This is a genomic window from Xanthomonas sp. F10 (genome assembly GCF_014206815.1).
Lineage (GTDB): Bacteria > Pseudomonadota > Gammaproteobacteria > Xanthomonadales > Xanthomonadaceae > Xanthomonas_A > Xanthomonas_A indica.
This window is the reverse complement of the sequence record NZ_JACHNP010000003.1, coordinates 1-114,693: the sequence shown is the minus strand read 5'-3', so window position 1 is coordinate 114,693 and position 114,693 is coordinate 1. Positions and strand designations below refer to the sequence as shown.

Sequence of the window (114,693 nt, the reverse complement as noted above, 5' to 3'; positions counted from 1 at the left end):
TGCACCGCTTGGTAGCCGTAGTCCAGCCGCGCCTGCGGATCGCGGCCGAACAGCGGGTTCTGCGCGTTGCTGTGCCCGGCATCGGAACTGATGATCGCAAAACCCATGCGCAGCGGGTTGTCGCGCTGGCCGCCGCCGCCGATGTCGCCAAGTGCGGGCACGACATTGCCGTCCATGCCGCCGTTGGCCTGGTAGAAGAAGCGCCCGTTCCATGCCGCCGGCAGGCGCATCTCGAAGCCGATCGCGTAGGACTGGCCGTCGGTGCCGACGCGTTCGTGCATCAGGCCGGTGACCTGGCAGTGCGCGCCGATCGGCTGGCCGGCGACCTGCAGGGTGCCGGCGGCCACGCTGCGCACCGCGGTGAAGCGGGTGCCGGGATAGGCGAGCCGGCTCGCCAGCGCGTCGCACGACTGTTGCAGCGGTGCCGGGGTGGCCGGCGCGCGCGGGGCCGCCTGCGCGTGGGCGGTGGACGTGGCGGCAAGAGCGGCCAGGGGCAGGGCCAATGCGAGCAGCGTGGAGCGCATGCAGTTCTCCTGGGGGACGCGCCGGGCGCGGCGGGCCTGTGTCGCGCCGGTGGCGCCGGGGCGTCAACCTTCGCGCGTGCGAAAACACGAATGCGTGGGCGATATTCGCCCCGTGTGACGTGTGCCGCGCAATGGAGGCGCCCGCTGGGCATGCGGCAGCGGCGGGCGGAGCGCGTGTTGTTGCAGGGCGGCATGGCCCTGCGCGTGGATCAGGCGGCGCGCGCGTACCAGGCGGGCGACAGCACCGGCAGCGGCGTCGCCGCCTCGCGGCAGGCGTCCAGCAGGCCGTGGTCGGCCAGCGTGGGATGCTGCTGGCGGGCACGCGCCAGGATTTCCCCGGCCAGTTCCGCCATGCGCGCGACGTTGCCGTGCAGGCGGGCGACGAACGCGGCGTCGTCCAGCCGGTCGTTCAGCGCGCGATTGAGTTCGTGGAACCAGCCGATCAGGTACTGGTCCAGCAGGCGCCCGTCGGCCACCGTCGCGGCCTGCGCGCGGTTGGCCGCGCCCCAGTCGCGCAGCAGCGCCTGCATGCCCAGGTTGAGCGTGCTGGCCTGCTGCAGCGCCGGGCGCAGCCGGCCCAGCACCGCCAGGTCGGCGATGCGGTCGGTGCAGTACAGCGGCGCCAGCAGCGACCAATAGTAGGTGTAGTCCCAGATCACCTTGACCGGCATCACCTGGGCGTCGCCGAACAGCGGGTACTGGTCCTGGTAGAGGGTCAGGGTGTTCTCGTAGAACGAGAAGTACAGCTGCTGGTACAGCTCGGCATACGGCGCGATGTCGCGCCCAGCGCGCTCGCGCCCGATCAGTTCGCAGATGTAGGTGTTGCTGATGGCGATGAAGTCGCTGCCCGGGGAATAGAACGGGTCCAGGAACACCCCGGCCTCGCCGGTCAGCGCCCAGCGCTGCGCCGAGAACACCTGCTTGCAGCCGTAGGAGAAGTCGCGCAGGAACAGGAAGTCCTGCACCGTGTGCTCGCTGCGCTCCAGCGTGCTGGCCACCTGCGGCTGGTGGGCGCGCAGCCAGTCCATCGCCTTGGCGTGGGTGTTCATGGTCTCCAGCGGATGCAGGGCGGCATCGCAAACGATGCCCAGCGAATGCGCGCCAGAGGACAGCGGGATCAGCCAGAACCAGTAGCCGGGGCCGCACATGTGGTTGGTCGAGCGCCAGCGGTCCGGCGGCGTGCAGCGCTGCAGCCAGGCGCTGTCCTGCGACCAGCCGTTGGGATCGACCAGTCCGTCCACCCGCCACCACACCGCGTTGGCCTGGTGCGCGTTGTCCTGGGCCAGGCCGAGCTTGCGCTTGAGCAGGCCGGCGCGGCCGCTGGCGTCGATCACCCAGCGCGCTTGCAGGTGGGCGTCGACGCCGTCGCGGCTGTAGCGCACGCAGTGCTCGCCGTCGTCCTCGGCCAGGTCGACGCCGCGCACCGTGCTGCCATCGAGGAATTCCACGCCCAGGTCACGCGCGCGCTGCCCGAGGAAGTTCTCGAAGCGGCCTCGGTCGATCTGCCACGACGGCGTGGGCAGCAACTGGCTCACGCCCAGTTCGGTGCACTGGTCGATGTCCGCGCGCCCGTCGGAGAAGAAGAAACGGAAGCCGAACTTGCGGATCTGCTCGGCATCCAGGTGCTCGCGCAGGCCCAGCACCTCGGCGAAGTAGTGCGCGCCGATCTCCACAGAGGACTCGCCGACCTTGAACGCGGCCTCGCGCACCGGGTGCGCGCGCCGTTCCAGCACGCGGATGCGCAGCTGCGGGTCGCGCTGGCGCAACTGCAGCGCCAGGGTCAGTCCGGCCAGTCCGCCGCCCAGAATCGCCACATCCGCATGCGCTGTGCTCATGTCGTCTTTTCCTTGCCGACGGCCAGGGGTGCCGTGTCGAGGGTGCCGTCGGCGTCGTCGATCAGCACCGGGTTGGCGCGGGTGCGTCGGTACTCGCGTACCACGTGCCCATAGGTCCACACCTGCACGATCACGTGCGAGGTGATCTTCCACAGATCGCGCACCAGCCGGAAGTGGCTCTTGCGGAACGTGCCGGGGGTCTGGTTGGCGTAGCGGGTCTCGATCGGCACCGCCACCACCCGCGCGCCGGCCTGGCGCGCCGCGGAGATCAGCAGTTGCGCCTCGAACACGAAGCCTTCGCCGGGTACGTCGGGCAGGGTGTAGACCGACTGCGGATACAGGCGCTGGCCGCTCTGGCTGTCGACCAGGCGGAAGCCGCAGCCCCAGGCGATGCCCCAGTCGCCGAAATCGTTGCCGATGCGGCGGATCGGCGGCTGGCTGGCGCGCTTGCGCAGGCGCGCGCCGACGATCACGCAGCCGGGATGGCGATTGGCCGCGGCCAGCAGCCGCGGGAAATCGGCGGCGCTGTGCTGGCCGTCGCCGTCCATGGTCATCACCGCGCGCGCGCCCTGGCGCTGCGCCTCGGCGAAGCCGCTGCGCAGGGCCGCCCCCTTGCCGCGGCGCTGCGGGTGGCGCAGCAGGGTCACCGGCAGGTCGGCGATGCAGTCGCTGGTGCCGTCGTCGGAGCCGTCGTCGACTACGATCACCCGCGGGCAGTGCGCCAGCGCGGCGCTGACCACCTCGCGGATGCGCAGCCGTTCGTTCAGGGCCGGAATCAGGATCGCGGCGTCGGCGGCGGTCAGCGGCGTGCGGCTCATGCGCGCAGCTCCACCTGCAGGCAGCGGCCGCCGCCGGCGTCGAGCACGCAAGCAGTACCGCCCAGCGCCAGCGCGTCGAACAGCGGCAGCATCGGCGCCATCGCATTGCCCGCGGCGTGCCGCGCCAGCGCGCCATCGCCGGCCGGGGCGGTGCCGTCGTGCAACTGCGCGTGGAGCTGCGGCTTGCCGTCGCGCGTGCCCGCGCTCAGCACCAGCGCGCCGCCGAGCAGGCCTTCGCTGCGCGCGATGCGGCCCAGCGCGCCGACCGAGCGGCTGTCGTAGCCGACCAGCAGCACCGCCTCCTCACCCGCGGCCAGTTGCGACAGCGCTTCCAGCAGGCCCTGCGCGAAGCTGCCCGAGTGCGCGCTGATCGCGGTCGCCGCGGCGGTGGCGCCGGCGCCGATGGTCCAGTAGCCGGCGGCGGCGTTGTGCACCGAGTTGTGGAACTTGGTCGGCGAGACCGACAGCGGTTCGCTGGCCAGCGTGGTGCACATGTAGTCGGTGATCGCCAGGTCGCCGTGGGTGGAGGTGAACACCGACGGCAGCGTGGCCGGGTCGCGGCCGGCGTCCTGGCAGGCGGCCAGCGCCGCGTCCAGCGACACCGCCACGGTGTCCGGCGCGCGGCGGCGTTCGTTGGGCGCCAGCAACTGCGGCGACGGCCGTGCCGGCGTCTCCTGCAGCGCGCCTTCGCCGCGCGCGAACGCCTGCGCCAGCGTCCACGACGGCAGCCCGGGCGCCCAGAAACCGATGCCTTCGATCGTCGCGCTCAGCATCGGCATGTTCATGCGCGGCCGAACAGCAGCGAGCAGTTGTTGCCGCCGAAGCCGAAGGAGTTGTTCATCGCGTAGCGGACCTGTGCATGGGCGGTGGCGAAGCGGATCTGCGGGCCGCAGGCGGGATCGGGCAGTTCGCTGTTGAGGGTGCCGGGCAGCAGGCCGTCGCGCAGCGCCAGCAGGGCGAACACCGACTCGACGATGCCGGCGGCGCCGAGGGTGTGCCCGGTCCAGGCCTTGGTCGAACTGGCGTGCAGGGTCGGCGGGAACAGCGCCGCCACCGCGGCGGCCTCGACGCTGTCGTTGGCCGGGGTCGCGGTGCCGTGCAGGTTCAGATACCCGACCTCGGCCGGATCCACCCCGGCGCGTTGCAGCGCACCGCGCATCGCCAGGCCGGCGCCCAGCCCCTGCGGATGCGGCGCGGACATGTGGTGGGCATCGCTGGATTCGCCGTAGCCGCACAGCAGCGCCTGCGCCGGCGGCGCGTCGGCGGCATCGGCGCGTTCCAGCAGCGCGTAGCCGCCGGCCTCGCCCAGCGACAGCCCGACCCGGCGCACGTCGAACGGCCGGCACGGCTCCGGCGACACCACCTGCAGCGAGTTGAAGCCGAACAGCACGCTGCCGCACAGCGTGTCCACCCCGCCGACCAGCGCCGCATCGACCACGCCGGCGGCGATCAGCCGCGCCGCCTGGGCGAACACCTTGGCGCTGGACGAGCAGGCGGTGGCGACGGTGATGCACGGGCCGCGCAGGCCGGTGGCGGCGCGCACGAAGTCGCCGAGCGAATGCGGGGTGTGCACGATCGGCCGGTCCAGGTCGGCGGGCAGCCGCGGGCCGTCCGCATCGTGATCGAGCCGGGTGTAGGCCTCCTCGCTGGCGCCGATGCTGGAGGTGGAAGTGCCCATCACCACCGCCACCCGGTCGGCGCCATGCCGCTGCGCCGCGGCGGCGACCGCGTCGGCCATGCCGTCCTGCTGCAGCGCCAGCCAGGCCAAGCGATTGTTGCGGCATTCCCACGCGGCCAGGGCGTCCGGCAGCGCGGCGGTTTCCAGGTCATCCACCCGGCCGATCCAGCATTCCAGCGGTTGCGGACCGAAATCGTTGCGACGCAGGCCGCTGCGGCCCTCGCGCAGCGCCGCGGCCTGGGCCTGCAGTCCGCTGCCGAGCGCATTGGTCGCGGTGTAGGCACGGATGGCCACGGGAGCCATGCGGGGCGACGAGGACGCTTCGGTCACGCGGTATTCCATACAAGGACAATTACCGCAGTATATCGACGCATTCGGTCATGCCGTGAAACGCCAACGACGCGAACGTGAATGGCGCGCTTGCCCTGGATCCGTTCAGCGCGCGGCCGGCGTGCGCTTTCGCCGCTGGCGCATTTCCTCCACAATCGCTTGCCTTTCCACGCCAGGCGCACGCCACGGGCATGCAAGCCTACGTCTACAAAAGCCAACGCAAGCCGGACACCTATCTGTATCTCGCCGCCCGCGACGACTTCGGCCGGCTGCCGCCGGCGCTGCTGGCGTCGCTGCAGCCGCTGGCGTTCGTGCTCGAGGTGGCGTTGACCGCCGAACGCACGCTGGCCCGCGCCGATCCGGCCGCGGTGCGCGCCAACCTCGCCGGCTGCGGCTTCCATCTGCAATTGCCGCCGTCCCTGCCCGGCACCACCGATCGACACGATGACTGACTCCTTTCTCCGCGCGCGCGCGCCGATGCTCGCCGCCGCGCTGGGTGCGGTGCTGGCGCTGGCCGCCGGATTCGGCCCGCTGGCCGCCGCACTGGGCGCCTGGCTGGCGCAGCCGGCGTTCGCGCTGGCGCTGTCCTGGCACCGCGGCAGCCGGCCGCGTCCGCGTGCCGCGCGCGAGCTGATCGGCGCGGTGGCGCCGCTGCTGGCGCTGTGGGCCGGCGGCATGGCGCTGGTCGCGGTGCTGGTGGCCTGGCCGCTGGCGGCCCTGCACGACAGCGGCAGCCTGGCCGCCGCGCTGGCGCTGAGCGTGGCCGCCAGTGCCGCACTGCTCGGCCTGTGGCGGACCTGGCCGCTGTGGCACGCCAGCGACTGCGAGGACGGCGCGCTGGGCGCGCGCTGGCACGCGCTGGCGCAGCAAGACGTGCAGGCCTGGCGCGGTCTGGCGGTGGCCGCGCTGGTGCTGGTGCTGGCCGGGCTCGGCGTGGTGCTGGCCTGGCCGGGACTGCTCGCCGACGCCGCACGCTGGCCGCTGGCGCTGGCCTATGCGCTGCTGTCGCCGCTGCTGCATGCCGGCCTGCAACGGGTGGCACCGCCGCAGACGCTGACCCCGCCGGTGTCCTCCGCCGACCTGTTCGCCGAACTGAGCGCCAACACCGCGCCGCGCGCCGACGAGCCGGCGCCGGCGCAGGACGAATTGCATGCGGCGCTGTACGACGCCGCCCGCGGCGGCCGCGTCGACCGCGCGCTGCAGTTGCTGCAGGCCGGTGCCGATCCGCATGCGCTGCCCGCCGCCGAGTGGCGCGACCAGCGCAGCCTGCCGGTGCTGGCCGCGGTGCTGCCGGACCTGCGCCTGCTGCGCGAACTGATCGTGCGCGGGGTCGACGTCAATCGCCCGCACCTGGGCATGACCCCGCTGCTGGCCGCCACCCGCGACAGCTGGCATGGCCGCCCGGAAGCGGTGATGACCCTGCTCGCCAACGGCGCCGACCCGCGCGCCAGCGACGGCGACGGCAACACCCCGTTGCATCACGCCGCGCGCAGTTCCGATCCGGGCGTGGCCGCGCTGCTGCGCGACGCCGCCGCCGAACTGGACGCGGCCAACCGCGACGGCCTGACCCCGCTGGCGGTGGCCTGCCAGGTCGGCAACTGGCGCATGGCCAAGTTCCTGCTCGAGCGCGGCGCCAAGCCGGAGCCGGCCGACGCCAGCCCGGTGCTGCTGGCCGCCGCCGGCACCGAGGAAGACGATCCGGCCGGCGTGCAGTTGCTGCTCAAGCACAAGGCGCGGGTCGACGCGCGCGATCGCCAGCGTCGCAGCGCGCTGCACGAGGCGGCGCAGGCCGGCCACGTGGAGATCGTGCAGGCCCTGCTCGGCGCCGGCGCCAACCTGGAAGCGCGCGATGCGCTGGGTCGCACGCCGTGGCTGGAGGCCGCCCGCCACGGCCGCGTGGCGGTGCTGGAACGGCTGCTGCCGCACAAGCCGGACCTGACCGCGGTCGATGGCGACGGCCGCAACGCGATCCTGCTGGCCTGCACCGCCGACCACGTCGCCCCCGGCCTGATCCGGCGCCTGCTGGAACTGGGCGTGGCGCCGGCGCAACCGGACCAGAGCGGCCGCCGCGCGGTCGACCTGGCCGCCGAGGCCGGGCGCTGGGCGATCGTGTCCGCGCTGGACCCGGACTATCCGCTGCCGGCCGCGGTCAGCGACGGCCAGGGCGAAACCGGCCCGGCCGGGCTGCCCGACCGGCCGCCGCTGGAACTGCTGCGCGAAGGCCTGCAACTGGGCCAGCCGCGCGACGGCCTGGCCGCGCTGGCGCGGCTGTGCGCGGCCGAGGAACTGGGCGCGCTACTGCACGATGCGCCGCTGGCGCTGAACGCGCAGGCGGTGGACTGGCTGCTGGCGCACGGCGCCGAGCCGGAGGTGCTCGATGCCTGCGGCGACACCCCGATGTTCGCGCTGCTCTCGCGCGGCGTGGAGGCGGTGCCCAGCCTGCAGGCGATGCTGCGCCACGGCGTGTCGCCGGCCGGCCGCGGCGGCCTGACCCGTCTGCTCGCCGCCTGCGCCCAGCACGATCACGCCTCGCGCGCGCTGGAACAGTTCGCCCTGGAACTGCTCGAGCGCGGCGCCGATCCATTCGCGCCGTCGCCGGCCGGCGATCCGCCGCTGTCGCTGGCGGTGCGGCTGGGCTGGCTGCGCCTGCAGCTGCAACTGCTCGAACGCGGCGCCGACCGCGAGGCCCGCGACAGCCACGGCATGACCGCGCTGCATCTGGCCGCCGCGCTGGGCCGCGAGGCCTCGCTGAAACTGCTGATCCAGCAGGGCGCCTCGCCGGACGCGCGCGCCGCCGACGGCCAGACCCCGCTCGGCGTGGCCCTGGCCAGCGGCCGCCGCGACCTGGCCGACTGGCTGGACTGGCGCACCTGGCCGCTGCCGCGGCGCCCGCTGCGCGAGGCCGACGTGCCGGCCGCGGCGATGGTCGGCGATGCCGAGGCGATCCGCCGGCTGATCGACCTGGGCCTGCCGGTGGATGCGGTGGACGCGCAGGGCTGCACCGCGCTGCTGCGCGCCGCCGGCGGTGGCCATGCCGCGGCGGTGAAGCTGCTGCTCTCGCGCGGCGCCGATCTGCAGCACGCCGCGGCCAGCGGCGCCACGCCGCTGTCGGCGGCGGTGAGCATGCGCCAGACCGAGATCGTCGCGGCTTTGCTGCAGGCCGGCGCGCAGATCGAACACCGCCTGCCCGGCGGGGTCACCGTGCTGATGCTGGCCTGCGCGCTGGGCCTGCCCGACATCGCCGCGCGGCTGCTGGCCGCCGGCGCCGACGTGCATGCCGGCGACGCCCAGCAACTGGCGCCGCTGCATTGCGCGGCGCTGTACGGCTTCACCGCGCGCGACAAGACCCGCCTGCTGGCCCTGCTGGACACCTTGCTGCTGGCGGGCGCCGAGGCCGACCGCGGCTCCGCCGGCGGGGTCACGCCGCTGCTGCTGTTGCTGGGCGCGCGCGCCGAACCGGGCACGGCCTGCGAGGAGCCGGTGGTGCTGGCCGGCGTCGAGCGTCTGCTCGACGAGGACGTCAGCCTGGAGGTGCAGGATCCGCGTGGCTTCGGTCCGTTGCACCTGGCCGCGCTGCACGGCCTGCCGCTGCTGGTGCAGCGCCTGCTGCGCGCCGGCGCCGATCCGGAACTGCGCGATACCTTGAACCGCACCCCGCGCGAGATCGCGGTGATGCGCGGCTTCGTCGACGTCGCCGGGCAGTTCCAGCCGGCGCTGCCGGGGGTGTCGTCGATGGCCCGGTTCCTGCGCGAAAGCCGCTAACGCTTTCTCCCAGCGGGAGAAGGTAGCCCGGAGGGCCGGGTGAGGGCAGGGCGCCGCCTCGCCCATTGCACCGCGTCTCGTGCCGCACCCTCACCCCAATCCCTCTCCCGGTGGGAGAGGGGCTTGCGGCAGAGCGGTGCGCCGCAAACCCCAAAAAAATGCCCGCCGGAGGGCGGGCGAATGCGTCATGGTGGGTACGTCGCTGCTGTCGGAACCGCTGCGGGAGGGCCTCCTCCCGCGCACGTTGCGCGGCGGCGAACGGCGCCGCCGCGCGGTCGGGCGTTTACTGCCGCGCCACCACGGTCAGGCCGCTGTAGCTGCCGCTCAGGCGCACGTAGTAGGTCGTGGCGCTGGACGGGGTGAGGCGCACCGTCTGGGTGGTGCCGGTGCGGGTGGAGCGCGCGTCGTAGCTGCTGCTGGTCGGCGTCTTGCCCGCCGCCACGTACATCGCCACGTTGCCGGTGCCGCCGAAGGTCATGAAGCTCACCGCCGTGCCGGCCGCGGCCTGGAAGCTGTACAGCCTGTCGCCGCCCTGGCTGCCGATACCCCGCATCTCGACCTTGTTGACCAGGGTCTTGGTCGGCGGCACGCAACTGCTGTCCGAGGGGTCGCACGGCGGGGTGGTGGCCATCTGCAGCAGCATGTCGATGTCGAGGATGCCGGCGCCGATCGGCGTGGTGGTGGGGATCGCCACCGGGAACGGCCGCGCGCTGGCGCGCAGCAGATCGCGCATGCCGGTCCAGCTGAGCGGGGTCTTGGCCACGCTCTGCACCATCGCCACCGCCGCGGCCACGTGCGGGGACGCCATCGAGGTGCCGGCCATGCCGCCGATCTGCCAGTCGCTGGTTGGGCCCTGCGTGCCGCCGTTGAGCACCTGGAAGATGTAGCCGTTCGGATTGCCGTCGACGTCGCCGCCGCCGCCCGGCGCGGCGATGTCCACGCGGGTGCCGTAGTTGGAGTAGCTGGCGCGGCCGCCGTTGACCCGCGAGGCGCCGACGCTGATCACGCCGTTGCAGGACGACATGGTGTAGGTGGCGGCATCGGCATTGGAGTTGCCGGCGGCGACCACGATGATCGTGCCCTTGGCGTTGATCTGGTCGATCGCGTCCTGGTAGATCTGCGGGCAGGTGTCCGGGCCGCCGCTGCCCAGGCTCATGTTGATGACCTCGGCCGGGTTCGGATTGGTCGGCAGGCCGGCCACCGGCAGGCCCGCGGCCCACAGCATGCCGTCGGCGATGTCGCTGCCGAAGCCGCCGCAGGAGCCGAGCACGCGCACCGGCACGATCTTGGCGTCGTAGGCCAGGCCGGCGGTGGCCAGGTTGTTGTTGGTGACCTGGGCGATGGTGCCGGAGACATGGCTGCCGTGCCACGAGCTCGGCTCCGCGGCGTTGCCGGACCCGCCCAACGCATTGCAGTAGTCGGCCTCGACCCAGTCGCCCAGGTCGTAGCCGCCGGCCGCGCGGCCGTCGGTGTCGCGGCGCGAGACGCGGTGGTCGGTGATCATGTCGTAGCCGGGCAGCACGTTGGCGGCCAGGTCCGGGTTGTCCTTGACCACGCCGGTGTCGACCACCGCCACCACCACGCCCTTGCCGGTGGAGCGGGTCCAGGCGGCTTCGGCGTTGACCCCGCCGACCGGGTCGTGGAAGTTCCACTGCAGCTTGGCGTAGGCCGGATCGTTGGGCGTGGTGGAGGCGGCGGCCGCCATCGCCGCCGGCAGGCGCACGCTGGCCTCGTCCAGGCGCCGGTACAGGCGGTCGACCTGCACCGACACCACCGACGGGTCGGCCTTGAGTTCGTTGATGAAGGCGGTGCGTTCGCTGTCGCTGAGGTGACGCGAGGTCTGCACCACGTGCCAGCCCGGCACCGCCATGTCGCGCAGCACCTTGGCGCTGACCGCGCTGCGCAGCGTCAGGCCGTTGCTGGCGATCTGCGCGCGCTGCATGCCGCTGCGCGCCACCGCGCTGCTCAGGGTGGTGGCCAGCAGGCTACGCGCCTGGGTGCCGCCGTCGCGGGTCTTGACGATGAAGCGCTGGCCCAGGTCGTTGGGGCTGGCCGATTGCGGCATCGGGCCGTGCACGCCACCCAGGCCGATGGTGGGCGTGGCCGCCTGCGCGGCGCCGGCGAACAGGATGGCGGCGAGGGCAGCGGCGAGCGTATTGGAAGACATCATCTGCAGATCCTGGAAAGAGAAGTGAGAAGAAAGAAAACGGCGGCGCACGCGGCGCCGCGTTGCGTCACAGGTCAATGCCCACGCCGATGCCGGCGGAGGACTCGCCGCTGCTGAAGGCACCGCCCAGGCTGAACGAGGCGCGCTCGCCGAGCTTGCGGGCGTAGCCGATCGACAGCGCCTGCTGCCCGCCCTGGAAGCCGGCGCCGACCGACACGCGCCCGCGCGGGCTCTGCGTGCCGGCGGCGTTGACCGCCATGTTGAGCATCGCCGCGCTCATCGCGCCGAGCCGGTCCATGCGCCGGTCCATGCCGTCGAGGCGGTGTTCGGTGTCGGTGCGCAACTGGTTGAAGCTGTCGTCCAGCGCGGTGATGCGGGTGTTGGTGTAGGCGTTGGCGCTGCTCAGGGTGGCGCTGTTGCCGGCGCGCATCTGCGCCACGTTGACCGCGTCGGTGTCGGCGCTGCCGGCGGCGACGTTGGCGACCTGGCGCTCGTTGCCGGCGCTGCCCACCGACACCGTGTTGGCGCGGTTGGCGACCGCGCCCTGGCCCAGCGCCACCGAGTTCGCGGCGCTGGCCGAAGCGCCCTGGCCGAGCGCAGTGGCCGAGGCCGCCGACGCGTTGGCGCTTTCGCCCAGCGCCACCGCATTGGTCGCCACCGCGGCGACGCGGGCGTTGGCGCCGACCGCGGTACTGCCATCGGCGTTGACCGTGGCGTTGCCGCCGATGGCGGTGTCGTTGGGGCCGTAGGCCAGTGCCTGTGCGCCCATCGCCAGGCCGTTGTTGCCGTTGGCGGTGGCCCCGGAGCCCACGGCCACGGCATTGGTGCCGGCACCGGTGCTGGGCGCGGTGGCCGCACCGCCGCCGTCGCCGACGCTGATGCCGCCGGAGCCGCCGAGGGTGTTCAGGCGGTTGCCGAAGCCGGTCAGCGCGGTGTCCAGCGCACCCATCGCCGAGCCCAGGTCGGTGTAGTGGTTGCCCTGCACCAGGTAGTTGCCGCCGATCAGGGTGCCGTTGGCGTCGACCACGCTGCCGGCGCCGAACGCGGCGGCGACGTTGCGCAGTTGCGCCAGGTTGACCGCATCGGTGTCCAGGGTGCCGGCGGCCAGGTTGGTGAGCTGGCGCTCGGCGCCCACCGCGCCGATGGACACGGTGTTGTCGCGCTCGTTGACCGAGCCGGCGCCCAGCGCCACGCTGTGGTTGGTGATGGTCGTTTGGCCGTTGACGAACTGCGAGTTGCCGACGCGGGCGCCGGGGCCGATCGCGATCGACTGGTCGCCGAACACGTCCGCGCCGGTGCCCACGGCGATGCTGTCGTAGAACAGCACCGGGGTCTCGCGGAAGAATTCGCCGTTCCACACCATTCCCCCGCCCAGGGCCAGGCTGCGGGTGCCGCCAGCCCAGGAGCCGTTGCCGAGCGCGGTGGAGCCGACGCCGAGGGCGAGCGCGGCCGGGCCGACCGCCGTGCCGTCGTCGCTCTGTGCGAACGCGCTGGGACCGATCGCAACGCTGTGCGCGCCCCAGGCGCGCGCGCCGTTGCCGAAGGCGGTGGCCCACTCGGCGGTGGCCTGGCTCTGTGCGCCGACGGCGACGGCCGCGTACTGGTTGGCCACGGCGGTGGAACCCACGGCCACGGTCCGCTGCGAACTGGCCTCGGCCAGTGCGCCGACCGCGGTCGCGTTGTAGGCGGTGGCCATCGCACCACCGCCCAGCGCGGTCGACAGCGGACCGGTGGCCTGGGTGGCCTGCAACTGCATGCCTTCGCTGCTCAAGCCATCTTCGCCCACGTCGACGATGCCGCCGACGGCGACGCTGGAACGGTCGCTGGCGATCGCGCCGGCACCGGCGGCTACGTTGAACTTGCCGCTGGCCTGCGCGCCGGCGCCCAGCGCGGTCGCGGCCATGCCGGTGGCGGAGGTCTGCTGCAGGATCGTCACACCGCCGGGCAGGTACGCGTAATCCACGTCGAGCATGCCGCCGATGGCGGTGGTGGAGATCTCGGTGGCCAGGCTGTTGTGGCCCACCGCCAGGGCGTGGTTGGCATAGCTGACCGCACCGCCGCCGATCGCGATGGTGCCGGTGCCGACCGCCGAGGCGGCTTCGCCGGCGGCCAGCGCTTCGTCGCCGTCGGCCTCGGCGCCGGCGTTGCTGTCGGCGCTGCCGGTGGCCTTGAAGTAGACGCTGGGATCGTAGGTGGTCGCGGCCGGGGTCGCGCTGGCGTCGCTGGGCGTGGCGTCGGTGCCGGTGGACTGGGCCGTGCCGGCCGCCGTTGTCGTGGTGGTGGTGGGCGTCTGCGCCATCGCCGTCGAGGTCAGGCACAGCGCGCAGGCCAGGGCCAGGGTGCTGGTCGCACGGGGCATCGGATGACGGGCGGCGGCGCCGCGCAGGGAAGTGCAATCGTTCATGGCGATCTCGGGCTGGGAAACGGCAGGGCAGAAGGTGACGTCGGCGGCGCGCGTGCGCCTCCGCATCGGTCAGGAGTGGTCTGGGAGCCGCGCCGTCGTCCCCGGGCGCGTTCCGTCATGCGAACTTAGGCCCGCCGTCACCGGCTTGTCACCTGCAAGTTCTCGCATGATCATCATCGGATTCTCACTGAACGGGAATGGAGCACGGCGGCATGGCGAAGGCGTTCTGGAACTGGCTGGGCCGCGCGCCGCTGATGGACGAGGTGGACCGGCGCAATGCGCGGGTGATCCAGTTGCTGCTGCTGTTCCTGGCGGTGACCATCCCGGTCACGCTGGTGATCGCGCTGGTGCTGGCATGGCCGCAGCTGCGCGGGCAGCCCGTGCAACCCGGCCTGGTCATCTCGTTGACCATGAGCCTATTGATCGGGGTGTGCGCGGCGATCGGCTTCGTGCGCGTGCGCCATGGCGCCTTGCGCGGCGGCGTGCGGCTGCTGCTCGGGGCGATGCTCGGTTCGCTGCTGGTCAATGCCGCCATCCATGGCTTCCAGCGGCAGCTGCCGGACCAATTGGCGCAGATGCTGGTGCTGATCCTGGCCGGCCTGGTGCTCGGGCGCCGCGCGCTGTGGGTGACGTTCGCGGCGCTGCTGCTGATGCTCGGCGTCGGCGTCGGCCATGACGTGCTGCTGGAACTCGCCGACACGCCCGCTCAGGCGTTCTTCAACGTGCTGCCGGTGCTGTTCAGTTACCTGCTGGTGGCGCTGCTGCTGGACCGCACCACCGAGGCGTTGCGCGAGAGCCTGCGCGAATCCAATGCGCGCGGCCAGCGCCTGCAGCAGGAGATGCAGGAGCGCGAACGCGCGCAGACCCAGCTGATCCACGCGCAGAAACGCGAGATCACCGAGCGCATGGCCAGCGGCCTGGCCCACGACTTCAACAACATCCTGGCGGTGATGTCCGGCTTCGCCGCCGCGCGCCACGACGACGATCTGGCCAGCGACGCGCAGCGCATCGCGCACCTGGAGGACAGCCTGGCGGCAGTGGAGGAATCGGCCGAGCGCGGCATGACCATCGTGCGCCGGCTGCTGCGCTTCAGCCGCCGCGATGCCGAGCATGTCGAACGTTTCGACGCCGCGGCCGCGGTGGAGGCGCTGCAGCCGATGCTGCGGCAGTTGCTGGAAGCGCGGATCGTGCTGCGCTGCGCGCTACCGGCGGCACCGGCGCCGATCCGCTTCGAGCGCAGCCAGTTCGACCTGATGCTGCTCAACCTGGCGTCCAACAGCCGCGACGCGATCGCCGACCGCGGCCATTTCGACATCGCCGTGTCCAACGCGGACGAGGGCACCGTCATCGAGGTCGCCGACGACGGCCACGGCATGCCGGCGGAGGTGGCCGCACAGGTGTTCGAGCCGTTCTACAGCACCAAGCCGGCCGACAGCGGCACCGGCCTGGGCCTGGCGGTGGTACGCGACCTGGTGGTGCGCGCCGGCGGCCGCATCCAGGTGCACAGCACGGTGGGCGTGGGCACGCGCTTCCGCATCGTGCTGCCGCATGCCGATGCGGTGCCGGTGTCGGCGCAGGCACTGGCGTAGAGAACGCGGGCCTCGACCGCCCGCGCCACACGGCGCGCCGGCGAGCGGCGGGTCAGCCGGCGGGATCGAAGATGTAGCCCTTGCCGTGCACGGCGGCCAGCGGCAACGGTTCGCCGCAGCGGCGCTGCACCTTGCTGCGCAGGCGGTGCACCATCGAATCCAGGCGATGTGCGTCGAAGTCGTAGACGCGGTCGGTGAGCGCGGCGATCAACGCCTCGCGCGCCACCAGCAGGCCCGGTTGCTCGAACAGGCGCAGGCACAGGCGGCGTTCGCTGCCGGTCAGCGCGGCGGCGGCGCCGGACGGCGACAGCAGGCACCAGCCGTCTTCGCTGACCTGCCAGCGTCCGCGCGGCGGCGCCGCGGGCAGGCGCCCGCTGACGCGCCGCGCCAGGCTGTGCAGGGTCGCGGCGAGCAGGTCGATTTCCACCGGCTTGGACAGATAGGCGTCGGCGCCGCCGGTCAGGCCGCGGATGCGGTCCTCGGTCTGGCCGAGGCTGGTCAGCATGACGATGCCGAGGTCCGGATACTGCTGGCGCAGCGCGCCGGCCAGGGTGAAGCCGTCGGTGTCGGGCAGGCCGACATCTAGCACCACGATCTCGGCGCCTTCGCGCTGCACCCGTTGCTGCAGTTCCGCGCCGGTGCCGCAGCCGTCGGCGGCGAAGCCGAAGCGGCGCAGACCCGGCACCAGGATGCGGTCGCGCAGTATCGGATCGTCCTCCAGGACCAGGGTGCGCAGGGCGGCGGCAGCGGGATCGGAAGTCATGCGCAGGCGCAGTGTAGCCGCAGCCGTGGGCTTGCGCGCGCCTGAACGGAGCTCCGCGGCGATTACGCAACGCAAACACCGGCGCTGGCAGACTCGCGGCTCCTCCGCCCCGGCGCCCACGATGGCCTCGCGAATCGAAGACTACGCCATGCTCGGCAACTGCCGCAGCGCGGCTCTGGTGGACCGTTGCGGCTCGATCGACTGGCTGTGTCTGCCGCGCTTCGATTCCGACGCGTTATTCGCCGCCCTGCTCGGCGAACCCGACCACGGCCGCTGGGCGATCGCGCCGCAGGGCGCCTTCACCAGCACCCGCGCCTACCGCGACGGCAGCCTGGTGCTGGAGACGCGGTTCGAGACCGACACCGGCGCGGTGGCGCTGCTGGACTTCATGGTCGCCAGCCACGACGAAGTGCTGCACAACCACGTGGTGCGGATCGTGCGCGGGTTGCACGGGCGGGTGCCGCTGCGCATGCAGCTGCAGTTGCGCTTCAACTACGGGCGCACCATTCCCTGGGTGTCGCAGATCGACGGCGGCCTGCAGGCGGTGGCCGGGCCGGACCAGATCGCGTTGCGCAGCCCGCAGGCCATGCACGGCCACGGCTTCGCCACCGAGGCCGAGTTCGTGCTGGAGGCCGGCGAGAGCACCTGGTTCGTGCTCAGCCACGGCGCCTCGCACCTGGAACTGCCGCCGTTGCTGGAGCCGGAACAGGCGCTGGCGCAGACCGAGGCGTTCTGGCACGGCTGGTCGCACCGTTGCCTGGATGCCGGCCCGTGGACCGAGGCGGTGCGGCGCTCGCTGGTGGTGCTGAAGGGGCTGAGCTACCTGCCCACCGGCGCGATCGTCGCCGCGCCGACCACCTCGCTGCCCGAGCGCCTGGGCGGCGAGCGCAATTGGGACTACCGGTTCTGCTGGTTGCGCGATGCGGTGTTCACCCTCACCGCGTTGCGTGCGGCCGGCTACTTCGACGAGGCCGCTGCCTTCCATGGCTGGCTGCAGCGCACCGTGGCCGGGTCGCCGGACCAGTTGCAGGCGCTGTACGGCATCGGCGGCGAGCGGCGCATGTCCGAATGGGAGGTGGACTGGCTGCCCGGCTACGAAGGCGCCTCGCCGGTGCGCGTGGGCAATGCCGCGGTCGGCCAATTCCAGCTCGACGTCTATGGCGAGGTGATCGCCGCGTTCCACCGTGGTCACCACGAGGGCATGGCCTCGGCGGTGCATGGCCGCTCGCTGGCGCGGCAGTTGCTGGAGGTGCTGGAAGAGCGCTGGCGCGAGCCGGACGAAGGCATCTGGGAGATCCGCGACAAGCGCCAGCACTTCGTGCATTCCAAGGTGATGGCGTGGCTGGCGTTCGACTGCGGCGCGCGCGATGGCGTCACCGACGCCGATGCCACGCAACGCGCGCACTGGCGCGCGCTGGCCGACGAGATCCACGCGCAGGTGCTGGCGCAGGGCGTGCACCGCGACGGCTACTTCGTGCAGAGCTACGGCAGCGAGCGGCTGGATGCGGCGACCTTGCTGATCCCGCTGGTCGGCTTCCTGCCGCCGGACGATCCGCGCGTGGCCGCCACCGCCGACGCCATCGCCGAACGCCTGAGCATCGACGGGCTGGTCGAGCGCTACCGCGCCGACGGCAGCGGCGACGGCCTGCCGGCCGGCGAGGGCACCTTCGTCGCCTGCAGCTTCTGGCTGGTGGAGAACTATGCGTTGCTCGGCCGCCGCGAGCAGGCGCAGGCGCTGTTCGAACGCCTGCTCGGCCTGTGCAACGACGTCGGCCTGCTGGCCGAGGAATACGACCCGCGCAGCGGCCGCATGCTCGGCAATTTCCCGCAGGGCTATTCGCACGTGGCGCTGGTCCACGCGGCGCTGCGCCTGCATGGCTTGATCGGCGAACAGGACACCCATCCATGAGCGATGCCTCCCAGACCACCCCTCCCTGCCTGATCGTGGTGTTCGGCGCCCGCGGCGACCTGACCCGCCGCCTGGTGCTGCCGGCGCTGTATAACCTGCGCCACAGCGGCGCGCTGCCCGAGGAATTCGCGGTGATCGGCGTGGACCACGGCGCGGTCAGCGAAGTGGCGTGGCGGCGCATGCTCGGCGATGCGATGCGCGGGCTGATGGCCGACCGCGACGCCGAGTTCAAGGCCGACGGCCTGGACGAAGAGGTATGGGGCTGGTTGCGCTCGCGCCTGCACTACCTGCGTGGCGACTTCAACGACGCCGGCACCTATCGCAGCCTGGGCGCGCTGCTGGACAAGATCGGCGCGCAGTACCGCACCGGCGGCAACGTGCTGTTCTACCTCGCCACCGCGGCGCGCTTCTTCGCGCCGGTGATCGAGCAACTGGGCGCGGCCGGGCTGGTCAAGCAGAGTACCAACGGCGGCTGGCGCCGGGTGATCGTGGAGAAGCCGTTCGGCCACGACCTGCAGAGCGCGCGCGAGCTCAACGCCATCGTCGGCCGCGTGCTCGACGAGGACCAGGTGTTCCGCATCGACCATTTCCTCGGCAAGGAAACGGTGCAGAACATCCTCGCCTTCCGCTTCGCCAACGGCCTGTTCGAGCCGGTGTGGAACCGCGACCGCATCGACCACGTGCAGATCACCGCGGCCGAGACCATCGGCGTGGAAGGCCGCGGCGGCTTCTACGATCCCACCGGCTGCCTGCGCGACATGGTGCCCAACCACCTGTTCCAGTTGCTGGCGATGATCGCGATGGAACCGCCGGCGGCGTTCACCCCGGCGGCGATGCTGCGCCGGCGCGCCGAGGTGATCGAGGCGGTACGGCCGCTGAGTCCCGCCGACGTGGTCCGCGGCCAGTACGCGGCCGGGGCGATCGGCCGCAACGCGGTGCCCGGCTACCGCGAGGAAGACACCGTGCCGCCGGATTCCAACACCGAGACCTACGTGGCGATGAAGCTGCAGGTCGATACCTGGCGCTGGGCCGGCGTGCCGTTCTACCTGCGCACCGGCAAGCGCCTGCGCGAGCGCACCACCGAGATCGCGATCCGCTTCAAGCCGGCGCCGCTGGCGCCGCTGCGCAGCGCCGAGATCGGCGGATACGGCCCGGACTGGCTGGTGCTGCACATCCAGCCCGACGAGGGCATTTCGCTACAGTTCGACGTCAAGCGCCCGGGCGCACGGGTCAGCCTGGCGCCGGTGCGCATGGACTTCCGCTACCGCGACTGGTTTCCCAAGGAATACACGGTGGGCTACGAACGCCTGCTGCAGGACTGCATGCACGGCGAGGCCGGCTTGTTCCAGGACGCGACCATGGTCGAGGCGGCCTGGACCATCGTGCAGCCCATCCTCGATGCCTGGCAGACCTCGGCCGACGAAACCCCGCAGTACCCGGCCGGCAGCGCCGGCCCGGCGGCGGCCGATGCGCTGCTGGCGCTCAACGGCGGCCACACCTGGCGCACCCTGACCGCCGGGCGCCGCCCGCCGCCGCGGCGTCCGCCGGAGGCAGGCGCCACGACCGAGACCCGACCGGTGACGCCGGCGCCGAAGCGCAGCGGGGCCAAGGCGGCCGATGCTTCCGCTTCCTCCAAGGCACGCAAGTCGACCAGGGCCAAACCCGCCGCGGCGCCAGCGAAGACGCCGGCGGCGAAGAAGGCCGCCAAGCGCACCGCGCAAAAGGCCGTCAAGCGTGCGCCCAGCAGCGCCGCGAAGCGGCCCGCGCGAAAGCGCTGAAGCAAGCGCTGAAGCGGTGCCCCGGGCGCTGGCGTGAGCGCCAGTGCTCGGGGAGATGCCTTCATGTCAGCAGGAGCGGCGCAGCGGCGGCGGCTGGATCTTGCAGTCGGGGCTGAAGCCTCTCCCACACTGGAAGGATTGGCGGCGTGCGGAACTAGCGCGTGCGCCCAGCATTAGCCTTCGCGTCGGCATGCCAGTGCGCTGCGTCACCGCGGCGGAAGCCGTCGAACCCACCTCGTAGGAGCGGCTTCAGCCGCGACAGGCATTATCGGGAATGCTCGTCGCGGCTGAAGCCGCTCCTGCAATCGCCGCGATACATCATGCCCAGCCGCGGCAATAACGCGTTATGGGAGGTGCCCTTCACGCGAACCACGCTGTAATGAGTGCGCTGCTTGGCGATTGGTCAGTACCCAATCGCGATCCGTCGAGCGCGACGATGACATGCCCACCATGACCGCCGCCGTCTGCAGCGACGAGCGCACATCACGCAGCGCACGCCTGCGACACCGCTGGCCGCGTGGCTCCGGCCGCAGCATCCAAGCCACCCGCATTAACTGCGCTGCTGTTCCGCGCCTGTCGCGCCCGTCGCCTCCGCCGGTCCCGCCGTGGGATCGTTGACGTCGGCTTCGAACAGCTGGGTCAGATCGGCACGCGCCGCACGCGCGGTCTGCACCACCGCCGCGTCGTCGTCGTAGACCAGGTGCTGGGCGCGCAGCAGTTGCGTGTCGTGCTCGCGGAAGCGGGCGATGCGGTCGCGTGCGGTGGCCGCGTCGAGGCCCAGGCCGAGCAGTACCTGCTCACTCAGTTCCAGGCTGGAGGCGAACACCTCGCGGAACGGTTCGGCGCCCAGGTCCATCAGCCGCCAGGCGTGCTGGCGGTTGCGCGCGCGCGCCAGCACCCTGGCGTTGGGGTAGAGCCGGCGGATCAGCCGCGTGGTCTTGATGTTGGTCTCCGGGTCGTCCATCGCCACCACGAAGAGGCGGATGCCGTCGCTGCCGGCCGCGCGCAGCAGGTCCGGGCGGCTGGGGTCGCCGTAGTAGAGCTGGTTGCCGAAGCGGCGCAGGTCCTCCACCGTGTCCGGATTGTGTTCCAGCGCCACGAACGGGATGCGCTGCGCGGTCAGCAGGCGCGCCACGATCTGGCCGAAGCGGCCCATGCCGGCGATCAGCACCTGCGCGCGCTGCGTCTCCACCGTGTCGTACTGCGCTGCCGGCGTTTGTGGCTGCTTGCCCTTGCCGGCCTCGCTGCCGCCGAGCAGGCGCTGCATGCCGATCAGCAGCAGCGGCGTCAGCGCCATCGAAACGCCGACCACCGCGACCAGGCGGTCGTGGGTGGCATCGTCGAGCAGGCGCACGCGCTGCGCCTCGGTGAACACCACGAAGGCGAACTCGCCGCCCAGCCACAACAGGCTGCCCAGCAGCAGCGCGCTGCGCCAGGGCAGGCGCAGCACGCGGCCGATGCCGGCCAGCAGCGCGAACTTGACCAGCAGCAGCGTGGCCACCGCGCCGGCGATCAGCCACGGCTCGGCGACGATGCGGTCCAGGTCGATGCCCATGCCCACGGCGATGAAGAACACGCCCAGCAGCAGGCCCTGGAACGGCTCGATCTGCGCCTCCAGCTCGTGGCGGAACTCCGAATCGGCCAGCAGCACGCCGGCCAGGAACGCGCCCAGGCTGGGGCTCAGGCCGGCCTTCTGCAGGAACCAGGCAGTGCCCAGCACCACCAGCAGCGCGCTGGCGGTGAACACCTCGGGCATGCGCGTGCGCGCCACCGTGCGGAACAGGTGGCGCAGCACGAAGCGCCCGCACACCACCACCAGCGCCAGCGCGCCCAGCGCCTGGCCCACTTCCGCCCAGGTCAGGGTGTCGTTCTTGGCGCCGCCGAGCAGCGGCACCGCGGCCAGCAGCGGGATCGCGATCAGGTCCTGGAACAGCAGGATGGCGAAGCCGAGCCGGCCGTAGTCGCTGTTGAGTGCCTTGCGCTCGGCCAGCAGCTGCAGGCCTACCGCGGTGGACGACAGCGCCAGCGCCAGGCCGATCACCAGCGCGCTCTTCCAGTTCAGGCCCATGCACAGCGCCAGCGCGCCCAGCGGCAGCGCGGTCAGCGCCACCTGCGCCGAGCCCGCGCCGAACACCGCATGCCGCATCACCTTCAAGCGCGCCGGCGACAGCTCCAGGCCGATCAGGAACAGCAGCATCACCACGCCGATCTCGGCGGCGTTGAGGATGCGCTCGGTGTCCTGCACGAAGCCCAGTCCGTCCGGTCCCAGCACCACGCCCGCGGCGAGGTAGGCCAGCACCGCGCCCAGGCCCAGCCGCTTGAACACCGGCACCGCGATCACCGCGGCCAGCAGCAGCACCAGCGCCAGTTCCAGGCCGCCGCTATGCACGAGTCGTCTCCATCGGCGCATTATGCGGCCGCCAAGGCGACCGTCTGCTGACCCGGGCTGTGTGCGGGTGTCGGCTGGGCGCCGCGCATCCTAGAGGTCGGGGGCGGATATAGGCAGCGGTGCTGCGGGCCTTCGCGTGGAGGGGGCGCCTTGACCGGAGCGCCGGGTTTGCCCTGTCGCCTGCCTGCTGGCGTGGTCGCGTCGCGCCCGAAGGGCGCCCTCGAGCAAGCACAAGCGCACACGCGTAGGAGCGGCTTCAGCCGCGACCGTGCCTTACCGGTAGAGCCTCGTCGCGGCTGAAGCCGCTCCTACGAGAGCGCTATGCGCGGCGAACACCGCTGATGCGAGGTGCCCTGAAGTCTCTCCTACAGGAATGACGTGCCGCGGTCGGGGCCGTTCTGGACCCAGCGACACACGCGAGCCGTGAGCACCGGGCAGCCGACCGACGCCCCTGTGGGAGGGGCTTCAGCCCCGACGCGCGGATGCCGGCATCGCGACAGCGAACCCCTGTCGCCGCAGACGCTGCATCGGCTGCACCACCGCATCGATGACCCGGATCATCCCCGCGCCGCGGCCAGCCGTGTACCGTTAGCGCATTCGCTCGCCTCTGCCGCCGCCATGAGCACCTATCACCTGCAGTCCGTGTTCCGCCCCGCCTCGGTCGCCATCGTCGGCGGCAGCCCGCGCGAGCGCTCGGCCGGGCGCGCGGTGGTGCGCAGCCTGCGCGCGGCCGGGTTTCCCGGGCAGATCGGCTGGGTCAGCCCGCGCTACCGCGAGATCGATGGTGTGCCCACGGTGCGCCGCCTCACCGATCTGCCCTGGGTGCCGGACCTGGTGGTGATCACCGCGCCGGCGCGGATGGTGCCGCGCATCGTGTCGATCGCCGCGCGGCGCGGCGTGGCCGCGGCGATCATCCTCACCGCCGGGCTCGGCAGCGGGCCGGGCTCGGCCGCGGCGCGGGTGGAGAGCGCCGCGCGCGCCAAGGGCCTGCGCATCCTCGGTCCGCACTGCCTGGGCGTGATCGCCCCGCATGCGCGGCTCAACGCCAGCATCGCCGCGCACTGCCCGCAGCCGGGCGACCTGGCGCTGATCTCCGAATCCAGCGCCATCGCCGCGGCGCTGGTGGAGTGGGGCGTGGCGCGCGCGGTCGGATTCTCCGCGGTGGTCTCGCTGGGCGATGCGCTGGACGTGGACTTCGCCGACCTGCTCGACTACTTCGCCACCGACTACCGCACCCGCGCCATCCTGCTCTACGTCGAAGATATTCGCGACGCGCGCAAGTTCATGTCCGCCGCGCGTGCCGCCGCCCGCGCCAAACCCGTGGTGGTGGTGAAGTCGGGCCGGCAGCTGCGCATCGATCCCAACGCCGACACCCACGTGCAGGCGCTGGCCAGTTCCGATGCGGTGTACGGCGCCGCGTTCGCCCGTGCCGGCCTGCTGCGGGTACGCGCGCTGGACGAACTGTTCGCCGCGGCCGAGACGCTGGGCCGGCTCAGCACCTTCCCGGGCCGGCGCCTGGCCATCCTCAGCAACGGCGGCGGCGTCGGCCGCCTGGCGGTGGATACCCTGGCCGATCTCGGCGGCACCCTGGCCACGCTGTCGGCGCCCATCCAGCAGCGGCTGGACGCGGCGCTGCCGCAGGAGTGGTCGCACCGCAATCCGGTGGACATCGTGGTGGACGCCGATGGCGAGCGCTATGCCGCGGCCGCCGGCGCGCTGCTGGACGATCCGGAGAACGACGCGGTGCTGGTGGTCAACGTGCCCACCGCGTTCACCTCCTCGGCCGACGCGGCGCAGGCGCTGACCCGCATCCTCGGCCAGCGCCCGCGCCACCACCGCGACAAGCCGGTGTTCGCGGTGTGGCTGGGCAACGACGAAAGCGCCACCGCCACGCTCAACGCCGCGCGTATCCCCACCTACGCCACCGAGGCCGACGCCGTGCGCGGCTTCATGCACCTGGTGCGCTACCGCGAGGCGCAGGCGGCGCTGATGGAAACGCCGCCGAGTCTGCCCGACGATTTCGCCTTCGACGCCGCCGCCGCGCGCGGCATCGTCGATGCCGCACTGGCCGCCGGGCAGACCTGGCTGGATCCGCTGGCGACCACGCGGCTGCTGGCCGCCTACGGCATTCCCACCGCGGCGGTGGCGCATGCCGCCGATGCCGAGGCCGCGGCGCAGGTGGCCGCGCCGATGCTGGCGCAGGGCTCGGCGGTGGCGGTGAAGATCCATTCGGCCGACATCCCGCACAAGTCCGACGTGGACGGCGTGCGCCTCAACCTGGTCAGCGTGGAGGCGGTGCGCGACGCGGCCGAGGGCATCCTCGCCCGCGCGCGCGCCGCACGTCCGGATGCGCGTATCGACGGCGTGCTGGTGCAGCCCTCGCTGCTGCGGCCGAAGGCGCGCGAGCTGATCGCCGGCATCGCCGACGATCCGACCTTCGGCCCGGTGATCGTGTTCGGCCGCGGCGGCACTGCGGTGGAGGTGATCGACGACAAGGCGCTGGCGCTGCCGCCGCTGGACCTGCGCCTGGCCCACGAACTGATCGGCCGCACCCGCGTCAGCCGCATCCTCAAGGCTTACCGCGACGTGCCGGCCGCCGACGAACGCGCGGTGGCGATGGTGCTGGTCAAGCTGGCGCAACTGGCGGCCGACCTGCCGGAGATCCGCGAACTGGACATCAATCCGTTGCTGGCCGACCGCGATGGGGTGATCGCGGTCGACGCGCGGGTGGCGGTGGCGCCGTCGCGGCGCCTGCACAAGGGCCGCGGCCATCCGCGTTTCGCGATCTTCCCGTATCCCAAGGAGTGGGAGCGGCGCATCGTGCTCAACGACGGCAGCACCGCGCTGGTGCGTCCGGTGCGGCCGGAGGACGACGCGCTGTTCCGCAGCTTCTTCGCCCGCGTCACCGACGAGGACCTGCGCCTGCGCTTCTTCCAGGCGGTCAAGCATTTCACCCACGAGTTCATCGCGCGCCTGACCCAGCTCGACTACGCACGCTCGATCGCGCTGGTGGCGATCGAGCCGCGCAGCGGCGACATGCTCGGTGCGGTGCGCCTGCATGCCGATGCCGATTACGATCGCGGCGAATACGGCATCCTGATCCGCTCCGACCTCAAGGGCCACGGCATCGGCTGGCAGCTGATGCGGATCATGATCGAGTACGCCGGCTGGCTCGGCCTCAAGGTGGTCGAAGGCCAGGTGCTGCGCGAGAACCGCACCATGCTGGCGATGTGCCAGCAGCTCGGCTTCAAGGCCACGCCGGATCCGGACGACGCCACGCTGATGGACGTGGTGTTGCCGGTGGCGCAACACTGACGGGTGCCGCCGCGATGTCGACGTTCTCGCCCAGCGTCCTGCAGCCGCGCCACGCGATCCTGTCCGGCTTGCCGGATGCTGCCGCGCTGGAAATCCTGCTGCGCCCGTTCCTGCGTGACGGCGAGATCGTGGATACGGCGATCCGCCTGGACGGCATCGCGCTGCCGTCGCTCCGGCTCGGCGATCTGGCCGGCCAGCGCTTCGACTTCCCGCGCAACCCGCACGCCGGCTACATCGACGGCTCGCTCTACCTGGACGGCGCGCACCACCCCGTCGACGTCGACATGCTGACCTTCAACCTCGCGCGCGACGGGCAACTGACGCTCGTGGCCAAGGGCGTCTATGCGTTCGATGTCGAGGGCCTTGGCGACCTGGGCAAGGTGCCCTTCACCCTGGCGGCGCGGGTGAGCTCGTGCGCGTTGTAAGTGCCATAGACCGCGCAGCCCGCAGCGCTCATCGGCACCGCTCCCCATGGGTTCAGCGACGATCATGAGGTACATCGCGCGCTACTACGACGGCGACACGCTGCTGCGCGCGCGTCGATTGCTACGCGAGAGAAGGGGATCGCCACGCAGGTCGTGCAGGAGGAGTCGCGAAGGTTGGGCAGCAGGTCGGCTGAGCGAGTGCACGCGCCGTCACGTCCGACGCCACGCATCCCTGCGTCCTTCGCCGCGCTCTGCGCAGGCCGCGCCTGCCGGCGCCGTCGAGCGGCGCGCGACAGGCAAGGCGTGGGGACGGTTACTCCAGTTCCTGGTTGCTCACCCCGCGCTCGACCGGGTACACGGTCGGCGGCGGCGTGGTGGAGCGCATCAGCTTCAGCGAGGTCTTGCTCTGCTCGCACAGGTTGCCGCCGCTGACGAACACGCCGTCCTGGGTGCACTTCCAGTCGTAGAAGTTGGCGATGCCGCCGGCCAGCTGCAGGCTGTAGTCGGTGCTCTTGGCGGCCGCGTCGAAGGGCTGCCCGGCCGGGACGTTCTGGAACCAGCGCATCCATTCCTTGGAGCCGACCGGCGGCACCTTGTCCGGCGCCTGGAAGGTCGGATTCATCGGCGAGAGCTGCGGCGATTCGGCGGTCATGTGGCAGCTCATGCAGGAGCTGATCGGGTTGTCCACCGGCCCGTTGAGGCGGCCGTTCCAGCCGAGGTGGGTCGGCGGCAGTTCTTTCACGTTGGCGTTGATCGCCGACTGCAGGATATTCGGGTTGATCCGGGTCTGGGTCGGCTGCTTGTTGGTGTAGGTGTCGCCGGTGTTCTGCGGATCGTTGCCGAACATGACGCCCACCGGCACCAGGTTCTGCCAGCCGGGCTTGCCGCTGACCGCGCCGTTGTACTGGAAGGTGCCGAAGATCCAGCCGGTGCCGGGCACACGGCTGTCGCGCACGGCGAAGTCCATCTGGATCAGCGCCACCTGCTTGAACGCGCGGTCGGCGGACTTGAAGCTGTTGGTGACCCAGGCGTTCCACAGCACGGGGTTCTGCAGGAACGGCACCTGGCTCAGGTCCACGTCGGCGAACAGCGCCTTGCATACCACGGTGCCGTCGCGGAAGCTGTTCGGCTTGGAGGTGAAGCTCGGATCCGGGTTCTTCGGATCCTTCCACACCTGGCCGAAGGTGTAGGCGCCCACGTCGTTGTAGATGCCGACCGCGAAGGTCTGCCCGGTGGTGAGCTGGGTCGGTGCCAGTTGCTTGACCTGGATCTGCGCTTCCTTGGTCAGCCCATGCACGCCCTCGCGCCCGAGCGGGCCGTAGTGCTGCCAGGGTGCGTGGTACCAGCGCCGCACCTTGTTGTTCTGCACGTACCAGTCGCTTTCGACGTTGCCTTCCAGGCAGTAGGCCTTCACCGCGTCGGCATAGCCGCGCCAGGCTTCGAAGTTGTTGGTCAGCGGCTTGGGCAATTTCTGGAAGAAGGCCGGCAACGGGCCGCTGGGCGGCTGCTGCGGATAGTCCTGGCTGAGCTGGAACAGCGGTCCCTTGTAGGTGGGCGGCGGCGCGTAGCCGAAATCGGGAAACCGGCCGGCCGAGGCTGCGCCGCTGGCGAGGGTCAGCGCGACGGCGATGGCGAGGGTGCGCGTGTGGGACGGATGCATAATGGACCTCCGGTCGTGTGCGTCGATGCGTGCGGGCGATGCCGCGTCCTGTGTCCGGACATCCCCTGGCCCCGGACCGGCCGCACGCCCGCGCTGCTGCGCGACCGCGATGAAAGGACTCACGCCGCGCCAGGGCCGCGCCGCAGGCATGGGCGTGCGCATCCGCCTGCGCGCGCAGACGAAGCGGGAGACGCGTTGGGAGGTGCAGCGTCCACCGCCGCCGCGCGGACGCGATGCGGTGGAAGCGGCGATGCGGTGGAAACGGCCTAGCGGGCCGAAGACATGTCCATGTCGCTCTCCTGACCCCGTGTGGAAGGCAACTGCGTTGAACGACCCCGTTGCGTCGAGCGTGGGGGAAACGCGCGGGCCCGGCAGGCAGCATCGGGGGACGAATGCTGCAGGGGCGGCGCCATGCGGCGGCCGCGATGCCGGGTTGCGCGCCGATCGCCAGCGCCGCGCGGTGTGCGGGCGTCGGCGTTGCTCGACGCTTCGGACTCTAGCGAGCGCCGCGCAGCCGGTGGTAGACAGTTGCGCGCGCCGGCGCTGCAGCGGTGAGCGGACGAGGCGGTGTGCCGACGCAGCCGGCCTCCATGCAGGCGGTTGCGGCCTGCCGGCGCGGACAGCGCGGCCGTGGCATGCTGCACGGGGGGTGCGCTTGGCGGAAGCAGGCAGGTGCGATAGGGGGCGGTGGACGCACCGGGCACGGCGGTGTCCATCGCGGCGATGCACTTCTTGCGGTGAGCCATGCGCACGTACGGGACCTTGATCCAGTGGGACGAAGCGCGCGGCTGCGGCCGCGTGCGCCTGGCCATCGCGAGACCGACGTGGAAGTGCAACGCGCGGCGTTCCCTGCCGATGGGGTGTCGCCGCGCGTGGGCAAGCTGATCTCCTTCGATCTGGAACATGACGCGCAGGGACGGCCTCGGGCCCTGCGGGTGATGCGGCCTGGCCGCGCACCGGGCATGCCGGTACGCGCGGTCGCTGGCTCGGCGTGCTGATGCTGTTGGCGATGCTCGCGCTCGCCGGCTATGTGGCGCTGCGCTTCGTGGCGGCACCGCGCGCCACCCCGGCGGCGCCACCATCGCGCACTTCGCCAACGGCCACTGCACCGGTCACGCCCGCGACGGTGCCCATGTTCCAGTGCGACGGCCGCACCCATTGCGCGCAGATGACCTCCTGCGCCGAAGCGGTGTACTTCCTGCAGCACTGCCCGGGCGTGGAGATGGACGGCAACCACGACGGCGTGCCGTGCGAACAGCAGTGGTGCCGGCGCGCGCGCTGAGGACCGGTAGCCGCGTGCGCTGCGCAGGGTCTTGACCGGACCGTGATCCGCCCTCGGCTACGGTCAGCGATTGCCTGCAGGTGACGCATGACCGAGCCACGCCTTCCCTCCGCCAAGACCCGCGCGCTGTCGCTGGGCCTGTTCGCCTTCGTCGCGGTGTTCGCCGCCATCGTCTGGTCGCTGCTGCGGCCTTACGGTTCGGTGTACTTCTTCCCGGTGCATTTCCTGGTCGGGCTGGGGCTGCCGTTCCTGTTCTATGCGCTGGGCGCCAACCGCGCCGCGTTCCTGGCCGGGCTGGGGCTCACCGCCATCGTCCTGGTGCTGTTCAACCTGTGGGGCGACCAGGTCGGCGGTATCGGCCCGCGCGTGTTCGACTGGGCGCATGCCGTTGCCGGGATGCTGGGCATGCTGCTGGCCTACGGCGTGTTCCGCCTGTCCACCCGCGTGCGCCAGCGCCACGCGCGCTGAGTCACGCTCACTCCGCGTCCTCGCTGCGGGTGAACGGCGCCAGCCGCAGCTTCACCCGGTGCTCCACGCCGGCCGGGCACTGCCCCGGCGCCGGCCCGCGGAAATAGCTGCGCTGCCAGCCTGCGCGGGTGGCGTCGGAGTCGGGCTGTTCCAGGTCGTGCAGGAATTGCCCGCGGCTGTGCATCCACGCCTGGTGTTCGCGCTCCAGTTCCGGCGTCTGCGACAGCGGCTGCCAGCGCGGCTCGGTCTCGGCCAGCACCCGCCGCTGCACCGGGAAGAAGTGGCAGAACGGCTCGCCGGCCTCGAACCGCACCCGGCCGGGCCGGGTGAACTGCCAGTTCATGGTGAAGGTATACGGACTCCAGTCGGTCTCGATCAACCCGGTAAGCCCGGCGATGCCGTCCTTGGGCCGGTTCACCGGCGCGGTGACGTACAGGTCCACGCCGGCCTCGGTGCGGAACAGGCACGGCACGTGGAAGGTGAGCACGCCGTAGCCGAAGTGGCTGACCGCCGGCGCGTGCGTGCCCGGCGCCGGCTGCACGCGCAGGTCTTCCAGCGCGTTGCCGCCGTTCCACTCGGCCTCGAACGCGGTTTGGCACAGCAGTTCCCAGCCGTGCGCATTGGCGATGTCCAGCGGCAGGCAGCGGTAGGCATAGCGCTCGGCGGTGCGGTCCATCCAAGGCCGCTCGCGCGGTGCCGGGCGCACGTCGAGGGTGTGGCCGTCGAGAACGTGGGCAGTGAGCTTCATGGCGCAGGCAGGACGATGGACCAGCGCCGAGTGTGACGCCTCGCCCCGGTCTTGGCGACCGCGGCGCGGCGCGTGCCGCTCACGCCGCTTCGAAATCCAGCAGCGCCACGCCGTCGCCGACCAGCTCGCCCTCGCGCACGCGAAAGCCCTGCACGGTGCCGTCGGCCGGCGCCTGCAGGGTGTGCTCCATCTTCATCGCCTCCAGCACCAGCAGCGGCGTGCCGCGGGTCACCTGGGTTCCGGGCGCGACCAGCAGGGCGACGATGCGTCCCGGCATCGGCGCGGTCAGGCCGCCGCTTTCCAGCGCCGGCTGGTCGGCATCGGCGACCGGGTCGTGGCGTTCGAACAGGTAGCCGTGGCCGTCGACGAACAGGTGCAGCTGCGTGCCGGCGAACACCGCATCGGCCTGCACTCGCTGCGTGCCGAGAAACGCGGACAGGCGCCCGTCGCGCAACTGGCCGCTCGCCTCCAGCGCGTCCTGCGCCTGCGCGGCGTGGATCCGCCAGCCGCCGGCGTGCGCGGCCAGGTGCAGCGTGCGTTGCGTGTCGCCCTGCTGCAAGGTCAGCGCACGCGGCGCCGGCGCACCCAGCCGCCAGCCGTCGCGCAGATCCCACGGCGAGTGCGGATCGTCGGCGTGCGCGGCCGGCGCGTGCTCGTGCAGTTGCCAGGCCAGCGCCGCCAGGCTCCACAGCGCGTCGGTGGTCGGCGCGGGGGTGTCGAACAGCGCGGTGTGCTCGCGCTCGATCAGCGCGGTGTCCAGGTCCGCCTGCGCGAACGCGGCGGTGCCGACCAGGCGTTGCAGGAACGCGGCATTGGTCGATACGCCGACCACCTGGCACGCGGCCAGCGCCGCTTGCATGCGCCGCAACGCGCGCTCGCGGGTCACATCCCACACGATCAGCTTGGCGATCATCGGATCGTAATGCGGGCCGATCACATCACCCTGCTCGACGCCGGCGTCGACCCGGGTATGCGCATCGGCGGCGGGCAGGCGCAGGTGCTGCAGCGTGCCGATCGAGGGCAGGAAGCCGCGCGCCGGATCTTCGGCGTACAGCCGCGCTTCCAGCGCATGGCCGCGGATCGCCAGTTCGTGCTGGCGCTGCGGCAGTGGCTGCCCGGCCGCCACGCGCAACTGCCACTCCACCAGGTCGGTGCCGGTGATGCACTCGGTGACCGGATGCTCCACCTGCAGGCGGGTGTTCATTTCCATGAAGTAGAACGCGCCATCGGGCGCGACGATGAACTCCACGGTGCCGGCGCCGACATAGCCGACCGCGCGCGCGGCCTCCACCGCGGCCTGGCCCATCGCCGTACGCCGCGTCTCGTCCATGCCAGGGGCGGGTGCTTCCTCCAGCACCTTCTGGTGGCGGCGCTGCACCGAGCAGTCGCGCTCGAACAGGTAGACCAATTCGCCATGCGTGTCGCCGAACACCTGGATCTCGATGTGCCGCGGTCGCAGCACGTACTTCTCCACCAGCACGTGCGCGTTGCCGAACGCGGCCTGCGCCTCGCGCTGGCAGGCGGCGAGCGCGGCGTCGAAGTCGGCGTCGTCATCGACCCGGCGCATGCCCTTGCCGCCGCCACCGGCACTGGCCTTGATCAGCACCGGGTAGCCGATGGCCGCGGCCTGCGCGCGCAAAAATTCCGGATCCTGGCGCTCGCCGTGGTAGCCGGGCGTCAGCGGCACCCCGGCTGCCTGCATCAGCGCCTTGGCCGCGCTCTTGTCGCCCATGGCACGGATCGCCGCCGGCGGCGGGCCGATGAACACCAGTCCACGCGCGGCGCAGGCCTCGGCGAATTCGGCGTTCTCAGACAGGAAGCCGTACCCGGGATGGATGGCCTGCGCGCCGCTGTGTTGCGCGGCGTCGAGGATGCGCTCAGCGCGCAGGTAGCTCTCGCGTGCCGGCGCGGCGCCGATGTACACGGCCTCGTCGGCCAGGCGCACGTGGCGGGCGTCGCGATCGGCATCGGAGTACACGGCCACGGTGGCGATGCCGAGCGTGCGGCAGGTGGCGATCACCCGGCAGGCGATCTCGCCGCGATTGGCGATCAGGATCTTGTCGAAGGTCGGCAGGTCGGGGGTGGCCATGGTCGGGTGCCTGGAGAAGGGTTAGAGGTGTTGCGCTTTCGGTGTGCAGACGTGCGCTAGGCGCGCGCTGTTGTGCGTGAGGCTTCGGCCGTTGCCGTTGCTGTCGCAGTGCTTTGGCTGTTGCTCCAGCTTTTGATTTATTGGGTTCCCTTCCGTAGCGGCGGCCATCGCGGGGAAAAACCCGAAGGGCGGCGTACATGGATGTACGCCGTCCGCGGCAGGGGCAGGATGCCCCTTCCGCGGATCCCCGTGATGGACGCGGACCCGGAGCGCGCAGCGCGGAGGGCGCGTAGGCAGGGCGCGCTTTCTTTTGGTTACCTTTTCTTTGCGCGAGCAAAGAAAAGTAACTCGCCCGCAAGGGCGAAAGCTTTTGCTGTTGCTCCAAGTTTGAGTGTCAGACGAGCAGAACTGTAGGAGCGGCTTCAGCCGCGACCCACATGATCGGTAGTGCATGTCGCGGCTGAAGCCGCTCCTACGATCCAGCGGTCGTTGCCCTTGCAGCAAGAGCAAGAGCAAAGCTTTCGCCTTGCGGCGAGTTACTTTTCTTTGCTTGTGCAAAGAAAAGTAACCAAAAGAAAGCACACCCCGCAGCGCGCCCTCCGCGCTACGCGCTCCGGGTTCGCAGCCACGACGGGGATTCGCGGAAGGGGCATCCTGCCCCTGCCGCGAACGGCGTACATCCATGTACGCCGCCCTTCGGGTTTTTCCCCGCCGTGGCTGCCGCGCCGAGGGGGCCCGGTAAGTCAAAGGCAGGGCAAGAGCCAAAGCGGGAGCCAAAGCGGGAGCCAAAGCGGGAGCAAAAGCGGGAGCAAAAGCGGGAGCAAAAGCGGGAGCAAAAGCGGGAGCAAAAGCGGGAGCAAAAGCGGGAGCCAAAGCAGGAGCCAAAGCAAAGGCAGTCGCGTCAAACGCTGCCGCAAAGCCGATCAAACGGGCCACGGCCGGGCACACTGCCGCCGACATCGTCAGCGACCACCTGCGTGACCACCGCCGATCCAGGCGCACGCGCGCCTGCCACCGCGAGCGCATGCGCCCGCTCACATCCGGAACACCCCGAACCGGCTCGGCTCCGCCGGTGCGTTCAACGCCGCCGACAGCCCCAGCCCCAACACCCGCCGCGTCTGCGCCGGATCGATCACCCCGTCGTCCCACAGCCGCGCGCTGGCGTAGTACGGATGGCCCTGGCGCTCGAACTGGTCGCGGATCGGCGCCTTGAACGCCGCCTCCTCCGCATCCGACCACTGCCCGCCCTTGGCCGCGATGCCGTCGCGGCGTACCGTCGCCAGCACGCTCGCGGCCTGCTCGCCGCCCATCACCCCGATGCGCGCGTTCGGCCACATCCACAGGAAGTTCGGCGAGTACGCGCGGCCGCACATGCCGTAGTTGCCGGCGCCGAACGAGCCGCCGATCACCACCGTGAACTTGGGCACCTTGGCACAGGCCACCGCCATCACCAGCTTGGCGCCGTCCTTGGCGATGCCGCCGTGTTCGTACTTGCGGCCGACCATGAAGCCGGTGATGTTCTGCAGGAACACCAGCGGGATGCCGCGCTGCGCGCACAGCTCGATGAAGTGCGCGCCCTTCAGCGCCGATTCGGAGAACAGGATGCCGTTGTTGGCGACGATGCCGACCGGATAGCCGTGCACGTGCGCGAAGCCGGTGACCAGCGTGGTGCCGTAGCGCGCCTTGAATTCGTCCAAGCGCGAGCCGTCCACCACCCGCGCGATGACCTCGCGCACATCGAAGGGTTTGCGCGGGTCGGCCGGGATCACCCCGTACAGTTCCTCGGCCGGATACAGCGGCGGTTCCGGCGTGCGCAGGGCCAGCGGCGGGGCAGGCTTGCGCCAGTTGAGCTGGGCGACGATCGCGCGCACCCGCGCCAGCGCCTGCAGGTCGTTGTCGGCGAAGTGATCGGCCACGCCGGAGATGCGCGTGTGCACGTCGGCGCCGCCCAGATCCTCGGCGCTGACGTCCTCGCCGGTGGCAGCCTTCACCAGCGGCGGGCCGCCGAGGAAGATCGTGCCCTGCTCGCGCACGATCACCGTCTCGTCGCTCATCGCCGGCACGTAGGCGCCGCCGGCGGTGCATGAGCCCATCACGCAGGCGATCTGGGCGATGCCCTGCGCCGACAGGTTGGCCTGGTTGTAGAAGATCCGGCCGAAGTGGTCGCGGTCGGGAAACACCTCGTCCTGCAGCGGCAGGAACGCGCCGCCGGAATCGACCAGGTAGATGCACGGCAGGCGGTTCTGCTGGGCGATCTCCTGCGCGCGCAGGTGCTTCTTCACCGTGATCGGGTAGTAGGTACCGCCCTTGACCGTGGCGTCGTTGGCGACGATCACGCACTCCACGCCGGAGACGCGGCCGATGCCGGCGACCACGCCGGCGCACGGCACCTCATCGTCGTACAGACCCAGTGCGGCCAGTGGCGCGATCTCCAGGAACGCGCTGCCCGGGTCGAGCAGGGCGTCGATGCGCTCGCGCACCAGCAGCTTGCCGCGCGCCTGGTGCTTGGCGCGGGCGGCCTCGCTGCCGCCCAGGGCGATGCGCGCCTGGGTGGCGTGCAGGTCGTCGACCACCGCGCGCAGCGCGGCGGCATTGGCGGCGAAGGTGTCGCTGCCGGGTTGCAACTGGGTCTGGATCGCGCTCATGGCAGAACCGTAGGAGAAGGAAAGGACAGGCAGCTGATGTGGGAGAGGCTCTTGTCCCTGTTGCGGGATCAGCCCCGACGCGATGGCGCCGGAACGGCCTGTCGGCCGATACCTCTTTCGCCGCGCATCACTTGGTCCGCTCGAACAACTCGCGGCCGATCAGCATGCGACGGATCTCCGAGGTGCCCGCGCCGATCTCGTAGAGCTTGGCGTCGCGCCACAGGCGCCCGGTCGGATAGTCGTTGATGTAGCCGTTGCCGCCCAGCACCTGGATCGCCTGGCCGGTCAGCCAGGTCGCCTTCTCGGCGGCGTAGAGGATCGCGCCGGCGGCGTCCTGGCGGGTGGTGCGGCCGGCGTCGCAGGCGCGCGCCACTGCGTACACATAGGCGCGGCAGGCGTTGAGGCCCACGTACATGTCCGCCAGCTTGCCCTGCATCAGCTGGAAGCTGCCGATCGGTTCGCCGAACTGGCGGCGCTCGTGCACGTAGGGCAGCACCACGTCCAGCGCCGCGGCCATCAGCCCCAGCGGGCCGCCGGACAGCACCACGCGCTCGTAATCCAGGCCCGACATCAGCACGCGCACGCCGCCGCCGACCTCGCCCAGCACGTTCTCCGCCGGCACCTCGCAATCCTGGAACACCAGTTCGCAGGTGTTGGAGCCGCGCATGCCGAGCTTGTCCAGCTTCTGCGCGGTGCTGAAGCCGGGCATGCCCTTCTCGACCACGAACGCGGTGATGCCGCGCGCACCGCCGCTGGGATCGGTCTTGGCATAGACCACCAGCACGTCGGCGTCGGGGCCGTTGGTGATCCACATCTTGTTGCCGTTGAGCACATAGCGGTCGCCACGTGCCTCGGCGCGCAGCTTCATCGACACCACGTCCGAGCCGGCGCCGGGTTCGCTCATCGCCAGCGCGCCGACGTGCTCGCCGCTGCACAGCTTGGGCAGGTAGCGCGTCTTCTGCGCCGGGCTGGCGTTCTTGCGCAGCTGGTTCACGCACAGGTTCGAATGCGCGCCGTAGGACAGGCCGATCGCGCCGCAGGCGCGCGAGATCTCCTCCATCGCCACCACGTGCGCCAGGTAGCCCATCGCGCTGCCGCCGTACTCCTCCTCCACGGTGAGGCCGAGCAGTCCCTGTTCGCCGAGCTTGCGCCACAGCGGCGCGGGGAAGGCGTTGTCGCGGTCGGCCTGCTCGGCCAGCGGCGCGATCTCGCGCGCGGCGAAGGCGGCGATGCTGTCGCGCAACAGGTCGACCTCCTCGCCCAACTCGAAATTCAACGACGGCATCAGCATGGCGGCAGCTCCTGGGTGGCAGGTGGCCGGCGGCGCCTAGAATCGGACCCGCGCCGGGCAAGAGCGCCCAGCGTAGCCGGGAACGGCAAAGAAGTGAACAGAAATTCATTAATTGAACTTAGAATCACGCCATGGCCTACAAACGCTCCGCCCTGATGGAAGAACGCCTCGCCGGCAACCGCCAGCGGATCCTGCTGGCGGCGCGCCGGCTGGTCGCCGCCGACGGCTTCCGTGGTGCCCCGGTGACCGCGGTGGCGGCCGAGGCCGGGGTCTCCACCGGGCTGATCTACCGGCATTTCCCGTCCAAGGCCGAACTGTTCGTGGAGGTGCTGACCGCGGCGGTGGAGCACGAGCTGACCATCCTGCGCGCCATCGCCGCCGCGCCGGCGCCGGCGGCGCAGCGCCTGCGCGATGCCATCGCCTCGTTCGTGCGCCGTGCCCTGGCCGGCCCCGGCCTGGCCTATGCCTTCATCGCCGAGCCGGTGGAACCGGAGGTGGACGCCGAGCGCATCCGCTGCCGGCGCCTGCTTGGCGACGTGTTCAAGGGCATCCTGGCCGACGGCGTGGCCGCGGGCGAGTTCCCCGCGCAGGACCTGGAGGCGGCGGCGGCATGCCTGGTCGGCGCCTACACCGAGGCCCTGGTCGGCCCGACCGCGCCCAGCCGCGATGGGCCGCGCGACAGCGAGCGCCTGGTCGAGGCGGTGTGCGGGTTCTGCCTGCGCGCGGTGGGCAGCGCCTGAGCGCGATCGACCGCGTCGCCTGCGCCGAACTGCTGCGATGCAGCACGCATCGCCTGCGATTCCGTGCCATCGCGGCGTGCCGCGCGGCGCAAACGCTGGCTATACTCGGCCGCGTAGCGGTGGTCCGGATTACCACGTGCCAAAGGGGTGTGATGTGCGGAATTACGACCTCGAATTTCTCAAGCGCTTCTCGATGGTGATCGGCCTGCTGGTGCTGATCACCCTCGGCCTGATCGTGTTCGCGCACTACCTGCAGCGGGCCATCCCCCCGGAGGTGTCGCCGATTGCGCAAAAGCGCACCGAGGAGCGCATCGCCCCGGTCGGCGCGGTCTACGCCGGCAGCACCGGCGCCGCGGCGCAGGCCGCCGCCCAGGCGGCGGCACTGGCCAAGGCCTCGGCGCAGGCGGCCTACGGCGGCACCACCGACGGCAAGACCATCTTCAACAACCTGTGCACCGCCTGCCACACCACCGGCGTGGGCAAGGCGCCGACGCTGGACCACGCGCACTGGGACAAGCGCATCGCGCAGGGCAAGGACACGCTCTACAAGCACGCCATCGAAGGCTATACCGGCCCCGACGGCGGCATCATGCCGCCCAAGGGCGGCAATCCCGGGCTGACCGAGGAGCAGATCCACGCCACCGTGGACTGGATGCTGGCCAACCTGAAGTAACCTTGCGCCTCCCGCACGCCATTGCGCCGCCTTCGGGCGGCGCAGTCGTTTCCGCGCCCGTCGCGTGCCGGCGCCAAACAAGGAGAGTGATCGCATGCGCATGCCGCCGCCATCGTTGTTGTCGTTGCTGCTGCTGGTCGCAGCCCCCGCCGCGCAGGCGCTGACGCCGCCGACGCTGCTGCCGATCGGGCAGTTGCGCCCGGGTCCGCAGGCGCAGGGCGTGGTATTCGAGGGCGTGGTCACCGCGCGGGTGGAGGCCGGCGGCAGCGGCTACCTGGTGCAGGACGCCGGCGACGACGATCCGCTCACCGCCGACGCGCTGCTGGTACGCGGCGATGCCGAGCGCAGCCTCGCACCCGGCGATCGCGTGCGGGTGTGGGGCGAACTGGCGCCGCAGGCCGCGGCATCGGCCAAGGCCGGTACGGCCTTCGTCGGGCGCAGCGTGCTGGAGCAGGGCCACACTGTGCTGGCGCGGGCGCAGCCCTTGCCGCTGCAGGTGCTCGACGCGGCACCGGCCGACTGGTCGGCGCTGGCCGGCATGCGCGTGCGCATCGCCGCGCCGCTGACCGTGGTCGACAACGATGCGCTGGGCAAGACCGGTGAACTCGGCGTGGCCTTCGGCGGGCGCCTGTGGCAGCCCAGCGAAGTGGCTGCGCCCGGCAGCACCGAGCAGGCGGCGGTCGTCGCCGACAACGCGCGGCGCGGGCTGCGGCTGGGCACGCTTGGTGCGCCGGCTCCGACATCGGCAACCGCAACGGCAAAACTCCCGGACTATCTGGGCAGCGCCGCCGCACCGCCGCGCGTGGGCAGCACGGTGCAGGACGTGGAGGGCATCGTCGGCGGGGTGATCGACGGCGCCGCGCGGCTGTACCCGACCGCCGCGCTGCAGCTGACGCCGCCGCCGGAGCCGGCAGCCCCGCAGGTCGACGGCACCGTGCGCATCGCCGCGTTCAACCTGGAGAACTTCTTCAACGGCGACGGCCGCGGCGGCGGGTTCCCGACCCTGCGCGGCGCGCGCACCGCCGCCGAGTTCCAGGCGCAGCTGCGCAAGCTGGTGGCGACGATCCGACCGCTGCAGGCCGACGTCGCCGCGCTGATGGAACTGGAGAACGACGGCTACGGCCCGACCTCGGCGATCGCCAGCCTGGTCGACACGCTCAATGCCGGCGGCGGCGACTGGCGCTTCGTCGATGCCGGGCACGGTCCCGGCGACAATCCGATCCGGGTCGGGCTGATCTACCGCGCCTCGCGGGTCAGCCCGGTGGGCAAGCCGGCGGTGCTCGAGGGCGGCCCGTTCGCCGAACACAGCCGGGTACCGCTGGCGCAGGCCTTCCGCCGCGGCAGCGGCGCGCCGTTCGTGGTCGTCGCCAACCACTTCAAGTCCAAGGGCTGCGGCGAAGCCAGTGGCGCCGACGCCGACCGCGGCGACGGGCAGGGCTGCTGGCACGCGACCCGCACCGAGTCGGCGCGCCGCCTGGACGCGTGGCTGCGCAGCGATCCCACCGGCACCGGCAGCACGGCCAGCGTGCTGCTCGGCGATTTCAACGCCTACGCGATGGAGGATCCGCTGCGCCTGCTGCGCGACGCCGGCTGGCGCGATGCGTTGCAAGAAGCGCATGTCGCGCAGCCCTACAGCTTCGTCTACCGCGGCCTCAGCGGCCGCCTCGACCACGCCTTGCTGAGCCCGGCGCTGGCAGCGCGGTTGCGCGGCGCCGCCGAATGGCACGTCAACGCCGATCTGCCCGACAGCGACGGCTACCGCGAGCGCGATCTTCCTGGTCCGTGGCGCAGTTCGGACCACGATCCGTTGCTGTTGGGGTTTGACCTGTAGGGTCGGGAGTGGGGAAATGGGAATGGGGAATCGGGAAAGCCGGTTGTCGCCTTCCTTTCCCAGCCTCGATGTACGGGGCGTACCGCCGGAACTGATGTCATGCGCGAAGCGCAAGACTGCCGTCATGCGTGAGCGTTGTGTTTCAGGTGGTGCGTGCCGCCTTGCGTGTCACCGGCGGCTCTTGAGGATTGCTTTTGTCTCTTGTGGCGTTGCCGCGCGTGTTGCCGTGGTGCCGACCGAAGCCGGTAGGTGCCGTGCTTTTTCCCGATAGGCACGACAGCATCGACTGTTGCTGTTGCTGTTGCTGTTGCTTTCGCTTTGGCAGTTGCTTTTGTTGTTGTTTCCGCTGTTGCCGTTGCTCTGGCTTTTGACTTACCGGGTTCCCTTCCGAAGCGGCGGCCAGCGCGGGGAAAAACCCCGAAGGGGCGGCGCACAGGGACGTGCGCCGTCCGCGGCAGGGGCAGGATGCCCCTTCCGCGGATCCCCGGGCTGGACGCGGACCCGGAGCGCGTTAGCGCGGAGGGCGCGTAGGCAGGGTGTGCTTTCTTTTGGTTACTTTTCTTTGCACAAGCAAAGAAAAGTAACTCGCCGCAAGGCGAAAGCTTTGCTCTTGCACTTGCTGTTACTGTGGCCACCGCTGGATCGTAGGAGCGGCTTCAGCCGCGACCAACACAAATCGGCAATGTCTGTCGCGGCTAAAGCCGCTCCTACGGTTCTTTTTGTCCGACATGAAAGCTTGAAGCAACAGCAGAGGCTTTCGCCCTAACGGGCGAGTTACTTTTCTTTGCTCGCGCAAAGAAAAGTAACCAAAAGAAAGCGCGCCCTGCCTTGCGCCCTCCGCGCTGCGCGCTCCGGGTCCGCGGATGCACCGGGGATTCGCGGAAGGGGCATCCTGCCCCTGCCGCGAACGGCGCACATCCATGTGCGCCGCCCTTCGGGTTTTTCCCCGGTCCATCCGCCGCTGCGGAAGGGAACCCGATAAATCAAAAGCCAGAGCAACAGCAACAGCAACGGCAACAGCCAAAGCCACGCTGCATCGCGCCCCTGATCGCCTCGAGCGAAAGCGCGCTACACAGCGCGCCCCACCCTCAATGCCCGCAACGCCGCCGGTGCCTGCGCCAGTTCCACAGGTGCGCACTGGCCAGGGCCAGACTGCCGCTGACCGTCATCGCGGTTTCGCTGGCCTCGTCGGGAATGCCGAAGGCGCCGGCCAGCAGACCGAGCAGCCCCAGCGCCGCCAGCGTCCACAGCGGCCAGGGCAGCGCATCGCGCTGGTGCCCGCGCCACAGCGCCAACCCCGCCAACGGCGCGGCGATCGCCACAAACACCACGTGCACCCACTCGGCCTCGGCCCAGACGCCGAACAGCGGCAACGCCGCGGCCAGCAACGGCAAGGCCAGACAGTGCAGCAGGCACAGCCCGGACAACAGCATCGCCGAGGCATCGAAGAAGGATTGCGGCAGGGATTTCATGGGCGGTCACTCCAACGCATCAAGTGTTATATAGTAACATTTCTCGCTCGCCACGCCTTCGCGCCGATGCCCGCCATGTCCAACGCCGCCGTTTCCGATCGCCGCCTCCCCGTCACCGTCCTGTCCGGCTTCCTTGGCGCCGGCAAGACCACCCTGCTCAACCGCGTGCTGCACAACCGCGATGGCCGCCGGGTGGCGGTGATCGTCAACGACATGAGCGAGGTCAACATCGACGCCGCGTTGATCCGCGACGGTGGCGCCGCGCTCAGCCGCACCGAAGAGACCCTGGTCGAGTTCAGCAACGGCTGCATCTGCTGCACCCTGCGCGACGACCTGCGCCAGGAGGTGCAGCGCCTGGCCGACAGCGGGCGCTACGACTACCTGCTGATCGAATCCACCGGCATCTCCGAGCCGATGCCGGTGGCGGCCACCTTCGCCGTCCGCGATGCCGACGGCCGCGGCCTGGCCGATGTCGCGCGCCTGGACACCATGCTCACCGTGGTCGACGGGGTCAGCTTCCTGCGCGACTTCGGCTCGGCCGAGCGCCTGGCCGACCGCGGTCTGCAGGCCGGGGCCGACGACGAGCGCGGGTTGGTCAACCTGCTGGTGGAGCAGATCGAGTTCGCCGACGTGATCGTGATCAGCAAGGCGGACCTGGCCGATGCGGCCACCCTCGACCGCACCCGCGCGGTGCTGCGCGCGCTCAACCGCGATGCGCGCATCGTCGAAGCCAGCCGCGGCGACCTGCCGCTGGAGCTGGTGCTGGACACCGGTCGTTTCGACTTCGTGCGCGCGCAGTTGGCGCCGGGCTGGATGCAGGCGTTGCGCGGCGAGCACGCACCGGAGACGGAACAGTTCGGCATCGAAAGCTTCGTCTATCGCGCGCGCCGGCCGTTCCACCCGCTGCGCTTCGCGCGGTTGGCGCAGCGCGGCCTGCGCGACGTGATCCGCAGCAAGGGCTTCTTCTGGCTGGCCAGCCGCATGGACTGGGTCGGCGAACTGTCCATCGTCGGCGCGGCCACCCAGACCCAGGCCGCCGGCTTCTGGTACGCGGCACGCGAGCGCGTGGACCGCGGCCTGCTGGACACGCCGCTGGTGCTGCCGCCGTCGCCGCTGCCGTACACCGAACTGGGTTGGCAGCGGCAGCAGACCGCGTGCTGGAATGCGCCGCCGCCGCAGGCCGAGGAGGTCGGCGATGCGCGCGAGTACGCGGCGCTGCGCGCCATGTGGCATCCGCTGTGGGGCGACCGCCGCCAGGAACTGGCGGTGATCGGCGTCGGCCTGGACACGGCGCGGGTGCGTGCCGAACTCGATGCCTGCCTGCTCGACGATGCCGAGCTGCGGCAGGGGCCGGTGGCCTGGCAGGGGCTGCAGGATCCGTTCCCGGTGTGGAGGCGCTGATGGGGCCGGGATTCGGGATTCGGGATTGGGGAATCGTAAGAGCGGGGCGCGGGCGCTGAGGGTGTTGCCTGCGTCAAACGATCAAAAAGACAGGGGCGGTCCCGGTGTAGCCTGGTTTGCCGCGCTCCGTTTCCGTGTGGATGCGCCGAGGCGATTGGGATTCGTCACTCGCGAGTTGGATGCGCAGCGGGCGCTGAGAACTAGCCGCGCGCACCCAGCGCGATCAGCACGATCGCCGGCACCGCCAGCAGCAGGCCGAGGCGGTTCCAGCGGTTGGTGCGTTCGCCGAAGACGGCCACGCCGAGCAGGGTGCCCAGGCCGATCACGCCCAGGTTCATCGCCGCGAACACGCTGGCCGGGCTGTCCGGCAGGGCCTGGTGCGCGCGCACGTAGAACAGGATGTTGCCGAAGTTGAGCGCGCCCAGCAGCAGGCCGGCGCCGAGGTTGCGCCAGGCCAGCGGCGCGGTGCCGCGCAGGTGGCGCCACAGTTGCACGCCCAGCAGCAGCACGAAGGCCAGCGCGAAGGCCACCAGCAGCGAGGCGGCGAACGGCGTGCCGGCCTGGGCGATGCGCTTGAGCAGCACGTCGATCGCGGCGAAGCCGACCCACACCAGCAGCAGCCACGGCGCGGTGCGTGCGGCGCTGCGCGGCGTCGTGTCCGGCCGCTGCACGATGCCGGCGATCGCCAGCAGCCCCAGCGCCAGGCCGGCCAGCTTGGCGGCGTTGCCGCGTTCGCCGAACCAGAGGAAGGCCGCTGCCAGCGACAGCAGCAACGACAGCCGTTGCGCGGCGTCGGTGCGCACGATGCCCGCGCTGGCCACCGCGCGGCCCAGCACCAGGAAGATGCCCGGCAGCAGCACGCCCAGGGCCAGCAGCGCCGCCCATGGCGTATGCGCGTCTTTCAGCGCGGCCAGCGGCGGGTGCAGCAGGGCCGCGCACAGCGCCAGCGCCGCCAGGTAGTTCCAGGTCACCGCCTGGGCCAGGTCGATGCGCCGCTGCGGCGCCAGCTTCAGCAGCGCCGAGACCAGCACGCTGCACACCACACTCAACAGGACGAAGACCACACGCAGGATCCGGATCGGGAGGAAAAAGAACGCTGCGTGCACCGCTTCGGCATGTGGCCACGACCCAGCCCCGGTATTATGACCGCATGACCTCTCCCGCTTTCCCCACCGCCTCCGGCGCGCTGACGCTGCAAGGCCCCGCCGGCCCGATCGAGGCCGCGGTCGATCTGCCCGACGCCGACGTCGCCGCGCTGCCGGTCACCGCCATCGTCTGCCATCCGCTGTCCACCGAGGGCGGCAGCATGCACAACAAGGTGGTGACCATGGTCGCGCGCGCGCTGCGCGAACTGGGCGTGCACGTGGTGCGCTTCAATTTCCGCAGCGTCGGCGCCTCCGCCGGCAGCTTCGACCACGGCGATGGCGAGCAGCAGGATCTGGCCGCGGTGGCCGCCTGGGTGCGCGCGCAACGTCCGCACGACGCGCTGTGGCTGGCCGGTTTCAGCTTCGGTGCCTACGTCTCGCTGCGCGCCAGCGCCGCGCTGCAGCCGCAGGTGCTGATCTCGATCGCGCCACCGGCCGGGCGCTGGGATTTTTCCGACATGGCGCCGCCGCCGCAGTGGCTGGTGATCCAGGGCGACGCCGACGAGATCGTCGATCCCCAGGCCGTGTACGACTGGCTCGAAACCCTGGAGACGCAACCGCAACTGGTGCGCATGCCCGACACCAGCCACTTCTTCCATCGCAAGCTGATCGACCTGCGCGGCGCGCTGCAGCACGCGGTCAAGGCCTGGCTGCCGGCGGCGCAGGCGTGAGCGCGGCGACATTGCCGTCGCAGCGCTACGCCGAGGGCGTGGCGCGCGGCGACTGGCGCGACGATCCGGCCCAGCATGCGGCGCTGGCCGAACTGGACCGCATCCACGTCGCGATCGTCGATGGCGACCAGGAGGGCTGGCTGGACCGCCTGTCGGCGTTCTGGAAGAAGCCCGAGCCGGTGCGCGGGCTGTACTTCTGGGGCGGGGTCGGCCGCGGCAAGACCTTTCTGGTCGATCTGTTCTACGACGGCCTGCCGATCACTCGGAAGTACCGCACGCATTTCCATCGCTTCATGCGCGGCGTGCACGAGCGCCTGCGCGAGCATGCCGGGCAGAGCGATCCGCTGGCGAAGATCGCGCAGGAGTGGCGCAGCCGGCTGCGCGTGCTGGTGCTGGACGAGTTCTTCGTCACCGACATCGGCGATGCGATGCTGCTGTCGCGCCTGCTCGAGCGCCTGTTCGCCGAGGGCGTGACCCTGGTCACCACCTCCAATACCGCGCCGCAGAACCTGTACCTCAACGGCCTGCAGCGCGACAGCTTCCTGCCGGCGATCGCGCTGCTGCAGTCCTACTGCGTGGAGCTGTACGCCGAGGGCACCGAGGACTACCGCATGCGCGCGCTGACCCGTTCGCCGGTGTACCGCGCGCCGCTGGCCGAGGACAGCGATGCCTGGCTGGGCGAGCGCTGGAGCGCGCTCACTGGCAATGCCGAGGCGCGCCGCGGCAACATCGAACTGGAAGGGCGCAAGATCCCGGTGCGTGCGCGCGGCAAGAGCATCGTCTGGTTCGATTTCGTCGCCTTGTGCGAAGGCCCGCGCGGTCCCAGCGACTACATCGAGATCGCGCACGAGTTCACCACCGTGCTGCTCGGCGGCATCCCGCACTTCGACCGCATGAACGAGGATGCGGCGCGGCGCTTCGTCAACCTGATCGACGAGCTGTACGACCGCCACGTCAACCTGGTCTGCACCGCGCAGGACCCGCCGCCGCTGCTGTACACCGGCGAGCGCCTGGCCGGGGCCTTCGAGCGCACCGCCTCGCGCCTGATCGAGATGCAGAGCGCCGAGTACCTGTCGGCGGCGCATCGGGTCTGAGCGCGAGATCCCCGGCGCGCGCTCAGCGCACTGCGCCGGGCGCGCACAGCCCGGCGACGAAGCGGGGCATCAGGCCCGCGCCTGCAATCTCTTCCAGATAGGCGGCCGCCAGGCAACTGGCGCCGCCTTCGCGCTGCGCGCAGCGGGCCGGCCCGGACGCGCCGTCCTGCGGCAACTGCCGATCCATCGCCTGGGGCTGCGCCGCGGCCAATCTGTCGCGAAAGCGCTCCTCGGCATCGAGCAGGTCGGCGGGGGTCAAGCGGTCGGTCGGCACGTCGGGGCACTGGCGGCGGGTTTCACGCGCCAGCGCGTCGGCGCCAGCACCGACGAGCACCGGGCCGTGGGGCAGGGTGTTCGGCACCACGGCGGCGGGCGTAGCGCCGAGTGCGGCCAGCAACAGGAACGCGATGCGCATGCGGAAGCTCCTCGGGCTGCGCGGCAGCGTAGTCCTGCGCCGTCGACGGCGGGGCGGCGCGGTGTGCCCGCTTCAGCCAGAAGTTAGCGGCGGCAAAATATCGCTTGCGATTGAATCGCGCACTATGTAATATCCCGCCCATGGACCGCACCTCTCCCCCCGACGCCACCGCGCTGCTGAAGCTGGACACCCAGCTGTGCTTCGCGCTGTATTCGGCCAACCTGGCGATGCACAAGCTCTACCGCGGGCTGCTGCGCGACCTCGGCCTGACCTATCCGCAGTACCTGGTGATGCTGGTGCTGTGGGAACAGGACGGCTGCAGCGTCTCGGACATCGGCGAGAAGCTGTTCCTGGATTCGGCCACGCTGACCCCGCTGCTCAAGCGCCTGGAGGCGGTCGGCCTGCTGACCCGCCGCCGTGCCGCCGAGGACGAGCGCCGCGTGCTGATCGCGCTGACCGCCGAGGGCCAGGCCCTGCGCGCCCGTGCGCAGGCGGTGCCGGAAGGCGTGCTGTGCGCGGTCGCCTGCGACCTGCAGCAACTGACCCGGCTCAAGCACGACCTGGAAGAGGTCCGCGGCAAGTTGCAGGCTGCGGCCTGAGCGAATCCCGCCCGATCGCTCATTCCCTCTATCCCCATTCCCCTCTACACCCATGGCGCCGCGGCGCCGCCCTGCTAGGAGAACCACCATGGCTTCACCGACCACCATCGTCTACACCGCCACTGCCACCGCCACCGGGGGCCGCGACGGCCGCGCCGCCACCCCGGACAAGGCGCTGGACGTCAAGCTGTCGACCCCGCGCGAGCTGGGCGGCGCCGGCGGCGACGGCACCAACCCGGAGCAGTTGTTCGCGGCCGGCTACTCGGCCTGCTTCATCGGCGCGCTGAAGTTCGTCGCCGGCCAGGAGAAGGTGAAGCTGCCGGCCGAGCCGAGCATCGAGGGCCACGTGGGCATCGGCCAGATCCCGGGCGGCTTCGGCATCGCCGTGGAACTGCGCATCGCCGTGCCGGGCCTGGAGCGCGCCACGCTGGAATCGCTGGTGGAGAAGGCGCACCAGGTGTGCCCGTACTCCAACGCCACCCGCGGCAACATCGACGTCAAGCTGGTCGTGCTCGACTGAGCCAGCGGGATGTCCGGGCCGGCGCTGCGCCGGTCCATGGCGATACGCGAACGGGCGGCCAGTGGCCGCCCGTTCGCGTTGCAGGCCCCGCGTGTTGCCGCGCGCATTGAGGCCGCCCTGCGTGGATGCAATAGTGTGCGCTTCATCAAATCGGGCGCGCCATGCTCAGTTCCGCCTACAACGCCGAGACCGTTGCCGCCTTCCTGCAGGGCGCGCGCCGTGTGCTGGTGCTGACCGGCGCCGGCATGTCCGCCGAGAGCGGGGTGCCGACCTTCCGCGGCCAGGACGACAGCCTGTGGTCGCGCTTCGATCCCGAGCAACTGGCCACCGAGGACGCCTGGCGCGCGGACCCGGCCCTGGTCTGGGGCTGGTACCGCTGGCGCATGGCGCTCGTGGCGCTGGCGCAGCCGCACGCCGGGCACCTGGCGCTGGCGCGCCTGGCCGAGATCCGCCACACCACCCTGGTGACCCAGAACGTGGACGACCTGCACCAGCGCGCCGGCAGCGAGGTCGCCGCGCACGTGCACGGCCGCCTGTCGGCGCTGCGCTGCAGCGACTGCGGCCAGCCCTGGCGCGGGCTGCTGCCGCCGATCGACGTGCAGACGCCCAGCCAACGGTTGCCGCCGCCGGTGTGCGCGGCCTGCGGCGGCACGGTGCGTCCGGGCGTGGTGTGGTTCGGCGAAGCGCTGCCGCCGGCGGAGTGGGCGCGCGCGCAGACCGCGGCCGACAGCGCCGACCTGGTGCTGGTGATCGGCAGTTCCGGCCTGGTCTATCCGACCGCCAGCCTGCCGCTGCAGGCCAAGGAGCGCGGCGCCTGCGTGGTCGAGATCAATCCCGAACCCAGCGCGCTGTCGGCACGCGCCGACCTGCACTGGCGCGACAGCGCCGCGATGGCGCTGCCGTTGCTGCTGCAGCAGTGCAGGGTGACCTGAGCCCGCTGCACGCTGGAAGGCGCGCCTCGGCGACCGACGGGCCGTTTCGATGGCATATCGGGCCTCTCGGACGGTCGGATTCACGGTGCCGTCACGGCCGCGAATGGCCTCCGTGGCAGGACCGGAACCGGCTTCCATCGGCAAACCGTTGCCAGGCTTAGGTTTTCGTAATTTGACCCATATTTAGCGTTGACGCCGTCGGCCGACCACACTATCTTGGGGTGGTCGGTTCCTGCGGCCCCAAGCCGCGGGATCAAAAGGGAAGCCGGTGCGGCGTGCCAACGCCAAGTCCGGCGCTGCCCCGCAGCGGTAATTGGGAACGAACCCGTCATCCGCACTGAGGCGCCCGCCTTGGGAAGCGACGGGCTAGGAACCGGCCACGCGGCCGTCGCCCATCAGCCCGAAGACCTGCCGACAGCCGCGCGAAGCACACCGCGCGGCGCCGACCGTGCGATCTCCGGGGGGAGAGGGTCGGTGCAGCGTGGACCGCCCGCAGGCCTGGTGCCTGCGCTGTTTGCAGTCTTCGCGACACCGCCTGCCACCTGCGATCCGGTCGGACCGCTGCCTGCGAGGGTCGGGCGGCCGCGTGCACCACGCTTGGAGACCTTCATGAGCCAGACCCACAGCCTGCCGGCCACCGCGTCCGTCGACGCCGCCGTCGACCCCACGACCGCTGCCGCCACTGCCCAGCCGGAACCGGCCAGCAGCGAGCCGAGCAATGACCAGCGCGCCGTGACCTGGATCGTCAAGGACGGCGGCAACCGCCGCATGGCCTTCGACCGCTCGCGCCTGCAGCGCACCCTGGACCGGATCCACGCCGAGTTCCCGCAGCTGGACGTGAGCGACTACGAGCGCAAGGCCTTCGCCTTCATCGAGAAGAAGGAAAGCCTGTCGGCCGACGACATGGTCGACTACCTGATCCGCGAGGCCGAGTCGCGCGTGGACATCGCCACGCCGGAGTGGGAGTACTTCGCCGCGCGCCTGTACCTGGACCGCCTGTACAAGCGCGCCAGCAAGAACCGTTTCTACGATGCCGGCGAGAAGTACGGCTCCTACGTCGGCCTGCAGGAAAGCCTGGCCGACCGCGGCGTGTACTCGATCGACATCCTCAAGAACTACTCCAAGGACGAACTGGCCGAAGCCGGCCGCATGATCGATCCGGAGCGCGACAAGCTGTTCGCCTACAACGGCCTGTACCTGCTGGCCACGCGCTACCTGGCCACCGACAACTCGCGCAAGGTCTACGAACTGCCGCAGGAGCGCTGGCTGACCATCGCCCTGTACCTGATGCAGGACGAGAAGCCGCGCGAGCGCCGCATGCAGCTGGTCGGCGAGGCTTACTGGGCCCTGTCCAACCTGTACATGACCGTCGCCACGCCGACCCTGGCCAACGCCGGCAAGATCGGCGGTCAGCTGTCGAGCTGCTTCATCGACACCGTCGACGACAGCCTGCAGGGCATCTACGACTCCAACACCGACGTGGCGCGCGTGTCCAAGCACGGCGGCGGCGTCGGCGCCTACCTGGGCTACGTGCGTTCCTCCGGTTCGGCGATCCGCGGGGTGAAGAACTCCAGCGGCGGCGTGGTGCCGTGGATCAAGCAGCTCAACAACACCGCCGTGTCGGTGGACCAGCTTGGCCAGCGCAAGGGCGCCATCGCCGTGTACCTGGACATCTGGCACCGCGACATCGAGGCGTTCCTGGACCTGCGCCTGAACAACGGCGACCAGCGCCTGCGCGCGCACGACGTGTTCACCGCGGTGTGCGTGCCGGACATCTTCATGGAAGCGGTGGAACGCCGCGGCGAGTGGTACCTGTTCGACCCGCACGAGGTGAAGGAGGTCAAGGGCTGGTACCTGCAGGACTTCTTCGACGAGAAGCGCGGCGAAGGCAGCTTCCGCGCCCGCTACGAGGAAGTGGTGGCCGACGAGCGCATCGGCCGCAAGGTGGTCAAGGCCATCGACATGTTCAAGCGGATCATGGTCAGCCAGCTGGAGACCGGCAACCCGTTCATGTTCTATCGCGACGAAGTCAATCGCATGAACCCGAACAAGCACCAGGGCATGGTCTATTCCAGCAACCTGTGCACCGAGATCCTGCAGAACATGAGCCCGACGCGCGTCATCCAGGAGATGATCAGCGGCGACCAGATCGTCACCACCAAGCAGGCCGGCGACTTCGTCGTGTGCAACCTGTCCTCGGTGAACCTGGGCCGTGCGGTGACCGCGCAGCCGGACCTGCTGTCGCCGGACATCCTGGAGCGGCTGATCCGCGTCCAGGTGCGCATGCTCGACAACGTCATCGACCTCAACGAGCTGCCGGTGCCGCAGGCCACCATCACCAACCAGAAGTACCGCGCGATCGGCCTGGGCACCTTCGGCTGGCACCACCTGCTGGCGCAGAAGGGCATCGACTGGAATTCGCCGGACGCCGAGGCGTACAGCGATTCGCTGTACGAGCGCATCAACTACCTGACCATCCAGGCGAGCCTGGCGCTGGCCAAGGAGAAGGGTGCGTACAAGGTGTTCAAGGGCAGCGACTGGCAGAACGGCGAGTACTTCACCAAGCGCGGCTACGACAGCGCCGAGTGGCAGGAACTGGCCGCGCAGGTGAGCGTGCACGGCGTGCGCAACGCCTGGATGGTGGCGGTGGCGCCGAATATGAGCACCGCGCAGATCGCCGGCTCCACCGCCTCGATCGACCCGATCTACAGCGCGTTCTACTACGAAGAGAAGAAGGACTTCCGCCGTCCGGTGGTGGCGCCGGGGCTGACCGTGGACACTTACCCGTACTACGAGAAGGGCGCCTACAAGGTCGACCAGTTCGCCAGCGTGCGCCAGAACGCGCGCCGCCAGCGCCACGTCGACCAGTCGATCAGCTTCAACTTCTACGTGCCCAGCGGCATCCGCGCCAGCACGCTGCTGGACCTGCACATGACCGCGTGGAAGGAAGGCCTGAAGACCACCTACTACGTGCGTTCCAACGACATCGACATCAGCGAGTGCGAGTGGTGCTCGAGCTGATCGCCGGCGTCTGACGCCCGCGCCGCGCGGCAGGCCGCTCCTGCCGCGCGCGTCCTGTATTCCCGCGCCGTCCGCCGGCGCCGTTCACCCGACTCGACGAAGCACATCCATGGCCATCGCGCTCGACCGCATCAAGATCCTCGAACCGCTGCACCCCAACCGCTCCACCGGCATCATCAACGGCACCACCAGCGGCATCCTCAACTGGAACGACATCCCGTACCCGTCCTTCTACCGGGCGTACAAGGAGCTGTCGACCAACTTCTGGATCCCCGACGAAGTGGACATGAAGGGCGATGCCAAGCAGTACGGGGAGCTGTCGGCGCGCGAGAAGAACGCCTACGACTCGATCATCGGCCTGCTGGCCACGCTGGATTCGCCGCAGACGCGCTTCATCTACAACGTCGCCGAATACATCACCGATCCGGCCGCGCACGCCAACGCCGCGATCATCGGCCAGCAGGAAGTGATCCACAACGAGAGCTACTCGTACGTGCTGGCCTCGATCGCCGGCCTGGCCGACCAGAACCGCGTGTTCGAGATCGCCCGCACGCATCCGACCATCATCGCGCGCAACCAGCCGATCATGCAGGCCTACGACGACTTCATGCGCGAGAAAACCGCAGAGACCCTGCTGCGCTCGCTGATCCAGTCCTCGATCCTGGAAGGCATCAACTTCTATTCCGGCTTCGCGTACTTCTACAACCTGGTGCGGCAGAACCGCATGACCGGCACCGGCAAGATCATCAGCTTCATCAACCGCGACGAACTGGCGCATACCAAGTTCATCAGCGAGCTCATCCGCGCCATCATCGGCGAGAACGCCGAGCTGCAGACCAACGAGCTGACCGACTACGTGCACCAGGCCTTCGAACACGCGATCCGCCTGGAGACCGAGTGGTCCTCGGAAGTGCTCGACGGCATCGAGGGCATCGACGTGGACGAAATGATCCAGTACGTGAAGTACCGCGCCAACAAGATGTCCGGCATGCTCGGCATCGAGAAGCTGTACAGCGGCGCCAGCGACAACGTGATGCCGTGGATCAAGGCCTACGCCGACAACTTCACCGAGACTAAGACCGACTTCTTCGAGATGCGCAACGCCAGCTACAAGAAGACCAACTCGGACAACGGCTTCGACGATCTCTGAAGGGCCGGGATTCGGGATGATCAGCCGTTCGGCTGCTGAAAAGCCGGGCATTCGGGATTGGTGAAGCATCGCCATCCTGCTCTGACGAATCCCGAATCCCCATTCCCGAATTCCCGCCCCATGCGTATCCTGCTCGCCTACGCTTCGCTCAGCGGCAACACCCGCGACGTCGCCCGCCGCGTGCATGCGCAGTGCGAGGCGGCCGGGCACCAGGTAACGTGGATCCATACCGACCTGCAGACCCTGCACGGCGCGCTCGGCGATGCCGCGCGCGCGGCAGACTTCGATCTGCACCTGCTCGGCAGTTGGAGCGACAACGCCGGGCGCACGCCGTCGGAGATGAAGCGCTACATCGCCGAGCTGGTCGAGGCCGCCGGCAAGACGATCGAGGTCGCGGCGTTCGGCACCGGCGAGACGCAGTGGGGCTTGGAGTATTACTGCGGTGCGGTCAAACGCATCGCGCGTTTCTTCGACAGCGCCTACCCGCGCCTGGAGATCGAGCAGATGCCGCATGGCGACCGCGACAACGCGGCGATCGACGACTGGTGCGCGCAGGTGTTGGCGTTGCGCGCGGCGCGGGCGTCGTCGGCAGGCGCAGTGCCGGCGGCCGCTGCCGAGCCACCGTCCGCCGGTGCGGGCGGGTTCGCTGCGATGGGGTTGCCGCTGCATGGCAGCGGCTGACGCCGTCGCCCATCCGTTTCCTGGTAGCACCGGCGTCGTCATCGCACGCCGTGTTCCCTCCGACATCAGACAAGGTTCCGTTCCATGCTCACCACCATCACCGTCTCCAGCGCCGAACAGTTCGCCGATGCGCTTGCCGCGCACCCGCGCGTGCTGGCCGATTTCAACAAGGACAACTGCCCTGGCTGCCGCATGCTCGACAAGTCGCTGGAGCGTTTCGCCGAGAGCGACACGGCGCAGGGCGTGACCCTGCTCAAGGTGAAGATGGAAGACGTGGGCGAGGACTTCTTCCGCGCTCAGGGCCTGCGCCAGACGCCGACGCTGATGCTGTTCCGCCAAGGCGAGGAAGTGGCGCGCGTGCCCGGCTTCGTGCCGCCGGCCAAGATCGACGAAGCGGTCCGCACGCATCTGGGTTGAGCGCTCGCGTTCCTCGTATCTCGTATCTCGTAGGAGCGGCTTCAGCCGCGACGGGCTTTCCCGATAGAGCCTGTCGCGGCTGAAGCCGCTCCTACGGTTCTTCGTCTCGTCCGACAGGCAAATCTCAAGCGAAAGCCTTTGCTCTCGTCTACCGGGAAAAGCTCGCGGCTAAAGCCGCTCCTACATTGCAGCTAGGGAAGTGCAGCACCCCTACCCACGCCCGCCCGCCGCATGCCCCTGCGCCAGCTGCCACAGGTGGCGCACGATCGGCATCGCCTGCGCGGTAGCCGGCAGCGCGGCCAGCGCCAGGCGCGCCATCGGCACGCGGCCTTCGATGTCCAGGTAGCGCACGCCGGGCAACTGCACCTGCGCGGTGGAGGCCGGGACCACCGACACGCCCAGTTCCGCGGCGACCAGGTTGACGATGGAGGACATCTGCGGCGCTTCCTGTTCGATCTTCAGTTCGAAGCCGGCCTGGCGGCAGGCATCGAGGATCTCGTCGTACAGGCTGGTGCCGAAGCTGCGTGGGAACAGGATGAAGGGTTCGCCAGCCAAGGCCGACAGCGGCGCGCGGCGCCGCTTGGCCAGGCGGTGCGCGGCCGGCACCGCGATCTTCATCGGCTCGTCGGGCAACTTGAGCAACTGCAATTCCGAGGGCGTGGCCACGCTGTAGCGGATGAAGGCCGCATCCAGCCGTCCCTGCAGCAGCGCGGCGAGCAGGCCGGCGGTGTTGGTCTCCTCCAGCGCCAGCGTCACCGCCGGCCAACCGCGGCGGAAGCCGCGCACCAGGGTCGGCACGATCGGGTTGAACGCGGCCGAGGCGGTGAAGCCGAGCCGCAGCACGCCGCTCTCGCCGCGCGCGGCGCGGCGTGCGGCATCGCCGGCGCGTTCCAGGTCGGCGAGCACGCGCCGCGCTTCGGTGCGGAAGGCGCGGCCGGCATCGGTGAGCTCGGCACCGCGCGGCGTGCGCACGAACAGCGGCGTGCCCAGTTCCTCCTCCAGCGCGCGGATCTGCTGGCTCAGCGGCGGTTGCTGGATGCCCAACTGCGCGGCGGCGCGGGTGAAGTGTCCGGCCTCGGCCACGGCCAGGAAGTAGCGCAGGTGGCGCAGTTCCATGTCATATCCAGAACATATAGAGAGTCGGCCGATCATATATTGGACGCCGGGTGATGGCAGGCGAATACTGGCCCTCCGTTTCCCGCCACCCCCCCACACCGTGAACGCCTCCAGCCAATGCCCGCCGGTGCACGCCGTGGACGATGCGCCGCTGCTGCGTATCCGCCTGGCGCTGTTTCTGGCCGGCTTCGCCACCTTCTCGCTGCTGTACAGCGTGCAGCCGCTGCTGCCCGCGTTCGCGCGCGAATTCGGGGTCAGCGCCGCCGCCAGCTCGCTGCCGCTGTCGCTGGCCACCGGCGGTCTGGCGATCGCGATCTTCTGCGCCGGCGCCGTGTCGGAAACGCTGGGCCGGCGCGGGCTGATGTTCGTGTCGATCGCGCTGGCGGCGCTGCTCAACCTGCTGGCGGCCTGCCTGCCGCACTGGGGCGCGCTGGTGGCGGTACGTGCGCTGTCGGGCATCGCCCTGGGCGGCGTGCCGGCGGTGGCGATGGTGTACCTGGCCGAGGAACTGCCGGCGAGCCGGCTCGGCGCGGCGACCGGGCTGTACGTGGCCGGCAATGCGTTCGGCGGCATGATCGGCCGCATCGGCATGAGCCTGCTCACCGACCACTTCGACTGGCGCATCGCGCTGGCCACGCTGAGCGTGGTCGATCTGCTGGTCGCGGTGGGCTTCGTATGGCTGCTGCCGCCGTCGCGGCACTTCGTGCGCCGCCAGGGAGTGAACCTGCGCTTCCACCTGCGTGCCTGGGGCGGGCATCTGCGCGATCGCCATCTGCCATGGCTGTTCGCGATCCCGTTCCTGGCGATGGGCGTGTTCGTCAGCGTCTACAACTACGCCGGCTTCCGCCTGGGCGGCCCGGAGTTCGGGCTGAGCCAGAGCCAGCTCGGCATGATCTTCAGCGCCTACGTGTTCGGCATCGTGTCTTCCTCGGTCGCCGGCGCCGCGTCGGACCGCTTCGGCCGCGGTCCGGTGGTGCTGGCCGGCATCGCCACCGCGGCGCTGGGCGTGGCGCTGACCCTGGCGCATGCGCTGGTGCCGGTCATCGCCGGCATCGTGCTGCTGACCATCGGCTTCTTCGTGGCGCACTCGGCGGCCAGCGCCTGGGTCGGGCGCCTGGGCGGCCAGCACAAGAGCCATGCCGCCTCCCTGTACCTGCTGGCCTACTACGCCGGTGCCAGCCTGATCGGCTCGCTCAGCGGGGCGGCCTGGCAGCACGGTGGCTGGAACGCGCTGGTGGCCTGCTGCCTGGTGCTGCTGGGCATCGGCCTGGTCGCCGCGCAGGTGCTGCGCCGCGGCGCCGACGACAGCCGTCCCTATGGCCGCTTCGGGCCGCATCCGCCGCGCGGCGAGTGAGCCGCGCCGCCATCAGCCAACGAGGGCTCCGCGATGCAGATCGACCATCTCGACCATCTGGTTCTCACGGTCGCCGACATCGAGGCGACCTGCGCGTTCTATGCGCAGGTGCTGGGCATGCGCGTGGTGACCTTCGGCGAAGGCCGCAAGGCGCTGGCCTTCGGCGCGCAGAAGATCAACCTGCACCGGCATGGGCATGAGTTCGAGCCCAAGGCGCGGGTGCCCACGCCGGGCTCGGCCGACCTATGCTTTCTCACTGCCACGCCGCTGGGGCAGGTGGTCGAGGAACTGCGTGCCGCCGCCGTGCCGATTGAGCAGGGCCCGGTTCAACGCATCGGCGCCCGCGGTCCGATCCTGTCGGTGTACATCCGCGATCCCGACGGCAACCTGATCGAGATCGCCAACCCCTTGTGAGCGCAGGCGCCGTAGCGCCTGCACGGCGCGGTCATTCCGAATAGCTGACCGACAGGGTGACGTTGGCGTAGCCGCCGCTGCCGCCGACCAGGCGGAAGAAGTAGCTGCCCGTGGCCGGCAGCGCCATCTGCACGTTCTGCGTGGTGCCGTTGCGCAGCGAACTGTAGTCGGCATTGCTGCCGTCGGCGCCGGGGGCGCGCACCGCGCGTGCGTACAGCTTGAGCTGGCCGCTGCCGCCGAGCGTACGCAGTTGCAGGTTGCGCGCATTCACCGGCACGTCCAGGCGGTACAGCGGCCCCTGGCCGGCCGCGGCCGACAGCTTGCTGACAGTGCCGCGGCCCACGCTGATCGCCGTGGCCTCGTCGCCGCCGCCGCTGGCGCCGGCGGCACGGGCGACGGCCTTGGCGGCGTTGAGGATGCCGGCGCCGATGTACGGGGTCTGCTTGTTCGGGAAAGGAATGGAGGTCTGGGTCAGGATGTCGCGCAACTGCGCCTGCGAGGGCACCGGGCGGTTGGCGTTGAGCGCGGCGCTGATCGCCAGCGCGACCACGCCGGCCACGTGCGGCGAGGCCATCGAGGTGCCGGCGTAGCCGGCGTAGGCCGGCTGGTCCGGGCCCTTTTCGCCGGTGTTGAGCGTGGACCAGATCAGGCCGGTGCGCACCGAGCCCGATCCGCTGGCGGCGTCGTTGGCATAGACGCCGCCACCCGGGGCGGACAGGGTGATGGTGTTGCCGTAGTTGGAGTAGTAGGCGCGGCCACCGGTGATGCCGTTGGCCGCCACGTTGATCACGCCCGGGCAACTGGCCGGCGAATAGCCGGCGGCATCGGCGTTGTCGTTGCCGGCCGCCACCACCACCACGCTGCCGCGCGCGATCGCGCTGGAGATGGCAGTGGAGGTCACCGAATCCTGCGCACAGGAACTGCCGCCGCCCAGGCTCATGTTGATGACTTCGGCCGGATTCGGATTGTCCGGCACGCCGTCGACGTGGCCGCCGGAGGCCCAGACGATGGCATCGGCGATGTCGGCGGTGGTGCCGCCGCAGTGGCCGAGCGCGCGGATCGGCAGGATCTTCGCATCCGGCGCCACGCCGGCCATGCCGATGCCGTTGTTGGTGCGCGCGGCGATGGTGCCGGCGACGTGGGTGCCGTGCCAGGAACTGCCTTTCTGGTCCTGCGGCTGCGCGCAGCCGCCGTTGGCCACCAGGTACTTGTCGTCGGTGGTCCAGTCGCCGGTGTCCCAGCCGCCGGCCACGCGCCCGTTGCTGGAGCGGCCGGACAGCAGCGCGTCGCTGATGAAGTCGTAGCCGGCGCTGGCCAGCGAGGTGTCCAGGTCCGGATGGGCGGTGATGCCGGTATCGATCACCGCCACCACCACGCCCTGGCCGGTGCCGTACTGCCAGGCCGGCACCAGGTCGATGCCGCCGCGGTTGGGATAGCCGGTGGTCTCCGGCGCGAGCGTTTCCAGGTGGCCGTCGGGCGTGCGCAGGTGCCACTGCACGGAGTAGCCGGGATCGTTCGGTGCGGTCGCCGCGCTGGCCGTGGCCTGCGCGGTGCTGCGCACCGGCTTGAGCAGCAGGTTGGGCTCCACGTGCGCGATCGCGGGGTCGGCCTTCAAGCTGGCGATCAGCGTCTGCAGCTGCGATGGCGTCAACGCACGGCTGGGCCGCACCAAGTCGGCGCCGATGGCGAGCCGGCGCACCCGGTTCAACGCCGGCGCGGCCTGCCGGTAGCTGCTGGTCCAGGTGCTGGCGGTGCTGCGCGCGGCCATGATCTGGTTCAGCGTGGCGCTTGCCGCGCGTGCGTCGCGGACGGCGCTGCTGCCGTCGCGGTAGGTCACGATCAGACCGTCGTAGACCGTGGATTGTCCGGGCGCGGCCTGGGCCAGGACCGAAAAGCGCGGGGCGGTCTGCGCCTGCGCGGTGCCGGCGAGGGCCAGGCCCAGCGACAGGGCGAGCAGGTTGCGGGAAAGCGGGGTGGCATGGGTCATGGCGATGTCTCTGCGAAGAGCGATGGAAGGCGTGGAGATCACGAAAGGGGCGACACCTGCGGCCGCGTCACCAGCTGAAGCCGGCGCCGGCGGACACGCTCTTCTCGCTGCCGGAGAAGGCGCCGCCGAGCGAGACGCTGGCGCGGTTGCCGATCGCGCGCTGGTAGCCGACCGCCAGCGCGCTTTCGCCGCCCTGCGAACCGACACCGACGCCGACCCTGTTGGCCCCGGCCAGGCCGGAGGTGTTGGTCGCCATGCCGGCGTAGGCGGCACTGACTGCGCCCATGCGGTCGATGCGCCGGTCCAGGTGCTGGAAGCGCTGGTCGGTGTCGGTGCGCAGGCGGGTCAGGTTGTCGTCCCAGCCGGCCATGCGGTTGTCGGTGTAGGCCTTGGCGCTGCTCAGCGTGGCGCTGTCGCCGGCCTGCATCTGCGCGACGTTGACCGCATCGGTGGCGGCGCTGCCGGCGGCGACATTGCTGATCTGGCGTTCGTTGCCGGCGCTGCCCACCGAGACGGTGTTGGCGCGGGTGGCGGACGAACCCCGGCCGATCGCCACGGCGTTGGTCGCCGAGACCGAGGCGCCCTGGCCGATGGCGGTCCCGGACGCGGCGGTGACCGTGGCGCTTTCGCCCACCGCCACGGCATTGGTGGCGCTGGCACTGATGCTGGCGTTGGCGCCGACCGCGGTGCTGCCGTCGGCGTTGACCTGCGCGTTGCCGCCCAGCGCCGTGTCGTTGGGCCCGTAGGCCAGCGCATTGGAACCGATCGCCGTGCCGTTCTGGCCGTTGGCGGTGGCCTGCGCGCCGACCGCCACCGCATTGGTGCCAGTGCCGACAGTGGGACCGCCAGTGGCGCCGCTGCCCACCGCCACACCTCCGCCACCGCTCTGCACCAGGTTGCCGACCCGGGCATCCAGCGCCGAAAACGCGCCGTCCAGCGCCGACAGCGCCGAGCCGACGTTGCCGTAGCTGCGGCTCTGAATCAGGTAGCTGCCGCCATTGAAGCTGCCATCGCCGCCCACCGCACTGCCGGCACCGAGCGCACTGGCGATGCTGCGCAACTGCAGCACGTTGACCGCGTCGGTGTCGGCGGTGCCGGCGGCCACGTAGGTGAGCTGGCGCAGCGCGCCGTCGTTGCCGAAGGCGACCGCGTTGTCGCGGTCGGCCATCGCACCTGCACCGATCGCCACGCTGTTGGCGCCGGTGGCGGCGCTGTTGTAGCCGAGTGCGACGGTGCTCGCGCCCATTGCGGTCGCACCGCTGCCCAGTGCAGTGGCGCCGTTGCCGTTGGCGCTGGCGATGCTGCCGAAGGCGCTGGCATCGACACCGTCGGCGTAGGCCTGACCACCCACCGCCATGGCGTTCTCGCTGGTCGCCAGCGCCTGCGCGCCCAGCGCCACGCTGTGGATCGCATCGGCATGGCTGTCGAAGCCCAGCGCCACGCCGTAATCCGACAGCGCCCAGCTGCCGGCGCCCACGTTCACTGCGCCCAGGCCGTTGGCTTGGGCGGAAACGCCGCTGTTGCTGGCGCCGATGCTCACGCTCTGCTGGCCGGAAGCCGAGGCGCCTTCGCCGATCGCCACACTGCCGTCGCCGCTGGCGGTGGCGGTGTAGCCCATCGCGGTGCCGAAATAGCCGGAGGCGGTGCTGTAGCCGCCGGCCGCGGTGGCACCGACGTTGGACGCCAGGGCGGCGTAGCCGAAGGCGCTGGCCTGTTCGCTCTCGGCACGCGACGAACCGCCGACGGCGGTCGCATAGATCCCGCTGGCCGCGGAGGTGGACCCCACCGCGGTGGCGCTGTCGCCATCGGCGCTGGCGTTCCAGCCCAGCGCGCTGGCGTTGCCGGCGGTGGCGGCGGCGGCCGTGCCGATCGCCAGCGCACCGAAGCCGGTGCTCTGCGCGCCGGCGGAATCGCCGTTGGCGCTGCCGAAGAAGCTGCCGCCGATCGCGATGGCCGAGGTGCCGCTGGCCACCGCACCGTCGCCCATGGCGATGGCGGCGCTGTCCGATGCCACGGTGTGGTGGCCGATGGCGATGGCGAAGGCGCCGGAGGCGTCGGCGCGTGCGCCCATCGCCACCGCGCGCAGGCCGGCGGCGCTGGCGTAGTCGCTGCCGTCGTTCAGCCCTTCGGCCAGGAAGTAGTGGGTGGTGTTCTGGCTGCCCGGTTGCACGTCCTGGGCGGTGGCGTCCTGCGGCGTGGTGTCGGCGGCGTCGGCGCTGTCGGTCTCGGCGCCGGGGTTTGCGGCGGCGGTAGCGCGTTGTGGCGTCTGCGTGGCCGCAGCGGCGAAGGCGCTGGCGGGCAGGCTCAGTGCGAGCAGCAATGCGGCGGTCAACAATCGGTCAGACGTCTGCGGGAGGATGGACGAGGACGACGACAGCGGGCGCGCACCGGCGCGCAGGGCGTTGGGCAGAAAAGGCATGGTCGGTTCCGGGGCTGGGGCCGGGAGCGTCGTCCCGACAACGAGTCAGGCCCGATTAAGGCCGCAAGCCCTACGGCCCTTCAATGCACGCAGATTCACCGCTTCCTCACGGTAGACTCACCGTCATGGGAGTCCGGGTGAGATGGGGTGCGCACTCTCCGCCGGTCGCGCTCGCCGCGCGGCTGTGGCGGCGCCTCTCGCTGTGGCTGCGCCGGGTGCCGATCGCCGACCCGCTGGACCGGCGCAACGCGCCGGCGCTGCAGGTGCTGTTCGTGTTCCTGGGCAGCGAGATTCCGCTCAACAAGCTCTATCACCTGCTGACCGCACCGCGCATCGAGATGGGCACGGTGCAACTGGCGGTGGACGTCGGCACCGATGCGGCGATCGCCGCGGCGGCCTGGGCCGCGGTCTGGATGATCCGCCGCGGCTTGCTGAAACAGGCCACGGCCATGTTCATCGCGGTGGTGCTGTGCTCGGCGGTCGCCGCCAACCTGGCGTTCGGCTACCAGCTGCAGGCCTTCGATCCGTATCCGATGATGATGCTGACCCTGGCCGCGCTGGTGATCGGGCGCCGTGCGCTGTGGCTGGTGTACCTGTGCATCCCGCTGATCTTCTGGCTGGGCATGGAAAGCCCCTGGGGCCAGGACCCGCACGGCACCCGCAGCCCGTTCCAGAACCTGCCCTCGCTGGCGCTGAGCTACCTGATGATCACCCTGGTGCTGGACCGCACCGTCGCGGCGCTGCGCGAGAGCCTGTGGCGTGCGCGGCGCAGCGCCGCGCGCCTGCGCGTGGAGATGCGCGAACGTGCCCAGGCGCAGCAGCGCCTGCTGCATCTGCAGAAGATCGAGCTGGTGGAACAGCTGGCCAGCGGTGTGTCGCACGACTTCAACAACATCCTCAGTGCGATCCTGGGCTACACCGAGCAACGCCACTGCGTGCACGAACTGGACTATCACCCGCCGCGCGATGCGCTGGTGCTGGCCGAGGCGCTGGAAGGCGTGGCGCTGGCCGCGCACCGCGGCGTGGCGGTCAGCCGCAAGCTGCTCAGCTTCAGTCGCCGCGAGGCCAGCGTGCCCGAGCGCTTCGACGCCGGCGAAGCGCTGCGCAGCCTGCAGCCGATGCTGCGGCAATTGTTGGGCGCCACCGTGCAGGTGCGGCTGGACCTCACCGCCGACCCGGCACCGGTGTTCCTGGACCGCAGCCGCTTCGACCTGGCGCTGCTCAACTTCGCCGCCAACGCGCGCGATGCGATGCCTGGCGGCGGCGGTTTTTCGCTGCAGCTGCGCCGCGACGGCGAGGCCATCGCCATCGCCATCGCCGATACCGGCGTGGGCATGAGCGAGGCGGTGCAACGGCGCATCTTCGAGCCGTTCTTCACCACCAAGCCGGCCGGGCAGGGCACCGGGCTGGGCCTGGCGGTGGCCTTGGAGATGGCGCAACAGGCGCAGGGCAGCCTGCAGGTGCGCAGCACGCCCGGCGCCGGCACCTGCTTCGTGCTGCGCCTGCCGCTGGCCGGGCTCAGCGCTCCTGCGGCATGAGCAGATAGCCTTCGCCGCGCACCGCGCGCAATGGCAGCGCGCTGCCGGTGCGCTCGTGCACTTTCTGCCGCAAGCGGTGCAGCAACGCGTCCAGCCGGTGCGGGTCGATCTCCAGCCCGGCATTGCCGCCGAGCATGCCGATCAGCGCATCGCGGCTGACCAGCCGCCCGCGCGCCTGCCACAGGCTCTGCAGCACCTTGCGCTCGGAGGCGGTCAACGGCACCGCCTGCCCGTCCGGCGCGAACAGGCACCAACCGTCGTCCTGCAGTTGCCATTCCTCGCTGGCCGGCGCCGCCGGCCGCAGCATGCGCCGGGCCACGCTGAACAGGGTGGCGGCGAGGATCTCGATCTGCACCGGCTTGATCAGGTAGGCATCGGCGCCCTGGACCAGCCCGCGCACCAGATCCGGCTGCTCGCCGCGGCCGCTGAGGATGACGATGCCCATGCCGGGGTGGCGTTCCTGCAGCTGCTGGGTCAGGGTGAAGCCGTCGCTGTCGGGCAGGCCGATGTCGAGCACGATCAGGTCGAAACGGTGCGCCTCCAGCGCCGCCCACAGCGCCTGCGCGGTGCGCAGCGGCGTGGCCTCGAAGCCGTGCCGCACCAAGCCCGGCAGCAGCACGCGGTCGCGCAGCACATCGTCGTCCTCCAGCAACGCCACCCGCAGCGGGGTGTTGGCGGCAGCAGCAACGAACGGGGGCGGGATGGGATCGGGAACGCGGCTCACGAGGCGGAATCGGCGAAGGGACGGCATTCCTCACGGAGCAGCGTGCGGCGTCGAGGACGCCGTGACCGCTGAGCATCCTGCCGCGTCCTGGACAGTAGCCAGTTTCCAACGGGCTTTCAATGCGCGCTGCAACGCTTCAGCGGCCGCGGCGGCCCGGACTTGCGTTGCCGCCGCGCGCACCCAAGATAGGAAGGCGTCGCGCCATCGGCGCGCGCCTCCACCACGTCCGGGACCGCCACGATGTCGCAGTTGCTGCAGGATCACGCCGCGTCCGCGCAGGCCGCGTCTTCCGCGCTGGAGGCGTTCGTCGACCGCCATCGGCGCCTGTTCGTGCTCACCGGTGCCGGCTGCAGCACCGACTCGGGCATACCCGACTACCGCGACGCCGCCGGCGACTGGAAGCGCGCGCAGCCGGTGACCTACCAGGCCTTCATGGGCGAGCTGGCGACGCGGCAGCGCTACTGGGCGCGCAGCCTGCTCGGCTGGCCGCGCTTCGGTCACGCCCGGCCCAATCCCACCCATGCCGCGCTGGCGCAGCTGGAAGCGCGCGGCCAGGTCGACGTGCTGCTGACCCAGAACGTGGACGGCCTGCACCAGGCAGCCGGCAGCCGCGCCACCATCGACCTGCACGGGCGCCTGGACGTGGTGCGCTGCATGGGCTGCGAGCGGCGCATGCCGCGCGAGGCGTTCCAGCAGCACCTGCTGCAGCACAACCCGCAGTGGGCGACGCTGCAGGCCGCACCGGCGCCCGACGGCGACGCCGACCTGGAGGGCGAGGATTTCGCCAGCTTCGTGGTGCCGGCCTGCGCGCACTGCGGCGGCGTGCTGAAGCCGGACGTGGTGTTCTTCGGCGAGAACGTGCCGCGCGAGCGCGTGGCCAGCGCGTTCGCGCATCTGCAACGCGCCGACGCGGTGCTGGTGGTCGGTTCGTCGCTGATGGTCTATTCCGGCTTCCGCTTCGTGCAGGCGGCGGCCAAGGCCGGCCTGCCGATCGCCGCGGTCAACCTGGGCCGCACCCGCGGCGACGACCTGCTGAGCCTGAAGGTGGAGCAGCCCTGCGCGCAGGCGCTGGCGTTCCTGCTGCCGGCAGCCGAGCGCGTTCCGAATCCCGGCACGAACTGATCCATCGGCAGTGGTTGATCGCGCTGCGCGGCAGGAGTGCAATGACTGCCTCCCGCGCCGCGCGCGGCGTTTCCACGGATCTGCATCGTGAGTCAGTTGTTCTCGCCCCTCGCACTGGGGCCGCTGTCGTTGTCCAACCGCATCGTGATCGCGCCGATGTGCCAGTACTCGGCCGAGGACGGCCGTGCCAGCGATTGGCACACCCAGCACCTGGGCCAACTGGCGCAGTCCGGCGCCGGTTTGCTGATCCTGGAAGCGACCGCGGTGGAGCCGCGCGGGCGCATCAGCTACGCCGACCTGGGCATGTGGGATGACGCCACCGAGGCGGCGCTGGACGCGGTGTTGCGCGCGGTGCGGCGCTGGTCGCCGATGCCGCTGGGCATCCAGCTCGCGCATGCCGGGCGCAAGGCGTCCACGCACAAGCCCTGGGACGGCGGCGGCGCGATCGCGCCGGACCAGCCGAACGGCTGGCAGACCGTGGCGCCGTCTGCCCAGCCCTTCGCCGCCGACGGCGTGCCGCCACAGGCGTTGGACCAGGCCGGCATCGACGCCATCGTCGAGGCGTTCGTGGCGTCGGCACGGCGCGCCGAGCGCCTTGGCGTCGCGCTGATCGAACTGCATGCCGCGCACGGCTACCTGCTGCACCAGTTCCTGTCGCCGCTGAGCAACCAGCGCACCGATGCCTACGGCGGCAGCCTGGAGAACCGCATGCGCCTGCTGCTGCGCGTGCATGCGGCGGTGCGCGCGGCGGTGGCATCGAGCATCGCAGTGGGCGTGCGCATCTCCGCCACCGACTGGGTCGACGGCGGTTGGGACCTGGCGCAGAGCGAGGTGCTGGCGCAGGCGCTGCAGGCCCAGGGCTGCGATTACCTGCACGTGTCCAGCGGCGGGCTGGACCGGCGCCAGCGCATCCCGGTGGCGCCCGGCTACCAGGTGCCGTTCGCCGAGGCCTTGCACCGCGCGGTGCGGATGCCGGTGATCGCGGTCGGCCTGATCACCGAGCCGCAGCAGGCCGAGGCCATCCTCGCCGAGGACCGCGCCGATGCCATCGCGCTGGCCCGCGGCATCCTCTACGATCCACGCTGGCCGTGGCACGCGGCCGCCGCGCTGGGCGCGCGGTTGCGCCCGTCGCCGCAATACCTGCGTTGCGAGCCGCATGGGGCGCGCGGCGTGTTCGACGCCTGACCGACGCGCCGCACGGTTGGCGGCCTCCACTTCGATTTCTTCAGGGAGCATGCAATGACGACGATTGGATTTCTCGGCCTGGGCACGATGGGCCAGCCGATCGCGCTCAACCTGCTGCGCGCCGGCCACGCACTGACCGTGTGGAACCGCAGCGCCGCGGCGGCGCAGCCCCTGCTCGAGGCCGGCGCACAGCAGGCCGCGCAACCGGCCGATGCGGTGCGCGGGCCGGTGTTGTTCTCGATGCTGGCCGACGACACCGCGGTGCGCGAGACCCTGCTCGAGCGCGGCGCACTGGACGCGCTCACCGCCGGCAGCGTGCACGTCAACATGGCCACGATTTCGGTGGCGTTGGCGCGTGAGCTGCACGCGCTGCATGCCGAGCGCGGCGTCGCCTACCTGGCGATGCCGGTGCTGGGGCGGGTCGAGGTGGCCGCGGCCGGCCAGCTCAACCTGCTTGCCGCCGGCGACGCCGCGGCCCTGGCGCGGGTGCAGCCCTTGCTCGATGTCATCGGGCGCAAGACCTGGTATTTCGGCGCCGCACCGGAACAGGCCAACGCGGTCAAGCTCGCCGCCAACCTGTGCCTGGCCAGCGCCATCGGCACCATGGCCGAGGCGTCGGCGCTGGTGCGCGGGCACGGCGTGGACGCGGCCGATTTCCTCGACATGCTCACCAACACCGTGTTCGCCGCACCGGCCTATCAGACCTACGGTGGCATGATCGCCGAGCAGCGCTACAGCCCGGCCGGCTTCAAGGCCACGCTGGGCTTGAAGGACGTGCGCCTGGCGCTGAACGCCGGCGAGACCCGGCACGTGCCGATGCCGCTGGCGGCGGTGCTGCGCGACGCCTTCATCGAGGCGATCGCACACGGCGACGGCGAGCTGGACTGGGCGGCATTGGCCAAGGTCGCCGCGCGCCGCGCCGGCCAGGGCTGAGCCGGACGCGTGGATCTTCAGCGGGCCTTGGCGGCGCGTGCCGCACACTGCGTGCCCGCTTGAGCCTGGCGTGCGCTTGCCGCTAAGGTGCGGCGATTTGCTGGCGCATCACAGGAGGATGCCATGAGTCCGAATTCATCCGATCCCGGCGACAGAGCGCCGATCGAGCCGCCGCGCGCGGTGGTGCGCGAGGCCGTGCCCGGCCCCGATCATCCGGACCATCCCGACCATCTCCTGTACGCGCAGATCCGCGAGGGCGTGCATGCGCTGGACGCCGCCTGCGGCCGCGCGCCGGACGCGATCAGCGAGCGCATGGTGGCGCGGCTGCTGCCGCTGGCCAAGGAATACGGCTTCGACCAGGTCGACCACGTGGTGCTCAGCCGCGAGATCGGCGACGTGGAGGATGGCGAGAACGTGTTCCTGGTACGCGGCGACCTGGACGACCCGGCGCACCTGCGAGCGCACATCACCACCCACGAAGCGGTCGGCATGTCGGTGGAGGACTCGCTGGCGCGCCTGGAAAAGGTCAATCGCCGCCTGGCCCTGCGCCTGCGCCCGGAGTGAACGCAGGCGAGTGAGCAGCGTCCTGGGCTGAGCAATGTCCTCGGCGCGGCGTCAGCCGCGACCAGGTTTCAGGATAAGGATGGCTGAGCCCCTCTCCCCCCCGTGAGAGGGGTTGGGGTGAGGGTCCGGCGCGCAGGGCACCCGGTGTGTTTCGACTGCGCGAGGCTGCGCCCGCACCCTCATCCGCCCCTTCGGGGCACCTTCTCCCGATGGGAGAAGGAAGTGCCGTTCTGTGCGGGCTTCTTCGGTCGTCGCTGCATGACAATTGATCTACCGCTATTGCGTGGTCGGCTGTCCCGACTCCCCAATCCCCAATCCCCAATCCCCAATCCCCGCCTTTCCCCTATCATCGGCGGATGCGCCCCGACTACATCCTGACCCTGTCCTGCCCGGACCGTACCGGCATCGTCTTCCGCGTCAGCGGCCTGCTGTTCGAGCACGGCTGCAATATCCTCGATGCACAGCAGTTCGGCGACGAGGAAAGCGGCCGCTTCTTCCTGCGTGTGCATTTCGATGTGCCCGCCGACGGCATCGTCGCCGCGGTGAAGGTGCAACTGGAGCCGCTCGCCGCCGACTACGCGATGGACTGGCAACTGCACGACGCGCGCCGCCGTGCACGCCTGCTGGTGCTGGTCAGCAAGCAGGGCCACTGCCTCAACGACCTGCTGTTCCGCGCGCACAGCCGGCAACTGCGGGTGGACATCGCCGCGGTGGCCTCCAACCATCCCGATTTCGCCGCGCTGGCCGGCTCCTACGGCGTGCCGTTCCACCACCTGCCGGTGAGCGCGGCCAATCGCGCCGAACAGGAAGCGCAGCTGCTGGCGCTGGTCGAGCGCGAACGCATCGACCTGGTGGTGCTGGCACGCTACATGCAGATCCTGTCGCCGACGCTGTGCGCGGCACTGGCCGGGCGCGCGATCAACATCCACCACAGCTTCCTGCCCAGCTTCAAGGGCGCGCAGCCGTACCACCAGGCGCACGCCCGCGGGGTCAAGATCATCGGCGCCACCGCGCACTACGTCACCGGCGACCTGGACGAAGGCCCGATCATCGAGCAGGACGTGGCCCGCGTGGACCACGCCATGACCCCGCGCGAGCTGGTGCGCCTGGGCAGCGATACCGAGTCGCAGGTGCTTGCCCGCGCGGTGCGCCGCCACGTCGAGCATCGCATCCTGCTCAACGGGCATCGCACGGTCGTGTTTCGGTGAGGCGGGGAGTGGGGAATCGGGATTCGGGATTCGGGATTCGGCATTCGGGATTCGCCAAAGCCTGCAGGGCCGTCGGCACATCGGTGATCAGCCAGGCCGCTTTTGCGAATCCCCAATCCCCAATTCCCAATCACGGCTCAAATCGATAACCCGCCCCGTACACCGACCGCACCCAGTCCGCGACGCCGGCGTCGGTGAGCTTGCGGCGCAGGTTCTTGACGTGGCTGTCGACGGTGCGGTCGGTGACGATGCGGTGGTCGAGGTAGAGCCGGTCCATCAGTTGCTCGCGCGAGTACACGCGCCCCGGTGTGGCGGCGAGGGTGCGCAGCAGGCGGAACTCGACCTGGGTCAGGTCCAGGTCGCGGCCGTGCACGCTGGCGCGGCAGGCGTCCTCGTCGATCTGCAGGCCCGGCGCCGGCGCGCCGTTGGGATCGTGGCGATGGCGGCGCAACACCGCTTGCACCCGCGCCACCACCTCGCGCGGGCTGAACGGCTTGCAGATGTAGTCGTCCGCGCCGATCTCCAGGCCGAGCAGGCGATCGATCTCCTCCACCCGCGCGGTGACCATGATCACCGGCACCGCGCTTTCCCTGCGCAGGTCGCGGCAGATCTCCAGCCCGTCGCGGTTGGGCAGCATCAGGTCCAGCAGCACCAGGTCCGGCTTTTGCGCGCGAAAGGCGCCCAGCGCCTGCGCGCCATCGGCGATCCAGTCGTGCGAATAGCCGGCCGCATGCAGGTACTCGCGCAGCACCGCAGCCAGGCGCGGTTCGTCCTCGACGATCAGCACGTGCCCGATCGGATCCAGGCTGCTCATGCGGCCAGCGCCGGCAAGCGCAACACCACGCGCAATCCGCCGAGCGCGGAGGCCTCGGCGTCGATCGTGCCGCCATGGGCCTCGGCGATGTTGCGACAGATCGCCAGGCCCAGCCCACTGCCACCGCTGGCGCGGTTGCGCGAGGCCTCGGCGCGGTAGAAGCGTTCGAACAGACGTGCGCGCTTGTCCGCCTCCACGCCCGGCGCACTGTCCTCCACTACCAGTTCCAGCACCGCGTCGCGGCGCGCGCAGCGCACCTGCACGATGCCGCCGGCGTCGGTATAGCGCAGCGTGTTCTCCAGCAGGTTGCCGAGCAGTTGCTGCAGGCGGCGCTCGTCGCCGTCCACCTGCAGCGGCCCGGCCTGGATCTGCACCTGCAGTTGCAGGTGCGCGGCGGCGAAGCGCGCGCGCATGCCGTCCATCACGGCGGGCAGGATCACCGCCAGGTCGACCGGCGCGCGCCGGTAGGCGAGCGCGCCGACGTCGGTCAGCGACACGTCGTACAGATCCTCGATCAGCTTGCCGAGTTGGCCGATCTGCTGGTGCAGCGAACCCAGCGAGTCGCGCGTCATCGGCCGGATGCCGTCCTGCAGCGCTTCCAGTTCCGCACGCAGCACCGCCAGCGGCGTGCGCAGTTCGTGCGAGATGTCGGCCATGAAGTCGCGGCGTGCGCGTTCGTTGTGCTCCAGCGCCTGCGCCAGCAGGTTGAAGTCGCGCGCCAGCTGGCCCAGTTCGTCGCGCGCGCCGGCGTCGATGCGGGTGGCGTAATCGCCGGCGGCCAGGCGGTGAGTGGCGCCGGCGAGGCCGCGCATGCGCTGCAGCAGGGCGCGCGACAGCAGCCATCCGAGCAGCGCGGCGACCACCAGCGAGGCGCTGCCGATCATCCACCATGCGTGCTGCTGCGCCGCGTAGAAACGCGCGTCTGCCCCCGCCAGCGCCTTCTGGAACGGCAGCATCGCCATCCAGCCGACGGTACGGCCGCCGACCACCACCGGACGCAGGATGTCGTCGCGTCCGACGTCGGGATTGCCGATTACCGGCGTGTAGTCCTGGTCGAGCAGCGCGAAGCGAAACACCGCGCCGGTCTGGTCGGAAACCGGCGGTGCCATGCGCGGCGTGCCGATGCCATGCTCCGGGCGCATCAACACGAACCAGACATCCGGATTGTCGCGCACGAAATCCCAGTTGCCATGCCGCGCGTACTCGGCCCTGACCCGCGGCAAGGTCTCCAGCATGCGCTCTACCCCTTGTTGGTTGAGGTAGTCCAGGAACTGGCGTTTGACGAAAGCCTGTACGGCCAGGCCGTTGATCAACAGCACCGCCACGCACGCGGCGAGGATGGCGAGGAACAGCTTGGCGGTGAGGCCCAGTTTCATCGGAGGCAATGCGGCGCGGGAACGGCAGATGCTGCGTATTAGCCGCGTCGCAGCAAGGGAAAGCAAGCGAATCCGCGCCATCGCCGGCGATCTCCAAATTTGCTGCACATTTGCGCCCTAGCGTGGCCACCTTCGGATCTCCCGTGAGTGCGCCGCATGCTGCTCGTCGTCCGCCTTTTCTCTCTTTCGTCCTCGCGCTGGCTGCTGCTCGCCGCCATCGCCACGGCCGTGGCCGCGTGTTCCTCCAAGCCGCCGCCGCAGATGCCGCAGACGCAGGTCGGCGTGCAGACGGTGAAGGCGCAGCGGCTGGCGGTGGACCAGACCCTGTCGGGACGCACCGTGGCCTACATGAGCTCGGAGGTGCGCCCGCAGGTCGGCGGCATCCTGCGCAAGCGGCTGTTCGCCGAGGGTCAGGACGTCCGCGCCGGACAGGTGTTGTACGAGATCGATCCGGCCAGCTACCAGGCCGCATACGACACCGCCAAGGGCGATCTGGCGCAGGCCGAGGCAGCGGTGTTGTCGGCCAGGCCCAAGGCGCAGCGCTACCAGACCCTGGTTGGACTGGATGCGGTCAGCAAGCAGGACGGCGACGATGCAGTGGCCACACTGCGCTCGAACGAGGCGGCCGTGGTCGCGGCCAAGGCGGCGTTGCAGACCGCGCGCATCAATCTCGACTACACGCGCATCACCGCGCCGATTTCCGGCCGCATCGGCACCTCCAGCTACACGCCGGGCGCGCTGGTCAGCGCCGGCCAGAGCGAGGTGCTGGCCACCATCAACCAGCTCGACCCGATGTACGTGGACGTGACCCAGTCCAGCGCGCAACTGCTGCAGTTGCGCCGCCAGCTCGATGCCGGCCAGCTCAAGGCGGTGAACGGCAAGGCGGAGGTGAAGTTGCAGCTGGAGGACGGCAGCACCTACGCACGCAGCGGCACGCTGGAGGTGGTGGATGCCGCGGTCGATACCGCCACCGGCACGGTCAAGCTGCGCGCGGTGTTCCCCAATCCCGATCATCTGCTGCTGCCGGGCATGTACGTCAAGGCGGTGCTGCCGATGGCGGTGGACGAGCAGGCCATCCTCGTGCCGCAGCAGGCGATCAGCCGCAACAGCAAGGGCGAGGCGGTGGCGATGGTGGTCGGCCGCGACAACAAGGTCGCCCAGCGCGTGCTGACCACCGGCGATGCCATCGGCGACAAATGGGTGGTGCGCGACGGCCTGAAGGCCGGCGACCGGGTCATCGTGCAGGGCCTGCAGAAGGTGGCGGTCGGCGCGGAGGTCAAGGCGGTGGAAGTGAGCGAGAGCACCGCGGCCGGCAAGGCCGCCGCCACCGCACAGCCGGCTTCCCACGGCACTGCCGCGGCGCCCAAGGCCGACTGAGGAACCGCCATGGCCCGCTTCTTCATCGACCGTCCCATCTTCGCCTGGGTCATCGCGATCGTGATCACCCTGGCCGGCGCGCTCTCGATCCTGTCGCTGCCGTTGGAGCAGTATCCCGACATCGCTCCGCCGTCGATCAACATCAGCGCCACCTACACCGGCGCCTCGGCGGAGACCGTGCAGAACTCGGTGACGCAGATCCTCGAGCAGCAGATGACCGGCCTGGACCACCTGCTGTACATGTCCTCCAGCAGCAGTTCTGCCGGCACTGCCTCGATCACCCTGACCTTCGATTCCGGCACCGATCCGGACACCGCCCAGGTGCAGGTGCAGAACAAGGTCTCGCAAGGCGAGGCGATGCTGCCCGAGGCGGTGCAGAGCAATGGCGTGACCGTCACCAAGTCCATGGGCAGCAGCATGTTCATGGTGCTGGCCTTTACCTCCGAAGACGGCAGCATGGACAGCACCGACATCGGCGACTACATGGTGTCCACGTTGCAGGATCCGATCAGCCGGCTCAACGGCATCGGCGGGGTCAACGTGTTCGGCTCCGAGTATTCGATGCGGATCTGGCTGGATCCGGAAAAGCTGCGCACCTATGCGCTGATGCCTTCGGACGTGAGCAACGCGATCTCGGCGCAAAACGCCGACGTCTCCTCCGGCGCGCTGGGCGCGTTGCCGGCGGTGCAGGGCCAGCAGCTCAACGCCACGGTCACCTCGCGCAGCAAGCTCAGGACCCCGGCGCAGTTCGAGGCGATCGTGCTGAAGTCGCAGACCGGCGGCGCCACGGTGTACCTGCGCGATGTGGCGCGGGTCGAGCTGGGCTCCAAGTCCTACGCGTCCAGTTCCAAGTACAACGGCAAGTCCGCCTCCGGCATGGGCCTGGAATTGGCGACCGGCGCCAACGCGCTGGACGCGGCCAAGGCGGTGGAAGCCAAGCTCGAGCAGCTCAAGCCGTACTTCCCCGCCGGGCTCAAGTACGAGATCGCCTACGACACCACGCCGTTCGTGCGCATCTCCATCGAGGAAGTGGTCAAGACCCTGCTCGAGGCGATCGTGCTGGTGGTGCTGGTGATGTACCTGTTCCTGCAGAACTGGCGGGCCACGCTGGTGCCGGTGATCGCGGTGCCGGTGGTGCTGCTGGGCACCTTCGGCGTGCTGGCGTTGCTCGGCTATTCGATCAATACGCTGACCATGTTCGCGATGGTGCTGGCGATCGGCCTGCTGGTCGACGACGCCATCGTGGTGGTGGAGAACGTCGAGCGCCTGATGAGCGAGGAAGGCATGTCGCCGCGGCAGGCGACCTATACCTCGATGGGGCAGATCTCCGGCGCGCTGGTCGGCATCGCCCTGGTGCTGACCGCGGTGTTCCTGCCGATGGCGTTCTTCGGCGGCGCCACCGGCGAGATCTATCGCCAGTTCTCGGTGACCATCGCCGCGGCGATGCTGCTGTCGCTGCTGGTGGCGCTGACCCTGAGTCCGGCGCTGTGCGCCAGCCTGCTCAAGCCGATCGAGCAGGGCGGGCACGTGTCGCGCAAGGGCCCGCTCGGGCGCTTCTTCGGCTGGTTCAATGCGCGCTTCGACCGCGGCGCCGACGGCTACGGCCGCGGCGTGGGCAAGCTGATCGGCCACCGCAAGCTCGGCGGCTTGGTCTATCTGGTGTTGCTCGCGGTGATGGCGCTGCTGTTCTGGCGCCTGCCCAGTTCGTTCCTGCCCGACGAGGACCAGGGCATGCTGATGGTGATGTTCACCACGCCGGCCGGCGCGACCCAGCAGCGCACGCAGCAGTCGATCGACCAGGCCGCCGCGTACATCCTCAAACAGCCGGAGGTGGCCGGCATGATGACCATCACCGGTTTCAGCCTGGCCGGCAGCAGCCAGAATTCGGGCATGGGCTTCATCAAGCTCAAGGATTGGGTCGAGCGCGACGCTTCGGCGCAGGAGATCGCCAACCGCATCACCGGCGCGATGATGGGCACGCTACCGGATGCGCAGGTGTTCGCGCTGTCGCCGCCGGCGATCAACGGCCTGGGCACCACGTCCGGCTTTACCCTGGAATTGCAGGACGTGGCCGGCAAGGGCCACGACGCGCTGGTCACCGCGCGGCAGCAACTGCTGCAGCTGGCCAACGCCGATAAGGAGCTGAGCGCGGTGCGCTTCAACGGGTTGGAGGACGCGCCGACCTACCGCGTGCAGATCGACGACGCCAAGGCCGGCGCGCTGGGCCTGAGCGCTTCGGACATCAACGCCACGCTGGCGACGGTGATGGGCGGCAGCTACGTCAACGACTTCCTCAACAACAACCGGGTCAAGCGCGTCTATGTGCAGGGCGAGCCGGCCGCCCGCATGCTGCCGGCCGATATTGGCCGCTGGTACGTGCGCAACAGCAGTTCGGAGATGGTGCCGTTCTCGGCCTTCTCCAGCAGCCAGTGGGCGTATGCGCCGCAGGTGCTGAGCCGCTTCAACGGCGTGGAGTCGATGGAGATCACCGGCAGCGCCGCCAGCGGCATCAGTTCCGGCGAGGCGATGAACGGCATCGCTGCGCTGGTGGGCAAGGTCGGCAAGGACGTGGGCTACGCCTGGTCGGGCATGTCCTACCAGGAGCAGGCCGCCGGCGCGCAGACCTGGATGCTGTACGCGGTGTCGCTGGTGTTCGTGTTCCTGTGCCTGGCCGCGCTGTACGAGAGCTGGTCGATCCCGATCTCGGTGATGCTGGCGGTGCCGGTGGGCATCGTCGGCGCGCTGCTGGCAACGTGGCTGCGCGGGCTGTCCAACGACATCTATTTCCAGGTCGGCCTGCTGGCGACGATGGGACTGGCGGCCAAGAACGGCATCCTGATCGTGGAGTTCGCCAAGGAACTGGAAGAGAAGGGCCAGCCGCTGGTCGAGGCCACCCTGCATGCGGCGCGCATGCGCCTGCGGCCGATCCTGATGACCTCGCTGGCGTTCCTGCTCGGCGTGCTGCCGATGGTGGTCAGCAGCGGCGCCGGTTCCGGCGGCCGCCATTCGCTGGGCACCGGCGTGCTCGGCGGCACGCTGGTCTCGACCGCGCTCGGCATCTTCTTCGTGCCGCTGTTCTACGTGATCGTGCGCAGTCTGTTCCCCGGCAAACGCGCCGAACCGGCACCGGCACAGCTGCAGGAGGCGAACCCGTGACCACTGTGTTCCTGACCCGCTCGGCGCTGGCGCTGGCCTGCGCCGGCCTGCTCGCCGGCTGCGCCAGCCTGGCGCCGAGCTACGCGCGCCCCGACGCGCGGGTGCCGGCGACCTTCGCCAACGGCGACAGCAGCAGTGGCAATGGCGACGCCGTGGCCAACGTGGCTTCGCTGGACTGGCGCCAGGTGTTCCTGGACCCGCGCCTGCAGCACGTGATCGCGCAGGCGCTGGAGCACAACCGCGACTTGCGCGTGGCCGTGCTCAACATCGACAAGGCGCGCGCGCAGTACCGCATCCAGCGCGCCGACCTGTTCCCGTCGGTGAGCGTGAGCGGCAGCCAGAGCGCCTCGCGCAGCAGCGCCGCCACCAGCCTCAGCGGACGTTCCGAGGTGGCGCGCACGTATGCGGCCGACGTCGGCATCAGCAGTTGGGAGCTGGATCTGTTCGGGCGCATCCGCAGCCTCAAGGAAGAAGCCCTGGAAACCTACCTGGCGACCGCACAGACCCAGCGCAGCACACGCCTGAGCCTGGTTGCCGAAGTCGCGGCCGACTGGCTGACCGTGGCCGCCGACCAGCAGCGTCTGGCGCTGGCGCAGCAGACCCTGGACAGCCAGCGGCGGACCCTGGCGCTCACCGAGGCGCGACACCGGGAAGGCATCGCCTCCGGGCTGGACCTGGCGCAGGTGCAGACCAGCGTGGAGAGCGCGCGTGCCGACGTGGCCAGCTACACCACGCAGCTGGCCACCGCGCGCAATGCCCTGGACCTGGTGGTCGGCGCGCCGGTGGCGGCCGATGCCCTGCCGCAGGCCGGCGCGCTGGAGGGCGGCGTGGCGCTGGCACCGCTGCCGGCGCCGCTGGAGTCGCGCGTGCTGTTGCAGCGCCCGGACGTGCTGTACGCCGAGCACACGCTGAAATCGGCCAACGCCGACATCGGCGCGGCACGCGCGGCGTTCTTCCCGACCATCTCGTTGACCGCCTCGACCGGGCGCAGCAGCGGCGCGCTGTCCAGCCTGTTCGATGCGGGCAACCGCACCTGGTCGTTCGTGCCCAGCATCAGCGTGCCGATCTTCCGCGCCGGCGCGCTCAAAGCCGAACTGGATGTGTCCCGCATCACCCGCGACGTCAACGTCGCCACCTACGAAAAGGCCATCCAGAGCGCCTTCAGCGAAGTGGCCGACGCACTGGCCACGCGCGCGCAACTGGACGAACGCATGGACGCGCAGCGCGCCCTGGTCGCGGTCACCCAGCGCAGTTACGACCTGGCGGAGGCCCGCTATCGCAATGGCGTGGACAGCTATCTAGACGCGCTGGACTCACAGCGTTCGCTGTACTCGGCGCAGCAGGACCTGATCACGTTGCGGCTGACCGAGGCCGGCAACCGCGTCACCCTGTACAAGGTGCTCGGCGGCGGTGCGGATGCGCAAAGCGGCGAGTCTGTGGCGGACGCGGCGCGTTAGCGCATTCAACGCACGACCGTAGCAGCGGCCTCAGCCGCGACAGGCATGACCGACCCCACCTGCCGCGGCTGAAGCCGCTCCTACAAAAACCGCATCCGGGTCGAAAGATCAGCGCCGCACCAGCTGACATGCCCGGGCGGCGCTGTTACCAATCCCCAATCCCGACAAACCAATCCCCGCCCCTCAACGCGCCGCGTTGGCGTTCATCGTCGCGTTGCGGCTGGCGTCCAGGTACTGCGCCGGATCGCGCATGCCGGTGGTGTGGCATTGGCCGGTGGTGTGGCCGCGGTTGACGCCGCCGGGCAGCTGGCCGTTGACCTGCTCCACGGTGCCGTCCTCCGGGTCGCTCAACACCAGGTCAGAGGCCGCATTGCAGTAGTCGTTGGTGTACCAGTTGGTCTTGGCGAAGGAGGTGGTGTAGTAGTTCACCAGCGCCCGCGCCGAGTTGGGGATGCCGGCCAGCCACGCCTTGGCGCCGTCGTAGGTCAGGTCGTTGTTGGTGCCGCAGCCCACGCCGAACCACGAGCCCACCGTGGCCAGGATACCGGCCAGGTTGGTGCCCTGGTACGGGGTGCCCACCGACTGCATCACCCGCCCGCCGCTGGCGTTGTCCAGGCCGCTCCAGTAGTACACGTACAGATGCAGCGCGGCCATGCCGCCCTGGCTGTGCGCCACCGTGCCGAACGAGTTCCACTGGCTTCCGAACTGCGCCAGGCGTTGCGCGAACTGGTCGTTGCTGCGGTTCTGGTTGACGTCCAGGAACGCGGAGGCGTTGCTGAACTGCGCCACCGGCCACACCCCGCCCGAGCAGTAGCCGTGCACCAGCACCAGCCGCTTGCCGGTGGCCTGCGCCTGCATGTCGGTGGTGGCGGCGCTCAGCTGCGCCGGGCGCTCGCCCATGCGCATGCTCTCGTCGATCGCGCCGCTGCTGCGGGCGATGCTGCTCCGGCGCAGCGCCGGCAGGGTCAGTGGCAGCGTCGCGCGCGTGGCCAGCGGCACGAAGTTGTCCGGATCCTCCACGCGCAGGTTGCGCAGGGTGAACGGCGCACGCGCGCCGGCGCGGGCGATCCAGCGTTCGTCCACGCTCAACGGCAGGCGTCCGTCCTGCGGCGCGAGCATGCCGCCGAGCCAGGCCACCGGCACTGCGCTGCCGTCGCGGCCGGTGCCCCACAGTTCGCCGAGTACGCGGTAGTGCGCCGGCGCCTGGCCGCCGCCGATGCGCACCGGGATCGGCAGGGTCAGGCGAGTGCCGGGCTGGGCGCTGGCGGCAACCGCGTCGGCGTTGATGCGCAAGGTGGTGTCCAGCACCGGCAGCACGTGCTCGCTGGTGCGCACGAAGGCCTGGCCGCCGGCGTCGTGGCCGTGCACCACCACCTGCGCGATGTAGGTGCCGGTGGCGGTCGCCGGGAAGTCGCCGGCATACACGCCGTCGCCCGCGGCGCCGTCGCCGTGGCGGCCGTCGTCGGCCATCGGCCACTGGCTGATGGAGCCGTCCGGCGCGATCACCCGCAGCTGCGCGGTGTCGATGCGGCCGCTGCCGGCGCTGCGCGCCAGCGACACGCCACCCTGCGCATCGATGCCGCCGAGCAGGGCGGTCAGGCCGATGCGCTGGCCACGCTGCAGTTGCGCGCGGTCGCTGGGATAGGAGGCCAGTTGCGTGCGCGGGTCGCCTTCCATCAGCACGTAGCCACGCTGCGCTGCGCTGCTGCTGTCCGCCTGCAGGGTCAGGGACCACTCACCGTTGGCGGCGGTGTCAACGCGGTACTCGCGGGCCGGCAGCGCGGCGCCGCCGGCGCCCAGTTGGGTGGCCTTGGCGCTGGGCGCGAGCATCGGCGTCGCGGCGGCGGTGCCTGCGCGTGCGCTGGCCGAAGCCGGCGCACTCAGGCGCGGCTGCCAGTCGTGTTCGCCGGACAACACCACGAAGCGCAGCTTGCCGTTCTCCACCGGCAGGGTGGTGTGCCATTGCGCCGGGCCACCGCTGCGCGCGGTGGAGAACTCCACGGGCAGCAGTGCGCTCTTGGACAGAATCGCCGCTTCCGCCGGAGCGGGTGCGCGCATCTGCGCGAACTCCTCGGGCGGGCCGGCCAGTTGTTTGGGAATCAGTTCGGCCGCATGCAGTGCGGCAGCGGGGACGACGAGATACAGGACGCAGACGGCGGACAGTTTCGACAGCTTCGGCATGACGCGCTCTCCCTGGCGGTGCTGAGTAGCAGACGCACCTACCGGATACGCGGCGCAGGGCGCCGCCGGCAGCACGTCGGCGAGGACGCAGCGCCCCCTCGCCACGCGTTCGCCTCCGGTTATAGCCAGCGCACATTGCCGGACAAAGACGCAATGCAGCAATGCGCGCCGAACTGGGATGCCGGGCATGCCTGGAGCGCGGTGATGCCCGGCGCACGTGGCGCCGGGCATCGTCGGCTCACGCCGCCTGCGCCTGCTGCGTGCGCAATTGCCGCGCCGCGGCGACCATCGCTTCCAAGGCGCTGCGCGTTTCCGCCCAGCCGCGGGTCTTCAGTCCGCAATCCGGGTTGACCCACAGTTGCTGCGGATCCAGCACCGCACGCGCCTTCTCCAGCAACGCCACCATCTCCTGCGTGCTCGGCACGCGCGGCGAGTGGATGTCGTACACGCCCGGCCCGATCGCGTTCGGGTAGCGGAAGCGCACGAAGGCATCGAGCAGTTCCATGCGCGAGCGCGAGGTCTCGATCGAGATCACGTCCGCATCCATCGCCGCCACCGCCTCGATGATGTCGTTGAACTCCGAGTAGCACATGTGGGTGTGGATCTGCGTGGCATCGCGCACGCCGGCCGCGGCGATGCGGAAGCTCTGCACCGCCCAGTCCAGGTACGCCTGCCAGTCGGCGCGACGCAGCGGCAGGCCTTCGCGGATCGCCGGCTCGTCGATCTGGATCACGCCGATGCCGGCCGCCTCCAGGTCGCGCACCTCGTCGCGCAGCGCCAGCGCGATCTGCCGGCAGGTTTGCGCGCGTTCCTGGTCGTCGCGCACGAACGACCACTGCAGCACCGTCACCGGCCCGGTCAGCATGCCCTTCATCGGCCGCTCGGTCAGCGACTGTGCATACTGGGTCCAGCGCAGCGTCATCGGCGCCGGGCGCTGCACGTCGCCGTAGATGATCGGCGGCTTCACGCAACGCGAGCCGTAGCTCTGCACCCAACCATGCCGGGTGAAGGCGAAGCCGTCGAGCTGCTCGCCGAAGTACTCGACCATGTCGTTGCGCTCGAACTCGCCGTGCACCAGCACGTCCAGGCCCAGCTGCTCCTGCGCACGCACGCAGCGCTCGGTTTCGGCGGCCAGGAACGCGTCGTACGCGGCATCGTCGAGCTTGCCGGCCTTGTGCTGCGCGCGCGCCTGCCGCACCTGCTCGGTCTGCGGGAACGAGCCGATGGTGGTGGTCGGATACAGCGGCAGCCGCAGCGCCGCCTGCTGCGCCTGGCGGCGCTGCGCATACGGCGACTGCCGGCGCCCGGCGTCGTCGGTCAGCGCCTCCACCCGTCGTGCCACTTCGGGGCGATGCACGCGGGCGGAGGCGCGGCGGCTGGCCAGCGCATCGCGCGCTGCATCCAGCCCCGCCTGCGCCTGCGGCTGGTCGTCCAGCGCATCGGCCAGGGTACGCAGTTCCTGCAGCTTCTGCCTGGCGAAGGCCAGCCAGCCGACCAGTTCGCGGTCCAGCTTGGTCTCCTGCTGCAGATCCACCGGTACGTGCAGCAGCGAGCACGACGGGGCCAGCCACAGCCGCTCGCGGCCGACATGGCCGGCGGCGTAGCGGGCCAGGGTCAGCGCGTTGTCCAGCGGCGTGCGCCACACGTTGCGGCCGTTGACCAGGCCCGCCGAGAGGACGCGCCCGGCCGGCAGGGCCTGCAGCACCGCGTCCAGTTGCGCCACGCCGCGCACCAGGTCCACGTGCACGCCATCCACCGGCAGCGCCATCGCCAGCTCCAGGTTGTCGCCCAACTCGCCGAAGTAGCTGGTCAGCAGCAGCTTCGGCCGCGGCGCCTGTGCCAGGACGTCATACGCGCGGCGATAGGCGGCGCGTGCGGCCTCGTCCAGGTCCAGCACCAGCGCCGGTTCGTCGAGTTGCACCCAGCCGGCGCCGGCCGCATGCAGGCGCTGCAGCAGTTCGGCGTACACCGGCAGCAGGCTGTCCAGCAGCGCCCAGCGGTCGCTGCCGTCCACGGTCTTGGACAGCGCCAGGAAGGTCACCGGCCCGATCAGCACCGGCCGGGTCTGGATGCCCTGCGCCTTGGCTTCCAGGAACTCCACCACCGGCTTGTCGCCGCGCAGGCGGAAGTGCTGGCGCCGCGCCAGCTCCGGCACCAGGTAGTGGTAGTTGGTGTCGAACCACTTGGTCATTTCCAGCGCGTGCAGGTCCAGGCCGTGTTCCTGCGTGCCGCGCGCCATCGCGAAGTAGCCGGCCAGCGGATCGGCATCGGCCAGCGCGCGGTAGCGTTGCGGGATGGCATCGAACAGGAACGCGGTGTCGAGCATCGCGTCGTACAGGCTGAAGTCATTGCTGGGCGGCACGTCCACCCCGGCCTCGCGTTGCAGTTGCCAGTGGCGCAGGCGCAGGTCGCGTGCGGTGTCCTGCAGTTGCGCGCCGTCGATGTCGCGGCGCCAGTAGCGTTCCAGCGCCTGCTTGAGCTCGCGCCGCGCACCGATGCGCGGGAAGCCCAGGTTGGTCACGATCGTCATGTTGCGTTTCCTCATTGCGTTCAAGGGCATTGAGGAACGAAGGAACCGCGCGCCGCGCGTCCCGTTCGCACGGACCGCCTGCCACGCCAGCGACCTTCGCCCCCGCGGGCGAACCGGTACCGCGCGGGCAGGCGGACGACGCGGCGCGGCGCAAGGCCAGGTCGCGGTCCGGCCGCCTCCCCGCGGAAGCGCCAGGTCGAATCGGAGGACGCACGGTCCTCCGGCCGGGGCCGGTATTCGGGCTGATGGACACGCGCACCGTGCCGGCTGCGCACCTACTGTCCGTCGCTTCCCAGGCCGGCATGCGCCGGCCCAGTGCCATTGACGGAGGTCGTTTCCATTCACCGCTGCGGGGCAGCTCCGGAATGGGCAGGCGCTTGCGGCGCCGGCCGTCACCGGATTCCCGTTTAAATTAATCCCTTCATCCGAATGAAGCGATGAATACCTTCGGCGAGCGCACGATAGGCCGGATGGGGCGGGCGGTCAAGGGCCTTCTCAGATTGACAAGAGTGAATGCATGCTGTGCCATGCGAAGCACTGACAAACCCAAGGATGGATGAGGTGCAACTACCTGACTGCAGCTCAGCGTTTTCCACTTCTGTTTTCGCCGATTGCCAAAAGCTCATTGATGCACATATCTGGCCGATTTCGTCGGCGAGCTATGAGAACTGGACAAGACAATTTACCAGCCCTCAAGAGCAGTTCTTTGCGGCTTCTGTGCTGTCCTGCCTCAACGTGCGGTCACGCAAGCAGTTCGAGGCCGGGCTAATAGCTCTGTTCCGAGGTGGCGTAAGCCGCCGATTGTTCCCCAATGAGCACGATCTTCATCTGAGCCAGTTGCTGGAGCGCGGCGATGGCAGCGTTCGCTTGGTGCCTGTTGTCTGTGACGACGATCCGCCCACCAAGTCTGGCCCTCTAGTTATGCGACGGCTTCAACGACTCCTGCGTTGCCGTCCAAGTGCCATGGTATGGCCATGGCGGGCAGTCGAGCTGATGGATGAGGGTAAGGTAGACACCATCGTTTTCGTCGATGACTTTCTGGGTGGAGGAACCCAGTTCGAGAAGTTTTTCAAGCGTTGGATGTTCGACACCAAGCTCACGAGCGCGTCGATGGTCTATGCGCCGGTGACAGCACACCAACAGGGTCTGACTCACTTGGCTGGGCTCTGGCCCCAGCTACATATCATCTGCGGCGAGTACCTGGGTGCCAGCCATGGGTTCTTCTCAGACGAAGTCTGGTCGCGGGTGGGGCACGAAACTGTTTCGGCGCAAGATGCCGCCACATGGTACGAGGGATTTGCCAACGAACGCGGAATCGTACCCCGCAGCACCGGCCACCTGGGGATGGGCTCGCTGGCCCTAACCTACGGTTTCGAGCACTCCACACCCAACAATTCCCTGCCTACGCTCTGGTATAAGTCCCAAAGCTGGCAGCCTCTGCTGGAGCGATAGGCGCATGACCACGCGGTTCCCCGATGCATTTCTGACTGTCCGCAGCGAGGAGGGAAACATCGACAAGTGGGGCGACTTTATCGTGCCTCCCTTCATCCATACCTTGGGCATCAAGGCACAGACAAAGGCCTTCGTTATTGTGGGTGGACGCGGGTGTGGCAAGACCACTCTGCTCCGCTATTTTTGTCATCCGACTCAGTTTTCCCCGCGGCGCAGCGATTTGCCCGCCGACGCTTTCAGCCACATCGGCTTGTACTGGCGTGCCGACACCAACTTCCTGAATTCTTTCGTAGGCAGTGAGCAGTCCGAGTCGCGATGGCGTGCGGCCTTTGAACACGTACTCGCCTGCGAACTGGGTCGGGAGCTGGTCGGCGCCCTTAGGTCGATCAATTGCAACGAGACCCGCCGCTCCTCCTATGGCGGCCTTGAGAAGCTGGATCTGTCTCCATTGGATGTGTTTGACGCCGGATTCGGCAACTCCTTGGAAAGCGCCGACCGAGTGCTCGCCCGCAAAAGCAGCGAGCTTGCGATTTGGCTCAATAACATGGAACAGGAGTCGGTGCCACGATTCATCCCCTTGACCGCCTTCCTCAGCGCTTTCGTTGGGGTGATTCGCGAACAACTGGGGTATCTAGCTAAATCGACGTTCGTCGTTTTCATCGACGAGTACGAGAACATGCGGGTGGAGCAGCAGAAGTTCATCAATGGGCTGCTCAAGCACGGTGTTCCGCCGTTGCTGTTCAACATCGCCATGAAGCGTAATGGCTTCCAGGTCAAGCAAACCTTGGGGCCGGAGTCTATCGAAGCCATATCCGACTACAGTCAGGTCGACATCGAGACCGAACTGATGGAGGACTTCGAGCTGTTCGCAGCAGAGCTGATGTTCTTTCGACTGGCCGAGTTGCGCCCGGATCTGGCCAGCTCACTGGTGGTCGATACCGACCAGCTAACCTCCGTGGATCGTGTCTATGAGCGATTCGGCGACGATAACTATAGGCGCAAGGTTGTGAGCGCCGCTGAACATATGCTGCCACGCATTGGCGAGCGAGAGGCCGCCGAGCTCATCCTCAACGATCCCCGTCTACGTGCGCGCTTGGTTAAGAACATTTCCTCAGCCTTGGAGGCCAGGGCGGCCAAGCTCACACCCGAAGCATTTATTAGCGAGGCGGTGCCTTGGGCTTCAGTCATCATGCCTGCTTTGCTTTCCCGTCAACGTGAATCACCCACTGATCTACTCGCGGAGCTGCGCAAGCAGGAAGGCGGAAGTGAGACGCGCTTTGGGTATGGTCAGGACCTGATCATGACCAACTTGTGGGGTTGTATCAACGCGCTGTACATGGATGCTCAGCGGACATCCGTGCTCTTCAGCGGTTTTGGTGCGCTGACGCTCATGACGCGTGGCAATGTGCGTCACTTCATCGACTTGGTCCACCGTATCTTTCTGGCGTACGAGAAAAGCGGGAAGATCAGTAGGGATCTGCCCGAAGTAGAGGCTCGCATCCAGATGGAAGCCATTCGCGAAGCCAGCGATGCCATCTTGGCCAAGGTCAAAGGACACGGAAAGTATGGGCCTCAGCTCCATGCCATGGTGCAATGCTTGGGATCGATCTTTCGCGAGCGCCATCGCGCCACCCGCCAGTCCGAGCCGGAGATCAATCACTTCGTGTTGGGCACGGGCGAGCTAACCGAACAACTGCAGACGTACTTGGACGAAGCAGAGAAGTGGTCAGTCCTCTCCATCGCGCGGGAGACCAAAATGAAGGCGGCGGCGATGATCACATACGATTACATCCTCAATCCCGTCTATGCCCCGTTCTTCCAGATCTCATTTCGCAAGAAGCGCAGCATGAAGCTCGATGCCGAGCAACTTCGCGTCATGCTGGAAGGCGACCAGGGACAGCGCAATCAGCTTGTCCGCGAACTAGGCAGGCGCGAAGACGATGTCATGGACCTGTTTGCGGGTACAAACTGACATGGGCGTCTTCACTAACGGGGCTTTCAAGTTCTTCTCAAGCGCCTCGTTCGCACTCGATTCGTCGTGGTTATCGTGTGATATCGCTTTGGTGGGTGAGGCGGTCGACGACCGGGGCGAGGCGAGCATTGCAGCCATTAGTGGCGGTGCTAGCCAGGTGCTCAAACTGCGCTTTGACGTTGACAGTCAATCCTTCTATGTAAATGGCGTGGCGACTCGATTTGCGGACTTCCAAGCCAAGCTGGCACCGCGCGCCGTAATTCTTATCGATGGGACCACGATGGGATTTGGCGAAATCTTGCAGGCGGTGCGCTTTGCCCGAGCTAACGGCTGTCATGAGCTCCGCTTCCTTTACGCCGAGCCAAAGTCCTACTCCGCAAGCGTCCCGCTTCAAGGTCATGCTCAGGCGATTGACCACCAGCTGACCACAAACTGTAGCTTCTCAACCGTGCAGGGCTTTGCGCAGGAGTATTCGAGCAGCCGTTTATGCTCGCACATCTTCATGCTCGGCTTTGAGCCTTCGCGCTTGCTCAGTGCCATCGAGCAGCGTCAGTTCACCGACGATACAAAGCGGCTTTTCGCCGTCGTTGGCGTTCCGGCGTTCCAGGCTGGGTGGGAAGCCTTCAGCATCCGTCCGCATTTGGATGCCTTGGCAGACATTTCCATTGACGAGAACCAGATTTACTACTGTCAGGCCAATTCTGTTCGCGAGGGCTACATGACGCTGTGGTCGCTGTACCGGGAATTGGGCGATGAGAACGGGTGCTTCTACGTTTCACCTTTGGGCACGAAACCACATAGCGTGGCGGCGGCACTATTTCTGGTAGAAACCAAGGGCGCTGAGGCCTGCACATCGCTGTACTACGACCACCCCGAACGCGTAAAGCGACGTTCCAAGGAGGTCGGGCAATGGCACTTGGTAAAGGTACAACTGACTTAGGCAGGTAGGAGTGGCATCGAGGCCAAGGTCTGCACGGTCAGGTGCTTGGCGCAGCTGCCGGCCGCGTGTGCCAGGCGCCACTCAGTGCCGAAAGAGCTGGATAGGGTTTGCCACACCCGCTGGCGGTACTGCTGCGGCACCGTAACTCGATAGACCGATTCGGTGTAAGGACCTGACCCGCCATGGACGCGTGCTTGCCGAGCGATGCAGCGGCTTCCCACCCGTGCGATCAGCATGTCGCCGGCACGAGCGATTTGGTGGCCGGTAAGTTCACCCCCAGTCAGGTGAACATCACCTCCGCACACGTCTAGGTCAGTCGTATGGAAAGCTTCCAGCCCCAGGCGCTTGTAGTCGGCGTTTGAGCGGCTGCCACGGGTGATGAGCGCGCCGGCCGAGGACAGCGTTTCCCGCATGCGCGACAGGTCTACGCCTAGACGCTCGATGGCACGGTGGTAGTCGATGTCCAGGCTGGCGTGCGCCGCAGCTTGGTCGATAGACAGCTCGTCGACGATCCGGCCCTCCACGTTCGCCTTGCGCAAGACGATGCGCCTTTTGCGAACAGCGGCCTTACGCCCGGAAATCATGTGGGCGTACACCTGCGCGCGATCGAAGACCTTCTCTGGCAGTTGAGTAACGATGAGCTCGCCCATTTCCCGAGCAAGTGTGGTCCGAATGCCCGCGTAGATCGGAGCGCAGAGGATCGGCGAGGCCACGATGAAACCTAGGCTGGTGCCGCGGACGGCCATGTTCCAGGCTTTGACCAAGAAAGCCACGTCCCCGCGCAACCATGTCCCTTCGGGCTGGAAGCCCAGGTCGGACTGAGTGACCTGGCTTGCCAGCTCTTCGGTCATCGCCATGTGGCCGAACGGTGGATTGGACAGGATCCAGCTGGGCGCTGCGGAGGGCTGCCATTGGCCATCGAGCACATCGGCCTGAACTACGCGCCGGTTACGCTTGCGACTCTGGGTTAAGCCGCGTACGAGGGTGGGATCCACTTCCAGCAGTGTGGCTCGCGCCCCAGGATGCATGCGATGCGCCGCATCGCTGAGTGCGCCTTGTCCGGCGCCCAAGTCCAGAAGCGAGCACACGCCACCTGCCGGCACAGGGAGTGACTGCACCAGCAGGTCGGCTATGGCCCGCGGCGTGAATACCTGGCCGTACGAGTCGGCGAGATTTCGGGCCTTGCGGTAGCGAAGGTCGGCCATCTAGGCGGCTCCTTTGTAGGAGTCTTGCATATTGCATGCAAATTTGCACAATGTCTACATGGATCGTGCTTCCGGCCTTGCTGCGCTAAACACCGTACTGACTACCCGTCTGGCGTCGCGAACAGCTATTGCTGTCGCCGTTGGCGTGCACCCGTCCCAGGTGTCTCGAATTGCAGCGGGGCACTTCAAAAAGCTGGAGGGGCACGCGCTAAGAGTGTGCAAATTTGCACAAAATTTACTGTTGCAGCATGGCAGTGAGGGAAATGCACAGGTGGAAGCACTCGGCAGGAAGATGCTGGAGCTGGTCAGTAGCCGGCCCGAGGTGGCCACCGCGCTGAACGTGATGCTCGACGCGATGCTTAACCAGGCGCCCGGTGGCCGCCTGGCCGGGCCGCGGCCGGGATAAGGCCGTTCAAAGGTCTTGCCTTAGGGTCATGGTTCGGGATCTAGCAAGGCGCCGTCATCGTAGGCAGTGCGGGAACTCCGCGAACGCGATGGCGAGAGCCTCCTCAGCGTTTTGAAGACGGGGCAGATGCAACCGTCACGCGCTACGGCGGCATCGGACCTGCCCGGATTACTTTCACATGTTTTACGACCTCATCCGCTGGCGTGGTTCCGTTCGCCACTTGTCCCCGGTAGAGTTTGAGCGGCGATACGCGCAGCGCGGCGACTGGCTGCTACAGAGCGCTGCCCGGTCCATCTGTGCCCGCGGCGCTAATAGCTTGCTGAAAGCGACCAATCGGAGGTGGGCTGATGGGACGGGCAAAAGAACAGCTGTTCGACACTCCCTGGGCTGAAGAGGCAAATCTGCCTGAAGAAGCCCACGCTGAGTTAGAAGGCGAGCCATTTGAACCAAGCGAAAGCTGGCTTAAGCGCGCTGATGCGGTCGATCAGGAGACTGCGCTTAGCGTGTGGTGGTACAGCCGCTACTGCGATCCGGCAGAGGGCACGCCATATGTGGGGCGAGAGGGCGGGTATCTATACATTCATGGCGGACCGTACGATCCAGAGGATATTCTTTGGAGTCAGTTCGGGGACGTCGCTCGCGATGACATTTTAGAGCGAGTCATATCTCGACTTCACGATGAAGTTGGCGACGCTTGGGCGCCGAGGCGCTGGAGCAACCCCTACGAATACGATGAATACTATGATGTCGTGGTTTCCTCGACAAACAAGGGACCCCGAGGTCGGCTCACTAGTGCGCTTCTACAGGGACAGAAGCTTCAAACCTTAACAGGTGACGAGCCAACCAAGGCACTCCTGAACCGTCTTGCATTTGCTTTTCTCTTCTCTGCCTTTGAGACGTATCTATGGGAGACGATGGTGTACTGGCTTGAAGAGGACGATCAGGCCGCCTCTCGAATATTGGATAGGCTGCCAGAATTCGCGAATAAGGAATTGAAGGGAAAAGATGCTCGTGCGTTTGTCGAGAATGCAAAGGAAAATATCAAGGGTTACATGCAGCGGCTGCCATGGCACCGCTGGTCAGATGTAAGGCCATTGCTGCAAATAGGACTGGACGTAACAGTGCCGGAGTTCAGTGGTTTTAAGAATGATCTCAAGATCAGACATGACATCGTTCATCGCAATGGCACCACCAAAGAAGGGCAGCCGATTCTGATCTTGGAGACAGATCTATTTGAATTTGGTGCGCGTATTAACTCCTATGCGGATCTGCTTGAGCAGAACCTGGCTATAAAGAGTCTAAGCGCTTGAACAGAACGGGTGGTTGCCTGGTGCTCTGACATAGCGCAAGCAACACGTAGATTGCACGCCCGCGTCACAAGCTCAGCCTCGTGCTGATGCGACCACACCGGCACGGGTCGCTAGGGTCGGCAGCTCCACGCACTTTTGAGGACTTGGCCCGTTTGCGATGTCACGTGCAGGATTCCTTTGGTGGTCAATCATCAATCTGTTCCACCGTGCGTGCAAAAAACTTCTTGTGTCGTGGCCGCGGATTATTTTCGTCGCTCCAAGAGGCTTCAGAGTTCCCTTTGAACGCGATCTGCTCTTTCTCATTCTCTTTACATGACAGGCCAAAGAGGCACTAGCACCTTAAGGTATAGCGCCAGTCAGCAAGTAGCTCATTAAGGTGGTGATTCCGCTAGCCATTGGCTGGCAGGGTGCTAGCCAAGCAACTGATTTATATATGATCTAGCTTGCGCCTTTTGCCGCTATCCACAGCCAGGGCGTTTTTGTCGGCAGATCCCGGCAGCGTTCATGGCGACGGTGTAAGCTATTGATCCCTAAGCCAATGACCTGGCGCTGCGGCCGACGGCCGGCGGCGCCCGTCCGCCGTGCCGATGACGCTTCCGCTCCCCGCCGCCGACCTCCCCGTGCGCTACGCCGCCTCGCTGCGCCTGTCCGTTGCCCCGATGATGGACTGGACTGACCGGCATTGCCGGGTGTTCCACCGGCTGCTGGCGCCGTCGGCGCGGCTCTACACCGAGATGGTGCACGCCAATGCGGTGGTGCTGGGCGATCGCGCACGGTTGCTGGATTTCGATGCGTCCGAGCATCCGCTTGCCCTGCAGCTCGGCGGCAGCGAGCCGGCGCTGCTGGCGCAGGCGGCGCGGATCGGCCAGGACTGGGGCTACGACGAGATCAACCTCAATTGCGGCTGTCCGTCCGACCGGGTGCAGGCCGGGCGCTTCGGTGCCTGCCTGATGCGCGAGCCGGCGCTGGTCGCCGAGTGCGTGGCGGCGATGGTCGCGGCGGTGGACATCCCAGTGACGGTGAAATGCCGGCTGGGCGTGGACCAGGACGACGACTATGCGGTGTTCCTGGCCTTCGTCGACCAGATCGCCGCGGCCGGTTGCGGGCTGTTCGTGGTGCATGCACGCAACGCCTGGCTGCAGGGCCTGTCGCCCAAGGAGAACCGCGAAGTGCCGCCGCTGCGCTACGAATGGGCGCACCGGCTCAAGCGCGAGCGGCCGCAGTTGCAGGTGGTGCTCAACGGCGGACTGGCCGCGGTGGAGACAGCGCAGGCGCAATTGCAGGCGGTGGGCGGGGTGATGCTGGGCCGCGCCGCCTACCACGACCCCTACGTCCTGCACCGCCTGGACGCGGCCCTGACCGGCACGGCGCTGCGCCCGCGCGCGGAACTGCTGCGCGCGCTGCGCCCCTACGTCGAGGCGCGCCTGGCCGAGGGTCTGGCGCTCAAGCACATCACCCGGCACCTGCTGGGCCTGTTCCACGGGCAGCCGGGCGGCCGTGCCTTCCGCCAGGTGCTCAGCGAAGGCGCGCACCGGCCGGGCGCGGACTGGGCGCTGCTGGAGCGGGCGTTGGCGGTCACCGAGGGGGCGGCGCGCGCGGCGGCCTGACCTGTCCGGCGGGTGCTCAGCCGGAACCCCGGGACGCGTTTGCCCTGCTCGGGGGCCGATCGCAGTCGTCTCCTCATGGGTGCGCCGGGAGCGGCGCAGGCGTCATCAGCGATGGACTCGTCTCCCGCTCCCTGCATCTCGTTCAGGGATTCCGTTCAGGATATTGCAGCTAGTCTCTAGCCGCCGGGAGACGCCCCGAAGCACCTGCCGAAGGGCCTCTCCAGACCGTTGGCTCGGCCTTTGCATTGGCCCTCCGCAGGTTCATTTGACTGAATGTTGCCCGTGGCGCCCGGAAAAGTTCAGACCGGATTCACCCCGAAAAATCAAGAATTTGCCTCGATTTCTCGAGGTCGTCTTCATTCCCGCGAGGTGTCGCGCTTCACAAGTTTTGAACGTTTCCGATCAGTCCGTTAGGATGCCCGTCGTGACTTCTTCCGCTTCCCGCCACTACCGCTTTGCCGCTGTCTTCGCGCTCGCGCTGGCGTCGGTCGCGGCCGGGCATGGCCGTGCGCAGCAGCCGCCCATGCCGGGCGTGATGGCGCCGCCGGAGCGCGATGCGGGCCGCAACCGCGATTATCCCGGCAGCTCGCTGTCCGACGCGGTGCGCCGCGTGCAGCGTTCCACCGGTGGGCAGATTCTTGGTGCCGAACGCGTGCCGTTCGACGGGCGCGACATCAACCGCGTCAAGTACATGGATGGCCGCGGACGGGTACGCTATATGGACGATCCGCAGCCTGGCCGTACGGCGCCGCCGCGGGCGCCGCGCTCGGGCGAGCCTCCCGAGCCACCACGCGACGATCACCCGTGAGTCCGGATAGTTCGGTTCAGGTTCCACACACCGCCCCGGCCACCGGCCACCTGTAAGTTACTAGGGAGAGTTCATGCGTATCCTTCTGGTCGAAGACGAAGCTCCGCTGCGAGAGACCCTGGCCGCTCGCCTGAAGCGCGAAGGCTTTGCGGTGGATGCGGCGCAGGACGGCGAGGAAGGCCTGTACATGGGCCGCGAAGTGCCCTTCGACGTGGGCATCATCGATCTCGGCCTGCCGAAGATGTCGGGCATGGAGTTGATCAAGGCGCTGCGCGACGAAGGCAAGAAGTTTCCGGTGCTGATCCTGACCGCGCGTTCCAGCTGGCAGGACAAGGTCGAAGGCCTCAAGCAGGGCGCAGACGACTACCTGGTCAAGCCGTTCCACGTCGAAGAGCTGCTGGCGCGCGTCAACGCGCTGCTGCGCCGCGCCGCCGGCTGGAGCAAGCCGACCCTGGAATGCGGTCCGGTCGCGCTGGACCTGGCGGCGCAGACCGTCAGTGTCAGCGGCAGCAACGTCGACCTGACCAGCTACGAGTACAAGGTGCTCGAGTACCTGATGATGCACGCCGGCGAACTGGTCTCCAAGGCCGACCTGACCGAGCATATCTACCAGCAGGATTTCGACCGCGACTCCAACGTGCTCGAAGTCTTCATCGGCCGCCTGCGTAAGAAGCTGGACCCGGACGGCGAGTTGAAGCCGATCGAGACCGTGCGCGGCCGCGGCTACCGGTTCGCGATTCCGCGCACCGAAGGCTGATCGCAGGCGCCGGCGAGCACACCGAGGAAGCGACCGCGTGGCGGCACGACCCAGGTGGTACAAGCGCTGGCGCCCGCGTTCGCTGCAGGCGCGCCAGCTGCTCGCCGCCAGCCTCAGTCTGCTGGCGTTTCTGGCTGCCGCAGGTTACGCACTGGACCAGGCCTTCGCCGACACCGCGCTGAGCAACCTGCGCGAGCGCCTGAAGAGCTACGCCACCGCCTACGCCAACAACATCGACGTCGCCCGCGACGGTTCGCTGTACATCAACAACGACAAGCCGCCGCCGGACCCGCATTTCGACCGGCCGGGCAGCGGCCTGTACGCGCAGATCGTGATGCCCAACGAGCGCTGGATCTCGATGTCCAGCGAAGGCCCGCTGCCGCCGCGCGGCGGCATGCTCGAACCGCGCCAGGAAACCTTCGACGGGCCCTGGCCGATGACCCAGATCGACGGCAGCGAAGGCGAGGTCTACCGCTACGGCATCGGCCTGGCCTACGTGCGCCGTGACAAGGAAACCCCGGTCACCATCTACATCATGGAAGACACCCGCGCGCTGGGCGCGCAGCTGCGCGTGTTCCGCGGCCGGGTGTGGTTCAACCTCGGCGGCGCCGGCCTGATCCTGCTGGTGCTGCAGGCCTTCATCCTGCAGTGGAGCCTGCGCCCGCTGCGGCGGGTGATCAACGAACTGACCAAGGTGCAGCGCGGCGAAGCGGTGCGCATGGGCGATCGCCACCCGCGCGAGCTGGAACCGCTGACCGACAGCATCAACGCCTTCATCGAGAGCGAGCGCGAGAACCTGGACCGCCAGCGCAACACCCTGGCCGACCTGGCGCACAGCCTGAAGACGCCGCTGGCGGTACTGCGCACCCAGCTCGACAGCGGTGCGCAGGGGCCGGAGCTGCGCGAAGAGCTGGACGTGCAGCTGCGGCGCATGAACAACTTGGTGTCCTACCAGTTGGCCCGTGCCGCCTCCAGCGGCCACAAGCTGTTCGCCGCGCCGCTGCCGATCGAGCCCAACGCCGAAGAGATCGTGCGCGGCCTGGAGAAGGTCTACGCGGCCAAGGGCGTGCTGTGCGAGTTCGACATCGAGCCGAGCGCGCGCTTCCATGGCGAACCCGGCGATCTGCAGGAACTGCTCGGCAACCTGCTGGAGAACGCGTTCAAGTGGGCGCGCCGGCGGGTGCTGCTGAGCGTGCGCCCGGAACCGGCCGCCGGCAGCCGCCGCGCCGGCCTGATCATCGCGGTGGAGGACGACGGCCCCGGCATCGCGCCGGAGGAAGTGGCGCACATCCTGCAGCGCGGCGTGCGCGGCGACGAGCGCGTGCACGGCCACGGCATCGGCCTGGCGATCGTGCAGGACCTGGTCAAGGGCTACCGCGGCGAACTGCAGGTCAGCCGCTCCGAGGAACTGGGCGGGGCGCGCTTCCTGGTCACCTTGCCGCCGGGGTTGTAGGCGCAGCGACGCCTCGGCGCCGGTCCGGGATCGGCATCCCGCTGCGCCCTGCCAACCGCGCCGGGCTCACCTGGGCCAGCACCGCTGCACCGCAGCAGCAGGTGAATCCCGTGCAAATGCCTGCCGCCGTTTCGACAGTGGCTTAACGCGACCGGCGTCCAGCTGGCGATACTGCGCCGGTCTTCACGCCGCTTTTCGTCCAGGAGCCCCGCATGTCCGCATCCCGGCATCGTCCTGCAGCAACGCGTCTGCGCGTGCGCGGCCGGCGTGTGTTGCGCAATACCCAGCGGCTGCTGTTGTCGCTGCTGCTGGTGCTGTTCACCGTTGCCGCCATCGCCGCCACCGACAAGGTGATCAAGCGCGACGACGCGCGCTGGCTGCAGTCGATGACCATCGGTCTGGACAGCGCCAGCGTGGCGCAGTTCGAACGCGCCGGCCGCAAGCGCTTCCTGCGCGAGCAACTGCAGGCCGACGCCGCCGGCGATGCCGCCTTGCCGGCGCCGGTGCGCGCGCAACTGGATGGCTACGCGGCGTTGCATACGCCGGTGCAGGAACTGCTCAAGCAGCAGGCTGCCGCACAGCAGGCGATCAAGGCCATGCCGGACGGCGACGCCAAGGTGGCGGCGAAGAAGGCCGCGCAGCAGCGCGGCGACCTGTTGTTGAACCAGGCACGCCAGGCGCAGTTGCTGCGCGCCATCTACGCGCCGGACCAGCTGCGCGAGCAGATGGTGTGGTTCTGGCTCAACCATTTCAGCGTGTTCGCCGACAAGGGTCGCCTGCGCTGGACCGTGGCCGACTACGCCGACAACGCGATCCGCCCGCACGCGCTGGGCAAGTTCTCCGACCTGGTGATGGCGACGCTGCAGAGCCCGGCGATGCTGGAGTACCTGGACAATGCGCAGAACGCCAAGGGCAAGGTCAACGAAAACTACGCGCGCGAGCTGATGGAGCTGCACACCCTCGGCGTCGATGCCGGCTACACGCAGAAGGACGTGCAGCAACTGGCGCTGATCCTCACCGGCGTCGGCATCGCGCCGGTCGACCGCGACGGGCCGCCGAAGCTGCCGCCGGCGCTGCAGGGGCAGTATCTGCGCCACGGCGCGTTCGAGTTCAACCCCGCCCGGCATCAGCCCGGCGACAAGACCCTGCTCGGCCAGCGCATCGCCGGCGGCGGTTTCGACGAGGTCGAGCGCGCGGTGCAGCTGATCGTGCGCCAGCCGGCGTGCGCGCACTTCATCTCGCGGCAGCTGGCCGACTACTTCGTCGCCGACGATCCGCCGCCGGCGCTGGTGGAGAAGATGGCGCGCACCTTCCAGCGCAGCGATGGCGACATCGCCGCGGTGCTGCAGGTGATGTTCACCGCGCCGGAGATGGTCGCCGGCGCGCCGCACAAGTTCAAGGATCCGTACCGGTTCCTGGTCTCGGCGCTGCGCCTGGCCTACGACGGGCAGACCATCGTCAATCCGCAACCGCTGCTGGGCTGGTTGAACCAGATGGGCGAGCCGAGCTTCGGACGCATCACCCCCGATGGCTGGTCGCTGCAATCCAGCGCCTGGAACAGTTCCGGGCAGATGGCGCAGCGCTTCGAGATCGCCCGCGCGATCGGCAACGGCAATACCCAGCTGTTCACCGTCGACGGCCAGCAGCGCGGCGGTTTTCCGCAACTGAGCACCCCGCTGTACTACCACGCGATCGAGCCGCAACTGAGCGACGCCACGCGCCAGGCGCTGGCGCAGGCGCGCTCGCAGCAGGAGTGGAACGGCTACCTGCTGGCATCCCCCGACTTCAACTACCGCTGACTGCGGCCTGCGCCGCACGGAGATCCGTCATGCACCGTCGCCGCTTCCTGCTCGCGTCCGCCGCCGCCGCGGCGAGCCTGCCGTTCGCCGGGCGCCTGTTCGCCGCGCCTGCGCCGTCGCCGCGCCTGTTGGTGGTGTTCCTGCGCGGCGGCTACGACTGCAACAACCTGCTGGTGCCCTACGCCAGCGATTTCTACTACGCCTCGCGGCCGAGCCTGGCGATCGCCAAGCCGGATCAGGCCAATCCCAACAGCGCCATTGCGCTGGATACGCAGTGGGGCCTGAACCCGCGGCTGCGCGACACGCTGCTGCCGTTGTGGAACGACAAGCAACTGGCGTTCGTGCCGTTCGCCGGCACCGACGACCTGTCGCGCAGCCACTTCGAGACCCAGGACAGCATCGAGGCCGGGCAGCCGGCCGGGCAACGCAGCGACTATCGCACCGGCTTCCTGGCGCGGCTGTCGCAGGTGGCCACCGGCACGCCATCGATCGCCTTCACCGATTCGCTGCCGCTGAGTTTCCAGGGCGGCGGCGACATTCCCAATCTCTCGCTCAAGCGCAATCCGACCCCGGCCTTCGACCAGCGCCAGGCCGATATCCTCGCCGGCATGTATCACGGCACGCAGTTGGCCAGCGCCGCGCACGACGGCCTGGCGCTGCGCCAGCAGGTCTCGCAGGCCCTGCGCGACGAAATGCAGCAGGCCAACCGCGGCGCCGCCAGCGCGCGCACCTTCGCCGACGAAACCCGCCGCATCGCCACGCTGATGCGCGAGCGCTACCGGCTCGGCTTCGTCGATGTCGGCGGCTGGGACACGCACGTCAACCAGGGCAGCACTGATGGCGCGCTGGCCAACAACCTGGCCAACCTGTCCGAGGGGCTGTCGGCCTATGCCGAGGCGCTGGGGCCGGAGTGGCGCAATACCGTGGTGGTGGTGCTGTCCGAGTTCGGCCGCACCTTCCGCGAGAACGGCGACAAGGGCACCGACCACGGCCACGGCACCACGTACTGGGTGCTGGGCGGCGGGGTCAACGGCGGTCGCATCGCCGGCGAGCAGGTGGCGGTGAGCAAGGACAAGTTGTTCCAGGACCGCGACTACCCGGTGCTGACCAACTACCGCGACATGTTCGCCGGCCTGCTCGGCCGCATGTGGGGCTTGTCGCCGACGCAACTGCAGAAGGTGTTCCCGCAGGCGCATGCGCGGGATTTGAAGTTGGTGTGATGCGTTCTTCGCGGCGAAGGTCACCTCATGATCATTCGGGACACGCCCCGTAGGAGCGGCTTCAGCCGCGACAGGATGTTCCCGGTAAAGCGCGTCGCGACTGACGCCGCTCCTACGGTGCGCCTTGCGTCCGGGGCGAGCGTGACGGATGCAGGCATGTGCACTGAGGTCACTTCCACTGCGTGCGCGGCCGGCATCGCGAGTGCACTGTGGGAGGGACTTCAGTCCCGACGCTGTCCGCCCTCGGCTCCCGTACCGCGTGCTGCATCGCATTCATCGCGGCGAAGGCCGTTCCTTGTCACTGACGCAATGCCTGGAAACGCGATCGCGGCTTAGTTGGTAGCAAACGGCGACGGCCCATAGAACCGCACCAGATGCGCGGCCACCTCGGGCATCTCGCGCTGCAGGCGCTCCGGCGCGGAGAAGTGGTATTCGCTGACCACGGCGAAGAACTCTTCCGGCGCTTCGGCGGCGTAGGCGTCGATCTCGCTGGCGCGGCCGCGGTCCACGCGTGCGCAGAAGGCGTCGTAGCTGCGCTGGAAATCGTCGGCCCACTGCCGCTGCCAGGCGCGCGGCAACAGCGGCGTGCCGTCCAGGGCGCCGTCGAGCACGTCGAGCTTGTGCGCCATCTCGTGCACGGCCACGCAGTAGCCGGCACGCGGATCGTCCAGGTCGGCCTGGACGTCGGCCCAGGACAGGACCAACGGGCCGCTGTCCCAGGATTCACCGATCAACTCGTCTTCCCACTCGTGCAGGACGCCGGCCGCGTCGACATGGCTGCGCTGCACGCGGAACGCGTCCGGGTAGACCAGCAACTGCGACCAGCCGCTCATGCCGCCGACGCCGTACTCCAGCAGCGGTAGGCAGCACAGGGCGGCAAGCAAACCGCACTGCCGGGCATCCAACTGCAGGCCGCCCAGCGGCGAGATGGTCTTGCGGTGCAGGAATGCGCTGGCCAGCGCGCGCAGCCGCTGTTCGCGCGGCGCATCCAGGGCGGCGACCCAGGCGCAGTCGCGGCGCACGGCGTGCCAGGTCGCATCATCGATGGCGGCGGGCGTGGGCCACAGCCCGCGCAGCCAGCGTGGAATCAGCGGAACATCCCCGGCAGGAAGCTGTGCCACTTCGGCATGCGCATGCGCGGCACCAGGTCGCTGTCGCTGCCGCCGCCCGTGGTGGTCGAGGTCGGCTTGCCGGTGGAGGCGGGCGCATGCGTCGTCGGCGGACGCGTCGGCGTGCTGTCGGCATCGGCCGCGTCGCCGTACGTGCAGTCGGTGTGCGGCTTCTCCGCCAGCACGTTGGACGCGTGGGCGGCAGCCAGTGGCAGCAGCAACAGGAGCAGGCAGGACAGGGAACGGCGCATCGTCGGCATCCAGGGCGAGCGGCGGTGAATCCCGATTCTAACGCGGTTTTCACCCGCTGCAGGATCCGGCCCTGGGCGCCCGGAGGGCGTTGCCGCATACTTTTCGGTTTACGAGGTCGCGCCGTTGCGCGCCCAGGGGCGAAACGAGGCGATGGAACCGGCGTTGGACGAGCGCGAACTGTTGGCCAGGCTCAGCCAGGGCCCCGTGTCCGGCGATGCCCTGGCGCGCGCCTGCGGCTTGACCCGGGCGGCGGTATGGAAGCGCATTCAGGCGCTGCGCGCGGCCGGGGTGGAGATCGAGGGCCGGGCCGGCGAGGGCTATGGCCTGGCGCGGCCGCTGGAACTGCTCGACGCCGCGGCGATCCGGGCCGGGCTGAGCGGGCCGGCCCGCACCGAACTGGCCGGGCTGGAGGTCGCCTGGAGCCTGGTCTCCAGCAACACCACCCTGCTGCAGCGGCCGGCGCTGGCGCAGGGCAGCGAGGTCCTGCTGGCCGAGCGCCAGACCGGCGGCCGTGGCCGCCGCGGCCGGGTCTGGGCCTCGCCGCTGGCGGCGCACCTGTACCTGTCGGTGGCGCGCAGCTTCCAGGGCGGGCTGGGCCGGCTGGGCGGCCTGAGCCTGGCGGCCGGCGTGGCGGTGGCCGAAGCCCTGCGTGCGGCCGGCTTCGCGACGGTCGGGCTGAAGTGGCCGAACGACCTGCTGGCCGACGGGCGCAAGCTGGGCGGCCTGCTGGTGGAAGGCGGCGGTGAGTTCGCCGGGCCGGCGCGGGCGGTGATCGGCCTGGGTCTGAACGTGGCGATGCCGGCGGCCAGCGCCGCGGAGATCGATCAGCCGTGGACCGACCTGACCCGGCTGGCCGATGGCGCGGTATCGCGTAACGCGATCGCCGCGGCGGTGCTGTCGCAGCTGTTGCCGGCGCTGGCGCTGTTTGACGCGGAAGGGCTGGCGCCATTCCTGCCGCGCTACGCCGCGCTGGATCTGCTGGCCGGACGCGCCGTGCGCATCGACGATGGCGGCCAGGTGCGCGAAGGCACGGCGTTGGGATTGGCCGAGGACGGCGCGCTGCGGGTGGCGTTCGCCGACGGCGAGCAGCTCGTGCATGCGGGCGACGTCAGCGTGAGGGCGGCATGAGCGACTGGCTGTTCGACTTGGGCAACTCGCGCTTCAAATTCGCGGCGCTGGAACACGCGCAGGTGGGCGCGGTGCAGGCCTGGCCGCACGGCGCCGAGGCCATGGACGCGGCGGCGGTGGCGGCGCTGCCGCAGGGCGGTACCGCCTACGTTGCCAGCGTCGCCGCGCCGGCCCTGACCGCCACCGTGCTGGAGACGCTGCGCAGCCGCTTCGCGCAGGTGCAGGTGGTGCGCACCGAGGCCGCGTGCGCCGGGGTGCGGATCGCCTATGCGCGACCGCAGGCATTCGGCGTGGACCGCTTCCTGGCCCTGCTCGCCGCGCACGGCGCTGGCGACGTGCTGGTGGTGGGGGTGGGAACGGCGCTGACCGTGGACCTGCTCGACCGCGACGGCCTGCACCACGGCGGCCGCATCGCGCCGTCGCCGACCGTGATGCGCCAGGCCCTGCAGCAGAAGGCGGCGCAGCTGCCGGCCGAGGGCGGCGATTACCACGAGTTCGCCACCGACACCGCCGATGCGCTGGCCTCCGGCTGCGACGGCGCCGCAGTGGCGCTAATCGAACGCAGCCTGCAGCAGGGCGAGGCCCTGCTGGGGCGACGGCCGCGGCTGCTGCTGCATGGCGGTGGCGTGCCGCCGCTGTTGCACGCGCTGCCGCCAGCCGAGCAGCGCCCCGCGCTGGTCCTGGACGGATTGGCGCTGTGGGCGCAGGCACACGCCGCGGACGGCGCCGCCTGAGCGGCCCGGCGCTGGCTGCTGCTTCGGTCAATGTCGCTCCCAAGCCGTACCGCACGCTCTAGAATCCGGCCATGCTCGTTCGCGCCCTGCTCGTCGTCCTGACCATCCTCAACCTCGGCGTCGCCGTGTGGTGGGCGATGCAGCCGCCGACCCCGCCGTCGGTGCCGATGCCGGCCGTGCCGGCCGGGGTGGCGACCCTGCAACTGGTCAGCGAGACGCCGGCACCGGTCGCCGCGCCTCCTGCGCCCACGGCCGCGCCAGCCGAGGCGCAGGACGGTCCCGCGGTCGCCACCGGCGCGGCCGAACCGGCTCCGGCACAAACCGACGCAGCGGCGGCTCCCACCACTGCCGCGCCGACACCGCCCGCTGCCGCCCCTGCGCCCGCGCCCACCGAGGCTCAGGCCCGGGCCGAGCCTGCGGCCATGCCTGCCGCCGACGCGGCGGTGTGCCTGAGCGTGGGGCCGTACCCCGACCGCGAGGCGGCGCAGGCGGCCATCGCCGCGCTGGCCCCGGGAGCGCCGCGTGCGCGCCTGCGCGAGGCCGCCGACAGCGATGCCACCAGCTTCCGCGTGATCCTGCCGACCATCGGCGGCGAGGACGGCCTCAAGCAGGCCACCGAGCGCATCGTCGCTGCCGGCATCCGCGACTATTACCCGTTGCGCCAGGGCGATGCCGGCAATGCCATCGCTCTGGGCCAGTACCGCAGCCGCGAGGGCGCCGAGCGCCGCCGCCAGGAACTTGCCCGTGCCGGCTTCAACGCCGACCTGATCCCCAACGGCGGCAGCGGCCAGCCGCGCTGGTGGCTGGACCTGCGCGCCGATTCCGCGGCGCAGGCCGCGGCCCTGCGCCGCCAGCTCGGCGCCGCGCGCCAGCGCACCGTGGACTGCGCCGCGCTGCGCTAGAATGCCGCGCCTGCCGGTGCGCAGTGCCGCGTCGGAGGGCGTGTCGAGGCACGCGCCAGCAGGTAGACTGCCCCGGGCCCGCCCACGGGCGTCGTCCATCGTGCCGCTTTAGCTCAGTCGGTAGAGCAACTGTCTTGTAAACAGTAGGTCATCCGTTCGATTCGGATAAGCGGCACCATCTTCCAATCCGTCGGCATCCGCAGATGTCCATGGTGCGCCATCGACCCGCTGAAACAGCGGGTTTTTGCTTTCTGTCGCGTGTGCTCACGACCTCCTTGCAAGCCACGCGATCCGCTGGGCGGATAGCAAGCACGCAGCAGCAAACGCGCGAAGCGATCGCCGGTCAACCGAAGCACGGCTGGATCGCTGTGCGCTGTTGGGAGCGGCGCTACGGGCTTTGCGGTATCAGCAATGCCTGCGCGCGCGCGGAAAGCGGGCATCCCTGCTTCTGCAAGAAGGCGATGGCCTCTCTGGTGCGCCGGAGCAGCCCGCTGTTCGCGATGAAGGTCGTCTTCGCTCCCTGGAACTCCAGCACGACGTTCTCGGTTCCCCACGCCTTCCGGTAGTCCACCCTGGCGATCTCACGGTACGGGCGGGTGCGCGTGCGCAGCACGCGATATTCCACGTGGTCTGCGTGCAGGATCAGCGTGGGGTTCAGGCTGTTGTGCGCCCACGCGAACCAGGGAAGGAACGTGAGCCCGGCGAATGCGGCCTCCAGGGTCACGATCAGGGGCCTATCCAAGTCCAAGCGATCCAGAAACGGCGGAGAAGCTTAGCCAGCCAGTGTCGTCGATGTCCAACCGCACATCCTTGGCATACGCAATACAGGCCTCCTGCGAGCTTGCTTCGCCGCGAGATTCTGCCCGTGCTCTTTGGCAAGTAATGCGCGGCGCAGGTGCGCGATACCGCGTCCACCGCCTGGGGACTCGCGTCGGTAGCGCGGGTCCTTTTGTCTCGCATCGCCAGTGGCGTGCACCTTCGTCGAACGCTGTCACCCAGCACGGCGGCCACCGCATGTGCACGCGCCGCCTGCTGCGCCGCGGCGGGTCGTGTCATGCCGGTCCCGCTAGACTGGGCCACTTTTTTTGGCTGGAGCGTATGCGCATGAAGTCGTCTTTCTTGCCGGTGTCCCTGATCGGCGTGCCTACCGATATCGGTGCGGGTCATCGCGGTGCGCGCATGGGGCCGGAGGCGCTGCGCATTGCCGGCCTGCACGAGGCGCTGGCCAACCGTGGCGTGGAGGTGCGCGACATCGGCAATATCGACGGCCCGCGCAATCCCTGGCAGGCGCCGGTCGACGGCTATCGCCACCTGGTCGAAGTGGTGGCCTGGAACCGCGCGCTGATGGAGGCCAGCTATGCCGAACTGCGCGACGGGCGGATGCCGATCGTGCTCGGCGGCGACCACTGCCTGGGCATCGGCTCGATCACCGCGGTGGCGCGGCATTGCCGCGAGCAGGGCCGCAAGCTGCGCGTGCTGTGGCTGGATGCGCACTCGGACTTCAACACCAGCGAGGTGACGCCCTCGGGCAACGTGCACGGCATGCCGGTGGCCTGCCTGTGCGGGCTGGGGCCGCAGGCACTGACCGAACTCGGCGGCAGCGCGCCGGCGCTGCGGCCGGAGCAGGTGCGGCAGATCGGCATCCGCTCGGTCGACCCGGACGAGAAGCGGTTGATCAAGCAGCACCGCGTCGACGTGTACGACATGCGCTACATCGACGAGATGGGCATGAAGCGGACCATGGAGGCGGCGCTGGACGGGCTGGATGCCGACACCCACCTGCACGTCAGTTTCGACGTGGACTTCCTCGACCCCAGCATCGCCCCGGGCGTCGGCACCACCGTTCCGGGCGGCCCCAATTACCGCGAGGCGCAGCTGGTGATGGAGATGATCGCCGACAGCGGACGCATGGCCTCGCTGGACATCGTGGAGCTGAACCCGGTGCTGGACCATCGCAACCTGACCGCGGAACTGGCGGTGGACCTGGTGGAGAGCCTGTTCGGCAAATCGACGCTGATGCGCGACTGATCCGGTGGCGTCAGCCTGAATGGGCCGCCGGTTCATTCACGTGAAATCCACAGTCGTGACGGCAGATTCACCGCCAGACGGTAGCGCGGCGACGCCTATCGCCGTCCACCCGACCACCTGCGATTGCCCGAGGAAGACACGATGAAGCGACTGACCACCCTGTTGATGCTGACCCTGTTCTGCGCTGGCGTGCTGACCGGCTGCAACACCGTTGCCGGCGCCGGCAAGGACATGCAGAAGGCGGGCGAGAAGGTGGAAGACAAGGCGCAGGATTGCAGCGCTGGCAAGTGCTGAGTTTCGCGCGGCCTGTGTGCCGCGTCCCATGACCAAGTAAAGGAGTGAAACCCATGAAGCGTACGTTTGCGTGGATGCTGCTGGCGATGTTCTCGGTGGGCCTGCTGTCCGGCTGCAACACCGTTGCCGGTGCCGGCAAGGACGTGCAGAAGGCGGGCGAGAAGGTCGAAGACGCTGCCAAGAACTGAGCCTGGTCTCAGTTTCGAAAACGGGTCGGCTTGCCGGCCCGTTTTTTTTTGCGTGACCACCGGCTACCGGCTAAAGCGTAACGATTCACCATGCTCATGCACCGCTGACGCTGCGTTGATCGGGCTGCGACACCGGCTGCGCGATGCTGCATGACCGGCGCGCAGCGCCGTTCACACATCACGAGAGATGCCATGAACAAAGACATCATTGCCGGCAAGTGGACCCAGCTCAAGGGCAAGATCAAGGCGCAGTGGGGCGACCTGACCGACGACGATTTCGACGTCGCCGAGGGCAACACCCAGTACCTGGCCGGCAAGCTGCAGGAACGCTACGGCTGGGCGCGCGACCGCGCCGAGAAGGAAGTGCACGCCTTCCGCGACAGCCTGGGCAAGGAATACCACGACTGAGCCGCGTACCGCGGCAGCGTCGTCGACACGGGCCGCCTCGCGGCCCGTGCTTTTTTTGCGGGTGTACTGGCTCAGCGCGCCGGCGGATCCGGCACGTAGTCGCCGGGAAAGGCATTCGGCGCGACCGCCACGCGCGGCGGCAGCAGGTCGCGCGGCAGCACGCCGCGGGCCACAAGCCGCGCGCGGCTGTCGTAGCGCACCTCGGTCCGTTGCATCGGCACGTCGCTGGCACGCTGGAACTCGGTGACGCGCGAGGGCGACCATTCGCGTGCGCCGTGGCCGGTGCCCAGACGCTGTTGCATGGCCGCAGGGGCGTTGCCCTCGCGCGCATAGGCCCGGGCGTCGGCCGCAGGGGCCGCGGCGAGCGGCGCGGCCGCACTGCGCTCTGGGATGCCTGCGGCCGCTGCCGGTGCAGGCGCCGCATCCGGCGCCGGGATGCCCGGCGTTGCCGCACGCGCGGCTTCGGCGGCGAGCTTGTCGGTGTCGGTGTTCGCGTCGCTCAAGGCGGCATCGGGCCATGCGCGCGCTTCGTCGAACACCGCCATGCCGATCACGCCGACGTTGCGCGGGCGTCCGGTGCGTGCCGCGTAGCTGTCGTCCAGGTCGGTGAACACGAACTGCGCCACGTCCTCGGACGATTTGCGCCAACCGGCGATCTCGGTGCGTTGCCAGGGCGCCAGCACGTAGCCGCGCTGGTCGCTGGCCGCGGTCTGGCCGCTGACCGCGTTGACGCCGTCCACCGACAGCACCACCAGCACCCGCGCGCCGGTCAGATTGGTCAGGCGCAGCGTGTAGCGGTGGCCGGGCGTGGCCGCGATCCAGCGCTCGCCGCGCCAGGCGTGCGCGGGCAGCGGCACGCCACCGGCGTCGCGATCGATCACCTGCAACTGCACCGCCTGCGCCGAGGCCGGTGGCGCAGGCAATGGACGGAAGCCGCACAGCCCGCCGATGCATGACAGCGCGAAGGCGAGGGCGGCGAGGGAACGGCGGGGCAGGGACGGAGCAGGAACGTGCATCGCGGCGACTCCAGGACGGGGACGCCGGATTGAACGCCCCATGCGCCGGAACGGGGTTGTCGCGCAGCGGGTAAACTCGACGGGTTACTTCCCGGACCGTCCCTTCCGCATGACCACCCGCGTTCTCACCGGCATCACCACCTCCGGCACGCCGCACCTGGGCAACTACGTCGGCGCCATCCGTCCCGCGTTGCAGGCCAGCCGGCGCCCCGGCATCGAGAGTTTCTTCTTCCTGGCCGACCTGCACAGCCTGATCAAGGCGCAGGATCCGGCGCGCACCCAGCGCTCGACCCTCGAGATCGCGGCGACCTGGCTGGCCGCGGGCCTGGATCCGGCGCAGGTGTGGTTCTACCGCCAGTCGGACGTGCCGGAGACCAACGAGCTGACCTGGTTCCTGACCTGCGTCGCCGGCAAGGGCATCCTCAACCGCGCGCACGCCTACAAGGCGGCGGTGGACAAGAACCGCGCCGACGGCGAGGACGACGATGCCGGCGTCACCGCCGGCTTGTTCATGTACCCGGTGCTGATGGCCGCCGACATCCTGCTGTTCAAGGCGCAGCAGGTGCCGGTGGGCCGCGACCAGATCCAGCACATCGAAATGGCGCGCGACTTCGCGCAGCGCTTCAACCACGTCTACGGCCGCGAGCACTTCGTCCTGCCCGATGCGCTGATCGACGAGCAGGTGGCGACGCTGCCCGGGTTGGACGGGCGCAAGATGAGCAAGAGCTACGACAACACCATTCCGCTGTTCGCCCCGCGCGAGGAGCTGAAGAAGCGGGTGTTCGCCATCGTCACCGATTCGCGCGCGCCCGGCGAGCCGAAGGACACCGAGGGCTCGGCCCTGTTCCAGCTGTACCAGGCCTTCGCCAGCGCCGAGGAGACGGCCGCGTTCGCGCAGGCGTTCGCCGCCGGCATCGGCTGGGGCGAGGCCAAGCAGCAGTTGTTCGAGCGCATCGAGGCCGAGATCGCGCCGATGCGGGTGCGTTATGAGGCGCTGATGGCGCGCCCGCAGGACATTGAGGCGATGCTGCGCGATAACGCGCAGCGCCTGCGCGAACGCTATGCAATCCCGTTCCTGGCCGAACTGCGGCACGCGGTGGGCCTGCGCGATCTGGCGGCGCAGGCCGGCGGCGCTGCCGACACGGCGACGGCCAAGCAGGCGCTGCCGAGCTTCAAGCAGTACCGCGAGGCCGACGGCCAGTTCTATTTCAAGCTGCTCGATTGCGAGGGCACGTTGCTGTTGCAGAGCGGCGGCTTCGCCTCGCCACGCGATGCCGGGCAGACCATCGCCGCGCTCAAGCAGGCCACGCAGGCCGATGCGCTGCAGGTGGCGCCGCTGACCCTGGAAGCATCGGCCGAGACGGTGCTGGCGGCGCTGGCGCGGTTGCGCGAGGCAGGCTGAGCACACGCGGCGGTTCGCCGTAGGAGCGGCTTCAGCCGCGACAGGCATTCCCAGGAAGGCCTGTCGCGGCTGAAGCCGCTCCTACAGGCAAATGACGCGTTCTATTGCGACATCCGCAGCGCGTGTGTTTGCTGGTCGCATGCAGTCGGGACTGAAGTCCCTCCCACAAACCGCGCCTACAGTCGTCTGGGCCGTTACGTCATTCGTCCTCATCCGGTCCTTGCCGCGCAGCACTGGCAGCGCCCTCCATGCCGCCTAGAATGGAGCCTCGCCCAGCCACGCTTCTGCGCCATGCCACGCGATCCCAGCATCCATCTCGTCGATACCGGCTTCCAGCGCGCGCAGTTCGATGCCGCCTACCTGATCGTGGAGAACGGGCGCGGCGCCTTCGTCGACTGCGGTACCAGCCATGCGGTGCCAGTGCTGCTGGAGGCATTGGCGCACGCCGGCCTGGCGCCGGCCGACGTGGACTGGCTGATCCTCACCCACGTGCATCTGGACCACGCCGGCGGTGCCGGTGCGCTGCTGCAGCACCTGCCGAACGCGCGCCTGCTGGTGCATCCGCGCGGCGCGCCGCACATGATCGATCCGGCGCGGCTGATCGCCGGCGCCACCGCGGTGTACGGCGAGGCGGAGATGGCGCGCAGCTACGGCAGCATTCTGCCGGTGCCGGCAGAGCGCGTGGTGGTGGCCGAGGACGGCCATCGCGTGTCGCTGGCTGGGCGCGAACTGCTGTGCATCGACACACCTGGGCACGCACGGCATCACCTGTGCGTGTGGGACGCACGCAGCCGCAGCTGGTTCAGTGGCGACACCTTCGGCCTGTCCTATCGCGAACTGGACAGCGCGCACGGTGCGTTCGCGATCCCGACTTCGTCGCCCGTGCAGTTCGAGCCGGAGGCGATGCAGGCCTCGATCCAGCGCATGCTCGGCTACGCCCCGCAGACGCTGTATCTCACCCACTACGGCCCGGTGGCAGGCGCAGAAACGCTGGCGGCGGAACTGCAGGAACAGCTGGAGGCGATGGTGGCGATCGCGCGCGGCTGCGACGGCCGTTCCGACCGCCATCGTTGCCTGGTCGCGGCGCTGACCGCGTTGTATCTGGAGCGCGCGCGGCTGCATGGCTGTCCGCTGGACGATGCCGGCGTGGAGCGCGTGCTGCACATGGACATCGAACTCAACGCGCAGGGCCTGGCCTGCTGGCTGGACCGCCCCGCGCGCTGAACGGCAGCTCGCCTCGCGCACGCGAAAGCGTCGCCGCGCTGTCTCGGCGCGACGCCATTCTCTACACTGTGCGGCCCGCTTGTTGCCAGGTCGTGACCGTGAACCCGATGCGCATGTTGCTGCTGTCCGCTTCCCTGTTCCTGGGAGATGCGGCACAGGCGGCCAACGATGCGCTGGCCGGCGAGACGGGTGGCGACACCGACGCACTGGAGCGGCATGCGTCGCCGGCGGCGTGCGATGCCTCTGAAGGCCGTGGCCCGGCGATGCCGGGCTGAGCGATCTTGCAGGAGGACGATGCCGGGTCTGCGGCATCGCTGGCCACCACGGCAAGCCGGTTGCGCAGTGCTGGCGCCTGTTGGCGATGGCCGCCGACGCGCACGGTTGCGCTGGGTGTCGCGGCAGAAGGGACTTCCCAATAGTGCTGCAGGGTTATCCGTAGGAGCGGCTTCAGCCGCGACGGGCGTTATCGGTCACGCCTGTCGCGGCTGAAGCCGCTCTACGGGGGACGTGCGCTGTCGGGCGCGTCGTGACGAGAAGGGGCGCTGACCGGTCAGACGCACGCTGGCGCTGCAGGGCGGCCGCCGCTCAGGCGGTGGTATCGATCAACCCGCCGACGATGCCCTGATTGAGCAGATCGCCGGTCACCGTGCCGCTGAGGCTGGGGTTGGACTGCAGCAGGGACGAAAGCTGCGGGGTCAGGCCCTGGCTGCTGAAGACGCCATTGGCGTTGTACAAGCCCGGCGTCGACGGCGGCGCGGCGATGGTGCCGAGCAGGCCCTGGTCGTACGTCTGGGTGGCCTGGTCGAGGGTGGGATACGGCGAGGTGGTCGTCGAGGTCGAGGTGCCAGTGCCGCTGGTCGACGTCGAGGGATCGGTACTGGAACCGGAGGTGCCGGTGGTCGCGGTCGAACTCGCGTCGCTCGGGCCCGCGCTGACGATGCTGTTGAACAGCCCGGCTGCGTTGTAGGTCAGGCCCGTGTCGGCCGGGATGGTCCCCGCGAGGCCGCCGAGGCCGAAGATCACCGAGGCGTCGCCGGACAGTTCCACGGCCTGCTGCACGGCGGCCGGGTCGTTGCTGCTGACCACCGGATTGCCGGCCTGGGTCGCGTCGCTGGAGGCGCCGGGGGTGGAAAAGCCATACGGCGAGGCGCCATACGGAGTGACGGTGCCCAGCGGCGACAGTGCGGTATCGATGGCCATGGCGGTGCTCGGCAAGCAGGTGTGTGTGCGTACAGATACGCCCGCGCGGCTGAACCGTCTCTTAGGTCTTTCGGGTGACCACGCAGCGCCGGGGCAGGCGCCAGCCACGTCGGTATGGACGTCCACTGATCGGCGAAGACGTCAGTGCCGAAACTGCATTGAGCAGCACACTCCTTGCGCGAGACCGATCGCGTTTCCTCTGCGGGAGCGCGGCGCGGGACGGCCGCGCACAGGGCGGCCGCTGACGCGTCGTGGCGCGCTCGTGCTGGCCTGCAACACCGGCCTGGTGGTGCAGATGGAACGCCGGGCGCCGCTGCGGCGGGTGGCGGCCGGCTGTGCTGCCACGGTGGATGACCCGCCGGCACTCGCTACGGTTATCGCGCCAGCTGTGGCGAATCACGGTCTCGCCGCGCCGACGCGACCCTGCAGGCAGTCGGGCGCCTCAGCGCGATGGGCGCCGCGGCGTGGACTTGCAGGGATACCGTTTGGCCAAGGCCTGCACGACCAGGTCGCTGGCGCGCGCGTCCAGGCGCGCGTCGGGCAGCGCGGCGAGATCGGCGACCAGTGCCTGGACATCCGGTGGACCGGACTGGCCGGCCGGTCGGCACCATCGCACGCCCTCGCTGCCGGCGGCGATGCCGAGCATGTATGCCGCCGCCGTGCGCGAGGACACCATGACCCGCAGTTCCTGCGGTTGCTGCGGGTCCAGGTCGGCCGCCAGCGAGCCGTCCAGCGGGGCTTCCAGCAACTGATGCCCGTTCAAGTCCCAGGGGGCAGCAGGCGGACGTGCCGTGCTGGTGCTGCTGAGCGCGGCCAGCAAGGGCAGCGCGAGCCAGGTGCGATGTGATGTCATCCACGACTCCTTTCTTGGCGAGTGATCTGCACGCCGCGGCAGCGCCACACGCGCGGGTGAGAGGGCTTGCGCGCAGAGCAGGTGCTCTAGAATAGCGCCCCTGCTGTCTCTGGCGCCGTCCGATGCCGTCTGCTCCTGTCGCTGCCGCGCCTGCGCGCGGCGGCTTCGTCGTTCTCGCCCTGTTCCTGGTCTACGTCGTCTGGGGCTCGACCTATCTGGCGATCCGCTTCGCCCTGGAAGGCGGCGCGCCGCCGCTGAGCGTGGTCTCCGGCACCCGCTTCGTGATCGCCGGCAGCGTGCTGTACGCGGTGCTGCGCTGGCGCGGCGTGGCCGCGCCCACGCGCGCGCAGTGGCGGCCGCTGGCCATGCTCGGCGCACTCATGCTGGTCTGCGGCAACGGCCTGGTGGTGCTGGCCGAGCGCCAGGTGTCGTCGGGGTTAGCGGCGGTGGCGGTGGCCTCGGTGCCGCTGTGGATGGCGCTGTTCGGCACGCTGCGCGGCCACCATGCCAGCCGCGGCGAGTGGCTGGGTATCGTGGTCGGCTTCGCCGGGGTGGTGTGGCTCAACGCCGGCAGCAGTCTCACTGCCAGTCCGCTGGGCCTGGTGCTGCTGTTGATCGCGCCGATCGGCTGGGCGTTCGGCTCGGTGTGGTCGCGCGGGCGCGACCTGCCGATGCCGTTCATGGCGGCTGCCGGGCAGATGCTGTGCGGCGGCGTGATGCTGGTGGCGATCGGCCTGCTCAGCGGCGAACGCCTGCACACCCTGCCGAGCGCGCAGGGCCTGCTGGCGGTGGCCTACCTGTGCGTGTTCGGCTCGATCGTCGCCTTCACCGCCTACGTGTGGCTGCTGCAGAACGTGCGCCCGGCCCTGGCCGGCAGCTATGCCTACGTCAATCCGGTGATCGCGGTGGCGCTGGGCAGCTGGCTCGGCCAGGAGCGCTTCAGCGCCAGCGACGTCGGCGCGATGGCGGTGATCCTGGCCGGGGTGGTGGTGATCACCGTGGCGAGGACCCGGCGATGACCACGGCCTCCGCGCAGGACGCGCGGCGTGGGCTGTGGATCACCGCGGCGACCTTCGCCCTGTGGGGTGTGGTGCCGGTGTACTGGCACCTGCTGCAGGCGGTGCCATCGCCGCACATCATCGCCCACCGCATCGTGTGGAGCACGCTGCTGGTGGTGGCCTGGCTGGCATACAGCGCGCGCCTGCAGTGGTGGCGGCGCATCGCCGCGCAGCCGCGCGCGCTGGCCACGCTGGCGCTGAGCAGCCTGGCGATCGCCTTCAACTGGGGGCTGTACATCTGGGCGGTCAATGCCGGCCACGTGATCGAGACCAGCCTGGGCTACTTCATCAATCCGCTGGTCAACGTGCTGCTCGGGGTGCTGGTGCTGCATGAGCGGCTGCACCCGTTGCAGTGGCTGGCGGTGGCCTGCGCCGCGCTCGGCGTGGCCTGGCTGACCGTCGACGCCGGCACCCTGCCGTGGATCGCACTGGGCCTGGCCGGCTCGTTCGGGCTGTACGGCCTGCTGCGCAAGCTGGTGCAGGTGGATGCGGTGGCCGGGCTGGGCGTGGAAAGCCTGTACCTGTTCCTGCCGGCGCTGGGCTTCGTGCTGTGGGGCGAGGCCGGCCACGGCGGCGGCTTCGCCGGCGAGTGGGGCTGGCGCAACGACCTGCTGCTGGTGTTCGGCGGCGTGGTCACTGCAGTGCCGCTGATCGGTTTCGCCTACGGCGTGCGGCGCATCCCGCTGTCGCTGGTCGGGCTGCTGCAGTACATCGCGCCGAGCCTGCAGTTGCTGCTGGGCGTATGGTTCTTCCGCGAACCGTTCGACGCCGGCAAGGCGATCGGGTTTGCCGCGATCTGGGTTGGATTGCTGGTGTTCGCCGGTGAGAGCTTGTGGCGGTCAGGCGTGTGGCGGCGAGTGGGGATTGGGCATTAGGGATTCGGGATTGGCAAGAGCAGAAGCAGCGCAGCCGCCGTTACGACTCCCCAATCCCGACTCCCCGCTTTCCACAGCCGAATGGCTGGTCATCCCGGCTCAGCCCCGGCTACCGTTCGCCGCCGGCTCACCCGTTAGCTGCAGCTCGGGGCCTGCACGCGGCGGCAGCGGCTGCGGGCAGCGACCGTCGTGGCGCGGCGCCGGCAGCTCGGCAAACCAGTCCTCCACGGTCGGCGCCAGCAGGTCCAGCCGCATCGGCAGGCTCAGGTGGTTCTCGCCCGGCATCTCCAGGTAGTGCGCGCGCGGCGCGTCCAGCGCCAGCAGGCGGCCGTGCGCCACCGGGATGTGCTGGTCGGCGCTGCCGTGCAGCAGCAGCACGCAGGCCGGCGCGGCGCGCGCGGCGGCGGTGACGTCGACCTGGTCCAGGTTCAGCGCCAGGCGCTGGTTGGCGTTGGCGATCACCGCGTCCAGGTTCTGCCCGCCGTAGCGCCAGCGCGCCAGGTCCATCGCCGCGCTGGCCATCCAGCCGCGCGGGCGACTGGCGAGCATGTGCGGGATCATGTCGCGGATGCCGCGGCCGGCGTTGGCGAACGATTCCATCGCGACCACGCCATCGACCTGATCGCCGAGCTTCTGCGCGGCGAACAGCGCGGTGGCCGCGCCATAGGACACGCCGAACAGGTACACCGGGCCCTGCACCTCGCCGCTGGCGCGCAGGGCGCGGATCACCGCGACCACGTCGTCGGACTCGCGGGTGCCGTAGCCGGCCGGGCCGCCGCCAGAGCGGCCGTGGTTGCGCAGGTCGATGCTGATGCTGCGGTAGCCGGCCTGGGCCAGGTCCAGCGACCACGGCAGCAGCGAGTCGCCGTCCATCATCCAGCCGTGCAGCAGCACCACGGTACCGCGCGGGGCGGCATGCGTGGCCGGCGCCGGGGTCGCCACCTCCATGGCGAAGTCGGCGTGCTCGTGGCCGCTGGCGTCGCGGCCGGCGTGCTCGTAGCGGTAGCGCATGTGGTAGTCGCCCGGGTCGATGGCGCGCCAGAAGATCGGGATGCCGCCCGGCACCACCACGTGGCCGCTGCGGTTGGGCAGGGTCGCCAGCAGGCTCTGGATGCGCTCCTCGTCCATCAGCGGCGACACGCCGCCCGGCGCGACCAGGCGGTCGCTGAGCGAGGTGGAGGAGCAGGCGCTCAGCCACAGGCTGGCGCAGAGGACGAGCAACAGGCGCAGGCGCGAGGACATGGACGTGGCGGCGTGGAACCAAATGGCCGCGCAGGCTAGCGCCTCGGCGGCGGCCGTTCTACCGCGTTTCGATGACGAAACGATGACGCGTCAGCGGCCATTGGGCCGGGCCGCGAAGGCGATCCCGGCCCGGCCCGCCGGACCTGGCGCTACAGCGCGCGCAGGGCGGTGGTGATCGGCAGGCGCGCCGCACGCAGCGCCGGGAACAGGCCGCCGACCAGGCCGATGCCCAGCGCCCACTTCAGTCCGGTCCACAGCAGCGGCGGGGAGACCTTGAACTGGAACACCACCTGGCTGAAGTTGCTGCCCAGGGTGGAGACGCTGTAGCCGTTGAAGATCGCCCAGGCGATCAGCCCGCCCAGCACCCCGCCGAGCAGCGCCAGCAGCATGGTCTCCAGCATCACCGCCACCACCACCGGCAGCCCGCGGAAGCCGAGCGCGCGCATGGTGGCGATCTCGCGGGCGCGGGTGGCCACCGCCGCGTACATGGTGTTGAGCGCGCCGAACACCGCGCCGATCGCCATGATGGTGCCGATGAAAGTGCCCAGGACCTCCAGCACCTTGCTGAGGTTGCCGCCCTGCTTGCGGTAGTACTCGCGGGTGGTGAACACGTCCAGCTTCAGCCGCGGGTCGGCGTCCATCGCCGCCTTGAACTGGCGGAAGCCGTCCTGGCCCTGGGTGCGCACGCTGATCGACTGGTAGGCGCTGCGGTTGTAGGTGGTGGCCAGGGTCTGGGTGTCGGTCCACAGCTCCGAGTCGTGCGCGTCGCCGCTGGCGAACACGCCGACCACGGTCCAGGTCTGGTTGCCCAGGGTCAGGGTCTGGCCGAGTTGCAGGCCGCGGAACTGCGACTGTGCGCCCTTGCCGACCACGATCTCGCGCAGGCCGGGAGTGAAGCGACGGCCCTGCAGGATCTTGACCTTGTCGTGCACCGCCCAGCCCTGCTCGCCGACGCCGCGGAACTGCGCGTTGACGTCGGTGCCGTCGGACTTGGACAGCAGGTTCACCACCTGCGACAGCTCCGGCGAGACCAGCGGGCGGTTGTCGGCGCCGCGCGCCACGCCGGCCAGGCCGGCGATCAGCGGCACCTGGTCGCGGGTGATGACCGAGTTGGTCTCGGCCTGCGAGCCGCCGCGCAGCACGATGGCGGTGGTGTCGTCGCCGGTGCTCTCCAGGGTCGCCTGGAAGCCCTGGCCCATCGCCAGCATCGCCACCAGCACGCCGACCACGCCGGCGATGCCGACCACGATCACCGAACTGGCGCCCCAGCGCTGCGGCAGGCTGGCGATGCCGATGCGCGCGGCGGCGAGCGACAGCCGGCCGCTGCGGGTGACCAGCAGCAGCACGGCGAGCACCGCCACCAGCGCCAGGACCATGAACCAGGGCAGGGCGATCCAGATTCCCAGGCCGATCGCCAGCGCCGCGATCGCCAGGACATTCCATAACCATTGCATCTTCATTGCGTTGTTCCTCGGGTCTGCGTCGCCGTCCGTGGCATCGATGTGCTGGAGAGAAAGCGCGGGCTCAACGCCCGGCCAGGGCGTCGACGATCTTCAGCCGCTGCGCGCGCAGCGCCGGCAACAGGCCGACCACCACGCCGATGACCAGCATCAGCGCCGCGCCGATCAGCCAGGTCTGCACCGGCACCGCGTGCACCGGCAGCGCGCCGCGGCTGGCGCTGGCCAGCACCGGGATCGCCGCCGCCGCCAGCGCCATGCCGAGCAGGCCGCCGAGCACGATCAGCAGCACCGACTCCACGATCACCAGGGTCAGCACCGTGCGGTCCTGGAAGCCCAGGGTCTTGAGCGTGGCCAGTTCCGGGATGCGCTCGCGCACCGCCTGCGCCATGGTGTTGCCGGTGAGCAGCACCAGGGTGAAGAACACCGCGCCCATGATCGAGGTGACGATCAGGCCGATGTCGGCGAACTGCTTGACGAACGCCTGCTGGAACGCCGACTCGGTCTGCGACTTGGTCTCGTGGTCGGAGTTGGCCGACAGCGCATCGATCGCCTGCGCCACGCGCGAGGCGTGCTCCGGGTTGTCCAGCCGCACCGTGTACCAGCTGACCTTGCCCTTGATGTAGTCGTTGCTCTCGTCGAAGTACTTCCAGTTCATCATCAACTGGTTCTCGGCCTGCACGTTGGCACGGTCCTTGGCGCGGAAGATCGCCTTCAACTCCAGCGGCCAGTCGTTGCTGCCGCCACGCGGGAAGATGGTGGCCTGCAGCGGGATCACGTCGCCGACCTTCCAGCCGTACTTCTTCGCCAGCGCTTCGCCCACGGCCGCACCGGTGCGGGTCTCGCGGAAGGCCTTGAGCTGCTCAGGCGGCAGTTCGTATTCGCTGTACACGTCGAAGAAGTTCGGCGCGACCGAGAAGTTGGGGAAGAAGTCCTTGGGATCCTTGTAGATGCCGCCGAACCACATCGCATAGGTCACGTCGCGCACGCCGGGCACGCTGCGGATCTGCGCTTCCAGGCGCACCGGCAGGGACTGGGTGATCGACAGGCGCGAGGCCACGACCAGGCGGTTGACCCCTTCCACCGAGCCGCCGGCGGTGAACGCCACGCGCACCGAGTCGAGCAGGCCGAACAGCAGGAACGCGACGATCACCGAGAACAGGGTCAGCACGGTCCGCGTCTTGCTGCGGAACAGTTGCGCCCAGATCAACGAGAAATACTTCATGGCATCGCCTCGCTCAGTGCGCGGCCGGCGCGTCGGCCAGCTCGCCCTTGTCCAGGTGCACGGTATGGGTGGCGTACTCGGCGGCCTTGGGGTCGTGGGTGACCATGACGATGGTCTTGCCGTGGCTGCGGTTGAGTTCCTGCAGCAGGCCCAGCACGTCCTCGGCCGAGCGCCGGTCGAGGTCGCCGGTGGGTTCGTCGCAGATCAGGAAGGTGGGGTCGGAGACGATGGCGCGGGCGATGGCCACGCGCTGCTGCTGGCCGCCGGACAGTTCGCTGGGCTTGTGGTTGCGGCGCTCGGCCAGGCCGACCAGGGTCAGCGCGATCTCGGCATTGCGCTTGCGCTGGGCGGCGCCGAGCGAGGTCAGCAGCAGCGGCAGTTCGACGTTCTTCTGCGCGGTGAGCATCGGCATCAGGTTGTAGAACTGGAACACGAAGCCGACGTGGTGGCTGCGCCAGGTGGCGAGCTGGCCGCCGCTCATGCGGTCGATGCGCTGGCCTTCGATCTCGATCTCGCCGCCGCTGGGCGAGTCCAGCCCACCGATCAGGTTGAGCAGGGTGGTCTTGCCGGAGCCGGACGGGCCCATCAGGGCGACGAAGTCGCCGCGGGCGATATCCAGGTCGATGCCGTGCAGGACCTGGACTTTCTCGGGGCCGCGCTGGTAGGTCTTGGTGACGTTGCGCAGGGTGACGAGGGTGGACATGGTGGTGTTCCTGGCGGTGGACGAGGTGGAGGCGATGTGGTCGCCGATGGCGGCGAGGGGATTACCGTTGCTTTTGCTTTTGATTTTTCTGTTGCTGTTGCAAGTGCAGCTGCAGTGGTTGTTGCTTCTGCCGTTGCCGTTGTTTTTGCTTTTGACTTGCCGGGTTCCCTTCCGAAGCGGCGGCCAGCGCGGGGAAAAACCCCGAAGGGGCGGCGTACATGGATGTACGCCGTCCGCGGCAGGGGCAGGATGCCCCTTCCGCGGATCCCCGGGCTGGACGCGGATCCGGAGCGCGTTAGCGCGGAGGGCGCGAGGCAGGGCGCGCTTTCTTTTGGTTACCTTTTCTTTGCGCGAGCAAAGAAAAGTAACTCGCCCGCAAG

Annotated in this window: 91 protein-coding genes, 1 tRNA gene, 2 pseudogenes and 2 riboswitches (1 of these 96 only partly in view); of the genes and pseudogenes, 58 read left to right on the top strand and 36 right to left on the bottom strand. The window is 69.6% G+C overall.

Annotated elements, in window-relative coordinates; genetic code table 11:
• The 5 genes from FHR56_RS17365 to FHR56_RS17345 form a co-directional block, all read right to left on the bottom strand.
• Positions 1 to 524 carry the 5' end (the start) of a tannase/feruloyl esterase family alpha/beta hydrolase gene (locus tag FHR56_RS17365; RefSeq protein ID WP_160946964.1) on the bottom strand. It extends 1,153 nt beyond the left edge of the window, so 524 of the gene's 1,677 nt are visible here — the first part of the coding sequence; the start codon lies at positions 522 to 524; the stop codon falls past the left edge of the window.
• A gap of 209 nt (positions 525 to 733) precedes the next feature.
• The gene (locus FHR56_RS17360; RefSeq protein WP_160946965.1) at positions 734 to 2,359 is read right to left on the bottom strand and encodes a tryptophan 7-halogenase; all 1,626 of its coding nucleotides are present in this window, start codon (positions 2,357 to 2,359) and stop codon (positions 734 to 736) included.
• A complete protein-coding gene (locus FHR56_RS17355; protein ID WP_160946966.1) occupies positions 2,356 to 3,177 on the bottom strand; it encodes a glycosyltransferase family 2 protein in 822 nt (273 codons plus the stop codon). The genes FHR56_RS17360 and FHR56_RS17355 overlap by 4 nt, the downstream gene beginning before the upstream one ends.
• On the bottom strand, positions 3,174 to 3,950 hold the full coding sequence (locus tag FHR56_RS17350; RefSeq protein ID WP_160947019.1) for a beta-ketoacyl synthase chain length factor: 777 nt from the start codon (positions 3,948 to 3,950) through the stop codon (positions 3,174 to 3,176). Before FHR56_RS17350 ends, FHR56_RS17355 begins: the two co-directional genes overlap by 4 nt.
• An 8-nt stretch (positions 3,951 to 3,958) precedes the next feature.
• The gene (locus FHR56_RS17345; protein ID WP_160946967.1) at positions 3,959 to 5,158 is read right to left on the bottom strand and encodes a beta-ketoacyl-[acyl-carrier-protein] synthase family protein; all 1,200 of its coding nucleotides are present in this window, start codon (positions 5,156 to 5,158) and stop codon (positions 3,959 to 3,961) included.
• 218 nt (positions 5,159 to 5,376) lie between these two features.
• On the opposite strand from FHR56_RS17345, the gene FHR56_RS17340 reads away from it, so the two are divergent.
• Together FHR56_RS17340 and FHR56_RS17335 are read left to right on the top strand one after the other, a co-directional pair.
• The gene (locus FHR56_RS17340; RefSeq protein ID WP_017909431.1) at positions 5,377 to 5,637 is read left to right on the top strand and encodes a YcgL domain-containing protein; all 261 of its coding nucleotides are present in this window, start codon (positions 5,377 to 5,379) and stop codon (positions 5,635 to 5,637) included.
• Entirely contained in the window at positions 5,630 to 8,947 is a 3,318-nt protein-coding gene (locus tag FHR56_RS17335) for an ankyrin repeat domain-containing protein (RefSeq protein ID WP_160946968.1), read from the top strand. Before FHR56_RS17340 ends, FHR56_RS17335 begins: the two co-directional genes overlap by 8 nt.
• Before the next feature lie 283 nt (positions 8,948 to 9,230).
• On the opposite strand, the gene FHR56_RS17330 is transcribed toward FHR56_RS17335, so the two are convergent.
• Both FHR56_RS17330 and FHR56_RS17325 read right to left on the bottom strand, forming a co-directional pair.
• Positions 9,231 to 11,117, bottom strand: a complete 1,887-nt coding sequence (locus FHR56_RS17330) for a S8 family peptidase (protein ID WP_160946969.1) — start codon at positions 11,115 to 11,117, stop codon at positions 9,231 to 9,233.
• Positions 11,118 to 11,181: 64 nt separating this feature from the next.
• Positions 11,182 to 13,518 (bottom strand): YadA-like family protein, encoded by a 2,337-nt coding sequence (locus FHR56_RS17325; protein WP_160946970.1) that lies wholly within the window; start codon positions 13,516 to 13,518, stop codon positions 11,182 to 11,184.
• Positions 13,519 to 13,730: 212 nt separating this feature from the next.
• On the opposite strand from FHR56_RS17325, the gene FHR56_RS17320 reads away from it, so the two are divergent.
• Positions 13,731 to 15,107 carry an ATP-binding protein gene (locus FHR56_RS17320; RefSeq protein ID WP_160946971.1) on the top strand — a complete coding sequence of 459 codons (1,377 nt, stop codon included), beginning with the start codon at positions 13,731 to 13,733 and terminating at the stop codon, positions 15,105 to 15,107.
• A 52-nt stretch (positions 15,108 to 15,159) separates the two neighbouring features.
• Here the strand turns inward: FHR56_RS17320 and FHR56_RS17315 are convergent, their stop codons facing one another.
• Entirely contained in the window at positions 15,160 to 15,870 is a 711-nt protein-coding gene (locus FHR56_RS17315) for a response regulator transcription factor (RefSeq protein WP_160946972.1), read from the bottom strand.
• A gap of 121 nt (positions 15,871 to 15,991) precedes the next feature.
• On the opposite strand from FHR56_RS17315, the gene FHR56_RS17310 reads away from it, so the two are divergent.
• Both FHR56_RS17310 and zwf read left to right on the top strand, forming a co-directional pair.
• On the top strand, positions 15,992 to 17,779 hold the full coding sequence (locus FHR56_RS17310) for a glycoside hydrolase family 15 protein (RefSeq protein ID WP_160946973.1): 1,788 nt from the start codon (positions 15,992 to 15,994) through the stop codon (positions 17,777 to 17,779).
• Positions 17,776 to 19,629 (top strand): annotated as a pseudogene (zwf, locus tag FHR56_RS17305) (glucose-6-phosphate dehydrogenase); the annotation flags it as partial. The gene FHR56_RS17310 and the pseudogene zwf, both read left to right, overlap by 4 nt.
• Positions 19,630 to 20,107: 478 nt before the next feature.
• On the opposite strand, the gene FHR56_RS17300 reads toward zwf, so the two are convergent.
• Positions 20,108 to 21,946, bottom strand: a complete 1,839-nt coding sequence (locus tag FHR56_RS17300; protein WP_160946975.1) for a monovalent cation:proton antiporter-2 (CPA2) family protein — start codon at positions 21,944 to 21,946, stop codon at positions 20,108 to 20,110.
• 618 nt (positions 21,947 to 22,564) lie between these two features.
• On the opposite strand from FHR56_RS17300, the gene FHR56_RS17295 reads away from it, so the two are divergent.
• Positions 22,565 to 25,261: a bifunctional acetate--CoA ligase family protein/GNAT family N-acetyltransferase gene (locus FHR56_RS17295; RefSeq protein ID WP_160946976.1), complete on the top strand. Its 2,697-nt coding sequence runs from the start codon at positions 22,565 to 22,567 to the stop codon at positions 25,259 to 25,261.
• Positions 25,262 to 25,275: 14 nt separating this feature from the next.
• Positions 25,276 to 25,686: a hypothetical protein gene (locus FHR56_RS17290; protein ID WP_160946977.1), complete on the top strand. Its 411-nt coding sequence runs from the start codon at positions 25,276 to 25,278 to the stop codon at positions 25,684 to 25,686.
• Between the two features lie 313 nt (positions 25,687 to 25,999).
• Here the strand turns inward: FHR56_RS17290 and FHR56_RS17285 are convergent, their stop codons facing one another.
• The gene (locus tag FHR56_RS17285; protein WP_160946978.1) at positions 26,000 to 27,346 is read right to left on the bottom strand and encodes a hypothetical protein; all 1,347 of its coding nucleotides are present in this window, start codon (positions 27,344 to 27,346) and stop codon (positions 26,000 to 26,002) included.
• 997 nt (positions 27,347 to 28,343) lie between these two features.
• Here FHR56_RS17285 and FHR56_RS20695 point away from each other — a divergent pair.
• Both FHR56_RS20695 and FHR56_RS17275 read left to right on the top strand, forming a co-directional pair.
• Positions 28,344 to 28,628 carry an excalibur calcium-binding domain-containing protein gene (locus FHR56_RS20695; protein ID WP_160947020.1) on the top strand — a complete coding sequence of 95 codons (285 nt, stop codon included), beginning with the start codon at positions 28,344 to 28,346 and terminating at the stop codon, positions 28,626 to 28,628.
• An 87-nt stretch (positions 28,629 to 28,715) separates the two neighbouring features.
• Positions 28,716 to 29,096: a hypothetical protein gene (locus tag FHR56_RS17275; protein WP_160946979.1), complete on the top strand. Its 381-nt coding sequence runs from the start codon at positions 28,716 to 28,718 to the stop codon at positions 29,094 to 29,096.
• Positions 29,097 to 29,103: 7 nt separating this feature from the next.
• Here FHR56_RS17275 and FHR56_RS17270 read toward each other — a convergent pair whose 3' ends face one another.
• The 4 genes from FHR56_RS17270 to FHR56_RS17255 form a co-directional block, all read right to left on the bottom strand.
• A complete protein-coding gene (locus FHR56_RS17270) occupies positions 29,104 to 29,844 on the bottom strand; it encodes a DUF6065 family protein (protein WP_160946980.1) in 741 nt (246 codons plus the stop codon).
• A gap of 79 nt (positions 29,845 to 29,923) precedes the next feature.
• Entirely contained in the window at positions 29,924 to 31,933 is a 2,010-nt protein-coding gene (locus FHR56_RS17265; protein WP_160946981.1) for an acetyl/propionyl/methylcrotonyl-CoA carboxylase subunit alpha, read from the bottom strand.
• Positions 31,934 to 32,967: 1,034 nt separating this feature from the next.
• Positions 32,968 to 34,578: a carboxyl transferase domain-containing protein gene (locus FHR56_RS17260; protein ID WP_160946982.1), complete on the bottom strand. Its 1,611-nt coding sequence runs from the start codon at positions 34,576 to 34,578 to the stop codon at positions 32,968 to 32,970.
• 127 nt (positions 34,579 to 34,705) lie between these two features.
• A complete protein-coding gene (locus tag FHR56_RS17255; protein ID WP_160946983.1) occupies positions 34,706 to 35,869 on the bottom strand; it encodes an isovaleryl-CoA dehydrogenase in 1,164 nt (387 codons plus the stop codon).
• 131 nt (positions 35,870 to 36,000) lie between these two features.
• Here FHR56_RS17255 and FHR56_RS17250 point away from each other — a divergent pair, with 131 nt between their 5' ends.
• The 3 genes from FHR56_RS17250 to FHR56_RS17240 all read left to right on the top strand — a co-directional run bounded on the left by FHR56_RS17250 (position 36,001) and on the right by FHR56_RS17240 (position 39,113).
• Positions 36,001 to 36,609 (top strand): TetR/AcrR family transcriptional regulator, encoded by a 609-nt coding sequence (locus FHR56_RS17250; protein WP_160946984.1) that lies wholly within the window; start codon positions 36,001 to 36,003, stop codon positions 36,607 to 36,609.
• A 154-nt stretch (positions 36,610 to 36,763) separates the two neighbouring features.
• Entirely contained in the window at positions 36,764 to 37,282 is a 519-nt protein-coding gene (locus FHR56_RS17245) for a c-type cytochrome (protein ID WP_160946985.1), read from the top strand.
• Positions 37,283 to 37,376: 94 nt separating this feature from the next.
• Entirely contained in the window at positions 37,377 to 39,113 is a 1,737-nt protein-coding gene (locus FHR56_RS17240) for an ExeM/NucH family extracellular endonuclease (protein ID WP_160946986.1), read from the top strand.
• A gap of 1,088 nt (positions 39,114 to 40,201) precedes the next feature.
• On the opposite strand, the gene FHR56_RS17235 is transcribed toward FHR56_RS17240, so the two are convergent.
• Complete coding sequence (locus tag FHR56_RS17235) at positions 40,202 to 40,585, bottom strand: MerC domain-containing protein (RefSeq protein ID WP_010342064.1); 384 nt, start codon at positions 40,583 to 40,585, stop codon at positions 40,202 to 40,204.
• A gap of 75 nt (positions 40,586 to 40,660) precedes the next feature.
• Here FHR56_RS17235 and FHR56_RS17230 point away from each other — a divergent pair, with 75 nt between their 5' ends.
• Positions 40,661 to 41,986 carry a GTP-binding protein gene (locus FHR56_RS17230; RefSeq protein WP_160946987.1) on the top strand — a complete coding sequence of 442 codons (1,326 nt, stop codon included), beginning with the start codon at positions 40,661 to 40,663 and terminating at the stop codon, positions 41,984 to 41,986.
• A gap of 200 nt (positions 41,987 to 42,186) precedes the next feature.
• On the opposite strand, the gene FHR56_RS17225 is transcribed toward FHR56_RS17230, so the two are convergent.
• The gene (locus FHR56_RS17225; protein WP_160946988.1) at positions 42,187 to 43,050 is read right to left on the bottom strand and encodes an EamA/RhaT family transporter; all 864 of its coding nucleotides are present in this window, start codon (positions 43,048 to 43,050) and stop codon (positions 42,187 to 42,189) included.
• An 86-nt stretch (positions 43,051 to 43,136) separates the two neighbouring features.
• Here FHR56_RS17225 and FHR56_RS17220 point away from each other — a divergent pair, with 86 nt between their 5' ends.
• Entirely contained in the window at positions 43,137 to 43,802 is a 666-nt protein-coding gene (locus FHR56_RS17220) for an alpha/beta family hydrolase (RefSeq protein ID WP_160946989.1), read from the top strand.
• On the top strand, positions 43,799 to 44,896 hold the full coding sequence (gene zapE / locus FHR56_RS17215; protein WP_160946990.1) for a cell division protein ZapE: 1,098 nt from the start codon (positions 43,799 to 43,801) through the stop codon (positions 44,894 to 44,896). The genes FHR56_RS17220 and zapE overlap by 4 nt, the downstream gene beginning before the upstream one ends.
• A 22-nt stretch (positions 44,897 to 44,918) precedes the next feature.
• Here zapE and FHR56_RS17210 read toward each other — a convergent pair whose 3' ends face one another.
• Positions 44,919 to 45,311, bottom strand: a complete 393-nt coding sequence (locus FHR56_RS17210) for a hypothetical protein (RefSeq protein WP_160946991.1) — start codon at positions 45,309 to 45,311, stop codon at positions 44,919 to 44,921.
• Positions 45,312 to 45,451: 140 nt separating this feature from the next.
• On the opposite strand from FHR56_RS17210, the gene FHR56_RS17205 reads away from it, so the two are divergent.
• The 7 genes from FHR56_RS17205 to FHR56_RS17175 all read left to right on the top strand — a co-directional run bounded on the left by FHR56_RS17205 (position 45,452) and on the right by FHR56_RS17175 (position 52,631).
• Entirely contained in the window at positions 45,452 to 45,910 is a 459-nt protein-coding gene (locus FHR56_RS17205) for a MarR family transcriptional regulator (RefSeq protein WP_160946992.1), read from the top strand.
• A gap of 88 nt (positions 45,911 to 45,998) precedes the next feature.
• Positions 45,999 to 46,430, top strand: coding sequence for an organic hydroperoxide resistance protein (locus FHR56_RS17200; RefSeq protein ID WP_019800967.1), 432 nt, complete (start codon positions 45,999 to 46,001; stop codon positions 46,428 to 46,430).
• A gap of 161 nt (positions 46,431 to 46,591) precedes the next feature.
• On the top strand, positions 46,592 to 47,362 hold the full coding sequence (locus FHR56_RS17195; RefSeq protein ID WP_160946993.1) for an NAD-dependent deacylase: 771 nt from the start codon (positions 46,592 to 46,594) through the stop codon (positions 47,360 to 47,362).
• Between the two features lie 209 nt (positions 47,363 to 47,571).
• Positions 47,572 to 47,793: riboswitch (cobalamin riboswitch) on the top strand.
• Between the two features lie 178 nt (positions 47,794 to 47,971).
• A complete protein-coding gene (locus FHR56_RS17190; protein WP_160946994.1) occupies positions 47,972 to 50,383 on the top strand; it encodes a ribonucleoside-diphosphate reductase subunit alpha in 2,412 nt (803 codons plus the stop codon).
• Positions 50,384 to 50,492: 109 nt separating this feature from the next.
• Positions 50,493 to 51,533 carry a ribonucleotide-diphosphate reductase subunit beta gene (locus FHR56_RS17185; RefSeq protein ID WP_010340146.1) on the top strand — a complete coding sequence of 347 codons (1,041 nt, stop codon included), beginning with the start codon at positions 50,493 to 50,495 and terminating at the stop codon, positions 51,531 to 51,533.
• A gap of 120 nt (positions 51,534 to 51,653) precedes the next feature.
• Positions 51,654 to 52,214: a flavodoxin gene (locus tag FHR56_RS17180; RefSeq protein WP_160946995.1), complete on the top strand. Its 561-nt coding sequence runs from the start codon at positions 51,654 to 51,656 to the stop codon at positions 52,212 to 52,214.
• A gap of 84 nt (positions 52,215 to 52,298) precedes the next feature.
• On the top strand, positions 52,299 to 52,631 hold the full coding sequence (locus tag FHR56_RS17175; RefSeq protein ID WP_019798422.1) for a thioredoxin family protein: 333 nt from the start codon (positions 52,299 to 52,301) through the stop codon (positions 52,629 to 52,631).
• Positions 52,632 to 52,841: 210 nt separating this feature from the next.
• Here the strand turns inward: FHR56_RS17175 and FHR56_RS17170 are convergent, their stop codons facing one another.
• Complete coding sequence (locus FHR56_RS17170) at positions 52,842 to 53,747, bottom strand: LysR family transcriptional regulator (protein ID WP_160946996.1); 906 nt, start codon at positions 53,745 to 53,747, stop codon at positions 52,842 to 52,844.
• Between the two features lie 100 nt (positions 53,748 to 53,847).
• Between FHR56_RS17170 and FHR56_RS17165 the strand changes: the two genes are divergently transcribed.
• Positions 53,848 to 55,101: an MFS transporter gene (locus FHR56_RS17165; RefSeq protein ID WP_160946997.1), complete on the top strand. Its 1,254-nt coding sequence runs from the start codon at positions 53,848 to 53,850 to the stop codon at positions 55,099 to 55,101.
• Between the two features lie 33 nt (positions 55,102 to 55,134).
• Positions 55,135 to 55,515, top strand: a complete 381-nt coding sequence (locus FHR56_RS17160; RefSeq protein ID WP_160946998.1) for a VOC family protein — start codon at positions 55,135 to 55,137, stop codon at positions 55,513 to 55,515.
• A 31-nt stretch (positions 55,516 to 55,546) separates the two neighbouring features.
• On the opposite strand, the gene FHR56_RS17155 is transcribed toward FHR56_RS17160, so the two are convergent.
• Together FHR56_RS17155 and FHR56_RS17150 are read right to left on the bottom strand one after the other, a co-directional pair.
• Entirely contained in the window at positions 55,547 to 57,502 is a 1,956-nt protein-coding gene (locus FHR56_RS17155) for a S8 family serine peptidase (RefSeq protein WP_160946999.1), read from the bottom strand.
• Between the two features lie 67 nt (positions 57,503 to 57,569).
• Positions 57,570 to 59,921 carry a YadA-like family protein gene (locus FHR56_RS17150; RefSeq protein ID WP_184502701.1) on the bottom strand — a complete coding sequence of 784 codons (2,352 nt, stop codon included), beginning with the start codon at positions 59,919 to 59,921 and terminating at the stop codon, positions 57,570 to 57,572.
• A gap of 137 nt (positions 59,922 to 60,058) precedes the next feature.
• Here FHR56_RS17150 and FHR56_RS17145 point away from each other — a divergent pair, with 137 nt between their 5' ends.
• Positions 60,059 to 61,459: an ATP-binding protein gene (locus FHR56_RS17145; protein WP_160947001.1), complete on the top strand. Its 1,401-nt coding sequence runs from the start codon at positions 60,059 to 60,061 to the stop codon at positions 61,457 to 61,459.
• Here the strand turns inward: FHR56_RS17145 and FHR56_RS17140 are convergent.
• Positions 61,440 to 62,183 carry a response regulator transcription factor gene (locus FHR56_RS17140; protein ID WP_160947002.1) on the bottom strand — a complete coding sequence of 248 codons (744 nt, stop codon included), beginning with the start codon at positions 62,181 to 62,183 and terminating at the stop codon, positions 61,440 to 61,442. The genes FHR56_RS17145 and FHR56_RS17140 overlap by 20 nt on opposite strands.
• 240 nt (positions 62,184 to 62,423) lie before the next feature.
• Here FHR56_RS17140 and FHR56_RS17135 point away from each other — a divergent pair, with 240 nt between their 5' ends.
• The 5 genes from FHR56_RS17135 (at position 62,424) to purU (ending at position 67,195) form a co-directional block, all read left to right on the top strand.
• Entirely contained in the window at positions 62,424 to 63,305 is an 882-nt protein-coding gene (locus tag FHR56_RS17135) for an NAD-dependent protein deacetylase (protein ID WP_160947003.1), read from the top strand.
• Between the two features lie 87 nt (positions 63,306 to 63,392).
• Positions 63,393 to 64,490 (top strand): NADH:flavin oxidoreductase/NADH oxidase, encoded by a 1,098-nt coding sequence (locus FHR56_RS17130; protein WP_160947004.1) that lies wholly within the window; start codon positions 63,393 to 63,395, stop codon positions 64,488 to 64,490.
• Between the two features lie 54 nt (positions 64,491 to 64,544).
• Entirely contained in the window at positions 64,545 to 65,423 is an 879-nt protein-coding gene (locus tag FHR56_RS17125) for an NAD(P)-dependent oxidoreductase (protein ID WP_160947005.1), read from the top strand.
• A 123-nt stretch (positions 65,424 to 65,546) separates the two neighbouring features.
• Entirely contained in the window at positions 65,547 to 65,987 is a 441-nt protein-coding gene (locus FHR56_RS17120) for an XVIPCD domain-containing protein (RefSeq protein ID WP_019796585.1), read from the top strand.
• Positions 65,988 to 66,343: 356 nt separating this feature from the next.
• A complete protein-coding gene (gene purU, locus FHR56_RS17115) occupies positions 66,344 to 67,195 on the top strand; it encodes a formyltetrahydrofolate deformylase (protein ID WP_160946068.1) in 852 nt (283 codons plus the stop codon).
• Positions 67,196 to 67,325: 130 nt separating this feature from the next.
• Here purU and FHR56_RS17110 read toward each other — a convergent pair whose 3' ends face one another.
• Positions 67,326 to 68,009 carry a response regulator gene (locus FHR56_RS17110; RefSeq protein ID WP_160946069.1) on the bottom strand — a complete coding sequence of 228 codons (684 nt, stop codon included), beginning with the start codon at positions 68,007 to 68,009 and terminating at the stop codon, positions 67,326 to 67,328.
• Entirely contained in the window at positions 68,006 to 69,385 is a 1,380-nt protein-coding gene (baeS, locus tag FHR56_RS17105) for a sensor histidine kinase efflux regulator BaeS (protein WP_160946070.1), read from the bottom strand. The genes FHR56_RS17110 and baeS overlap by 4 nt, the downstream gene beginning before the upstream one ends.
• 156 nt (positions 69,386 to 69,541) lie before the next feature.
• Between baeS and FHR56_RS17100 the strand changes: the two genes are divergently transcribed.
• The 3 genes from FHR56_RS17100 to FHR56_RS17090 are packed head-to-tail and all read left to right on the top strand — an operon-like array spanning position 69,542 to position 75,375.
• A complete protein-coding gene (locus FHR56_RS17100; RefSeq protein WP_160946071.1) occupies positions 69,542 to 70,762 on the top strand; it encodes an efflux RND transporter periplasmic adaptor subunit in 1,221 nt (406 codons plus the stop codon).
• 9 nt (positions 70,763 to 70,771) lie between these two features.
• Positions 70,772 to 73,918 (top strand): efflux RND transporter permease subunit, encoded by a 3,147-nt coding sequence (locus tag FHR56_RS17095; protein WP_160946072.1) that lies wholly within the window; start codon positions 70,772 to 70,774, stop codon positions 73,916 to 73,918.
• Positions 73,919 to 73,923: 5 nt separating this feature from the next.
• A complete protein-coding gene (locus FHR56_RS17090; RefSeq protein ID WP_343160743.1) occupies positions 73,924 to 75,375 on the top strand; it encodes an efflux transporter outer membrane subunit in 1,452 nt (483 codons plus the stop codon).
• A gap of 183 nt (positions 75,376 to 75,558) precedes the next feature.
• Here FHR56_RS17090 and FHR56_RS17085 read toward each other — a convergent pair whose 3' ends face one another.
• Together FHR56_RS17085 and metE are read right to left on the bottom strand one after the other, a co-directional pair.
• On the bottom strand, positions 75,559 to 77,556 hold the full coding sequence (locus FHR56_RS17085; protein WP_160946073.1) for a choice-of-anchor X domain-containing protein: 1,998 nt from the start codon (positions 77,554 to 77,556) through the stop codon (positions 75,559 to 75,561).
• A gap of 238 nt (positions 77,557 to 77,794) precedes the next feature.
• Entirely contained in the window at positions 77,795 to 80,086 is a 2,292-nt protein-coding gene (gene metE / locus FHR56_RS17080) for a 5-methyltetrahydropteroyltriglutamate--homocysteine S-methyltransferase (protein ID WP_160946074.1), read from the bottom strand.
• Between the two features lie 210 nt (positions 80,087 to 80,296).
• Positions 80,297 to 80,550: riboswitch (cobalamin riboswitch) on the bottom strand.
• A 97-nt stretch (positions 80,551 to 80,647) separates the two neighbouring features.
• Between metE and FHR56_RS17075 the strand changes: the two genes are divergently transcribed.
• From FHR56_RS17075 to FHR56_RS17065, 3 genes are read left to right on the top strand one after another with little or no spacing between them, the layout of a single operon-like run.
• Positions 80,648 to 81,538 carry a hypothetical protein gene (locus FHR56_RS17075; protein ID WP_160946075.1) on the top strand — a complete coding sequence of 297 codons (891 nt, stop codon included), beginning with the start codon at positions 80,648 to 80,650 and terminating at the stop codon, positions 81,536 to 81,538.
• A 4-nt stretch (positions 81,539 to 81,542) separates the two neighbouring features.
• The gene (locus FHR56_RS17070) at positions 81,543 to 83,510 is read left to right on the top strand and encodes a hypothetical protein (RefSeq protein ID WP_160946076.1); all 1,968 of its coding nucleotides are present in this window, start codon (positions 81,543 to 81,545) and stop codon (positions 83,508 to 83,510) included.
• Between the two features lies 1 nt (position 83,511).
• Positions 83,512 to 84,450, top strand: coding sequence for a hypothetical protein (locus FHR56_RS17065; protein ID WP_160946077.1), 939 nt, complete (start codon positions 83,512 to 83,514; stop codon positions 84,448 to 84,450).
• On the opposite strand, the gene FHR56_RS17060 is transcribed toward FHR56_RS17065, so the two are convergent.
• Complete coding sequence (locus FHR56_RS17060; protein WP_160946078.1) at positions 84,447 to 85,655, bottom strand: methyltransferase; 1,209 nt, start codon at positions 85,653 to 85,655, stop codon at positions 84,447 to 84,449. The two genes, FHR56_RS17065 and FHR56_RS17060, sit on opposite strands and share 4 nt — an antisense overlap.
• A 58-nt stretch (positions 85,656 to 85,713) precedes the next feature.
• Between FHR56_RS17060 and FHR56_RS17055 the strand changes: the two genes are divergently transcribed.
• The 8 genes from FHR56_RS17055 (at position 85,714) to FHR56_RS17020 (ending at position 95,015) form a co-directional block, all read left to right on the top strand.
• Positions 85,714 to 86,061, top strand: coding sequence for a hypothetical protein (locus FHR56_RS17055; RefSeq protein WP_160946079.1), 348 nt, complete (start codon positions 85,714 to 85,716; stop codon positions 86,059 to 86,061).
• Positions 86,062 to 86,408: 347 nt separating this feature from the next.
• The gene (locus tag FHR56_RS17050) at positions 86,409 to 87,371 is read left to right on the top strand and encodes a hypothetical protein (protein WP_160946080.1); all 963 of its coding nucleotides are present in this window, start codon (positions 86,409 to 86,411) and stop codon (positions 87,369 to 87,371) included.
• A 587-nt stretch (positions 87,372 to 87,958) separates the two neighbouring features.
• On the top strand, positions 87,959 to 88,978 hold the full coding sequence (dusA, locus tag FHR56_RS17045; RefSeq protein WP_160946081.1) for a tRNA dihydrouridine(20/20a) synthase DusA: 1,020 nt from the start codon (positions 87,959 to 87,961) through the stop codon (positions 88,976 to 88,978).
• Positions 88,979 to 89,402: 424 nt separating this feature from the next.
• Complete coding sequence (locus FHR56_RS17040; protein ID WP_184502809.1) at positions 89,403 to 89,786, top strand: hypothetical protein; 384 nt, start codon at positions 89,403 to 89,405, stop codon at positions 89,784 to 89,786.
• Between the two features lie 73 nt (positions 89,787 to 89,859).
• A complete protein-coding gene (locus FHR56_RS17035) occupies positions 89,860 to 90,543 on the top strand; it encodes a response regulator transcription factor (RefSeq protein WP_003469280.1) in 684 nt (227 codons plus the stop codon).
• A gap of 82 nt (positions 90,544 to 90,625) precedes the next feature.
• A complete protein-coding gene (locus tag FHR56_RS17030; protein ID WP_184502808.1) occupies positions 90,626 to 91,996 on the top strand; it encodes a sensor histidine kinase in 1,371 nt (456 codons plus the stop codon).
• Positions 91,997 to 92,208: 212 nt separating this feature from the next.
• Positions 92,209 to 93,795 (top strand): DUF1800 domain-containing protein, encoded by a 1,587-nt coding sequence (locus FHR56_RS17025; RefSeq protein WP_160946083.1) that lies wholly within the window; start codon positions 92,209 to 92,211, stop codon positions 93,793 to 93,795.
• Between the two features lie 29 nt (positions 93,796 to 93,824).
• Positions 93,825 to 95,015 carry a DUF1501 domain-containing protein gene (locus tag FHR56_RS17020; protein ID WP_160946084.1) on the top strand — a complete coding sequence of 397 codons (1,191 nt, stop codon included), beginning with the start codon at positions 93,825 to 93,827 and terminating at the stop codon, positions 95,013 to 95,015.
• A gap of 332 nt (positions 95,016 to 95,347) precedes the next feature.
• On the opposite strand, the gene FHR56_RS17015 is transcribed toward FHR56_RS17020, so the two are convergent.
• Entirely contained in the window at positions 95,348 to 96,136 is a 789-nt protein-coding gene (locus tag FHR56_RS17015) for a M90 family metallopeptidase (RefSeq protein ID WP_160946085.1), read from the bottom strand.
• Positions 96,103 to 96,384: a hypothetical protein gene (locus FHR56_RS17010; RefSeq protein ID WP_160946086.1), complete on the bottom strand. Its 282-nt coding sequence runs from the start codon at positions 96,382 to 96,384 to the stop codon at positions 96,103 to 96,105. Before FHR56_RS17010 ends, FHR56_RS17015 begins: the two co-directional genes overlap by 34 nt.
• A 154-nt stretch (positions 96,385 to 96,538) precedes the next feature.
• On the opposite strand from FHR56_RS17010, the gene birA reads away from it, so the two are divergent.
• The 4 genes from birA (at position 96,539) to FHR56_RS16990 (ending at position 99,318) form a co-directional block, all read left to right on the top strand.
• The gene (birA, locus tag FHR56_RS17005) at positions 96,539 to 97,504 is read left to right on the top strand and encodes a bifunctional biotin--[acetyl-CoA-carboxylase] ligase/biotin operon repressor BirA (RefSeq protein ID WP_160946315.1); all 966 of its coding nucleotides are present in this window, start codon (positions 96,539 to 96,541) and stop codon (positions 97,502 to 97,504) included.
• Positions 97,501 to 98,238: a type III pantothenate kinase gene (locus FHR56_RS17000; RefSeq protein WP_160946087.1), complete on the top strand. Its 738-nt coding sequence runs from the start codon at positions 97,501 to 97,503 to the stop codon at positions 98,236 to 98,238. The genes birA and FHR56_RS17000 overlap by 4 nt, the downstream gene beginning before the upstream one ends.
• 71 nt (positions 98,239 to 98,309) lie before the next feature.
• Positions 98,310 to 99,140 carry an SPOR domain-containing protein gene (locus FHR56_RS16995; protein ID WP_160946088.1) on the top strand — a complete coding sequence of 277 codons (831 nt, stop codon included), beginning with the start codon at positions 98,310 to 98,312 and terminating at the stop codon, positions 99,138 to 99,140.
• 102 nt (positions 99,141 to 99,242) lie between these two features.
• Positions 99,243 to 99,318 (top strand) — tRNA-Thr (locus FHR56_RS16990).
• A gap of 210 nt (positions 99,319 to 99,528) precedes the next feature.
• Here FHR56_RS16990 and FHR56_RS16985 read toward each other — a convergent pair.
• A complete protein-coding gene (locus FHR56_RS16985) occupies positions 99,529 to 99,864 on the bottom strand; it encodes a hypothetical protein (RefSeq protein WP_343160739.1) in 336 nt (111 codons plus the stop codon).
• Positions 99,865 to 100,244: 380 nt separating this feature from the next.
• On the opposite strand from FHR56_RS16985, the gene rocF reads away from it, so the two are divergent.
• The 4 genes from rocF (at position 100,245) to FHR56_RS16965 (ending at position 102,058) form a co-directional block, all read left to right on the top strand.
• On the top strand, positions 100,245 to 101,168 hold the full coding sequence (gene rocF / locus FHR56_RS16980; protein ID WP_160946089.1) for an arginase: 924 nt from the start codon (positions 100,245 to 100,247) through the stop codon (positions 101,166 to 101,168).
• A gap of 141 nt (positions 101,169 to 101,309) precedes the next feature.
• Positions 101,310 to 101,462, top strand: a complete 153-nt coding sequence (locus tag FHR56_RS16975) for an entericidin A/B family lipoprotein (RefSeq protein WP_010341023.1) — start codon at positions 101,310 to 101,312, stop codon at positions 101,460 to 101,462.
• 53 nt (positions 101,463 to 101,515) lie between these two features.
• Positions 101,516 to 101,650, top strand: coding sequence for an entericidin A/B family lipoprotein (locus FHR56_RS16970; protein WP_010341024.1), 135 nt, complete (start codon positions 101,516 to 101,518; stop codon positions 101,648 to 101,650).
• 192 nt (positions 101,651 to 101,842) lie between these two features.
• On the top strand, positions 101,843 to 102,058 hold the full coding sequence (locus FHR56_RS16965; protein ID WP_010341025.1) for a CsbD family protein: 216 nt from the start codon (positions 101,843 to 101,845) through the stop codon (positions 102,056 to 102,058).
• Positions 102,059 to 102,129: 71 nt separating this feature from the next.
• Here FHR56_RS16965 and FHR56_RS16960 read toward each other — a convergent pair whose 3' ends face one another.
• On the bottom strand, positions 102,130 to 103,074 hold the full coding sequence (locus FHR56_RS16960) for a hypothetical protein (protein WP_237473068.1): 945 nt from the start codon (positions 103,072 to 103,074) through the stop codon (positions 102,130 to 102,132).
• Between the two features lie 109 nt (positions 103,075 to 103,183).
• Here FHR56_RS16960 and FHR56_RS16955 point away from each other — a divergent pair, with 109 nt between their 5' ends.
• From FHR56_RS16955 to FHR56_RS16945, 3 genes and pseudogenes are all read left to right on the top strand, one after another.
• A complete protein-coding gene (locus tag FHR56_RS16955) occupies positions 103,184 to 104,476 on the top strand; it encodes a tryptophan--tRNA ligase (RefSeq protein ID WP_160946090.1) in 1,293 nt (430 codons plus the stop codon).
• A gap of 291 nt (positions 104,477 to 104,767) precedes the next feature.
• Positions 104,768 to 105,700, top strand: coding sequence for an MBL fold metallo-hydrolase (locus tag FHR56_RS16950; RefSeq protein WP_160946091.1), 933 nt, complete (start codon positions 104,768 to 104,770; stop codon positions 105,698 to 105,700).
• 107 nt (positions 105,701 to 105,807) lie between these two features.
• Positions 105,808 to 105,918: pseudogene (locus FHR56_RS16945) on the top strand (peptidase); the annotation flags it as partial.
• A gap of 367 nt (positions 105,919 to 106,285) precedes the next feature.
• On the opposite strand, the gene FHR56_RS16940 reads toward FHR56_RS16945, so the two are convergent.
• Both FHR56_RS16940 and FHR56_RS16935 read right to left on the bottom strand, forming a co-directional pair.
• A complete protein-coding gene (locus tag FHR56_RS16940) occupies positions 106,286 to 106,900 on the bottom strand; it encodes a hypothetical protein (protein ID WP_160946093.1) in 615 nt (204 codons plus the stop codon).
• Between the two features lie 442 nt (positions 106,901 to 107,342).
• Positions 107,343 to 107,753, bottom strand: coding sequence for a Rap1a/Tai family immunity protein (locus FHR56_RS16935; RefSeq protein ID WP_160946094.1), 411 nt, complete (start codon positions 107,751 to 107,753; stop codon positions 107,343 to 107,345).
• 122 nt (positions 107,754 to 107,875) lie between these two features.
• Between FHR56_RS16935 and yedA the strand changes: the two genes are divergently transcribed.
• Entirely contained in the window at positions 107,876 to 108,772 is an 897-nt protein-coding gene (gene yedA / locus FHR56_RS16930) for a drug/metabolite exporter YedA (protein WP_160946095.1), read from the top strand.
• Positions 108,769 to 109,686, top strand: a complete 918-nt coding sequence (rarD, locus tag FHR56_RS16925) for an EamA family transporter RarD (RefSeq protein ID WP_160946096.1) — start codon at positions 108,769 to 108,771, stop codon at positions 109,684 to 109,686. Before yedA ends, rarD begins: the two co-directional genes overlap by 4 nt.
• Positions 109,687 to 109,785: 99 nt before the next feature.
• On the opposite strand, the gene FHR56_RS16920 is transcribed toward rarD, so the two are convergent.
• From FHR56_RS16920 to FHR56_RS16905, 4 genes are all read right to left on the bottom strand, one after another.
• On the bottom strand, positions 109,786 to 110,928 hold the full coding sequence (locus FHR56_RS16920; protein ID WP_160946097.1) for an alpha/beta fold hydrolase: 1,143 nt from the start codon (positions 110,926 to 110,928) through the stop codon (positions 109,786 to 109,788).
• A gap of 149 nt (positions 110,929 to 111,077) precedes the next feature.
• On the bottom strand, positions 111,078 to 112,388 hold the full coding sequence (locus FHR56_RS16915; RefSeq protein WP_160946098.1) for an ABC transporter permease: 1,311 nt from the start codon (positions 112,386 to 112,388) through the stop codon (positions 111,078 to 111,080).
• A gap of 64 nt (positions 112,389 to 112,452) precedes the next feature.
• Complete coding sequence (locus FHR56_RS16910; protein WP_160946099.1) at positions 112,453 to 113,610, bottom strand: FtsX-like permease family protein; 1,158 nt, start codon at positions 113,608 to 113,610, stop codon at positions 112,453 to 112,455.
• A gap of 13 nt (positions 113,611 to 113,623) precedes the next feature.
• The gene (locus FHR56_RS16905) at positions 113,624 to 114,313 is read right to left on the bottom strand and encodes an ABC transporter ATP-binding protein (protein WP_010340093.1); all 690 of its coding nucleotides are present in this window, start codon (positions 114,311 to 114,313) and stop codon (positions 113,624 to 113,626) included.
• On the opposite strand from FHR56_RS16905, the gene FHR56_RS20515 reads away from it, so the two are divergent.
• On the top strand, positions 114,312 to 114,693 hold a 382-nt coding region (locus FHR56_RS20515; RefSeq protein ID WP_221441955.1), incomplete at its 3' end, for a hypothetical protein. The two genes, FHR56_RS16905 and FHR56_RS20515, sit on opposite strands and share 2 nt — an antisense overlap.

Excerpts from the sequence above, each read along its gene's own strand:
- FHR56_RS17055 (WP_160946079.1), top strand. The coding sequence starts at position 85,714 with ATGGATCGTGCTTCCGGCCTTGCTGCGCTAAACACCGTACTGACTACC.
- FHR56_RS16995 (WP_160946088.1), top strand. The coding sequence starts at position 98,310 with ATGCTCGTTCGCGCCCTGCTCGTCGTCCTGACCATCCTCAACCTCGGC.
- FHR56_RS17035 (WP_003469280.1), top strand. The coding sequence starts at position 89,860 with ATGCGTATCCTTCTGGTCGAAGACGAAGCTCCGCTGCGAGAGACCCTG.
- FHR56_RS17085 (WP_160946073.1), bottom strand. The coding sequence starts at position 77,556 with ATGCCGAAGCTGTCGAAACTGTCCGCCGTCTGCGTCCTGTATCTCGTC.
- FHR56_RS17060 (WP_160946078.1), bottom strand. The coding sequence starts at position 85,655 with ATGGCCGACCTTCGCTACCGCAAGGCCCGAAATCTCGCCGACTCGTAC.
- FHR56_RS17285 (WP_160946978.1), bottom strand. The coding sequence starts at position 27,346 with ATGCATCCGTCCCACACGCGCACCCTCGCCATCGCCGTCGCGCTGACC.
- FHR56_RS17255 (WP_160946983.1), bottom strand. The coding sequence starts at position 35,869 with ATGCTGATGCCGTCGTTGAATTTCGAGTTGGGCGAGGAGGTCGACCTG.
- FHR56_RS17000 (WP_160946087.1), top strand. The coding sequence starts at position 97,501 with ATGAGCGACTGGCTGTTCGACTTGGGCAACTCGCGCTTCAAATTCGCG.
- FHR56_RS17180 (WP_160946995.1), top strand. The coding sequence starts at position 51,654 with ATGCGTATCCTGCTCGCCTACGCTTCGCTCAGCGGCAACACCCGCGAC.
- rocF (WP_160946089.1), top strand. The coding sequence starts at position 100,245 with ATGAAGTCGTCTTTCTTGCCGGTGTCCCTGATCGGCGTGCCTACCGAT.
- FHR56_RS17290 (WP_160946977.1), top strand. The coding sequence starts at position 25,276 with ATGTCGACGTTCTCGCCCAGCGTCCTGCAGCCGCGCCACGCGATCCTG.
- FHR56_RS17275 (WP_160946979.1), top strand. The coding sequence starts at position 28,716 with ATGACCGAGCCACGCCTTCCCTCCGCCAAGACCCGCGCGCTGTCGCTG.
- FHR56_RS17070 (WP_160946076.1), top strand. The coding sequence starts at position 81,543 with ATGACCACGCGGTTCCCCGATGCATTTCTGACTGTCCGCAGCGAGGAG.
- metE (WP_160946074.1), bottom strand. The coding sequence starts at position 80,086 with ATGACGATCGTGACCAACCTGGGCTTCCCGCGCATCGGTGCGCGGCGC.
- FHR56_RS16955 (WP_160946090.1), top strand. The coding sequence starts at position 103,184 with ATGACCACCCGCGTTCTCACCGGCATCACCACCTCCGGCACGCCGCAC.
- FHR56_RS17240 (WP_160946986.1), top strand. The coding sequence starts at position 37,377 with ATGCGCATGCCGCCGCCATCGTTGTTGTCGTTGCTGCTGCTGGTCGCA.
- FHR56_RS16965 (WP_010341025.1), top strand. The coding sequence starts at position 101,843 with ATGAACAAAGACATCATTGCCGGCAAGTGGACCCAGCTCAAGGGCAAG.
- FHR56_RS17175 (WP_019798422.1), top strand. The coding sequence starts at position 52,299 with ATGCTCACCACCATCACCGTCTCCAGCGCCGAACAGTTCGCCGATGCG.
- FHR56_RS17135 (WP_160947003.1), top strand. The coding sequence starts at position 62,424 with ATGTCGCAGTTGCTGCAGGATCACGCCGCGTCCGCGCAGGCCGCGTCT.
- FHR56_RS17295 (WP_160946976.1), top strand. The coding sequence starts at position 22,565 with ATGAGCACCTATCACCTGCAGTCCGTGTTCCGCCCCGCCTCGGTCGCC.
- FHR56_RS17350 (WP_160947019.1), bottom strand. The coding sequence starts at position 3,950 with ATGCTGAGCGCGACGATCGAAGGCATCGGTTTCTGGGCGCCCGGGCTG.
- baeS (WP_160946070.1), bottom strand. The coding sequence starts at position 69,385 with ATGAAACTGGGCCTCACCGCCAAGCTGTTCCTCGCCATCCTCGCCGCG.
- purU (WP_160946068.1), top strand. The coding sequence starts at position 66,344 with ATGCGCCCCGACTACATCCTGACCCTGTCCTGCCCGGACCGTACCGGC.
- FHR56_RS17360 (WP_160946965.1), bottom strand. The coding sequence starts at position 2,359 with ATGAGCACAGCGCATGCGGATGTGGCGATTCTGGGCGGCGGACTGGCC.
- FHR56_RS17250 (WP_160946984.1), top strand. The coding sequence starts at position 36,001 with ATGGCCTACAAACGCTCCGCCCTGATGGAAGAACGCCTCGCCGGCAAC.
- FHR56_RS17270 (WP_160946980.1), bottom strand. The coding sequence starts at position 29,844 with ATGAAGCTCACTGCCCACGTTCTCGACGGCCACACCCTCGACGTGCGC.
- FHR56_RS17330 (WP_160946969.1), bottom strand. The coding sequence starts at position 11,117 with ATGATGTCTTCCAATACGCTCGCCGCTGCCCTCGCCGCCATCCTGTTC.
- FHR56_RS17230 (WP_160946987.1), top strand. The coding sequence starts at position 40,661 with ATGTCCAACGCCGCCGTTTCCGATCGCCGCCTCCCCGTCACCGTCCTG.
- FHR56_RS17100 (WP_160946071.1), top strand. The coding sequence starts at position 69,542 with ATGCTGCTCGTCGTCCGCCTTTTCTCTCTTTCGTCCTCGCGCTGGCTG.
- FHR56_RS17160 (WP_160946998.1), top strand. The coding sequence starts at position 55,135 with ATGCAGATCGACCATCTCGACCATCTGGTTCTCACGGTCGCCGACATC.
- FHR56_RS17150 (WP_184502701.1), bottom strand. The coding sequence starts at position 59,921 with ATGCCTTTTCTGCCCAACGCCCTGCGCGCCGGTGCGCGCCCGCTGTCG.
- FHR56_RS17010 (WP_160946086.1), bottom strand. The coding sequence starts at position 96,384 with ATGCCGACGATGCGCCGTTCCCTGTCCTGCCTGCTCCTGTTGCTGCTG.
- FHR56_RS20695 (WP_160947020.1), top strand. The coding sequence starts at position 28,344 with ATGCTGTTGGCGATGCTCGCGCTCGCCGGCTATGTGGCGCTGCGCTTC.
- FHR56_RS17210 (WP_160946991.1), bottom strand. The coding sequence starts at position 45,311 with ATGCGCATCGCGTTCCTGTTGCTGGCCGCACTCGGCGCTACGCCCGCC.
- FHR56_RS17235 (WP_010342064.1), bottom strand. The coding sequence starts at position 40,585 with ATGAAATCCCTGCCGCAATCCTTCTTCGATGCCTCGGCGATGCTGTTG.
- FHR56_RS17110 (WP_160946069.1), bottom strand. The coding sequence starts at position 68,009 with ATGAGCAGCCTGGATCCGATCGGGCACGTGCTGATCGTCGAGGACGAA.
- FHR56_RS16935 (WP_160946094.1), bottom strand. The coding sequence starts at position 107,753 with ATGACATCACATCGCACCTGGCTCGCGCTGCCCTTGCTGGCCGCGCTC.
- FHR56_RS17260 (WP_160946982.1), bottom strand. The coding sequence starts at position 34,578 with ATGAGCGCGATCCAGACCCAGTTGCAACCCGGCAGCGACACCTTCGCC.
- FHR56_RS17205 (WP_160946992.1), top strand. The coding sequence starts at position 45,452 with ATGGACCGCACCTCTCCCCCCGACGCCACCGCGCTGCTGAAGCTGGAC.
- FHR56_RS17335 (WP_160946968.1), top strand. The coding sequence starts at position 5,630 with ATGACTGACTCCTTTCTCCGCGCGCGCGCGCCGATGCTCGCCGCCGCG.
- FHR56_RS16915 (WP_160946098.1), bottom strand. The coding sequence starts at position 112,388 with ATGAAGATGCAATGGTTATGGAATGTCCTGGCGATCGCGGCGCTGGCG.
- dusA (WP_160946081.1), top strand. The coding sequence starts at position 87,959 with ATGACGCTTCCGCTCCCCGCCGCCGACCTCCCCGTGCGCTACGCCGCC.
- FHR56_RS16950 (WP_160946091.1), top strand. The coding sequence starts at position 104,768 with ATGCCACGCGATCCCAGCATCCATCTCGTCGATACCGGCTTCCAGCGC.
- FHR56_RS16920 (WP_160946097.1), bottom strand. The coding sequence starts at position 110,928 with ATGTCCTCGCGCCTGCGCCTGTTGCTCGTCCTCTGCGCCAGCCTGTGG.
- FHR56_RS17095 (WP_160946072.1), top strand. The coding sequence starts at position 70,772 with ATGGCCCGCTTCTTCATCGACCGTCCCATCTTCGCCTGGGTCATCGCG.
- FHR56_RS17170 (WP_160946996.1), bottom strand. The coding sequence starts at position 53,747 with ATGGAACTGCGCCACCTGCGCTACTTCCTGGCCGTGGCCGAGGCCGGA.
- FHR56_RS16910 (WP_160946099.1), bottom strand. The coding sequence starts at position 113,610 with ATGAAGTATTTCTCGTTGATCTGGGCGCAACTGTTCCGCAGCAAGACG.
- FHR56_RS17220 (WP_160946989.1), top strand. The coding sequence starts at position 43,137 with ATGACCTCTCCCGCTTTCCCCACCGCCTCCGGCGCGCTGACGCTGCAA.
- FHR56_RS17195 (WP_160946993.1), top strand. The coding sequence starts at position 46,592 with ATGCTCAGTTCCGCCTACAACGCCGAGACCGTTGCCGCCTTCCTGCAG.
- FHR56_RS17025 (WP_160946083.1), top strand. The coding sequence starts at position 92,209 with ATGTCCGCATCCCGGCATCGTCCTGCAGCAACGCGTCTGCGCGTGCGC.
- FHR56_RS16905 (WP_010340093.1), bottom strand. The coding sequence starts at position 114,313 with ATGTCCACCCTCGTCACCCTGCGCAACGTCACCAAGACCTACCAGCGC.
- FHR56_RS17320 (WP_160946971.1), top strand. The coding sequence starts at position 13,731 with ATGGCGAAGGCGTTCTGGAACTGGCTGGGCCGCGCGCCGCTGATGGAC.
- FHR56_RS17155 (WP_160946999.1), bottom strand. The coding sequence starts at position 57,502 with ATGACCCATGCCACCCCGCTTTCCCGCAACCTGCTCGCCCTGTCGCTG.
- yedA (WP_160946095.1), top strand. The coding sequence starts at position 107,876 with ATGCCGTCTGCTCCTGTCGCTGCCGCGCCTGCGCGCGGCGGCTTCGTC.
- FHR56_RS16975 (WP_010341023.1), top strand. The coding sequence starts at position 101,310 with ATGAAGCGACTGACCACCCTGTTGATGCTGACCCTGTTCTGCGCTGGC.
- FHR56_RS17310 (WP_160946973.1), top strand. The coding sequence starts at position 15,992 with ATGGCCTCGCGAATCGAAGACTACGCCATGCTCGGCAACTGCCGCAGC.
- FHR56_RS17345 (WP_160946967.1), bottom strand. The coding sequence starts at position 5,158 with ATGGCTCCCGTGGCCATCCGTGCCTACACCGCGACCAATGCGCTCGGC.
- rarD (WP_160946096.1), top strand. The coding sequence starts at position 108,769 with ATGACCACGGCCTCCGCGCAGGACGCGCGGCGTGGGCTGTGGATCACC.
- FHR56_RS17120 (WP_019796585.1), top strand. The coding sequence starts at position 65,547 with ATGAGTCCGAATTCATCCGATCCCGGCGACAGAGCGCCGATCGAGCCG.
- FHR56_RS17050 (WP_160946080.1), top strand. The coding sequence starts at position 86,409 with ATGGGACGGGCAAAAGAACAGCTGTTCGACACTCCCTGGGCTGAAGAG.
- FHR56_RS17185 (WP_010340146.1), top strand. The coding sequence starts at position 50,493 with ATGGCCATCGCGCTCGACCGCATCAAGATCCTCGAACCGCTGCACCCC.
- FHR56_RS17355 (WP_160946966.1), bottom strand. The coding sequence starts at position 3,177 with ATGAGCCGCACGCCGCTGACCGCCGCCGACGCCGCGATCCTGATTCCG.
- FHR56_RS17340 (WP_017909431.1), top strand. The coding sequence starts at position 5,377 with ATGCAAGCCTACGTCTACAAAAGCCAACGCAAGCCGGACACCTATCTG.
- FHR56_RS16970 (WP_010341024.1), top strand. The coding sequence starts at position 101,516 with ATGAAGCGTACGTTTGCGTGGATGCTGCTGGCGATGTTCTCGGTGGGC.
- FHR56_RS16960 (WP_237473068.1), bottom strand. The coding sequence starts at position 103,074 with ATGCACGTTCCTGCTCCGTCCCTGCCCCGCCGTTCCCTCGCCGCCCTC.
- FHR56_RS16940 (WP_160946093.1), bottom strand. The coding sequence starts at position 106,900 with ATGGCCATCGATACCGCACTGTCGCCGCTGGGCACCGTCACTCCGTAT.
- FHR56_RS17325 (WP_160946970.1), bottom strand. The coding sequence starts at position 13,518 with ATGAACGATTGCACTTCCCTGCGCGGCGCCGCCGCCCGTCATCCGATG.
- FHR56_RS17200 (WP_019800967.1), top strand. The coding sequence starts at position 45,999 with ATGGCTTCACCGACCACCATCGTCTACACCGCCACTGCCACCGCCACC.
- FHR56_RS17265 (WP_160946981.1), bottom strand. The coding sequence starts at position 31,933 with ATGGCCACCCCCGACCTGCCGACCTTCGACAAGATCCTGATCGCCAAT.
- FHR56_RS17020 (WP_160946084.1), top strand. The coding sequence starts at position 93,825 with ATGCACCGTCGCCGCTTCCTGCTCGCGTCCGCCGCCGCCGCGGCGAGC.
- FHR56_RS17065 (WP_160946077.1), top strand. The coding sequence starts at position 83,512 with ATGGGCGTCTTCACTAACGGGGCTTTCAAGTTCTTCTCAAGCGCCTCG.
- FHR56_RS17315 (WP_160946972.1), bottom strand. The coding sequence starts at position 15,870 with ATGACTTCCGATCCCGCTGCCGCCGCCCTGCGCACCCTGGTCCTGGAG.
- FHR56_RS17125 (WP_160947005.1), top strand. The coding sequence starts at position 64,545 with ATGACGACGATTGGATTTCTCGGCCTGGGCACGATGGGCCAGCCGATC.
- FHR56_RS17190 (WP_160946994.1), top strand. The coding sequence starts at position 47,972 with ATGAGCCAGACCCACAGCCTGCCGGCCACCGCGTCCGTCGACGCCGCC.